This window comes from Paenibacillus sp. W2I17 (genome assembly GCF_030815985.1).
Classification (GTDB): domain Bacteria; phylum Bacillota; class Bacilli; order Paenibacillales; family Paenibacillaceae; genus Paenibacillus.
Window position 1 is genome coordinate 2768234 of sequence record NZ_JAUSXM010000001.1, and the last position, 113174, is coordinate 2881407.

The 113174-nt window shown below is 43.8% G+C and carries 138 protein-coding genes and 5 pseudogenes (1 of these 143 cut by a window edge); 18 read left to right on the forward strand and 125 right to left on the reverse strand.

The features are described 5' to 3' along the window. The 5 genes from QF041_RS12115 to QF041_RS12135 all read right to left on the reverse strand — a co-directional run. Positions 1-1268: the 5' portion of an NHL repeat-containing protein gene (locus QF041_RS12115; RefSeq protein WP_307414359.1), read on the reverse strand. Its footprint begins 199 nt before the window's first position; only the first 1268 of its 1467 coding nucleotides appear in the window; its start codon is at positions 1266-1268; its stop codon lies off the left edge, out of view. 11 nt (positions 1269-1279) lie between these two features. Then, positions 1280-2143, reverse strand: a complete 864-nt coding sequence (locus tag QF041_RS12120) for a carbohydrate ABC transporter permease (RefSeq protein ID WP_017689719.1) — start codon at positions 2141-2143, stop codon at positions 1280-1282. Positions 2144-2145: 2 nt separating this feature from the next. Further along, positions 2146-3057: a carbohydrate ABC transporter permease gene (locus tag QF041_RS12125; protein WP_047842211.1), complete on the reverse strand. Its 912-nt coding sequence runs from the start codon at positions 3055-3057 to the stop codon at positions 2146-2148. 75 nt (positions 3058-3132) lie between these two features. Further along, positions 3133-6060 (reverse strand): extracellular solute-binding protein, encoded by a 2928-nt coding sequence (locus QF041_RS12130; protein ID WP_307414360.1) that lies wholly within the window; start codon positions 6058-6060, stop codon positions 3133-3135. A 124-nt stretch (positions 6061-6184) separates the two neighbouring features. Beyond that, positions 6185-7567, reverse strand: a complete 1383-nt coding sequence (locus tag QF041_RS12135) for an ABC transporter substrate-binding protein (protein WP_373461338.1) — start codon at positions 7565-7567, stop codon at positions 6185-6187. Between the two features lie 525 nt (positions 7568-8092). Here QF041_RS12135 and QF041_RS12140 point away from each other — a divergent pair. Further along, positions 8093-9133 (forward strand): LacI family DNA-binding transcriptional regulator, encoded by a 1041-nt coding sequence (locus QF041_RS12140; protein ID WP_307414361.1) that lies wholly within the window; start codon positions 8093-8095, stop codon positions 9131-9133. 119 nt (positions 9134-9252) lie between these two features. On the opposite strand, the gene QF041_RS12145 is transcribed toward QF041_RS12140, so the two are convergent. The 19 genes from QF041_RS12145 to QF041_RS12235 form a co-directional block, all read right to left on the reverse strand. Then, entirely contained in the window at positions 9253-10431 is a 1179-nt protein-coding gene (locus QF041_RS12145; protein ID WP_307414362.1) for a DUF4272 domain-containing protein, read from the reverse strand. A gap of 211 nt (positions 10432-10642) precedes the next feature. After that, positions 10643-11863, reverse strand: coding sequence for an RtcB family protein (locus QF041_RS12150; protein WP_307414363.1), 1221 nt, complete (start codon positions 11861-11863; stop codon positions 10643-10645). Between the two features lie 176 nt (positions 11864-12039). Then, positions 12040-12462, reverse strand: a complete 423-nt coding sequence (locus QF041_RS12155) for a hypothetical protein (protein ID WP_076252533.1) — start codon at positions 12460-12462, stop codon at positions 12040-12042. A gap of 108 nt (positions 12463-12570) precedes the next feature. After that, positions 12571-13005, reverse strand: coding sequence for a GNAT family N-acetyltransferase (locus QF041_RS12160; RefSeq protein WP_307414364.1), 435 nt, complete (start codon positions 13003-13005; stop codon positions 12571-12573). Positions 13006-13044: 39 nt separating this feature from the next. Continuing rightward, positions 13045-13470 carry a GNAT family N-acetyltransferase gene (locus QF041_RS12165; RefSeq protein WP_307414365.1) on the reverse strand — a complete coding sequence of 142 codons (426 nt, stop codon included), beginning with the start codon at positions 13468-13470 and terminating at the stop codon, positions 13045-13047. Positions 13471-13486: 16 nt separating this feature from the next. Beyond that, positions 13487-14017: a CDP-diacylglycerol--glycerol-3-phosphate 3-phosphatidyltransferase gene (gene pgsA / locus QF041_RS12170; protein ID WP_036610288.1), complete on the reverse strand. Its 531-nt coding sequence runs from the start codon at positions 14015-14017 to the stop codon at positions 13487-13489. Positions 14018-14023: 6 nt separating this feature from the next. Next, positions 14024-14569 (reverse strand): ClbS/DfsB family four-helix bundle protein, encoded by a 546-nt coding sequence (locus QF041_RS12175; RefSeq protein ID WP_307414366.1) that lies wholly within the window; start codon positions 14567-14569, stop codon positions 14024-14026. 197 nt (positions 14570-14766) lie between these two features. Continuing rightward, positions 14767-16689: an ABC transporter permease gene (locus tag QF041_RS12180; protein WP_307414367.1), complete on the reverse strand. Its 1923-nt coding sequence runs from the start codon at positions 16687-16689 to the stop codon at positions 14767-14769. After that, on the reverse strand, positions 16686-17441 hold the full coding sequence (locus QF041_RS12185; protein WP_169478920.1) for an ABC transporter ATP-binding protein: 756 nt from the start codon (positions 17439-17441) through the stop codon (positions 16686-16688). The genes QF041_RS12180 and QF041_RS12185 overlap by 4 nt, the downstream gene beginning before the upstream one ends. A gap of 116 nt (positions 17442-17557) precedes the next feature. Then, positions 17558-18562 (reverse strand): sensor histidine kinase, encoded by a 1005-nt coding sequence (locus QF041_RS12190; protein WP_307414368.1) that lies wholly within the window; start codon positions 18560-18562, stop codon positions 17558-17560. Continuing rightward, the gene (locus QF041_RS12195) at positions 18559-19248 is read right to left on the reverse strand and encodes a response regulator transcription factor (RefSeq protein ID WP_307414369.1); all 690 of its coding nucleotides are present in this window, start codon (positions 19246-19248) and stop codon (positions 18559-18561) included. Before QF041_RS12195 ends, QF041_RS12190 begins: the two co-directional genes overlap by 4 nt. A 184-nt stretch (positions 19249-19432) precedes the next feature. Beyond that, a complete protein-coding gene (locus QF041_RS12200; protein ID WP_307414370.1) occupies positions 19433-20197 on the reverse strand; it encodes an SDR family NAD(P)-dependent oxidoreductase in 765 nt (254 codons plus the stop codon). Positions 20198-20249: 52 nt separating this feature from the next. Continuing rightward, positions 20250-20993: a class I SAM-dependent methyltransferase gene (locus QF041_RS12205; protein ID WP_373461339.1), complete on the reverse strand. Its 744-nt coding sequence runs from the start codon at positions 20991-20993 to the stop codon at positions 20250-20252. A 192-nt stretch (positions 20994-21185) separates the two neighbouring features. Then, positions 21186-21569, reverse strand: a complete 384-nt coding sequence (locus QF041_RS12210; protein ID WP_307414372.1) for a VOC family protein — start codon at positions 21567-21569, stop codon at positions 21186-21188. Between the two features lie 131 nt (positions 21570-21700). Further along, on the reverse strand, positions 21701-22216 hold the full coding sequence (locus tag QF041_RS12215; RefSeq protein WP_307414373.1) for a GNAT family N-acetyltransferase: 516 nt from the start codon (positions 22214-22216) through the stop codon (positions 21701-21703). Positions 22217-22250: 34 nt separating this feature from the next. Further along, positions 22251-22775, reverse strand: a complete 525-nt coding sequence (locus QF041_RS12220; protein ID WP_307414374.1) for a YfiT family bacillithiol transferase — start codon at positions 22773-22775, stop codon at positions 22251-22253. 48 nt (positions 22776-22823) lie between these two features. Continuing rightward, positions 22824-23363: a GNAT family N-acetyltransferase gene (locus tag QF041_RS12225; RefSeq protein WP_307416954.1), complete on the reverse strand. Its 540-nt coding sequence runs from the start codon at positions 23361-23363 to the stop codon at positions 22824-22826. An 8-nt stretch (positions 23364-23371) separates the two neighbouring features. Beyond that, on the reverse strand, positions 23372-23911 hold the full coding sequence (locus tag QF041_RS12230) for a hypothetical protein (RefSeq protein ID WP_307414375.1): 540 nt from the start codon (positions 23909-23911) through the stop codon (positions 23372-23374). Positions 23912-23932: 21 nt separating this feature from the next. Then, positions 23933-24373, reverse strand: coding sequence for a cupin domain-containing protein (locus tag QF041_RS12235; protein WP_221822753.1), 441 nt, complete (start codon positions 24371-24373; stop codon positions 23933-23935). Between the two features lie 184 nt (positions 24374-24557). Between QF041_RS12235 and QF041_RS12240 the strand changes: the two genes are divergently transcribed. Then, entirely contained in the window at positions 24558-25331 is a 774-nt protein-coding gene (locus tag QF041_RS12240; RefSeq protein ID WP_307414376.1) for a sporulation protein, read from the forward strand. A gap of 98 nt (positions 25332-25429) precedes the next feature. On the opposite strand, the gene QF041_RS12245 is transcribed toward QF041_RS12240, so the two are convergent. Beyond that, positions 25430-25714 carry a hypothetical protein gene (locus tag QF041_RS12245; RefSeq protein WP_307414377.1) on the reverse strand — a complete coding sequence of 95 codons (285 nt, stop codon included), beginning with the start codon at positions 25712-25714 and terminating at the stop codon, positions 25430-25432. 27 nt (positions 25715-25741) lie between these two features. Then, entirely contained in the window at positions 25742-26311 is a 570-nt protein-coding gene (locus QF041_RS12250; RefSeq protein ID WP_307414378.1) for a DMP19 family protein, read from the reverse strand. 207 nt (positions 26312-26518) lie between these two features. Here QF041_RS12250 and QF041_RS12255 point away from each other — a divergent pair, with 207 nt between their 5' ends. Beyond that, positions 26519-27679: a glycosyltransferase family 4 protein gene (locus QF041_RS12255; protein WP_307414379.1), complete on the forward strand. Its 1161-nt coding sequence runs from the start codon at positions 26519-26521 to the stop codon at positions 27677-27679. Between the two features lie 298 nt (positions 27680-27977). Here QF041_RS12255 and QF041_RS12260 read toward each other — a convergent pair whose 3' ends face one another. From QF041_RS12260 to QF041_RS12455, 40 genes are all read right to left on the reverse strand, one after another. After that, positions 27978-28649 carry a DUF3298 and DUF4163 domain-containing protein gene (locus QF041_RS12260; protein WP_307414380.1) on the reverse strand — a complete coding sequence of 224 codons (672 nt, stop codon included), beginning with the start codon at positions 28647-28649 and terminating at the stop codon, positions 27978-27980. Continuing rightward, positions 28636-29160 (reverse strand): NUDIX domain-containing protein, encoded by a 525-nt coding sequence (locus QF041_RS12265; RefSeq protein WP_307414381.1) that lies wholly within the window; start codon positions 29158-29160, stop codon positions 28636-28638. Before QF041_RS12265 ends, QF041_RS12260 begins: the two co-directional genes overlap by 14 nt. A 77-nt stretch (positions 29161-29237) precedes the next feature. Continuing rightward, complete coding sequence (locus tag QF041_RS12270) at positions 29238-29900, reverse strand: HAD family hydrolase (protein WP_307414382.1); 663 nt, start codon at positions 29898-29900, stop codon at positions 29238-29240. Beyond that, positions 29887-30348 (reverse strand): GNAT family N-acetyltransferase, encoded by a 462-nt coding sequence (locus tag QF041_RS12275; protein ID WP_307414383.1) that lies wholly within the window; start codon positions 30346-30348, stop codon positions 29887-29889. The genes QF041_RS12270 and QF041_RS12275 overlap by 14 nt, the downstream gene beginning before the upstream one ends. 94 nt (positions 30349-30442) lie before the next feature. Then, positions 30443-30613 carry a YHYH domain-containing protein gene (locus QF041_RS12280; protein WP_094030640.1) on the reverse strand — a complete coding sequence of 57 codons (171 nt, stop codon included), beginning with the start codon at positions 30611-30613 and terminating at the stop codon, positions 30443-30445. A 109-nt stretch (positions 30614-30722) separates the two neighbouring features. Next, positions 30723-31499 (reverse strand): Cof-type HAD-IIB family hydrolase, encoded by a 777-nt coding sequence (locus QF041_RS12285; protein ID WP_307414384.1) that lies wholly within the window; start codon positions 31497-31499, stop codon positions 30723-30725. An 82-nt stretch (positions 31500-31581) separates the two neighbouring features. Then, a complete protein-coding gene (locus QF041_RS12290; protein WP_307414385.1) occupies positions 31582-33144 on the reverse strand; it encodes a PH domain-containing protein in 1563 nt (520 codons plus the stop codon). Beyond that, a complete protein-coding gene (locus tag QF041_RS12295) occupies positions 33141-33638 on the reverse strand; it encodes a PH domain-containing protein (RefSeq protein WP_047842183.1) in 498 nt (165 codons plus the stop codon). The genes QF041_RS12290 and QF041_RS12295 overlap by 4 nt, the downstream gene beginning before the upstream one ends. Positions 33639-33770: 132 nt before the next feature. After that, positions 33771-34136 (reverse strand): GNAT family N-acetyltransferase, encoded by a 366-nt coding sequence (locus QF041_RS12300; protein WP_307414386.1) that lies wholly within the window; start codon positions 34134-34136, stop codon positions 33771-33773. Between the two features lie 224 nt (positions 34137-34360). Beyond that, positions 34361-34783, reverse strand: a complete 423-nt coding sequence (locus QF041_RS12305; RefSeq protein ID WP_307414387.1) for a YhfM domain-containing protein — start codon at positions 34781-34783, stop codon at positions 34361-34363. Between the two features lie 102 nt (positions 34784-34885). Next, positions 34886-35566 (reverse strand): zinc dependent phospholipase C family protein, encoded by a 681-nt coding sequence (locus tag QF041_RS12310; protein WP_307414388.1) that lies wholly within the window; start codon positions 35564-35566, stop codon positions 34886-34888. Between the two features lie 138 nt (positions 35567-35704). After that, a complete protein-coding gene (locus QF041_RS12315; RefSeq protein ID WP_307414389.1) occupies positions 35705-36484 on the reverse strand; it encodes a hypothetical protein in 780 nt (259 codons plus the stop codon). A gap of 108 nt (positions 36485-36592) precedes the next feature. After that, positions 36593-36754 carry a hypothetical protein gene (locus QF041_RS12320; protein ID WP_307414390.1) on the reverse strand — a complete coding sequence of 54 codons (162 nt, stop codon included), beginning with the start codon at positions 36752-36754 and terminating at the stop codon, positions 36593-36595. A 153-nt stretch (positions 36755-36907) separates the two neighbouring features. Beyond that, complete coding sequence (locus tag QF041_RS12325; RefSeq protein WP_307414391.1) at positions 36908-37360, reverse strand: GNAT family N-acetyltransferase; 453 nt, start codon at positions 37358-37360, stop codon at positions 36908-36910. Between the two features lie 4 nt (positions 37361-37364). Continuing rightward, entirely contained in the window at positions 37365-38126 is a 762-nt protein-coding gene (locus QF041_RS12330) for an aminoglycoside adenylyltransferase domain-containing protein (RefSeq protein ID WP_307414392.1), read from the reverse strand. Between the two features lie 26 nt (positions 38127-38152). Beyond that, positions 38153-39046: a PhzF family phenazine biosynthesis protein gene (locus QF041_RS12335; RefSeq protein ID WP_307414393.1), complete on the reverse strand. Its 894-nt coding sequence runs from the start codon at positions 39044-39046 to the stop codon at positions 38153-38155. After that, positions 39039-39704: a Type 1 glutamine amidotransferase-like domain-containing protein gene (locus QF041_RS12340; RefSeq protein ID WP_307414394.1), complete on the reverse strand. Its 666-nt coding sequence runs from the start codon at positions 39702-39704 to the stop codon at positions 39039-39041. The genes QF041_RS12335 and QF041_RS12340 overlap by 8 nt, the downstream gene beginning before the upstream one ends. Before the next feature lie 20 nt (positions 39705-39724). Further along, positions 39725-40267: a GNAT family N-acetyltransferase gene (locus QF041_RS12345; RefSeq protein WP_307414395.1), complete on the reverse strand. Its 543-nt coding sequence runs from the start codon at positions 40265-40267 to the stop codon at positions 39725-39727. A 41-nt stretch (positions 40268-40308) separates the two neighbouring features. Further along, positions 40309-40683 (reverse strand): hypothetical protein, encoded by a 375-nt coding sequence (locus QF041_RS12350; protein WP_307414396.1) that lies wholly within the window; start codon positions 40681-40683, stop codon positions 40309-40311. Between the two features lie 34 nt (positions 40684-40717). After that, entirely contained in the window at positions 40718-41287 is a 570-nt protein-coding gene (locus QF041_RS12355; protein WP_307414397.1) for a phosphoglycerate mutase family protein, read from the reverse strand. 14 nt (positions 41288-41301) lie between these two features. Then, positions 41302-41793 carry an NUDIX hydrolase gene (locus QF041_RS12360; RefSeq protein WP_307414398.1) on the reverse strand — a complete coding sequence of 164 codons (492 nt, stop codon included), beginning with the start codon at positions 41791-41793 and terminating at the stop codon, positions 41302-41304. Beyond that, positions 41790-41975: a hypothetical protein gene (locus QF041_RS12365; RefSeq protein ID WP_307414399.1), complete on the reverse strand. Its 186-nt coding sequence runs from the start codon at positions 41973-41975 to the stop codon at positions 41790-41792. The genes QF041_RS12360 and QF041_RS12365 overlap by 4 nt, the downstream gene beginning before the upstream one ends. Before the next feature lie 38 nt (positions 41976-42013). Continuing rightward, positions 42014-42856 carry an adenylyl-sulfate kinase gene (locus QF041_RS12370; protein WP_307414400.1) on the reverse strand — a complete coding sequence of 281 codons (843 nt, stop codon included), beginning with the start codon at positions 42854-42856 and terminating at the stop codon, positions 42014-42016. A 162-nt stretch (positions 42857-43018) separates the two neighbouring features. Further along, entirely contained in the window at positions 43019-43348 is a 330-nt protein-coding gene (locus QF041_RS12375; RefSeq protein ID WP_307414401.1) for a hypothetical protein, read from the reverse strand. A gap of 276 nt (positions 43349-43624) precedes the next feature. Further along, the gene (locus QF041_RS12380; protein WP_307414402.1) at positions 43625-43972 is read right to left on the reverse strand and encodes a hypothetical protein; all 348 of its coding nucleotides are present in this window, start codon (positions 43970-43972) and stop codon (positions 43625-43627) included. Positions 43973-43977: 5 nt separating this feature from the next. Next, the gene (locus tag QF041_RS12385) at positions 43978-44370 is read right to left on the reverse strand and encodes a hypothetical protein (protein WP_307414403.1); all 393 of its coding nucleotides are present in this window, start codon (positions 44368-44370) and stop codon (positions 43978-43980) included. A gap of 29 nt (positions 44371-44399) precedes the next feature. Then, complete coding sequence (locus QF041_RS12390; protein WP_307414404.1) at positions 44400-44798, reverse strand: hypothetical protein; 399 nt, start codon at positions 44796-44798, stop codon at positions 44400-44402. Between the two features lie 15 nt (positions 44799-44813). After that, the gene (locus QF041_RS12395) at positions 44814-45224 is read right to left on the reverse strand and encodes a hypothetical protein (protein WP_307414405.1); all 411 of its coding nucleotides are present in this window, start codon (positions 45222-45224) and stop codon (positions 44814-44816) included. Next, on the reverse strand, positions 45221-45667 hold the full coding sequence (locus QF041_RS12400; protein ID WP_307414406.1) for a LytTR family DNA-binding domain-containing protein: 447 nt from the start codon (positions 45665-45667) through the stop codon (positions 45221-45223). Before QF041_RS12400 ends, QF041_RS12395 begins: the two co-directional genes overlap by 4 nt. Positions 45668-45874: 207 nt before the next feature. Next, entirely contained in the window at positions 45875-46375 is a 501-nt protein-coding gene (locus QF041_RS12405; RefSeq protein ID WP_307414407.1) for a hypothetical protein, read from the reverse strand. A 25-nt stretch (positions 46376-46400) separates the two neighbouring features. Continuing rightward, positions 46401-46904 (reverse strand): DUF4188 domain-containing protein, encoded by a 504-nt coding sequence (locus tag QF041_RS12410; RefSeq protein ID WP_307414408.1) that lies wholly within the window; start codon positions 46902-46904, stop codon positions 46401-46403. A gap of 33 nt (positions 46905-46937) precedes the next feature. Continuing rightward, positions 46938-47390: a hypothetical protein gene (locus tag QF041_RS12415; protein WP_307414409.1), complete on the reverse strand. Its 453-nt coding sequence runs from the start codon at positions 47388-47390 to the stop codon at positions 46938-46940. Positions 47391-47515: 125 nt separating this feature from the next. Further along, a complete protein-coding gene (locus QF041_RS12420) occupies positions 47516-47683 on the reverse strand; it encodes a hypothetical protein (RefSeq protein WP_307414410.1) in 168 nt (55 codons plus the stop codon). A 58-nt stretch (positions 47684-47741) separates the two neighbouring features. Further along, positions 47742-48173 (reverse strand): hypothetical protein, encoded by a 432-nt coding sequence (locus tag QF041_RS12425; protein ID WP_307414411.1) that lies wholly within the window; start codon positions 48171-48173, stop codon positions 47742-47744. A 48-nt stretch (positions 48174-48221) separates the two neighbouring features. Beyond that, positions 48222-48704, reverse strand: coding sequence for a hypothetical protein (locus QF041_RS12430; protein WP_307414412.1), 483 nt, complete (start codon positions 48702-48704; stop codon positions 48222-48224). 373 nt (positions 48705-49077) lie between these two features. Continuing rightward, positions 49078-49263, reverse strand: coding sequence for a hypothetical protein (locus QF041_RS12435; RefSeq protein WP_307414413.1), 186 nt, complete (start codon positions 49261-49263; stop codon positions 49078-49080). A gap of 33 nt (positions 49264-49296) precedes the next feature. After that, positions 49297-49812, reverse strand: coding sequence for a GNAT family N-acetyltransferase (locus QF041_RS12440; protein ID WP_307414414.1), 516 nt, complete (start codon positions 49810-49812; stop codon positions 49297-49299). Positions 49813-50006: 194 nt separating this feature from the next. Continuing rightward, the gene (locus QF041_RS12445; protein WP_076209325.1) at positions 50007-50243 is read right to left on the reverse strand and encodes a hypothetical protein; all 237 of its coding nucleotides are present in this window, start codon (positions 50241-50243) and stop codon (positions 50007-50009) included. A 33-nt stretch (positions 50244-50276) separates the two neighbouring features. Then, positions 50277-50765, reverse strand: a complete 489-nt coding sequence (locus tag QF041_RS12450; RefSeq protein ID WP_307414415.1) for a cysteine hydrolase family protein — start codon at positions 50763-50765, stop codon at positions 50277-50279. Between the two features lie 53 nt (positions 50766-50818). Beyond that, positions 50819-51529, reverse strand: coding sequence for an AAA family ATPase (locus QF041_RS12455; RefSeq protein WP_307414416.1), 711 nt, complete (start codon positions 51527-51529; stop codon positions 50819-50821). Between the two features lie 297 nt (positions 51530-51826). Here QF041_RS12455 and QF041_RS12460 point away from each other — a divergent pair, with 297 nt between their 5' ends. The 3 genes from QF041_RS12460 to QF041_RS12470 are packed head-to-tail and all read left to right on the forward strand — an operon-like array spanning position 51827 to position 54699. Continuing rightward, on the forward strand, positions 51827-52711 hold the full coding sequence (locus QF041_RS12460; protein WP_307414417.1) for a PRD domain-containing protein: 885 nt from the start codon (positions 51827-51829) through the stop codon (positions 52709-52711). Continuing rightward, on the forward strand, positions 52708-53214 hold the full coding sequence (locus QF041_RS12465; protein WP_307414418.1) for a PTS sugar transporter subunit IIA: 507 nt from the start codon (positions 52708-52710) through the stop codon (positions 53212-53214). The genes QF041_RS12460 and QF041_RS12465 overlap by 4 nt, the downstream gene beginning before the upstream one ends. A 30-nt stretch (positions 53215-53244) precedes the next feature. Then, positions 53245-54699, forward strand: coding sequence for a PTS transporter subunit EIIC (locus QF041_RS12470; protein ID WP_307414419.1), 1455 nt, complete (start codon positions 53245-53247; stop codon positions 54697-54699). A gap of 155 nt (positions 54700-54854) precedes the next feature. Here QF041_RS12470 and QF041_RS12475 read toward each other — a convergent pair whose 3' ends face one another. From QF041_RS12475 to QF041_RS12510, 8 genes are all read right to left on the reverse strand, one after another. Continuing rightward, entirely contained in the window at positions 54855-55868 is a 1014-nt protein-coding gene (locus QF041_RS12475; protein WP_307414420.1) for a bifunctional glycosyltransferase family 2/GtrA family protein, read from the reverse strand. Further along, a complete protein-coding gene (locus QF041_RS12480; protein WP_307414421.1) occupies positions 55865-56878 on the reverse strand; it encodes a phosphodiester glycosidase family protein in 1014 nt (337 codons plus the stop codon). The genes QF041_RS12475 and QF041_RS12480 overlap by 4 nt, the downstream gene beginning before the upstream one ends. A 426-nt stretch (positions 56879-57304) precedes the next feature. After that, positions 57305-58261 carry a radical SAM protein gene (locus QF041_RS12485; RefSeq protein WP_307414422.1) on the reverse strand — a complete coding sequence of 319 codons (957 nt, stop codon included), beginning with the start codon at positions 58259-58261 and terminating at the stop codon, positions 57305-57307. A 158-nt stretch (positions 58262-58419) separates the two neighbouring features. Further along, positions 58420-59052, reverse strand: coding sequence for a hypothetical protein (locus QF041_RS12490; RefSeq protein ID WP_307414423.1), 633 nt, complete (start codon positions 59050-59052; stop codon positions 58420-58422). A gap of 29 nt (positions 59053-59081) precedes the next feature. Next, positions 59082-59657, reverse strand: coding sequence for a GNAT family N-acetyltransferase (locus QF041_RS12495; RefSeq protein ID WP_307414424.1), 576 nt, complete (start codon positions 59655-59657; stop codon positions 59082-59084). An 81-nt stretch (positions 59658-59738) separates the two neighbouring features. Beyond that, positions 59739-60395, reverse strand: coding sequence for a pyridoxine/pyridoxamine 5'-phosphate oxidase (locus QF041_RS12500; RefSeq protein ID WP_307414425.1), 657 nt, complete (start codon positions 60393-60395; stop codon positions 59739-59741). A gap of 38 nt (positions 60396-60433) precedes the next feature. Continuing rightward, positions 60434-61048 carry a histidine phosphatase family protein gene (locus tag QF041_RS12505; RefSeq protein WP_307414426.1) on the reverse strand — a complete coding sequence of 205 codons (615 nt, stop codon included), beginning with the start codon at positions 61046-61048 and terminating at the stop codon, positions 60434-60436. Positions 61049-61175: 127 nt separating this feature from the next. Further along, a complete protein-coding gene (locus QF041_RS12510) occupies positions 61176-61682 on the reverse strand; it encodes a DUF2569 domain-containing protein (protein ID WP_047842146.1) in 507 nt (168 codons plus the stop codon). A 352-nt stretch (positions 61683-62034) separates the two neighbouring features. Here QF041_RS12510 and QF041_RS12515 point away from each other — a divergent pair, with 352 nt between their 5' ends. Continuing rightward, positions 62035-62973 (forward strand): hypothetical protein, encoded by a 939-nt coding sequence (locus tag QF041_RS12515; RefSeq protein ID WP_307414427.1) that lies wholly within the window; start codon positions 62035-62037, stop codon positions 62971-62973. A gap of 19 nt (positions 62974-62992) precedes the next feature. Here the strand turns inward: QF041_RS12515 and QF041_RS12520 are convergent. After that, positions 62993-63268: pseudogene (locus QF041_RS12520) on the reverse strand (RNA polymerase alpha subunit C-terminal domain-containing protein); the annotation flags it as partial. Positions 63269-63363: 95 nt separating this feature from the next. Between QF041_RS12520 and QF041_RS12525 the strand changes: the two are divergent. Continuing rightward, on the forward strand, positions 63364-64185 hold the full coding sequence (locus tag QF041_RS12525) for a DUF2785 domain-containing protein (RefSeq protein ID WP_307414428.1): 822 nt from the start codon (positions 63364-63366) through the stop codon (positions 64183-64185). 136 nt (positions 64186-64321) lie between these two features. Here QF041_RS12525 and QF041_RS12530 read toward each other — a convergent pair whose 3' ends face one another. From QF041_RS12530 to QF041_RS12560, 7 genes are all read right to left on the reverse strand, one after another. Then, positions 64322-64915 (reverse strand): DUF4304 domain-containing protein, encoded by a 594-nt coding sequence (locus tag QF041_RS12530; RefSeq protein WP_076327157.1) that lies wholly within the window; start codon positions 64913-64915, stop codon positions 64322-64324. A 58-nt stretch (positions 64916-64973) separates the two neighbouring features. Further along, on the reverse strand, positions 64974-65486 hold the full coding sequence (locus tag QF041_RS12535) for a DUF4275 family protein (RefSeq protein WP_307414429.1): 513 nt from the start codon (positions 65484-65486) through the stop codon (positions 64974-64976). Positions 65487-65508: 22 nt separating this feature from the next. Further along, complete coding sequence (locus QF041_RS12540; RefSeq protein ID WP_307414430.1) at positions 65509-66069, reverse strand: NUDIX hydrolase; 561 nt, start codon at positions 66067-66069, stop codon at positions 65509-65511. 164 nt (positions 66070-66233) lie between these two features. Continuing rightward, complete coding sequence (locus tag QF041_RS12545) at positions 66234-66911, reverse strand: ABC transporter ATP-binding protein (protein WP_307414431.1); 678 nt, start codon at positions 66909-66911, stop codon at positions 66234-66236. Continuing rightward, a complete protein-coding gene (locus QF041_RS12550; protein WP_307414432.1) occupies positions 66908-68038 on the reverse strand; it encodes an ABC transporter permease in 1131 nt (376 codons plus the stop codon). Before QF041_RS12550 ends, QF041_RS12545 begins: the two co-directional genes overlap by 4 nt. 67 nt (positions 68039-68105) lie before the next feature. After that, positions 68106-69482 (reverse strand): sensor histidine kinase, encoded by a 1377-nt coding sequence (locus tag QF041_RS12555; protein ID WP_307414433.1) that lies wholly within the window; start codon positions 69480-69482, stop codon positions 68106-68108. Then, positions 69479-70156 (reverse strand): response regulator transcription factor, encoded by a 678-nt coding sequence (locus QF041_RS12560; RefSeq protein WP_307414434.1) that lies wholly within the window; start codon positions 70154-70156, stop codon positions 69479-69481. Before QF041_RS12560 ends, QF041_RS12555 begins: the two co-directional genes overlap by 4 nt. A 293-nt stretch (positions 70157-70449) precedes the next feature. Here QF041_RS12560 and QF041_RS12565 point away from each other — a divergent pair, with 293 nt between their 5' ends. Beyond that, positions 70450-71433, forward strand: coding sequence for a cation diffusion facilitator family transporter (locus QF041_RS12565; protein ID WP_047842135.1), 984 nt, complete (start codon positions 70450-70452; stop codon positions 71431-71433). A 147-nt stretch (positions 71434-71580) separates the two neighbouring features. On the opposite strand, the gene QF041_RS12570 is transcribed toward QF041_RS12565, so the two are convergent. The 13 genes from QF041_RS12570 to QF041_RS12630 form a co-directional block, all read right to left on the reverse strand. Beyond that, entirely contained in the window at positions 71581-71877 is a 297-nt protein-coding gene (locus tag QF041_RS12570) for an SHOCT domain-containing protein (RefSeq protein WP_047842134.1), read from the reverse strand. 63 nt (positions 71878-71940) lie between these two features. Beyond that, on the reverse strand, positions 71941-72099 hold the full coding sequence (locus QF041_RS12575; RefSeq protein ID WP_307414435.1) for a hypothetical protein: 159 nt from the start codon (positions 72097-72099) through the stop codon (positions 71941-71943). A 197-nt stretch (positions 72100-72296) separates the two neighbouring features. Then, positions 72297-73334 (reverse strand): glycine-rich domain-containing protein, encoded by a 1038-nt coding sequence (locus QF041_RS12580; protein WP_307414436.1) that lies wholly within the window; start codon positions 73332-73334, stop codon positions 72297-72299. A 316-nt stretch (positions 73335-73650) separates the two neighbouring features. After that, complete coding sequence (locus QF041_RS12585; protein ID WP_307414437.1) at positions 73651-74217, reverse strand: MepB family protein; 567 nt, start codon at positions 74215-74217, stop codon at positions 73651-73653. Positions 74218-74287: 70 nt separating this feature from the next. Continuing rightward, positions 74288-74536, reverse strand: coding sequence for a hypothetical protein (locus QF041_RS12590; RefSeq protein WP_307414438.1), 249 nt, complete (start codon positions 74534-74536; stop codon positions 74288-74290). Between the two features lie 183 nt (positions 74537-74719). Continuing rightward, on the reverse strand, positions 74720-75151 hold the full coding sequence (locus QF041_RS12595) for a hypothetical protein (protein ID WP_307414439.1): 432 nt from the start codon (positions 75149-75151) through the stop codon (positions 74720-74722). An 88-nt stretch (positions 75152-75239) separates the two neighbouring features. Beyond that, positions 75240-75713 (reverse strand): NUDIX domain-containing protein, encoded by a 474-nt coding sequence (locus QF041_RS12600; protein WP_100529628.1) that lies wholly within the window; start codon positions 75711-75713, stop codon positions 75240-75242. 20 nt (positions 75714-75733) lie between these two features. Next, positions 75734-76282 carry an HAD-IIIA family hydrolase gene (locus QF041_RS12605; RefSeq protein WP_307414440.1) on the reverse strand — a complete coding sequence of 183 codons (549 nt, stop codon included), beginning with the start codon at positions 76280-76282 and terminating at the stop codon, positions 75734-75736. Positions 76283-76325: 43 nt separating this feature from the next. Continuing rightward, entirely contained in the window at positions 76326-76541 is a 216-nt protein-coding gene (locus QF041_RS12610) for a hypothetical protein (RefSeq protein WP_307414441.1), read from the reverse strand. Positions 76542-76871: 330 nt separating this feature from the next. Beyond that, positions 76872-77735, reverse strand: coding sequence for a DUF4085 family protein (locus QF041_RS12615; RefSeq protein ID WP_307414442.1), 864 nt, complete (start codon positions 77733-77735; stop codon positions 76872-76874). A 143-nt stretch (positions 77736-77878) separates the two neighbouring features. Beyond that, on the reverse strand, positions 77879-78268 hold the full coding sequence (locus tag QF041_RS12620; RefSeq protein ID WP_307414443.1) for a hypothetical protein: 390 nt from the start codon (positions 78266-78268) through the stop codon (positions 77879-77881). A 69-nt stretch (positions 78269-78337) separates the two neighbouring features. Then, positions 78338-78805, reverse strand: a complete 468-nt coding sequence (locus QF041_RS12625) for an NUDIX hydrolase (RefSeq protein WP_307414444.1) — start codon at positions 78803-78805, stop codon at positions 78338-78340. 36 nt (positions 78806-78841) lie between these two features. After that, positions 78842-79228: a winged helix-turn-helix transcriptional regulator gene (locus tag QF041_RS12630; protein ID WP_307414445.1), complete on the reverse strand. Its 387-nt coding sequence runs from the start codon at positions 79226-79228 to the stop codon at positions 78842-78844. Between the two features lie 244 nt (positions 79229-79472). Between QF041_RS12630 and QF041_RS12635 the strand changes: the two genes are divergently transcribed. Then, positions 79473-80060 carry an NAD(P)H oxidoreductase gene (locus QF041_RS12635; RefSeq protein ID WP_307414446.1) on the forward strand — a complete coding sequence of 196 codons (588 nt, stop codon included), beginning with the start codon at positions 79473-79475 and terminating at the stop codon, positions 80058-80060. Positions 80061-80156: 96 nt separating this feature from the next. Here the strand turns inward: QF041_RS12635 and QF041_RS12640 are convergent, their stop codons facing one another. The 5 genes and pseudogenes from QF041_RS12640 to QF041_RS12660 form a co-directional block, all read right to left on the reverse strand. Then, the gene (locus QF041_RS12640) at positions 80157-80798 is read right to left on the reverse strand and encodes a FusB/FusC family EF-G-binding protein (protein ID WP_307414447.1); all 642 of its coding nucleotides are present in this window, start codon (positions 80796-80798) and stop codon (positions 80157-80159) included. A 285-nt stretch (positions 80799-81083) separates the two neighbouring features. Further along, the gene (locus QF041_RS12645; RefSeq protein WP_307414448.1) at positions 81084-81704 is read right to left on the reverse strand and encodes a zinc dependent phospholipase C family protein; all 621 of its coding nucleotides are present in this window, start codon (positions 81702-81704) and stop codon (positions 81084-81086) included. Between the two features lie 93 nt (positions 81705-81797). Beyond that, the gene (locus QF041_RS12650) at positions 81798-82349 is read right to left on the reverse strand and encodes a stalk domain-containing protein (RefSeq protein WP_307414449.1); all 552 of its coding nucleotides are present in this window, start codon (positions 82347-82349) and stop codon (positions 81798-81800) included. A 168-nt stretch (positions 82350-82517) separates the two neighbouring features. Further along, positions 82518-83391 (reverse strand): annotated as a pseudogene (locus tag QF041_RS12655) (carbohydrate ABC transporter permease). Positions 83392-83407: 16 nt separating this feature from the next. Further along, a complete protein-coding gene (locus tag QF041_RS12660) occupies positions 83408-84265 on the reverse strand; it encodes an ABC transporter permease (RefSeq protein ID WP_258166392.1) in 858 nt (285 codons plus the stop codon). Between the two features lie 276 nt (positions 84266-84541). Here QF041_RS12660 and QF041_RS12665 point away from each other — a divergent pair, with 276 nt between their 5' ends. From QF041_RS12665 to QF041_RS12675, 3 genes are all read left to right on the forward strand, one after another. Continuing rightward, on the forward strand, positions 84542-86353 hold the full coding sequence (locus QF041_RS12665) for a sensor histidine kinase (protein WP_307414450.1): 1812 nt from the start codon (positions 84542-84544) through the stop codon (positions 86351-86353). 229 nt (positions 86354-86582) lie between these two features. After that, positions 86583-88193 carry a response regulator transcription factor gene (locus QF041_RS12670; RefSeq protein ID WP_307414451.1) on the forward strand — a complete coding sequence of 537 codons (1611 nt, stop codon included), beginning with the start codon at positions 86583-86585 and terminating at the stop codon, positions 88191-88193. A gap of 134 nt (positions 88194-88327) precedes the next feature. After that, positions 88328-90007, forward strand: coding sequence for a type 2 periplasmic-binding domain-containing protein (locus tag QF041_RS12675; protein ID WP_307414452.1), 1680 nt, complete (start codon positions 88328-88330; stop codon positions 90005-90007). Positions 90008-90212: 205 nt separating this feature from the next. Here the strand turns inward: QF041_RS12675 and QF041_RS12680 are convergent, their stop codons facing one another. The 8 genes from QF041_RS12680 to QF041_RS12715 form a co-directional block, all read right to left on the reverse strand. Beyond that, positions 90213-90524 carry a hypothetical protein gene (locus QF041_RS12680; RefSeq protein ID WP_307414453.1) on the reverse strand — a complete coding sequence of 104 codons (312 nt, stop codon included), beginning with the start codon at positions 90522-90524 and terminating at the stop codon, positions 90213-90215. Positions 90525-90560: 36 nt separating this feature from the next. Continuing rightward, complete coding sequence (locus QF041_RS12685) at positions 90561-90746, reverse strand: aspartyl-phosphate phosphatase Spo0E family protein (protein WP_192265137.1); 186 nt, start codon at positions 90744-90746, stop codon at positions 90561-90563. A 506-nt stretch (positions 90747-91252) separates the two neighbouring features. Beyond that, complete coding sequence (locus tag QF041_RS12690) at positions 91253-92041, reverse strand: hypothetical protein (protein WP_307414454.1); 789 nt, start codon at positions 92039-92041, stop codon at positions 91253-91255. Between the two features lie 256 nt (positions 92042-92297). Continuing rightward, positions 92298-93149, reverse strand: a complete 852-nt coding sequence (locus QF041_RS12695) for an HNH endonuclease (RefSeq protein ID WP_307414455.1) — start codon at positions 93147-93149, stop codon at positions 92298-92300. Between the two features lie 192 nt (positions 93150-93341). Further along, a complete protein-coding gene (locus QF041_RS12700; protein ID WP_307414456.1) occupies positions 93342-94007 on the reverse strand; it encodes a hypothetical protein in 666 nt (221 codons plus the stop codon). A gap of 224 nt (positions 94008-94231) precedes the next feature. After that, on the reverse strand, positions 94232-94891 hold the full coding sequence (locus QF041_RS12705; RefSeq protein ID WP_307414457.1) for a hypothetical protein: 660 nt from the start codon (positions 94889-94891) through the stop codon (positions 94232-94234). A 164-nt stretch (positions 94892-95055) separates the two neighbouring features. Beyond that, positions 95056-95520: a tyrosine-type recombinase/integrase gene (locus QF041_RS12710; RefSeq protein WP_307414458.1), complete on the reverse strand. Its 465-nt coding sequence runs from the start codon at positions 95518-95520 to the stop codon at positions 95056-95058. 500 nt (positions 95521-96020) lie between these two features. Beyond that, complete coding sequence (locus QF041_RS12715; protein WP_307414459.1) at positions 96021-96314, reverse strand: hypothetical protein; 294 nt, start codon at positions 96312-96314, stop codon at positions 96021-96023. Positions 96315-97071: 757 nt separating this feature from the next. Between QF041_RS12715 and QF041_RS12720 the strand changes: the two are divergent. The 3 genes and pseudogenes from QF041_RS12720 to QF041_RS12730 form a co-directional block, all read left to right on the forward strand. Then, positions 97072-97227 (forward strand): annotated as a pseudogene (locus QF041_RS12720) (IS5/IS1182 family transposase); the annotation flags it as partial. Further along, the gene (locus QF041_RS12725) at positions 97217-97471 is read left to right on the forward strand and encodes a hypothetical protein (protein ID WP_307417096.1); all 255 of its coding nucleotides are present in this window, start codon (positions 97217-97219) and stop codon (positions 97469-97471) included. The pseudogene QF041_RS12720 and the gene QF041_RS12725, both read left to right, overlap by 11 nt. Further along, positions 97468-97608 carry a hypothetical protein gene (locus tag QF041_RS12730; protein WP_307414460.1) on the forward strand — a complete coding sequence of 47 codons (141 nt, stop codon included), beginning with the start codon at positions 97468-97470 and terminating at the stop codon, positions 97606-97608. The genes QF041_RS12725 and QF041_RS12730 overlap by 4 nt, the downstream gene beginning before the upstream one ends. Before the next feature lie 307 nt (positions 97609-97915). Here QF041_RS12730 and nagA read toward each other — a convergent pair whose 3' ends face one another. From nagA to QF041_RS12790, 12 genes and pseudogenes are all read right to left on the reverse strand, one after another. Further along, a complete protein-coding gene (nagA, locus tag QF041_RS12735) occupies positions 97916-99058 on the reverse strand; it encodes an N-acetylglucosamine-6-phosphate deacetylase (RefSeq protein WP_307414461.1) in 1143 nt (380 codons plus the stop codon). Between the two features lie 26 nt (positions 99059-99084). Then, positions 99085-99870 (reverse strand): DeoR/GlpR family DNA-binding transcription regulator, encoded by a 786-nt coding sequence (locus QF041_RS12740; RefSeq protein WP_179282962.1) that lies wholly within the window; start codon positions 99868-99870, stop codon positions 99085-99087. 256 nt (positions 99871-100126) lie between these two features. Beyond that, positions 100127-100528, reverse strand: a complete 402-nt coding sequence (locus QF041_RS12745) for a hypothetical protein (protein ID WP_307414462.1) — start codon at positions 100526-100528, stop codon at positions 100127-100129. Positions 100529-100650: 122 nt separating this feature from the next. Then, a pseudogene (locus tag QF041_RS12750) lies at positions 100651-101415 on the reverse strand (class I SAM-dependent methyltransferase). 31 nt (positions 101416-101446) lie between these two features. Next, a pseudogene (locus tag QF041_RS12755) lies at positions 101447-102365 on the reverse strand (NAD(P)-dependent alcohol dehydrogenase). A 451-nt stretch (positions 102366-102816) separates the two neighbouring features. Next, the gene (locus QF041_RS12760; protein WP_307414463.1) at positions 102817-103299 is read right to left on the reverse strand and encodes an SRPBCC family protein; all 483 of its coding nucleotides are present in this window, start codon (positions 103297-103299) and stop codon (positions 102817-102819) included. Positions 103300-103317: 18 nt separating this feature from the next. Beyond that, on the reverse strand, positions 103318-103626 hold the full coding sequence (locus QF041_RS12765) for a hypothetical protein (protein ID WP_307414464.1): 309 nt from the start codon (positions 103624-103626) through the stop codon (positions 103318-103320). A gap of 221 nt (positions 103627-103847) precedes the next feature. Then, positions 103848-104453, reverse strand: coding sequence for an oxidoreductase (locus tag QF041_RS12770; RefSeq protein WP_307414465.1), 606 nt, complete (start codon positions 104451-104453; stop codon positions 103848-103850). 331 nt (positions 104454-104784) lie between these two features. Further along, the gene (locus QF041_RS12775; protein WP_307414466.1) at positions 104785-106506 is read right to left on the reverse strand and encodes a helix-turn-helix domain-containing protein; all 1722 of its coding nucleotides are present in this window, start codon (positions 106504-106506) and stop codon (positions 104785-104787) included. 45 nt (positions 106507-106551) lie between these two features. Beyond that, positions 106552-107328, reverse strand: a complete 777-nt coding sequence (locus QF041_RS12780) for a (2Fe-2S)-binding protein (RefSeq protein WP_307414467.1) — start codon at positions 107326-107328, stop codon at positions 106552-106554. 1 nt (position 107329) lies between these two features. Next, positions 107330-108370: an ABC transporter substrate-binding protein gene (locus QF041_RS12785; protein ID WP_307414468.1), complete on the reverse strand. Its 1041-nt coding sequence runs from the start codon at positions 108368-108370 to the stop codon at positions 107330-107332. 147 nt (positions 108371-108517) lie between these two features. Continuing rightward, a complete protein-coding gene (locus QF041_RS12790; protein ID WP_307414469.1) occupies positions 108518-108793 on the reverse strand; it encodes a hypothetical protein in 276 nt (91 codons plus the stop codon). 160 nt (positions 108794-108953) lie between these two features. Between QF041_RS12790 and QF041_RS12795 the strand changes: the two genes are divergently transcribed. Beyond that, positions 108954-109325, forward strand: a complete 372-nt coding sequence (locus tag QF041_RS12795) for a hypothetical protein (RefSeq protein WP_307414470.1) — start codon at positions 108954-108956, stop codon at positions 109323-109325. Positions 109326-109367: 42 nt separating this feature from the next. Here QF041_RS12795 and QF041_RS12800 read toward each other — a convergent pair whose 3' ends face one another. From QF041_RS12800 to QF041_RS12810, 3 genes are all read right to left on the reverse strand, one after another. Next, the gene (locus QF041_RS12800) at positions 109368-109952 is read right to left on the reverse strand and encodes a chloramphenicol phosphotransferase CPT family protein (RefSeq protein ID WP_307414471.1); all 585 of its coding nucleotides are present in this window, start codon (positions 109950-109952) and stop codon (positions 109368-109370) included. Positions 109953-109998: 46 nt separating this feature from the next. Next, positions 109999-110250 carry a hypothetical protein gene (locus QF041_RS12805; protein WP_307414472.1) on the reverse strand — a complete coding sequence of 84 codons (252 nt, stop codon included), beginning with the start codon at positions 110248-110250 and terminating at the stop codon, positions 109999-110001. Positions 110251-110435: 185 nt separating this feature from the next. Next, positions 110436-111002, reverse strand: coding sequence for a histidine phosphatase family protein (locus tag QF041_RS12810; RefSeq protein WP_307414473.1), 567 nt, complete (start codon positions 111000-111002; stop codon positions 110436-110438). 233 nt (positions 111003-111235) lie between these two features. Here QF041_RS12810 and QF041_RS12815 point away from each other — a divergent pair, with 233 nt between their 5' ends. Next, positions 111236-111838: a hypothetical protein gene (locus tag QF041_RS12815; protein WP_307414474.1), complete on the forward strand. Its 603-nt coding sequence runs from the start codon at positions 111236-111238 to the stop codon at positions 111836-111838. Positions 111839-111889: 51 nt separating this feature from the next. Here QF041_RS12815 and QF041_RS12820 read toward each other — a convergent pair whose 3' ends face one another. Together QF041_RS12820 and QF041_RS12825 are read right to left on the reverse strand one after the other, a co-directional pair. Further along, positions 111890-112369, reverse strand: coding sequence for a hypothetical protein (locus QF041_RS12820; protein WP_307414475.1), 480 nt, complete (start codon positions 112367-112369; stop codon positions 111890-111892). 108 nt (positions 112370-112477) lie between these two features. Then, entirely contained in the window at positions 112478-113122 is a 645-nt protein-coding gene (locus QF041_RS12825; RefSeq protein WP_307414476.1) for a DUF3885 domain-containing protein, read from the reverse strand. Positions 113123-113174 lie beyond the last annotated feature (52 nt).

The window sequence follows — 113174 nt, forward strand, 5'->3', positions numbered from 1 at the left end:
GCTTCCTCGTTTTTCTTCTCCATTAATAAGGACTTGCCGATACCAATATAAGCGATGTCATAGTTGGCATTCAGCTTCAGCACTTCTCTCCAAATATTCACGGCCTCCGTGTCCTCTCCGCGATAGTGGAGTGCCACCGCTTCGTTCACACGGGAACCAAAACGGGTTGGCTCATATACGACAAGATTGTTCTTCCCCCGATCCAGAACCAAGTGGCGCTCACCGGATTGTTCAATCGCGACAGGTGTTTTGAGCGTGCCAACCTGATTTCCTTTGCCACCATATATGTAGAGCAGATGACCTTCATCGTCGTACGTGAACACCCGGTTCTGTGTCGCATCCAATACACTGTACATGCCGTCGCCCAGCACTTTCACATCAATCAGTTTGGAGGGACCCGGATTGTTACGGAACCGGATATCGCCTTTGACGTCAACATAACCAAACCGCTTCAGCACATCTTCACCAGACGGATTCAGCCGTTTGATCGGTTCATTCGAGCCGGGATCAATATTCGTTGCATACACAAATCCTTTGTGGTCGATATCCGCATTGGAGAACTCCGTCGGGACAAACAGGACCATCTGTGCGCGCTGGGCTTTGGTTGATAACATGCGCCAGATATATTCGCCGTAGTCCCGCTCTACTTTGTTCGTACCGACATATCCGATAAATTTCCCGCTCTCGTCAAACTGCATAATCCCTTCGTATACCCCCTGTGCCACAACATACACTCGGCCTACATGATCAACCGTCAGTTTCAAGGGCTGGAACTGGAATTGGGTCGACAGGATATCCGACTCGGGCTTTGTGATGGTTTGTATCAGCTTCCCCTCTCCATCCAGAACAACCACACGACCGTTGCTTGTATCAGCGACGTATATGCGTTCTTGCTCATCCACGAACAATCCGCCCGGAAGGTTGAAGGTCTCCTTGCTGCCATCCATCATGAATCCATCAATGACGCGCAGCAGCTTAAAGTCTGGGTCCAATACAACAATTCGGCTGTTGCCACTATCCAAAATATAGATCAACCCGGAGGGTGAAACGTTCACATCACCGGGGTCTTTGAACTCACTAATGCCGAGGTCACGGCCTGATATCGTACGCTCGGGCAGATAGGCATCTGGTGAAGGTACAGCCTCTTTCCAGTAGTTGTAGTTATAACTCTCATACGGCGCCGGGGAGGCCGCCGCAGGCACGGCATTCACCAGCAGCAGAGATACTGCCGCCAGGAGAACAAGCCATCTTTTCACTGTGCGTGCCATATCGTTCCCCCTTAATCCTTCATGCCCGAGCTCGCCATCGTCTCAATGATTCGGCTCTGAGAGAAAATAAATAGCGTGATCGGCACACTCATCAAAATCAGTGCTACCGCAGCACCCGCTCCTGCCCGGGATATTCCGCCCTGAATAATCTGACCTGCTGCATAATGCAGGGTCTTGAGCTGCTCGCTGTAGATGTATCCATTCCCATCACTGCCCCATAACATCTGGAACAGCAGAATGATCAATGTCAGCCAGGCTGGCTTCACATTGGGCATAACAATGGACCAGAAGATCCGGTATTCACTGGCACCATCAATCTTGGCTGCTTCCAGCAGCGCATCCGGGATCTGCTCCATGAACTGCTTCATCAGGTACAACCCGAGTGAATAGGCAAATGCCGGAATGATAACAGCCCAGTACGTGTCAATCCATCCGAGCCAAGACATGATCATATAGTTCGGAATGGCTGTCACCGCTGGTGTGAACATTAGTGAGAGTACAACCACCTGGAACATGAATACTTTACCTGGAAACTTGTGTTTGGCAAGCGGGTAGGCCGCTGCGGAAGCCAGAAGCACATGGCCTACGATTCCGATACCTGTAATAAACACCGTGTTGAATATATAACGTGAGAACGGCACCCACGAGTCACTCAGCAGATTCAGCAGATCCGTAAAGTTGCTGAACGTCGGATTTTTGACAAACAGCGTTGGTGGAAAGGTGAAAATCTCATCCAATGGTTTGAATGCATTGTTGATTGCATAGATCAGCGGCAGCACCATGAAGGCACCAAATACGAGCAGAAGGGCAAACAGGGAGAGACTTCCCGATAGCGAACGATTCACCCGCTTTTTGCCTGTCGCAATTGCAGCCATAGCTATTCTCCCACCCTTCGAAGCAGTTTCTGTACCAGCAAGTTGGTGCCCACCATAATCATGAACAGCACGGTGGCAATCGCCGATGCGTATCCCATCTCAAAGCGCGTAGTACCAAAGTCGATCAAATGGGTGACCACCGTCTCTGCCGCATAGTTCACGCTTGGGAACCCGGCCAGTGCGATCGACACATCGGCCACGGCAAACGAGGTAGTCAGCTGAATGACTGCGCCGAACATCAACTGCGGACGCATCGAAGGCAAGGTAATGTACCATAGTTCCTGCCAGCGATTTTTGATCCCATCCACCGCTCCCGCTTCGTACAATGTCCGGTCCACCGTCTGCAAACCAGCGATAAACGCCAGAAATCCGGTTCCGAGACTCAGCCATAGCTGCACGAGAATGAGGATGGGCATAATGTAAGCTTCCGTCTTCAGCCATTGGATTGGCTCCAGCAGAAACCCCCATTTGATCAACAGCCCATTGGCAATACCATAACGATCTCCGGAGAAGATCATCAGCCAGATAAAATACACATTGCCCGAAATGGAGGGCGCGTAGAAGATCAGCGTCATGAACGCTCTCCATTTCGGTGTTAACTCATTAATGATCCATGCGAAGACAAAACAGGCAATATAACTGATGGGCCCGGTAATAATGGCGAACAACAACGTATTCTTGATCGCAATCAGGAATACATCATCCTCCAGAAACAGACGAGTATAGTTCTGCCAGCCAATAAAACGCGGAAATTCCAGCATGTTAAAGTAGGTGAAGCTGAGTATGATCGAGATGACAACCGGAATCACGGTAAACATGAGGAACAGGAGCATATAAGGTGCAAGCAGAACATAGGAATGTTTGCTGGCCTTCATTTCCTGGAGCTTCCAGCTCCACCACGATTTCATGCCCATCCTTGACGCTTTCTCAGGAGGACTGTTTTGTCCGTCTCGGAGTGATATTTGTGGCACGATTAACCCTCCCTCTGCTTACGGAAGACCAAATTCATTACGCTTGACTCGAATCTCGTCCTGAATATATTGGGTATAATCCATGATGGATTCCCTGGCTTCCACTTGGCCAACAACGGTTTTGTAAAATGCATTGAACAGATGGCGGCCTGTAAAATAACCACCGGGTACTTCAGGAATACCCTTCACCGTCTCAAACTGTGCCTTGAGATTGGCGTAATCCTCCGCAGGCCACGGCAGGGAATCCAGCGCCTTGATGTTGGCCGTTGGATAACGGGCAGCGGCACCCATCAGTCCTTCCATCTCCCGTCCGAATTCAGCCTGAATCGGCGTACTGGTCCACCACTTCATGAACTCCCACGCCGCGTCCTGATCCTTGGCACTCTCCAGCATCATGACAGCGCTGCCTCCACCTGGGACGTCACGATTCAAGGTACCATCTGCCTGAACGGTTCCTGGGACAGGAACGAATCCCCACAGTCCCCGAATCTCCGGAGCAAATACAGACAACTGGTTGTACATGGTGTAATCCGTTAGTCCAATAGGCATCTGTCCTGTCCGGAAACGATTGGCAAAATCATATTCCCGCTCCAGCTTGTAATCGGTGTAGAATTCCGTCCACTGCTTAAAGGTCTCGATTCCGATCCGGGAATCCAGATCCGATTCTTTGTCATCGTTACGATAGAAGGCGCCGCCGTTCTGGAGCAGCATCGTTGCATACTGCGAGTTCGGCGGAATATTGACACCCTGCATATTCGCCTGGGTCACAACCGGCATGCCGAATTCCATGTGATTCTTGCTCAGAATCGCGAGTAGAGCCTCGACATCCTCCCAGTTCTGAGGCACTTCAAGTCCGAGTTCTTCGAGCACGTCTTTACGATAAAACAGCATGTTAAAGGTCTGTGTTTCCGGTAGGGCATATACGCCCGAATCATAGGCATACGGTACAATTGCACTTTCCCTGAACTCCTGTTCTACGGTGCTATAGTCGCTGAATTGCGTCAGATCTACAGCCGAGTTCCGCATCGCAAAGTTCACGGGCAGGTCATTACCGATCTGCATGGCAACATCGGGTCCTTCACCGGACAACGTCGCTGGCAGCAAGGTTCCCATGTTGACCAGCTTCAGATTCACGTTAATGCCACTGTCTGGTGTGAAGGTCTTGTCGATCATCGCCTTCATCGTATTCGCCTGGTCTCGTCCGCTACCAATCCAGACCGTTACCGTGCGCTGATCTTCTGAAGTGGCTACATTGCCGATCTGGTTATAATCAATGAAGAACGAATGATAGAATATCTTGGCTTCATGACCAAGCTTCGCGAGTGGTCCCATGCCTGTTCCGGGAATATCACGGTCGATCGAAGTGACGTACAATGCATCGATCTCAAGGGGTTGCTCTCGTGCCTGCTGCACCCATGTTCCGAGACCACCCGTGTTGGTTTTGTAAGCCGCAAGCCGTCTTGGAATGGTATCCGGCTTGTCGATCATCTCGTCTAGTTGCAACGCCATCGTCTTGATCAGCGCTTCCTGATCGCTGGACTGTCCTGACAGAAGACGAAGCTGTGCGGCCACGTCTTTGAGTCGTTTACTTTCCCCGCTGAACACTTCCAGCAGGTTCGGAATCTGTTTCTCCACCCGGTAATCCCGGAATTCATCAGGCTTCGTACCTGTAATCATCAGAATTCGTCGGTACATGGAGTTCAAGTTGTACAGACTGTCCTCCACATTGCGGATAAGAGGTGCAAAATCTCCGAGGCTGTTCTCCAGCCGCAGCACATGCTTTCCTTTTTCCAAGTGAAACTTGTATGCTTCCTTACCGCCCATGACGTCAATGCGATAGTCACTCTGATAACGGAAAGGGGCTTTGGCCATCTCTGCAAACGGAACTTCACCATCAATGGTGAGTTTGCGTGTGGAATAGATGCCTTTGACAAAATTCTGCTGTCCGGTAAAACCGATATGATAAAGTCCACTCTCCGGCACATCCACTTCCCATTCAATCCATTGTCCTGGCAAACGCCAGTTAAAGCCGCCAATCGTATTAATGCGTACCTGGGAAGCGCTGTAAGGAGATACAGCAGAACTTGACCTTTCGCTGGTCGGGTATAACGTAGGTGAAGATTTGGCAATCGCGGCTTCTCCTTCAATGCGAATCAGTACATCCTTCGGCTGCCCGGAGGAATCCAACTGTTGTGCCCCCGCAGTCTCCGCGTAAGGAACAGCTGTCTTCTCATTGAAAAGACGAATGGACCGAATCACCATGGGTTCACGCGATGATTTTAGTGTTAGCGTGTGCTCTCCTTTTTCCAAATAAAACTTGAATGGAGTCTGTTCGTACCCGTCGGAGTCCTGAAACGTTTCTTCCATCCAGCGTGGTTGCTCCACTTGTCTCGGACGAAGATCATTTCCTTGATTATCCTGCTCAACAACATCTTTCTCATTGGCCCACACCCGGTCAAACTGCAAATAGGCGGCTTCCGCAAAAGGAAGTTCACCATCAATGTACAATGCACGCTCAATGGCCGAACTCTTGCCTTCAACGGGATAATAGATGGCGGATAGGTTATACAGCCCGGTCTCCGGCACGTTAATGGTCCAATCGACTTGTCCGGTCTCTCCGGTATGGAGAGATACACCATCCATTCCCTCATAATTAGTCAGTTTGCGGACGTCTTCACCTTCGGCTTTTATGTAATCTCCTGCTTCAATGGTGATGTCCACATTCGGCTGTGTAGCCTGATCCGTTCCGGATCGATACTGTTCGTATCCCTTTTTCTGCCGGGTCTGCTGCAAGACTGCATCCACTTCAATGGCAGGCAGACTGCCAGGCGGAATGTTTGCACTCTTTACATCAGCGCCGGTAGTTACATATAGAATGATGCAGGCTGCCGCCACGATGATTACTGTGGACGATATCCATGTCTTACGTTGTAGAATTCCAGCCATCCTACGAGTCCTCCTCATCAAGGCTGATGCCAGCAATGCCGATTTGGTGGTTCAGGAAAAGGGGCTACGTGCAACATTGCCGACACGAGCCCCTGCCTGAATCGTTTGCTGGTGATAAGTGTTGTTATTGTTTTCCGAGTTTATCAATTGCAGCTTGTGCCTGTGCTTTGTATTTCTCGGCTGTTGCTGTCACGGAAGCGTTGTTTTTGATGATATCGTTCACGTAATCTCCAAATGGGTAACCCGTGTAAGCATCATCCAGCAAAATGCGGCCCGTTCCAGCGATGTGCTCGCGAATGATCGCAATATCCTTCTCATCGGTATAACGACTCTCCAGATAATCTTGACCTGGATACTCTTCGATCTGCGGGATGTCGAAGGTCTCTTCATAGATTTGGTAGACGATCTTTGGATCCTCCACACCTTTTGGAATGAACTTCGCTGATGCCGCGTTGTTTGCATACGTTACCTCTTTGCTACCCTGTGGCCCGTTCGGAATCGGTACAACACCAACAGCAAAGGTGAGATCGCCCAACTGCCATTCAGCAGCGGTGAACAGAGCTACATCTCCATCTTTGAACGTATTGCTTTCCTCCCAGTTGGTTTTGTCACCGGTTTTGACCTTCACGACATTCTCCACGTTATACAGGCGTTTGACGAATTCAGCAGCTTCAATCGTTTTCGGATCGGATAATCCTTCTTTGCTATTTGTATCATCCACGATGGTTCCACCGTTGGCTGCAGTAAAATGACGAACGACATCAAGGGCCCAGCCAGAAAATCCGTATACATCTGTTTTGCCGTCATTATCCGTATCTTTGGTTGCCTGTTTGGCGAGTTCCAAGAATTTATCCCAATTCCATTCACCTTGGTTATACAGTTCCTGCGGATCAGGTAATGACAGTTTTTTGAACAAGTCACGATTATAGTGAAGTCCCAGACCGATGCTGGTTGGAGATTCGAAGGCGTATTCGTTGCCTGCAATGGCAGGGAATTTAGCAATCAGGTTTGCCTCTTGGTTAATGTTGTTCTCAGGTGTAGTGAATTCGGAGATGGGCAACAATTGCCCTTTGAGGATGGCAGGTAGTGCGGATTTATATTCCATCTGAACGATGTCAGCGAATGGTTCGCCGGCTAGTGCAGACGTTGTGAATTTGTTCATGTATTCTTCGAAAGGTACGTTGACGAACTCCAGTTTCACGTTGTATTTCTTCTCTACCTCTGCAATTTTATCGAGTCTGGCCTTATCCGAGGCCGTCTCTCCCGCCGGTTTCAGATCCCACCAGGCCGCAACCTTGATGACACGTCCACCCAGATCAGGCACATTTGCCACAGCTTCTTCCGCTACGTCTTCTTTCTCTGTTTCAGCAACTTCGGTGCTGTTGCCTGAGTTCGTTGTTCCCTCTGCATCAGTCTCCGTCTGCGTTGTCCCCCCACCACTGCAAGCGGATACAAAAAGAATCACAGCCAATAACATCAGAGGTAGAACATTCCATCTTCTCATCATGATTTTAACAACCTCCCCGAATGTGTATGCCAATCATGGTTCACCCTAAATCATTAACCCCGCTCATCAACCAATCGAAAATAAACGACCACCACCATTTGTTATTTTCTTGTTTGTTTTTGACAAACAAAATTTAACACAGCAAAATGTAAGCGTCAACATTTTTGTTGTTAACATTTTCTGTTTTATTCTGATAAAATGCTGATGAAGCTATATTTTAGCTGTATTACAGCTTATTCACCAAGCCAGTTCCTAAGTACACACTTGTTATAATCAGCACTACATTTCAATCATTTGTTATTTTATTTAAATAACAAAATAATAATTTCTGAGACAAAATTCGTCATACTATCTGAAAATGTGCTTACCTTCACGTTGGATGGCTATCGTAAAATGCTGCGAATCACTAACATTTTGAATTCTCTATCCGTTATTAGATTAAGAGAAATACATCATGTTATACTAGAACCAGTTGGATATCGCTCCAAATAAGGAATACGGCAGAACTACGAGTGTAAGGATGGTATGATGAAGACAAAGGTAACAATTCAGGAGATTGCACATTTTACGGGTTTGTCGAAATTCGCGGTGTCACGAGCTTTGTCTGGAAAATCGGGAGTTAGCGATCAAACGAGGGATGTCATTCTCAAGGCCGCTGGCAAACTTGGATATTTCAAAGATAACAGCATGTTGTCTGGTGAACTGTATAACAACCATGAAATTCAGGAAACGAAGAACACACGTTCAAGCGGAACGATCTTGATTTTGTTCCCCAATGTTCGGTACCAAAATCAAGACTCCGTATACTGGGGCCCCGTCTTTAACGGGATCTCTTCCAAGCTGAACCAAAAAGGGATTAATATTCTGACCTTGACGGAACCCTCAGCAGACCAGCTATTTACCCTGCTCAACCCGGATGCCATTCGAGGAATCATTACCGTTGGCTCGATCTCTACCCCGATTCTGCTTGAAATCAAACGGCTCAGTATTCCGGTTGTGATGGTCGATCATCTGGACCCTGTTTTTCACAGTGACAGCATATTCACCGATAACTTTGCATCCATGCGCGAGATCATGCTCTATTTGCTCCGCAAGGGCTTCAAAACATTCCAGTTCGTTGGCAATATCGGGGATGCTCATAGCTTCTATGAACGCTGGATTGCTTATACTTCTGTGCTTATGGGTCATGGGATGGAAATACATCAGATTCCCGAGCTGAGTAATCAGGCATTGGATGAGTTCCGCCAGACGTTCACTTCGGTGATCAGTGAGGATAACCTGCCTGAAGTGTTTGTATGTGCGAATGATTTCTATGGGCTATACACCATAGAAGCCCTTGAGAGTATGGGTATTCGTGTACCCGATCAGTGTGTTGTCACGGGATTTGATAATCTATACGACAATATCCCATTACTGGCTACAGTTAATGTGAGCAAGGAGTTGCTCGGTGCGCGTGCAGTGGATCAGATGTTATGGCGCATTGCGAATCCAGAGAGCAACGTCGAGAAAAAGTTGATTCTTGCTGACGTCATTATTCGTGAACAGTTCGGCAGGCATAGTGGGTAATATGACAAAATATCAAATACCCCTTTAACCGTATTTGTGCGGCTATAGGGGTATTTGGATTGTTGTATGTTGTGTAATGTTTATTGTTTATTTACAATAGGCCGTCACATCATCCCGTTCTACGTATCTGTACGCACATCATCCCACGCCTGATCCAGGTAACAGATTAGCCAGTTCAATGCACGGTGACGTTCATAGGCCACCCCGCCATTCAAACCAGCGGGAGGCGTTCTGTCATTTACCCGACTATCCACACATACCCAGTTGTAACGGTAGATCAGATCTGCTTCATCCAGAATCTCGCTCTTGCTACGCAGAGATGCATCGGAGAGAAAGTCGGTAAAACTATCCTTCTGGTGCAAATAACCGACATCCTTCCCTACGTTACATAACTCCATTGGTGCGCCCAGCTCCTTCACATAACCAAGCGCCCACAACATCACGTGGTACGCTTCATATCCCCAGGAGAAGGAAATAATCTCCTGCTGCTCTGCTCCGTGCTGGTCGATAAACCTCTTCTCTACGGGTGAGAAAAAGGAGTCAGCCTCATACTTGTCGATCACTTCCTGAACCAGTGCTGCGGTATCATCCGCACTTTCGCCGGCTCCCAGACACTCACCCTTAAGCGCGGCAAGACATAGGGCAACCGCACGGCGCGCAACTTCCTCTTTACTCCGAATCGTGGTGTGCTCATCTCCGGCCCTTGCGGGCAAGTGCGCATTATACGGAATGCCTTGTTCAGTCAACAGTTGCTCTGAACGTGCTTTACGTTGAATGCCAGACTCCGACTGAGGTCTGTTACCGTCAAGGAAACTGGTGTGCGCTGTCACCGTGTAATCCTCCACTTCGGATTCTCCATTCACATCCAGCAATAACTGGCCTTGTGCGTTCAGCAGAGATCCACCTCCCCAGAAGATGACGGCATCCAGCGCATCAGCCAAACGCAACAATTCGCCGAAGAATTCTTCCGATATGTCCTCTTCCGTCTCAATACCAACCACCATGTTCAATGTGGAACATTTGATCAATACCTTTTCCTGGAGCGAAGCATTGCGCCCCTCAATCTGACTTAAAAATCCAAGCATCCCCTGAATCATTGTCGTAAATTCCTCAGGATGTGTCTGGCTGGTCATGATATTAAAGCCTTTGGTCTTCTTACTGAGCCATTTTTTCTGAGTCACTTGAATATGGGTTTTGCCTTCCCGGCCTTTAATCGTATCCTCGGGATAGATGGATTGAATCACTTCAAACAGCTGATCCAGGTCAAACTGAGAGCTATATATCGCACAATTTCTCATGAAGTTCACCCTCTCTATATATAGTTCAACTAATGAATATTTACACTGGCACTCCGATGGCAGAATAACTTTCCGATCGCTGTTATCCCCAGATTTTTTTATTCCTTTTTTTTGGAAAGGGAAAATCCGGTGATAAAGGTGAACGCTCCGCTTCTTCAAGTTATTTCTGCCCTCTCCGTTATCGTGTAAATGTTCAGTTGAACATATATGACTAATCCTTGTATGGATCGAATTCATTACCTCCGGCCATGGCGACACCAACAGGACGCAGCACATGGTTGATTTTCAGCGTATTCGCATGTGCGTTCAGCACGTCTTGTAGTTTCTTGTACACAAACGGACTTTCGTCTGTGCCCGCTCCCCGCAGTTCGACACCATAGGTACGAATCGCCTCATGCATCTGTGCTTCGCTAATCTCGCCGCCCATGCGTGTGCGCAGCTTGTAATTCATTTTGCCAGCCGCTTGGGTTCGGCTCATCGTGCGCCCTGCCCCATGTACGGTGCTGCGGAATGATTCGGTATTCTCCTCGCTGTGGATCCCCTCCACAATTACCGAGATATCACCCATACTGCCTCCAACAAAACCGAGTTGCCCGGGTGCCAGTGGCGTTGCACCTTTGCGGACCACAACTACCTCTTCACCCATGTGTTGTTCCTTCCAGGCAAAGTTGTGATGGTTATGAACGGCGTATTCAGCACTTGCTCCCAGAATTCCGAGCACCTGTTCAATAACATAGTCGCGTCCTGCATAGGCGTATCGGCCCGCCAAAGTCATTCCATCCCAATACATATCACCCATTTCGCTGTTCAGGTCAAACAACGTAGGCGGTTGATCCATCGATTCGCCAGGAGCTTTGCCACTGAACTGACGTCCTGCAGCAAGGTTAAGGAATCCACTCGCCACTTTATGACCGAACCCGCGGCTGCCAAAATGATTCGCGATCCACACCTTTCCCGTTGCCTCTTCTACAAAAATATCCACGAAATGATTGCCACTGCCTACGGTTCCGAGTTGGTTGCGTGCAAGTGTCTTCAGCTTATGTTGTAATCCCGGTTCAATGGTATCAAACAGCTTCCAGCTCGCGTTGTCGAACAGCTCATGATCCACGGGTGTTGGATTGTTACGACCCACGCCGAAAGAAATGGTCGAATTGATGTCATCCATGATCGTTACAATCTGATCCCGAATATCTTCCCACATCAGATTTGTACGCACAGCCTTATTGCCACAGGCAATATCATATCCGACACCTGACGGACTGATCATATTCCGATAAGCAACAACACCACCGATGGGTTGCGAGTAACCTTTGTGATGGTCGGCCATCAGAGCCACACCTAATACATCTCCATATTGCGAGCAAGTCACCGCCTGACTTACGGCGTTCTCCAGCGGCTCCCCCCAGACTTTAATGTTATCTACGATCCGCATGATTGTGTTAACCTCCTATGTATTTTTTTGAGCATACATCTTTTATTTTTATACTGTTGTTCTCATTAGTTTAACAAAGATCAGCGTTGCTCGAAACGTCGTCTTCCTTCAGTTCACCATTATCTGCGCATAAAAAAAAGAGAGCTAGGCTCCCTTTTCTCACGGTTGGTTCCTATTCACTTCTTGCTAATCTTAAACTTGAACGCCCAAGTCGCTGTGTTACCAGAATATCGGCCTCTGTTCTCGGTCACCACCACGGAAAGTGTCTTGTTGGTTGATTTGGAGAACGAAGATAGTTTGACGTTGGCGCTTTTATCCCCGTAATCGGGAATTTTGTCCTGTTCTTCGGCGATGGCCTCCAGTTTCAACGTACCCGTGGATTTCAGGTTTAAAGTGACTGACGAACCCTCCTCCAGATCTTTGCCGTTCACACTTGCTCCGATGGCCCACTCATTACCGACAGAGTTATTCTCGACAAGTTCTGCGCTCACCAGCGTCACGGTTACCTTAACCGTTTTGGCGGCAGCATAGGAGGTTGGGGAACATACGGCGAATACCAGGCTCAGAACCATGAAAACATTAGCCCATTTTTTGAACACGAGAGTGCCTCCCTCTTATTCGTTTCTTTTGTTAAGACTATGCCTTATTCGCCGTGTTCCTTAAGTAATCCTTCCACTTGTGTAAGAAATTTTCTCTTGAACTGTCTGTTAAAGATGCTTCCGGTAACCCTGAACCTTCTCATCCTTGAAACCTAACTTCTCATAAAATATATGTGCTTCCTTACGCTGATCGCCAGACACCAGAATCATGTAACCACAACCCAGATCTTTTGCAATTCGTTCAATCTGGAGCATTAACCTCTGCCCAATGCCCTGCCTGCGTACCTGATCCGATACAATCACATTCTCCACAACCATGAACGGTTTGCATGGCCCCACCAGATCCATACACTCAACCCCCATAACGGACCCGACCAGCTTGCCATTGTAAAATGCCCCAAGCACATGATAATGACCATTCTGTTGTATGTAATGAAACATCTTTTTCATCTGCTGCTCATTAGTAGGCATTCCCATCAACTCATTGTATAGCTGGCTTAGTGCCGGTAAATCTTCAAGTTCGATTCCTTTAATGGTAACCATTATAACCCTCCTGATTTTTCCTATTTCGCATGCTTTGTCTTAAGTAAGGTCCTTCTTAAAATAATAATGACTGTGTCCGGTCGGTGCATTCTCGATCGTTGTGATCAATTGGTAGCCATGTTTCTTGTAAAATTCCGGTGCTTGATAGGAGAAAGTGTTCAACATGACAAAATCACAAGATTTCTCTCGCGCAATTCGCTCAACTTCAAGCAACAACTGTGAACCATATCCCCGATGCCGTTGTTCAGAATCCACCCAAAGAATATCAACCTCCAGCCAGTTCCAGCAAAGTGTACTAAGCACACCTGCAACAATCTCGCCAGTCTCATTTTTGATATTGAAATTCAGTTCTTCGTACCGATGCCTTAATTCCTCACTCACATGGGTCGCATTGTATGCTACTAATTGCTGGCGAACATACTCTGAATCTTGCTCGGTACTTGGGGTTATATTTCCTTTAGACATCTCCTAATCACTCCTTTTATCTCAACAGTTTATAATTTACGATAATGTAATTCATTCCGGATAAGAGAGTAACGCCTGTTGCAACCCATAGTAATGCCACATCCACTCTGATATCAGTCAGCAAACTAAACGGAACATTGTTCAACAAAATGGCAATGATCGCTGCCACCTGAAGCACCATTTTGATCTTACCATACCGATCCGCTGCAAGAGCAATGCCCTGTTCTGTGGCTACCATTCGTAATGCAGTAATGACAATTTCACGTCCTATAATGATTACAGCAATCCATGAACTGATCATATTCTCCTGAACCATCATGACCAGCGCTACCGCAATCAACAGTTTATCCGCCAGTGGATCAAGCAACTTTCCCAGATTCGTGATCTGATTATATTTTCTCGCCACATATCCATCTAATTTATCCGTACCTGCCGCTACTGCAAATATAATTAGTGCAATCATCACGCTTTGCTGATTGAGAAAACAGATCATAAACAATGGAATCAACGCGATTCTAGCCAACGTGATTTTATTTGCCAGATTCATTAGACATTAGATATCTCCACTCCTCTCATCCATGTTGGCTAACTGACCTTTTTTCCATTTACGAATTCGGGTCCGAAAAGATTTAAAAGGGGCTACCGAATTAATCTGGATCCACTTCACCATAGCCCATCCGGGTTTGGTACCCGTCCACTGTCTCATCCCTTGCACAAATAACTCTTCTTCACTCAGTGAGTCAATCCAGTTCTGCCACTTTTGTTCTGTCTCCCGAAACAAAGAACGCAGCTCCTCCAGCGTATAACCTGAATACTTTTCGTAAAATGATTCATTTAACGGCCCCAATTGGTTCCATTTATACCCTGGTGCAGGCATATGACATTCATGTCTCAACTGTTCATTTCGCTCCCAATCCATCACCAGGTTCATCCATCCTAACTGGTAGGCAATCATCTGGGCAGGAGTCTTGTCCACACCTTCGACCCACTTATCTTTGTCACTGTTATGGATGTCATTGAATTCACCCTCAAACAATACATAGGTGCGTCGAATCGTCTCACTTAATTCTTTCTTCGAGGCATATAGAATTCCAGGCACGCTACTCCACTCCCCTCGTTTCACCGTTATACATAAATCAGAAGCATGGACTCTATCATCATTTCGACTCAATTCCATAATCATCCTTTTTTTTATGAGGCATTATACTTAGAAAAAGAAAAAAGAGCAGTCTGTAAACAATACAGCTGCCCTTTACTCAACCTATTTTGCTATATCAGCATCTCCTGATCCCAATTCTACAAAGCTTCCTTAATCACCCGTTTATAGTACCACACAGACAACAGACCAAAGATCGAATATAACAATGTATAGACTATCATGACAATGACCGTAGGTGTCGCCAGCTCCGTACCAAAGAAAAACCAACCTGATTTCACGGCAAAGTAACTATGACTCAATCCCACCACAAGTGGAATACCAAAGTTAAACAACTGCTTGATCTGAATTCCCCTCAACAGATTGCTTTGTGTAAATCCAAGTTTACGAAGAATGGTATAATTGCCCTTCTCCTCTTCACTCTCATTCATTTGTTTAAAGTACAGGATACATCCCGATGTAATCAAGAACGTCAAACCAAGGAAACCAACAATGAACATAATCAGTCCCATATTGTTACGTTGGTTATTTCTGAACTCAATCTGGGAGAAACTCGGTGCTTCCAACTCCAGCTTCTTATATACGGCGTACGCCTCTTCAGCCTGCTTCTCGTTCAGAATACGCACACCATAGTAGTCACGCTCGGGTTTCTGCAGCTCGGGATCGAGGTCCTGCCGCAGCTGCTGGTACACCGTTTCATCTACTACCGCTACAGGCGTGCCCCCAGTGTAGTACGAAGGAAGCACTCCCTGTTTAGTGGTTCCGATCAGTTGTTGGTCTAGCGTTCGCTTCAATCCATGCAAGACGATTGGACCTGTCTCCTGAATGGAAATCAACTGCTGAATGGCATTTCCGTATCCCATGAAGACCACTTCACCTGGTTGCAGATCGATGTTATCTACCATATTGTCACTCAACACACTACTGAACAGGTACTGTTCCGTCATGGACTCATCCATCACTTCATGAGCATCAATTTCAATATAAATAGGCTGTCTATGATTCTCCTCATATGGAATCTGTTTGTGTTCCAACTCCGTTACAAAGCGATTTTTCACCTCAACCTGAGCAAATGAAAAATCCTCTGGCAAGCTTTCCTTCGCCTGAGCCTCTGCCGAATAATACGAAATGTAGCTGAGTGACAGCATGCCAATAGCAAGCGCCGACACGGTTGTAATAATCGTGAGCAACAATGCATTAGATTTCATGCGGAACATGATTGAAGATAAAGACAACACCTCATGAATGGATAGGTAGCCGTTTTTACTTTTGCGAATCAGATTAAAGATAAAACTTACCGAACCCTTATAGAACAGGTATGTCCCCAGTATAACCGAGAAGAGAATCAGGATCATCGTATACATCAACTGCTGCATATCCATTGCCTCACCACTGAACAGCCGTGCAGACATGAAGTATCCATACACAATCAGAGCAATACCCAAGACGCCAACAATCATCTGTCCAAACGACATCTTCTGCACCTGCTGCTCCGAAGTGGCCGATACCCGAAAGAGCGAGAGAATGCTCTGTCTCTTGATAAAAGTGTAATTCATCAGCATGATGAGCAAATACATTATCGTAAAGACAATCACCGTTTGCATCAGTGCCATCGGAGAGAAGTACAGTTTCGTAATCGCATCCACACCGAGAATTTTGAACAATATCATCAATACCAGCTTGGACGCAAGAAACCCAATTAACACACCGATGGCCATGGAGCCAAAATAAAGGATACTGTTCTCCGCACTCAAAATGCCAAAAATTCTGCCTTTCGTCAATCCGATCAATTGAAATAATCCAATTTCTTTGCTACGCCGCTTGATAAAGATCGTATTGGCATAGAGCAAAAAGATGCCGACAATGACGATTAACAGTACCGAAGATGCGCCTATAGCCGCCGCACCTTTCGTTGAAGCAGCCACCTCATCCATGGAAGGATCATACTGTAACGTCACAAAGGAAAAATACAAGGCCACACTGAACACAAGCGCAAATACATAGAGATAATAATTCTTTAGATTTTTCCTGAGATTGCGGAAGATAATATAATTCAAGCTCATTGCTGTACACCACCCAATACGCCTTGGGTTTTGATAATATCGTTGAAGAACGATTGCCGTGACTCGTCTCCTTTATTCAACTGGGTGTAGATCTGACCGTCTCGAATAAAGATCACTCTGCTGCAATAACTTGCGGCAACCGGATCATGGGTAACCATAATAATAGTCGCTTTTCGTGCACTGTTCATATCACTTAACTTGCCGAGCAGATCCGAAGCGGACTTGGAATCCAGCGCTCCTGTCGGCTCATCCGCAAAAATGATACTCGGCTCGTGGACAAATGCTCGTGCTGCCGAAGTCCGCTGCTTCTGACCCCCTGAAATCTCAGATGGATACTTGTCTTTCAACTCGTAGATTCCCAGTTCACGGGCAATCTGTTCAAACTTCCGGTGTGCCTCCTGTTTTGGAATGTTCGTGATCGAGAGCGGCAATAATACATTTTCCTTCACCGTCAGCGTATCCAGAAGATTATATTCCTGAAAAATAAAGCCCAGATGATGTTTGCGGAACTCAGCCAGCTGTTTCTCCTTCATTCCGGTGAATTCCTTGCCCTCAATATCAATCGTGCCCTGACTCACCCGATCAATGGAGGAAAGTACATTAAGCAGCGTCGTTTTACCCGAACCCGAAGGCCCCATAATACCTACAAATTCTCCCTTACTTACCCCAAGATCAATGCCCTTCAGCACTTCCTGTTTATTCAGTTTATTACCATAGACTTTATGAATTTTTTTGGCTTCCAGTATCCACATATCTCACTCACTCCTCTTAGATCTTCTGCAAAATGCTCATGTCTATATCATAGGCGGAATGTGCAGTGTTATCGTGTGATTCACCGAACAAAACCAAAAAGCATGTGACATTGTTGTCACACGCCTGCAAGATGCACCATGTCGTTTTTTCGCGGAAAAGTAAGTGTGACGGTTGTGCCCTCGCCAAGAGAAGATTCTACATGAATGTTCATATGAAGCGTCTGGACCACCTGACGAACCAGATACAGCCCCATCCCGGTAGCCGCTCCATCCATTCTGCCTCGGGTAGACGTAAATCCTTTATCAAATATACGCGGCAGATCTTGAGTATCAATCCCTCGCCCGTGATCCTGAATCATGAGTATGATGTGTCCATCCTGTTCCCGACTTTCAATGAGAATGTCCGATGAATCGCTATATTTCACCGCATTGCTCAACAACTGCCGGAGGATGAAGCCTAACCATTTGCTGTCAGTGAGCACGCGCGATACCATTAAAGACACATCAAAGCCAATGCCTTTGGAAATGCACCACGATTTCAGTGCTCGTATCTCACTATTCAATACCGGTTCAAGTTCCGTCTCTTCGATGAACAAATCATTATGCATGAACGGAATACGCTTCTGATGAAGCTGCTGATCCAGCAACTGATGAATTCGTAACCATTCATATGTCATTTGGCTCTGTAACTTGTCGTTTGGCAAGCGCTCGATCATCAGTTGCAACGCAGTCAGTGGGGTCTTCACCTCATGAATCCAGGATAACATCTCGTCCTTCTCCTGTTCCAGAGCGATAAAATGATGTGACGACTCCTTACGATACCGCTGTGTCTGGGAACTGACCGCCTCATGTACAATCTGCTCATATGGACTTTCGGCGATATCAAGTTCTCTCAGATCATAGGTATGATCCCAGATGCTCAACTTTTTATAGAAACGGGTCTCTTTCAGGTATCTCGCCCAGATAAAAACAAGGCATACCACTACATTCAGTCCTACGATATACACCACAGATTGGAATGGAATGGACGAGTCCAGGTAGGCCACCAATAAAATAATAAGTTGCATGCTTACCAGTAGCCATAACCAACTAGCCCTTTCTCGTATGTACTTTCCGATCATGCTTCTGCCTCTTCCGTTGCCATGTATCCCTGACCTACTTTGGTTTCAATGTACTGCTCCAAGCCGATGGGTTCAAGTTTCTTCCGTAACCGATTAACGTTAACCGTCAGCGTGTTGTCACTCACAAAATGCTCGTGATCCCACAAGCTCCGGATGAGGTCCTCACGGGTAACAATCTGATTTTTGTGCTCGACCAGCACTTTAAGGATGAACATCTCATTTTTGGTTAACAGAACAGATTCATCCCCGCAGGTCAGTGTATTTTTCACATACTCAATAGCAGCACCACGCCAGGTTCGGAGTTCAATATGCTCTGTATTATAGTTGTACACCCTCCGCAAAGTCGCTTGGATCTTGGCAATTAATACATCGAAGTGAAAAGGCTTCTGGATAAAATCGTCTGCCCCCAAATGCATGGACATAACCATATCCGCAGGATGATCCCGTGAGGACAAAAAGATAATCGGCACATTGGAGTGCGAACGAATGATCCGGCACCAGTGGAACCCGTCATATTGGGGTAACTGAATATCAATAATGACCAGTTGCGGCTGAATTACGCTGTACTCCTGCAATACCTTGCCAAAATCCTGCACACCATACACATCATACGACCATTGGGACAAACGTTCCTTGATTTCACTGAATAACGATTCGTCGTCTTCAATGAGCATAATTTTAAACAAGAGATTCACCACGTTTCTGATCTTCTAAGGTTGAATAAGGTAATCAGACTCCGTTGTTGCAGAATCACCTTTACCGTTACGAATCGTACTTCCGATCGCTGATTCCAGTGTACAGGGAAGTTGGGCTTATATCAAAAGGTATCCATACTTCGTAAAGAAAACGATCCGAAATACATATATCATATTAGCTCTCAACAGTGTGTATAACATGGCTTGCATCACTGTTTTCGTCCATCCGCTCGATCAACTGCATCGCTACGTCTCGTGGCGATCTTAATTGTCCTGCTTCATATACTTGATTGAACATACCTGCAAGAGCGAACTCCTCTGCACTTTTGCCTCGTGCAACAGCCTGCAATTCCGTATCTACCATCCCCGGATCAAAAGCAATAATCTCAACAGGGTTCTGTTGGCCCGTTTGCTCCAAAGATACGCATTGGGTGAACATGTTCATACCTGCCTTGGATGTACAGTACACTGCCATTGAAGGCGCGGGATAACTTCCCGAACCCGATGAGAGATTGACAATTTTACGTCTGGCGGACAGATGATTTGTTTGTTGAATAAAAGAGGAACTTAATATCATTGGTGCTGCGAGGCTGATGTTAAGACTCTGACTTATCTCTGCCGCACTGCATTGATCGATAGGTTTTAGAGGCTCCAGCATCGCTGCATTATTAATGAGTCCAATGAATTCAGCTTCCTGAGAAGGTATTTGGTCCAATATGCGTGTAATCAAATCATCGATCCCATTCAGGTCGGCAAGATCATACTGAACATGGCGGTAACGCCCGCTCCATTCCTCGCTTGATTCCGACAGATCCGAACCCCCGCGTGAAATACCGTAAACGTAATCCCCCTTAGCCAATAATAACTCTGCAAGTTGTAAACCGATCCCTTTGGATGTGCCTGTAATGATAAAGTGTCTTTTTCCTGTTTCTGTTCCCATTCCGATACCACTCCTCCTCTATTTTCAATGCATGTTTATTTCACTATTCTTACTAGTTTTTCTTTCTCCACAACGTGGCCCAGAGAAAAGGTACACCAAAATACGGTTCATGTTGCTCCAGCGACTTCATTGCACGGAACTCCACACATTCAAAGCCATCTTCCAGCATGTAGCGAAGCTTCTCCTCCGTGAACGCAAGACCACCGCGCATCGACTTCTCTTGATACACCTGCCAATCATTCATAACGATCTCAGGCCCACCAATATCGCCAAAACCAGGAGCAAAACAAGTCATTCCAAAGTATCCTCCAGGCCGGAGTGCATTGTGGATCATCTCTATGTAGGGAATGCGCTGATGTGGCAACAGATGGTGCAGACAACCCGAGTCGTAGACAAGATCATATTCTTGCTCTGGGGACAATTCGAACACAGATCGACATTCAAAATGCACATCCAGTTGCTCCTCTGCCGCCCTCTCTTTAGCCCAAGCAATAGCTGTCTCCGAAAGATCATAAGCATCTACCTGATATCCTTGGCGGGTTAAATACAACGCATTTCTGCCCGGGCCACACCCCAGTTCCAGTGCCTTGCCGCCGCTCAGCACACCTTCGTTCACATGCGCTACCAGATTCTCATCCTGTTTGTTTGGGAAAAAGGGGATTGGTCTGTTCCGATCCTCATAGAAAGGTTCCCAAAACTGCTTGGCAGATCTGAAATCCGCATCGAGCATATCATATAGATCCTGTACACTTTTAATCGTCTTTTCCACAACCACATTCCTCCTTAACTGCTCCATTCAAACCTTCATTTTCGACTATTCATTCCTCGTCATTTTCATTAAATCAGCCACACTCTATTATAACATTTTTACCCAGTAGTTCTCTATTTTTCTTGTGCTTTTCTACTTAAAAACATAAGCTTTTTCCCAACAAAAAAAACGACCGACATGGATGTCGATCGCTTACAATCGTTGGGGTTTGTGTTGAATTTACTTGGCCCGTTCCAAGACTGCAAAGTAATTTCCTTCGTTATCAGCAAAGTTGAAGACACGCCCCGTTGGCATCTCGACAATCTCTCCGACCGTTACATGTTTACCAGCCAAGTCGGCATATAACTGATCCAGATTTTCGGTGAAGAACATTAACGAAGGTGTGCCCAGATTTACACCTGCTGACATCCGCGCCACGAACTCTTTGTCATGGAGTATAATGCTTGTCTGCGAGTCTGGGGTAGGCGCAATCTCAATCCATCTCATGCCCTCGTCAAGGTTTACTTCATCCACAATGTGGAATCCAGCGACTTCGGTCCAAAAAGCCAGTGATTCATCTTGATTATTGACATACAACATAACCTGGCCGACTTTGCTAAACATGGATCAATCACTCCTCTGATCATCTAATCTCTTAACATCCTGCTTATCATTCCTCAAATTCCAATAGAGTATAACATGCAAGACAGCTTTTTTGATCATCTTTCTTTGCAAGTACTAACTACACATTAGACTTATTGCGTGGCTTTTAACTTCTTCGTAAGATAAAGTACAACATCGTCGTCCATAATCGTTTCTTCACCCGGCTGAATGTAATGATCATGTTTGTGTACACCGTGACCGTCTGGTATGTACCCGCGATGGGCATATAGAACTTGCGCTTTGCCATAATCGGAAAACACACCTACACCAATGCCTGCTACATCCGTTCGTTCCAGAATAACTTCCTCTGCTCGGTCCATCAACCGTGAACCAATACCTTGGCGCTGGAACTTCATCAGCACATTAAAATCGTTAATTTCGGGAATGCCTTGTTCCCTGAAAGACGGGTAGCCGGAATCCCACAATACATTCACGTATCCCGCAAATTCTCCATTCAACTCGGCTACCAAGGTTACGCGTTCCCCATTCTGTTGTTCAGCCAAGTAATGAAGATACTGCTCAGCGAATCTCCCCCAACCCTGCTCTTGAAACGCCTTTGATATGATTACAGGATCGCTCTCATTTAACAGTCTGATATGTACACTCATTGATGAATCCTCCTTAAAAAGATATTTCTCCTAGCTATATTCCCAGTCTATCCCGAAGCGATGTGATGTGAGCAACATGGTGTTTGCCATGCCAAGCATACATGCCCAGATTGTAATCCAGTCTTGTCGTTTCTTCCGATGAGGGATGATAAAACTGTTTGGCATAATCTGCATCTGTCAACGCGTTTAACAGAAACACCCAACGACGATGGAGGGCATCCAGAATCTGAAGCGAGAATTCGACATCCAGGTCTCTTGAATCACTCAATTCAGCCCAGCGCTCTTCATAATAAGGCCGAATCGTTGGTGTATCCTCTGTCAGTGCCAACTTGAAACGAATCATACTGTTCATATGGCTGTCTGCCATGTGGTGAATGACCTGTTTGAGCATCCATCCACCTTCTCGATACGGCAGACTTAATTGCTCTTCACTTAGTCCCTTTACTGCTTCTCGTGCGCGTTCAGGCAACTCAGCAATGTCCCGAATCCACTGCTCTCTCTGTGCAGACGTAACTTCGCCCGTGTGTACAAATGGTCCTATTGGAAATCTTTCATCCATCCATTATTCCTCCTTGTTTGTATGATTCAAAATAACTTTTAGTATTATCTAAGGAGCATATTCCATAAGCCAACAGTCTCTCATCTGTCCTTCATGCTGCTCATGTTTCTCCAACAGCTTAATCTTTTGGAAACCACATTTCTCGTAACAGGATATCGCTCGCAAGTTCCAGGATTGAGGGTCCATAACCACTTTACGGGCTTGTTTTTCATTAATCAGATAAGCCAGCATGGATTGCATCAACTGTGTACCAATGCCTTTATTCCAGTAGTCTACCTCACCAATAAACTGATCCGTTCCATAGATGATCTCATCCGTGTCTCCATAACCATACTCCGTTCGCTCTTCTTCCTCAAGCTCATAGAACTGAATGTATCCAATCGGATGTCCTCCATACTCAACGATACAGCGGGTAGCATCATCTTTCTGATTGTAAAAATGCTCTCTCACCTGTTCCAGGTCATGCGGCCGATCACGCCCTTCATAGTATTGAAGGACTTCCGGGTCTGACAGCCACTTCACCAGGTGTTGTTCATCTTCTGTGTCCAAGAAACGTACGGTGATTTCATTCGATTCATATACATTCATCATTCTCATTACTCCTTATTGATCTCCAGATTCTCACCCGTAACCCAACTCAGATCCTTCCCTAACAAATGCTCGTTGTGAACATAATACACCATGGGATTCTCAAGCGGCTGAGTCGTTCCATCCAAAGATCTGAGCGTTAACCGCAACTTGTAGCTCCCTATCTCATCAGGTATCGCAAATCCTATCAGATTATCAGCTGATTTCATGGTTTTCCCCTGCGCCTTCAGATACTTTTCCAGAATGACTTGATCAAAATAGGAGCTGCCAACAGACGAAGGCATGTACCATGCATCATCTTGTTCTTCAGTGAATGTGACCCCTTCCCATCCAGGCACAACGGGATACACCATATGTTGATCCTTGTCTTCTCTTTTTCGCGTTATCTCTAACTCTACCTCAACTGCATCCGTATCAATCTGCCTGATTGTGCCTGCCATCACAACATCCTGAGCACTCACACTTGGAATAACATAGCTGTATATGAGCAGAGTCACCAAGAGGATTATCGTTATTCCCGTAATCCAAAATATTGTATTTTTACGCATCTGTCTGATCCTCCCGTCTGGTTAATCATACTTCTGGAGTAGCTCCTTCTCTGTTAAAGATTGAGTTAACCTATCCAACTCAGGTGATGCCGTCCAATCACTGGAGGTGTTCAATCCATGTTTGATTGTATGTATCGCACTATGTGCAGACATATATATATTATGGTGGACTCCCGGCTGGACAATGATGTGCTCTCCTTCACGCATCACTCGAATGGAAAACATCTGATCGTCTCCATAACTGGCATACGCAATCCATCCGGTTTGCACCACATAAAACTCCGTTAGGTTGATATGTACATGACTGTTTTGCCATGCTCCGTGGGGAGAGGCAACGGTTCTACAATAGTAACTGCCATCTTCTGCTATTATTTTATATTTCTGTTCCCCGTTCGCCATCTGCTCGAAGCTGGTTTTGACACCCGTTTCACCATATTTCTGTTCTGAAAATTCTGTGTTCAATCGGCTTCACCTCCTGACAAATAATCCCTTTATTTAAACATTCGACATAGGTAAGTCGATTCTCCTGTTTGGATATGCGATATATCTTTGCTAAAATATGAAACCCTTCTCTTCCAGCTTCCGTATTAAGGTCGAAGCCGTATGTATCCCATATAATAAACCATCTGATCTGGAGGTTGAGCGCATGTCATTTTTCAAGAAAATGTTAGCCAGTGTAGGTGTTGGAGCAGCCAAAGTAAATACAGAATTGCATACACCAGAGGTCACGCCTGGAGGAATCATCTCGGGGGTTGTGTACATTGAAGGTGGAGATGTGGAACAGAACGTAGATCGAATCTATCTTTCAATCAAAACCCATTACATACGGGAGCACGATGATCGCAAAGTAAAAGAAACAGCCGTTATATCCAAATATTTACTCACCGAAGGTTTCACATTACAGCCCGGAGCCAAATTGGAGAAAGACTTCTCATTTGACTTACCAGAAAACCTGCCTATTACGCTACATCGTGCAGAGGTGTGGGTAGAGACGGGCCTCGATATTTCAAGCGCTGTAGACCCTTCAGACCGGGACAGACTGCATGTTGTTCCTAGCAAAGACATGAACACCGTGCTCGATGCAATTGATATCCTTGGTTTCAAGCTCCGTGAAGTAACCAACGACTATGCGCCGAAGCTGGGTGGCAATCTGCCATTTGTACAGGAATTTGAATTTGTACCAACAAACAAGTTCCGTGGGCATCTGGATGAGCTGGAAGTCATGTTCTATCCGATGGGCGATTCGCTGGAGCTGCTATTACAGATCGATCGCCGCGCTCGTGGCTTCAGTGGAATGTTCTCCGAAGCCATGGGCACGGATGAAAGTTTTGTCCGCCTGCATCTGTATGAACGACATCTGGCGCGAGGGGCGCATTCTGTCGCTCAAGGACTGGAAGAGATCATTTCCAAACATATTTAATCTATAGTTTGTGTTAACGAAAAAAAACCGTCCTTTATCAGATGCGTCGTCTGATGGAGGACGGTTTTTTGGTTGGTTCAGTTTCACAAGACAATACTTCAAGAACGCTGTGTCCAGCGTTCCATTCCTGATCGAAGACCGTAATATACTGCGGCGAGCAAAACGAATCCGGCAACAGCCATGATCATGGATGTTGTATCCCACCGAACAATAGTTCCAAAAGCAACCTTGGATTGCAATGGGTTACCGGAAGAAGCGGTGTTCATCAGATCAGGTACGTAATTCATAGTCATAATCATGCCTTGGACGACATTCCAAGCTGCAAAACCAATGATGAATAACAGGGTAACCAGAACGGATTCCATCGCTAATCGTTTGTTCATGCTTGTCATTTACCTCCTCTTCCCAATTCAATTAGACAAAACGTGCTGCATCTCCTGTTTCAAACGTTCTTTATTTTCGTCCACATATTGATACAGCAGGTCAAAGCTTTCTTCGTTATCCGATTGCATGCTCAAATTCGCAGCTTCCAGTTCAATCTGCTGTAATACCTCATGAATCTGTTCCCCGTGTGTTTGCAGGCTTGTCGTGATGTCATCTTCGGACAGGCCATTCACATTATCTCGTAATTGCCCGTGCGTTACGCCGCTTTCAGACAACATCTGCTCTATTTTCTTCAGGATCACGGCATCTGCATCATTGCCGATCCGCTCCATAGCTACTATCGTCTCACCCAGATACTGTCCGCTGGCATTCTCAAGGAAACCGGTCATCCCGTTCATGGACAGCTCGGTATCCAGATCGATGATCAGAATGATATCTCGCAATACTTGCGGAAGTTCCTGCCCACTTTCTCGAATCGTCGCAAATTCAGCCCGGTAAAGGTCCATCGCAACACTCCCCACCACTTCTTCACCTGACATCTCTTCAAGCTGATCAAGTGGTAACAACTCCTGCAATTCTTTTTGTAACTTGTTCATCTTTCTCTGCCTCCTGTATCTCTATCTATATATACGCCGACACGTTATTACATCATAGCAGAATACGCTATATAAGTTGAACTTACGGAAGTTTACATGTTCGTTCCGAAGTCATTTTACAGGGAATATCGTCAAGTTAACGTGTACTTGACCTCTGGAAAATGTTCCGCTGTTATGATCTTGGCATCACGAGTCTTGGGAGGGGTAATGATGCGCCTGGCCTTGTTCACAGACACCTATCTTCCGGAAACCAATGGTGTTGCTGGCACGCTCCACCGCTTGAGTAACCATCTGAACCGCAGAAGAATTGAACATCTGCTGTTTACTCCGAACTCCGTCATTGAAGGAAGCCATGAGACTCAAGTCAGATCGATTGCCAACATCCCTTTTTTTCTGTATCCCGAATGCCGCATTGCTCTACCCAACAGAGCAGACACTCACAAGCAGCTACAGACCTTTCAACCCGATCTGCTGCATATCGCCACACCTTTTAATATGGGGCTGCTTGGTCTGAGGTATGCGCTCAAACACCATCTTCCGCATGTTGTCTCCTACCATACCCACTTCGATCGTTATCTCGAATACTACCGGTTGAAAAGTATGATTCCTCTCTACTGGAAGTATATCCAGTGGTTCCACCGTGCCTGTGATGCAACCCTAACTCCATCGCAGGAAACGTTAAACACCCTGCAAACCCAAGGCATTCAGCGTCTGAAACTTTGGTCTCGCGGGATTGATTGCAACCTGTACTCCCCTGATAAACGCAGCTCGGATATCCGTGAACGATACCGCATCACCGCTCCCCTTATTCTACTCTACGTTGGACGCATTGCCCCGGAAAAAGATATCGCTACGCTCACGACTACCATGCAGCAGCTGCCCCAGGAAATGCAGTCCCGTGTACACTGGATTATCGTTGGCGACGGCCCATCTCTCCCCAAAATGCGTCTGCAATCCCCATCCAATGTCACCTTTACAGGCTATAAGCATGGCGAAGAACTTGCTGTTATGTATGCTTCGGCAGATCTGTTTGTGTTTCCTTCCTCTACGGAGACATTTGGCAATGTGGTACTGGAAGCGATGGCTTCAGGACTCCCTGTGGTGGCGGCCAATGCCGGAGGTGTAAAGGATCTGATATCCCACCACCGCAATGGTGTATTATTCGAGCCAGGTCAGCCCGATGCACTGATTCGGGAGATATGTCTCTGGGGAAATCACGTGAACCAATTGAGGATGATGGGACTGGAAGGCAGAAACCTGGCTGAGCAGCGGTCATGGGAGCATATTTTTGATACACTAATCGGGGATTATGAGGAAGCTATAGAACATCGGAACAGAAAAACGAAAGATCGAATTATTACAGCGTAATCACCTGTCTTGAGGTTATGCCACAACCCATAACTACCGCCACTGCCTTATGCAAAATTAAACCGGTTCGCTCGTTCAGGCTGCCATAGCATTTACACTCTGCTACGGTCAGCCTGAAACATGTTTCCAATACGTTTCATAACAAAACCTCCTTCTTGGAATGGGTTAAGCTATTTACACGGTATGTAGACAGATAGAAGCCGAAGTTATTGGAATTATTTAGAGTGTTTTGAATGATTGTATATAGAAAAAAGGCATGATCTCATTGAACTGAATCATGCCTTTTATTGCAAACAATCTATTGGTTGAATTTACTGAACGGGACTTTGATATCTACAAACCCTTTAGCGTAGGGTGCAACCTCATAAGGATAGAATCGGATGACGATCCCTTGATCATAGAAAAAGAATTCAGATGTTTGATCAAGCTGAAAATCATAAATATTTTCTTCAAAAATAGAAACTCCTGCATTATACATGGCTAATAGACTGTTGGAGATTGATTTCTCTACCTTCTCCATCTGAGTATCATCTTTAACATACTCGCTTAGCTTCAGTTCTTTCCCCGTTCTTAAATCATAGTTATATGAATTTGTCGCATCCATTCCATGTGCTCCGCCAGTGTACACATGATCTTCATATACCACAGATAACTTTTCTTTTGCATTGTATTTTACACTGGCCATGGTGATGTAGAAATAATTTTTGTTTGATTTCTTTTCTTCTTTGTCCAGGCGAGCTGCTTTCACTGCGTGGAGTTTAAATGTCTTGTTCAACTTATCCGTCACAGATTTCTTTCCACCTGTTAGATGTATGTATGGCTGTCCTTTGTAATATTCGACCTTCGTTTTCACTGTAATCGTGCTGCCTGCCTCTACATGACTACTCGGAAGAATTATAGCAATCAGTACAGTGATCAACAGGTAATTTATCCATCTCAATTTTTTTCTTTCGATTCTATATTTCAACATTATTGATAACCCCCTTTGACTCAAATGATTTCGTTTCCTGCATTCTATTCCATATTACCTGTGGAGTGCCCTTTAGGTCTGTTCCGCTCTGAACGTTGCCAATCCAGATGTCTTCTGCTCCCGGATGTTGTAAATAGTGCCTGAGCGTTGCTTTGATCAGAATAGACGAATGTAAGTCTAGTACCTCATCCAGCGGTATCCAGAATAACTCGCCTTCATCCGAGGGCATAAAATGTCGATGCGTGGTCTCTCCGAAATATACAAACTGCTGCCAAATCTCACCACCGTTAACTTCCAACAGAATATACCGAAGACGAAAGTGTTCGACATCTTCTTGCTTGAATCCGGTTTCTTCTTCAATCTCCCGATAGCTGGCGCTCATGGGTGCGTTCAGTTCCCCTTGTTCCAGATGTCCGCCAATGCCACCCCAGAATTCAAAATCAAACAATCTGTTACCCGCCTTCTTCATCATCAGCATGTCTGAGCCATTGCTCAAAAACGCTGTAGCCATCTGTCTAATCTCCATATGTATGTTCCTCGCTTTCCAGACTGTGATTATAGGAGTCTACTCGTCTATATAACTGCCTTCTACAGCAATTCCTTTAGCTCACTTAGATGCTCAATCGTATGTAAAGGACCCGACGTAATGCTGTCCTGCCACGGCTGGTTGACCTTCATCCAGATGGTGCTCATGCCTACGCTTGCTGCTCCTTCAATATCGTTCACGGGATGATCGCCAATGTAAATGCATTGCTCTGGTCTTAGACCGAAATGATCGAGCGCAAGCTGAAATATGCGTGGGTCGGGCTTTTTGACTCCTGCCTCTTCTGAAACAATAATATGGTCGTAATCCTCCCGGATACCGAGTTGATCGATTTTTCCATACTGAATATCGGTCTGCCCATTGGTGATTAACCCAGTTTGGTATTTCCCACGAAGATGCTGAACGACTTCTCGCGCCTGTTCCATCAGAACTGAACTTCGCACATACTCTCTGCCATAGAACTCCATCAGTTCTGCATGTGGTGGATGCTCTGCCCAAGGCAGTTCATGCAGCAACTCGTTGAACAGAAAGGGTTTGTCCTTATAACCATCTTCATCGAGCTCAATGATTCTTTTGAGAATATCCTCCGTGGACTCAAGATGGGCAAAATAGGTTTTAATCAAACTCCGAGCGAAGCCGTCAAAGGTCATCGTTCTGTTCAGAATTGTATTGTCCAAATCAAAAATAACGGCTTTAATATGATCCATCTTCCTTCTCCCCCAATTCCAGTACATGCGTTATCTTCTCCATACCCGTCACTTCTCTAAATCCCAAGTTGTGATAAAAAGATCCAGCAACCGGTTGATCCGTGTACAGAACCAGTCGAGCGTAATGATTTTCCGCTTTTTGAATAACCGCATCCATCAGCCTGCGCCCAACCCCATGTCTTCGAAATTCTCTCATCACATAAAGCCTGCGAATTCTTCCGGTATCAGTCACTTCAGAATAAGGATCTCTGTTCAGACCGCAGATCCCAACCACCTTATCTTGCATTCTGCATTCAAAAAGCGCTTCATCTTCTTGCTCGAATGTATTAATTCCTGTTTCATATTCATGGATTAATCGCTCGATATGTCTGAACCCCTCACTGGAGCTTTCGGCCAGCATCGCCACTAAATCGTCATGATTCCATACCGATATCTCCTGTATCTGCATGGTGTAACCGCCTCCATCATTTTAAATCAATGGTACACATGCAAACCCAACCATACATTGAATGATGGCCGGGTTTATCTTGTACAGCTCATTATCATTTTTTCTTTTTGTGATAGTGATAACCCGTGCACAGACCCTTTTGTTTGGATTTGGCTGAACAGTTATGTCCACCGTTCTTATCCAGTCTGCCTGGATGAGCATAAGCGGAAGAGGATACACCAACAAGTACGACAAGAGACAGGATTACGATAACAACCTTTTTCATAAGTCACCCTTCGATCAACACCCTATGCTTTAGGGCTTAATACGTGCTATATCATTCTACATGAAAATCCACAATTTGGATATAATTCATCTTTTTAGCCAATCCATTCTCATAAAATCTTAAATTGCTTTAATGCATGGGTGACCCCATCTTCACTTGCCCGCAGTGTGACATAATCGGCGCTTTGTTTAATTCGTTCTCCGCCATTTCCCATTGCAATTCCGATTCCCGCATACACTAGCATATCCACGTCATTCTCCCCATCGCCAAAGGCCATTGTGTCCTCTCTGGATATCTTCAGGTAGTCGAGAACATTCTCTGCGGCTATAGATTTGCTGACTTCGCTCGCTTCCAGCACATTCACTACATACGGATGGAATCTCACGAATCGTAGGGAAGGAAATCTGGATTGGAATTTCTCCGTCTCCGCTTCATCCGCATATAAACAAATGCAATATACGTCCTGTTCCAACGTGTTGATTTTCTGCGGGAAATCCATGAGTCCAAGCGTATCTCTTAAGGCGTCAGTAACACGACCATCTGCTGTACACAACCCGTTCGTATCAAATGACTCTGTAAAATATGAAATACTGTGCCCCTGCAACTCGGCAAACTCACTAAATGTTCTAACCATCTGTGCTGAAAGTACAGACTTATGTATCACTTCATCACCTGCTTTGATCAATGCTCCGTTAGCCGAAATGATCGTATCGATTCCGAGATTTCTGAATTCTTCGCATAAATTATAGGGCCTGCCTGTGACGAGTACGACTTGAACGCCTTTACGAATCAAATCCCGGATCGACTCAGCTGTACGCGGTGATAAACTCCGATCTATTTCGCTCAGCAATGTACCATCCACATCAAAGAACACAGCTCTAATCAAATTGTTCTTCCTCCTCTGTCTTCAATTAAAAAGAGCAAGTACAGAATAACCTTGTTTGGTCTTCCTGCACTTGCTCTTGCAATTAACGGGTCTGAACATCTTGGGTACGTCCCATGTACCATGATTGAAATGATTTGGCCGTATCCAGGGAAATGTCATGTGCCCGATGATGCAGTACTGGTTTGGCGCGGTTTACCGTATGAATGGAAGCCACACCGAACCAACGCTGTAACACATTACGGGTGATCTGCACTTCGATGACTTTCTCACGTTTGGAGATGAAGAGTGTTGACGTGAGCGCACCGGTTCGAAGTTGAATGAAATTCTGATGCAGAATGTATCGGGTATGGAAAAAGTCCATCACTCTGCATGTTGCAATCCACACGAGGAGAATCGCGGAAATCATCCACCAGGCATGTTTCTGCCCAAACACCAATGGTTTGAAGTACCACAATAAACCCGTGATCATGATCCACCCCCAGCTTGGTTTGAGCAGGCGCAGCCATAGTGATATTCGTGGGAGCTTTTCCATCTCTTGCGTAACCCGATAGGATGGCAGGATCTCCTCAATCAGGGTATAGGCTTGCTTCACAGGCAAGAAGGGATAGAGCGAGTTCACCTCCTGCTCGGATTCTCCCAGACTACCTGCAGTGGTCAGCTCTACTTCCGCCAGTCCAAGCAGCCTTTTCATCGGTGACTGTGTAATTTTGACGGCCTGGACTCGTTCTTTCAGGATTGAAAATGACGTTTGCTCCATCATGCCCTTCGAGATATAGATCCGCTTGGCATCCGAGGTGATCTGGAAATTGCCATACTTTACGAAGGTTCTGACTATGCCCAGAGCAATAGATATAATCAATAAAACTAAAATCATCAAACCGGCAATCCACCAAGAATCGAGCCAGGTTAACAACAAACTCTCCGTTACTTCTTCATCAGGGAAGAAGTCCTTCACCCAGGAATAGAGCGTAGCCAGGACCGGAATCAGTACGAGAAAACTAAGCGAGGTAAAGGATGCTTTGAATATGTCCTTGCGGGTGGAATGATAATGAACAACCCGTTCCTGTTTTTCTTTTGCAGGTAGAGACATGACTTCATCAGTTATAAAAGGTTCGGATTGCGCCTCTCTCTCTTCCATAGCCTGAACCGCATCCAACGTATCATGTTCCTCTGTTGCTCCTGCTGTTTCTGCTTCTTCAGCCATATGACCTGCTACAATTTTCTCCAGCTGTTCCGCTTCGGAAAGTGAAACAACGTGTAACTGAAAGGTAGCATCTTCTCCCTTAATTCCGGTCTCGAATCGAATCGACGTCACCCTGAATAAACGATGAAACAGCGTTGTATGACGATTCACATTCTGGACCTTCGTATAAGGTATCGTTCTTCGGGTACGGTTAAACACACCACTATAGATATGAAAGGCTGTATCGTCTGCTGCATAACGCGAGGTGAACCACTTCAGGATAATGGACAAGATGCTAATGGAGACACCTACATAAAAAGCGATTCTTCCATAGAATATCCATTGGGACTCCGAGCCCTGACGGAAAACAAACAAAAAAAGGACGATGGCGAACCAATTCTTTATCCGTTTCCACAAGCTCCACAGCATGGTTAATGGATGATGTCGCTTCATATCGATCATTCATCCACCTCATTAATCCGCGCATAGGACGCAATCTGATGACGGAGTGCAAGTGCGACTTCCTCTGGCAAGGCCGGGATTTCATGCGATGAACCCATCGTGCCAACCGATACGGAATAGAGTCCATATTTTCGCATTAAAGGCCCCTGATTTGTTGTAACCGATTGCACTTTCGCCATGGGGATGATCTGATGTACCTTGGTTAGCGCCCCACGCTTCAGTTGCAGGAACTCCTCATTCACATCATAGTACCAATGCTTGTATAACCATGACGGCTGGATGAAAATATCCCACACCGCATAGAGCACAGATATGGCCGTAACGCCCCACAAAATCCAACCAATCCACGTCTTCCATCCATAGATGGAGTCGAGTATTAACAGTACGGCAAGGATCAGGAAACCTATTACATTCCATATGATGGCGCTAATTCTCCACAAGTTTACCGCATGAGGGGACAGCCGTTGCTCGGGTGTATTCCACTGGATTGACATATGTTCACTCCTTTTTTCCTCGGGTACATAAAAACATACATGATACACTGTACGAACAATCGTCCACGATCGATGCAAAAAGATAAAGAGATGACCCCTATACAATACAGGTCGTCATCTCTTTTGTTCATTTCATTTTACTATAAAATTCTGTACTTCACATAACCAAACCATATGATCTGTTCCTTCGCCCCAATAGTTGTTCGCCACGACATAGGGTTCACCGAATTTGCGTTGCCACTTCTTCTGTGCGATCTGGTAACCGCTATCCAGGCAGAATTGCTGAATTCCCAGCCGCTGCAGTTCAGTAACCAGTGCGAGAATGAGCGCTGAACCAATCCCCTGACCTTGAACATCGGGCAACACGTACAGGCTACCCAGTTCTCCGATATCGTTCAGCCGGCCCTCTGTACATTCTCGAATCTCCTTACCACACGGTCCATACGAGATTGTGCCTACAATAACATCTCCCATTTTGGCGACGAGGTAAAAATACACTTGCTTTGATGTTGTCCTTTGCTTGCAATGCCTTGTGAATCATCGCTTTTTTCTGTGTTATTTCATCCTGAATATCATCCAGAAGCGAGCCTATTCCCTCCTGATCAAATGCTGCGGGGAATGGTTGTCTCGAACACCTGATACGCTCCATCTGCATCTGATTGCGTCAAAGGTTCAATGGTAATTTTGTCATCCACAGGTTCTTCTCCGTTCCATATACCTTCTTAATCTGTACGTCGCTGAATCAGCCTTCTTAGTTGATTCGAATCCTCAAGGGATATGCTATATCCAGTGTGCGTGTCTTCATGGTTTACTAACAGGCCTTGCATCTTGGGATCCATTCCTAATGAAAGATCATACCGTGTTATCGAGCTGTCCGCATTTGTTATGCTCATGTCGTACTGTGTACCATAATCGAGAATGCCGGGCAAACGCTCAGCCTTATGTATGGCCTCCATCATGATCCGTATCTCATCAGATCGATCAAACTCAACATCTTGGCATGGTTCCAAAGTGAGGTCTGGATTACAGGTTAAGGTGATCAACAGAGGAAGTCCCTCTTCCGCGTTCGATTCATTCGGTTTACTGCACCCTGCAATGAACGTGGCAATGACAAATACGAGCAACACTCCTACATATTTCACCATACTGCGTGCCTCCCTGACTTAGTATTAATAAACTAGTAATGAGTAGAGAAGTAATAAATACAGTATATAATGAAATGACTCAACTGCACTAACTATCTATATTCATATCAAGTTACGTAACTCCGGGTCCCATGAAGACAACATAGAGATCAGTCGCTCTACGGTCTCTTCCACAAATACCTGAACTCTCTCACCCGTGATGAACTCAGGAGTAATTCCCGGTTCTTCCCCATTAAGAAAAGAAAACGTGTGGTCCCGCCAGCGTACAATCTCATCAGCAGTTAAACGACCCGTCATGTCATAACCCGGTGAACTGTTGAGCACCTGCCATACCTCTTCGCTCCAACTTGAACCTTGATAGAGATTGAAATCGATCTGGTCCGTCTCCTGGTAATATAAACGCGCCAGTTCATCCTTCGATCTGCTACTGCCTGTATGTTGGTCTACCTTGTTGACCCGTTCGACGAATTCGGGATGCACACTCCGGAACCAGTAATAGTCTGTCAGCACATGCATAAAGTATCCTCGCACAAACCACTTCCATCCTTCATCGTTAAGTTGTTGCATATAGCTTGAGTAGAGATCCTTCAGTTCACCAACGTAATCTCCATTATCTTTCGGGTTGAAATGGGTGTATTCCTTATCATCTCTGGTTGTACCTTCGCGCATATGTATGGAATCTGGGGCGATATTCCCCAGATAGAATGAACCTCGATCAGCCTGCATTTGCAGCGAGTCTGCAATCAGATTAGCAATATTGAGATGAACCATAGGTAACGGCATAGAGTTAATCTCCTTTTATCGGGGAAGTATTCTACTATACTTAGAAAAAGAAACGATATAATCTACTGGTGCAACGTACAGATCTCGCGAATAGTGAGACTTCGCTAGGTTCCACCTTTTTTCACCGTAGATGCGTGATTAACCCTGTATTCTCTCCACTTGCGTCCGGTCAAACAGCTGCTCCAGATCCGTATGGTACTCCGGGTGCTCCTTCACAAGCAGACTAATATATTCCGATCCACATTCATAGAACATCAAGCGGTTAAACGGAGCTGTGTCTCCCATATGATTGCTTTCCTGCCCAAATTTCGCTCGAATCAGATTCTCAATATAACGCGCGTAACCCTCGTTCCACTCCAACCAGCTCCAATACTCGGCTTGTTCTTCATTTAATGAACGGAACAGTGCCATTCTAGCTGTCTGTACTTGCGTCAGGTCTTTACTCTTCAAAGCAGACAACAATGAGTTAATCCGTTCCACAACGATTTCATCTTCATACGGAAACTCATAATCCAGTTCCCATGTTACGCGCTTCAGTTGATCCATTTTATGCTTAATCTTGAGACGGTTGACGATCCGTTCATCATATTTCTCATATACATAACAATGAACATATTCGTGGAACAGATAAACTTTCTGCTCCAGATCTTTGAACGCTGCATCCGTTACAATCGCACACATTCGTCCGTCCATATGGTGCACCGGCATCGCAGCAAGGCATTCATCTGGAATATATAAATCGTCCGGAACCGTCTTCACCCACTCATATTGCTGCGTTTTGGACGAATAATCATAGATATATAATAAAGCTTCATAGGCTACAACCACTGGATAATGTTCTGCAAACAAAGGATGTAGGCTGACCAAGTCTTTCTGAAGCTCGTTTAACTCGTTAATTTGCTCTAAAAAAGCATCCATGTCATTAACCCTCTCTTTACTGGATTGATGCGTTAATCATACTAGAATAGGAAAGATAAAACACTGAGAGAAAAATGATAATTCTGTTCGAGTATGAGCTGGTGAACGTTAGAAACGCTCTCCTCGTTTCTCATACAGGTAGATATCCAGTGCCTGAATCCCACGTCGGGCTAGCTTAATAAACAGGATTAGCGCATACACGCCCAGTCCATATAACAACACATTAATCAACATTGCTAATATTGTAATGATAGAACCAAACATCATCATTATTCCTCCTAATAGACCCTTATAAATATTCACTTCCTATTCTAGCATATTTTTCCTCAGTTAACTTTTCTGGTAGATGTAAGGGGCATTTAGCGTGCTTATCAGTTAAAATAAAAAATCTACCACTCAACTCAGGGAGTGGTAGATCCATGATCAAATCTGATATTCATAGATTCGCGTCTCTTCATCATCAAGCAGGTATCCTTTACCGATATAAGTCCAATTACTTTTCTCGTAATAATCGGTCAGATCAGTACACAAATACAGCTTGTCATACCCTTTCGCTTTCACCTCATTCATCGCATGGGTCTGAAGTTGTCCACCCAGGTTCTGGCCCCGATATTCTGGATCAACATGAAGACATGCAAACCATGGAAAGAGATCCTGCCTGCTATTCAGATCACTTCGTAATAATGCGTACCCACCGATAATTCTGTCTCCGTCCAGCATCACATAAAACCTTGGCACATCACTCTCTGTGTCCACAGAACGCTCTATACAATCCCGATAGAAATGAAAGCTTGATTCTGAGCCCCATTGTTTCCAGAAATACTGTACTGCTTCTTGCAGCACGTCCGGCTTCTGCCGAATATCAATAATTTGCAAAATGTTATTCTCCCTTCACTTGGATCTGATTCAACATATATTCCGCATAATCCAGAAGTAATGCTTCACTCAAATTCACATTTTCCAGTTCACCATTGTACTTTGCAAGACATTGTGAGATGACGTCCGTGTATTTAGCGGGTAGCTCTGTGAGCGCCCATGCTCCTGCTTCTCGCTTGGAGTGAATGACTGAATCTTTCACATACAAGAGAACCCGGGACAGGTTCAATACATAGTAGACTGGGTTGTCCACAATTTCTTCCATAGCTGAACTCGCGTCCGATGTGATTGAGGCAATCATATGTTCACGATTTTCCGGTTGGAACAGATTCTTAATGGGTTTGCCATCCAGCACAATACCTCGCTCATAGATGACCGCCATATGTGCTACCAGATCCAGATCTTCATATCCACCACATAGATATTGCTCATCCGTTCGATATTTCTCCCGGTGATAGGCAGAATAATGAAACTCAAAAGGAGTAGGGTATGCCATAGCAACAATCGTAGATTCCAGTACAATACTGAGTTCAAAGCCTTTCGTAATGTGCATCTCATCTTCAATATGCATTAACTTTTGTGCAATCCTTCGATAGGTGTCGGCAGATCGCTTTTCCCGGCTAACGACCAATATATCGATATCACTCTGGTTCGGATGAAAGCATCCCATGGCCATAGAACCGTGTAAATATATCCCCACCAATGCATCCGTTAATTCTTCTTTCAACATACGAGTAACGCTATCTAAAACAGTTTTTCCATTCAACAAGAGTCTCTCCTTTATGTAGAAGATCAGGTCGCCAATGCAACGTTCATTTCACGCACAAAAACAGCTGTGCCCTTAATTCTGACATCCATATCCTCACCATCCCGAATCACACTCACTTGAACTTTTCCATCTCTTCCAATCTCATGCCCCTGTTCTACCACAAACTGTACCTTATCGATCTCCGGTTTCACATAGGTTAAATAATAAGCACCCATCACCCCGGAGGCTGTTCCAGTCACTGGATCTTCCGTCGTACCAGAGTAAGGTGATGAAAAATGTCTGGCATGCATCATCACATCGGAATAACGGGTTTCGAAACAAAAGGGATGAAGGGAAGCCTTAGGATTATCAATTAAAATTCCTGGGAACAGCGAAGAATCCGGTTTCATCTTCATAAAAGAGTTCAGTTCACGAATCGGGATTAATACCGTCCAGGTTCCTGTACTTCCATAAACGATTGGCGTAGAATGGTCAACCTCATCCAGAGTGAGATTGATGGCGCTTACCAGCTTCTCGATATCCCCCTGGAACGGTATAAACTGTGGCTGATCCTGTTTCATTTCCATGTAAATGGTGTCGGCATTGCGCTCAAATCGTATGGGTAATGTACCTACATTGGTTTCAATTGTGATCAACTCTTTGTCACTTAACATCCCACGCGTCTTCAAACCATACAGTGATGCCATTGTGGCATGACCACACAGATTAATCTCATGGCCAGGTGTAAAATAACGTAATCGGACGTCAGCTACTTCAGAGTTCAACACAAATACCGTCTCATTAAAACCAACCTTATAAGCGATCTGCTGCATCTCCGTCTCACTGAAATGATCAGCATCAAAAACCACTCCTGCAGGGTTACCTTGACCGGGAACTGTAGAGAAAGCATCATAATGATAGACCGTAATATTACTCATCAACAGACCCACTCTCTCTGTAATCTACGAGACGCACATTTCCATATAACTCTACGCTTTCACCATCAATTACAACCCCGCCACCATCTTGGCACACGTAAATCGCCGTACGATTAACACGGTTATACTCTCTTAATGAATCCAGGCTGTCTTCCGAACCATCCCAGTGCGGTGCAAATTCAAAATCAACGAGTCCCAGTGCTCCCATATCTTTCAGATCTACATTGTTTTCATCAGCATCTTCCCCATACCCTGCTATCTCTATCGTAGGTGTAGTCAAAATACTGCCTGCACTGACCCCAATCAGAATGCCGCCACTCTTCACATAGGAATGCAACAAACCAAGCACATTTCTCTTCTGTAATAAACTTAGAAAATAAAACGTATTCCCTCCGGATAGATGAATCGCATCACATTCGAAAATAGAGCCAAATGTTCTCTCCTCATACTCCAGATCAAGATCGTAAAATTGAATGTTATCTATTCCTATTTGATTATAGTAACGTCTAGTGTGTTCAAAATACTTCCGCTCCGGGTCGGAGCACGAAGGGATATATCCGATGGAAGGCTGTTCACTGTTAAATAAGCGTAGTATTCTCTGATCCAATTTATCGTTAGATTTGAATACCAAATCACTTAGCAGAACCAACGTAGTCATCTTATGCCCCCCCGTACCTATTAGACTGACTTAAACTCTCTATCCAAAATCGAGAAAAAATACTGGTCTGTCCACTGATTGTTCCACCATAGTTCTTCCTGGTAGACGGCCTCCCGTGTCATTCCCACATGCTGCATCAGTGCTGCTGAGCGAACGTTTTGCGAATTACACATGCCGACGACCTTATGAGCTTGTAACTCTTGAAACGCAAATTGTAACAAAAGACGTGTAGCCTCGCTCCCATATCCGTTGCCTGCGTATTCTGAAAGCACACCGTATCCAAGTTCCCAGCTTTTTCGGTAATCCACATAACTCCACATCTGAACGATACCAATGGGTGTATCTTCCGGATCATTCAATCGGCGTATAACGAAATCATAGGCATACGGTTTCTCATCTGCGACAGCAAAATGGCTGCGATATTTCTCACGGACCTTTTCCTCATCCGTTTCAACAGTTTCCTCAAAGCTCCAAATGTTTGTGTCACATTCAAGTTGACATATGAAGTCGAGGTCCTGCTCTGTGACTGTTGTTATTCTTACCTTCTCTCCCACGAATTCCATGTGGATTCATCTCCTTTGGATTATCCAGCGTTCCCATAGGACTACTGCATTTGCCCATTAATATATCTTCTGTGACTTGCAGATGCTTCCTGAACCCACAAATCCAACTCCACTCTACTAACAAAAAATTTATCCTGAACCTTAATGAAAGGAAACATTCTCCCATCAAAGAAACCAGATACCGTGAAACTCCCTTGTTCAGCCTTAATAATACTCATCACCTGTTCTTCAGTCATACTCAGATACTCCCCAGTTTCTTGAATCGTTAATAATACTTTATCGTTAGGTACTTCTTGCTCTACTGCATGAGTCAGTTCACTATTTCTCTCCTGAGTCGTTAACAATATGCAGCCAATAATAAACGAGATACCCAAAATGACACTGGATAAAAGTATGGAGAACGGAACAGATTTCATGTAATCCCTCCCTGCCAAAAAAATGGATTAATCATTAAACGTTTCGGATTATGTACTGTCCTGCTTCACCAAGAAAATCACTTTTGGTTAGCCCTTTTTCTCCGAGTAAAATCCTGTAGTTCGATATCGTACCGTCATGTGAAATGATAAACGTATTGCCACTCTGTTTCCTGCACCATTCAAGAAGCTGTTCAGCTAATATCTTGAACCGACATGCATCCATCTGATTAATACTTTCTTCCCAACAATCCAACCCCAGCTCAACCAATCTTATGTCAGCATAATGATGGCTGAGCTCTTCCTTGGAATAGATCTGATCGCAGACGAAAGGAACAAACTCTGGATTCTGAGGAAACATTCTTGGGCCAACCAGCGGGCTGAAGAATACAAGATTTTTGTTAGGGGTTAGGAGTTGCGCTGTTTCAATAGTACGTTTCGTTGGACTAACCAAAATGACGTCTTCAGGAGCAAAAACCACTTGTTTACGCAACGCTATAACCTGACTTTTTCCCAATTCAGTGAGGCCAGGGTGCAGGCAATTTAATTGATTAGGGTAATCCATCAAGTGTTCGCCATGACCATGACGAATAAATGTAATGTCCATAGGCACCTATCCCTCTATTTCTGAATGAAGTGTCTGATGCCTTTTACATCAAGAAGATTACTCAGTTCCTTTTTCAAAAACACAGGGTAAACTTCCATATGCTCTAGTTCGTCCAAGGAAAACCATTGGAAAGTTAACTTACCGTTATCCTCTAGACCTTTGAATTCAACTTCGCTATAGAGCTTATGGGCTTCCGGCAATGTTATGAGATAATAAAAGCCAACTTCATGATACTTCAGGCCATCATATTCAAAGAAATCTTCACTAACATATGCAAGCCTTTGCGCTTCTACATGAACACCCAGTTCCTCCATCATCTCTCGCACAATAGCCGCTTCTGTTGTCTCGTTTAATTTCACCCGACCTCCGGGCAGATTCCAGAAATCATCCTGTTCAGTCGTATGCAAAAGAACTCTTCCCGCATCCATCACAATACCTGCCACACGAAAGTTGAATTTGTTGTTATTTTGTTCATACGATACATTATTGTTATCTGCAGTGGTCATCTCGCTGACCACCCATCAGCAAATCCGTCCATGAACCCGTTAATGAACGAAGGAATAATAAGTACGAGCAATAAAATTAAACTGGCTATGCCCCATCTAAGAAGTACTTTCCGTTTGCTTCGAACACCTATAATAATTAAGATTGCGGTTGTTGCAATTAAGGCTACTCCATAAAATGTCATAAAACTGACCTCCGGTATGTATTCGTATTTCATTAAGGTTACTGCAGAATCTTTTCTAGCTTGTGCCTACAAGCCTTGCGGTCATAATCCGAATTATCCAGCCATACCTTATCCATTTGTAGTAACCCATAGATTTCGGACTCCAGCTTCTTTCTTTCCTGCAAAACCTGTACCGTACCCTCAACACCCTGATAACCCTGTGCCTGCCCCAAACCCTGGTTCGTATAATAATTAATGAATCCCTCTGACCATTCTTTTGGTCTTTCACTAACCGCCTTATCAAAGGTATAGGATATATCTTTCTGGTCGATATAGATGAGAAGCGGATTCAGAGCATGGATGTTACGCCCCAGTTCCAATACATACTGCACGTTCTGCTCTTTGGATTGATTGCATTTTACGAGACCCATGGTTAGTGGATTCTGGATAAAACAACACTCAAATATCGTGATGCAGTCATCATTCGTGCTTAACACGTTTTGGGTGAAATCTTGCCACTTCCCGGTAGTCAGCTTAACATTTTGCTCAAAAGGAATTTCGTAAATATCTCGGCTGAAAATATCCTGTAGAAGGTGATCGGGAAGCTCTATTCCCCATTGTTCTTTCATCTTACGATAAGGAATCAGGAAACCTTGATCATGGGCCGTCGCATTGCTTTCCAGAATCTCTCTGTATTCTTCATGCGTTTTCAATAAAGCCTCGAAGTCTCCAGCATAATAAAAAGATACGCCCTCGTAATCAGCAGGGTGCTCCAGGTCCCCTTCTTGAAATAGTTGTACCTTCTTGCCTTGTTCTATCAAAATTTCGGAAACCATTTTGGCAACCGTTGACTTGCCTGAACCCGGTAACCCTTCAATCAGTATTAATCGCCTTGCCATCATTACATCATCCTTTATTTTGTGTGAAGACATGGATCTTCCAGGTGTCAGACACTATGTTATTAATCAATATCTGCAATAACCCATTTCGCAGAATCGCCATCTTCTTTCTTTTTCCAAAACACCATAGTATTACTATACTCCTCGTTGTTCTCTTTTAACTCGTTAACCGTCACCACTGCCTGATATAGTAGATTTTGGATCAAAAAGATTCATATATCGCTTTTCATCCTCTTCGTATAAATAACGCATACGGGCATTCATAAGTTTGACGATTTCCAATTCATCCCCTGTATAGTTTGTTTCATCAAGGTACTCAGGTGGGATGTCTTCCTTCTCTTGGGATGTCGATATTTCTTCATCCTGTTGTGCCCCTTTTTCTGTGACACTTTGAGCCAAGGAATCTATTGATTGTTGTGCATCTTCAGTGTTTTCCTGTTTCTGACAGGCCACCAGAAGTAGTAATAATAATGAAACTACAGTTAACTTTTTCATAATCAGCCCTCTATTCAATCATGGATAATACTCCCCTGGTAAAGACCTTAAATGCCTTTAATTTAAAATAGAGACTTCCTATGTATGTAAAATTTTCTCTCAAGGTACATCATAACCCATAATGTGGAATTTGCGAATAAACGAAGTTAACCATCTCTGTCTCTATCGCTTTATACGCAAAAAAACACGCTTCTCTGCACGAGTTACATCATGCAAAGCGCGTGGTTATCAGCAGAACATTCACTCAACTTTTGTAACCGTCCACAGTCAATCTAGCTATCTATTAAATAGCATATTCATTATGCCGGTCGCTTCAATCTGGATCTCTTTTTCTTCATTATCCGAGAAAAGGTAACTATATGTTGAAAAGATCCCCATATGCCGTATATGTCCACCTTTAACATGAAGATTCCTTCCCTCACCATCGATTTTCTGCACAAACGTCCTGCCTTCATTCACATTATACGAAGAATGGATGTTATGTTCACTTGCGAGCCATGCAACAAAATCCTCTTCTTTTGGATTGGTCATGACCAGAATAAGGAGCAGAACAACAAGCACAACAATGCCCGTTCTTAGTCCCGCGCCCCTCTTGCCACCATGCTGCGTGTTCTCACGCTCCATCCCGTTCACTCCGCTTCTTGAACAGAAATCTCTACGTTCTTTGCCAAAACCCAACCACTCAATCCATACGAGGATGAGATCACCATGTACTTGTATTTCTCCTCGATCAGCCGGACTTGCAATTCGTCATAGGAATCATAGCTGACAGGCCAACCATAGCCTTTTCCCGACTCTAACAACTCTCGATTATAAGGGATAAAATGCGCTATATCCCACTCATCCAGATCCAGAATAATGCTGCCATGCAGCGGTGTATCAAACGCATGGGCCATTACACCAGAGAATAAAACATCCATATTTTTCGGCACATCATGACTCGAACGAGTGCGTATCCTGATTCTTTTGTTCTCTAAATCAACTTCGTAACTTAAGATGATGTTGTCATGCAAACTTGGCATAGTCCCCCTCCTTCCGGTTTACTCATATATTAAACACTGTAATATTGTTTATAGTCTGAGACCCATTCCGCGTTGGAAAAATCAACAAAGTCATACGGCTCGCACTGTTTAAGGTAAAGCAACTCCTTGTACGCCTGTTCCCCGTCCATATTTTCCAGGTAAAACAATGTCTCCTCATACCCTGCACCACATAATAACTGCACATCAATATAACTGCCCGTATCCTGATTCTTTCGTTTGGCTTGCCAGATCAGCGTGGTGTCCTCCACATTTCCAATACAGAATAACATGATGCACAATAGTCTCAGAACCTCGTTATCCTCTGACTTTCGGTTCTCAATCTCTTGCTGAAGCAGCTGTCGGATGGCCTCCCGGTGTACCTCATCAGGTTCCACCCCGTACAACTGCAACAGTTCTTCCTCGTTCATATTTGTTCCCCTTACCTACTTGAGAATGTTGTTTAACTCTTCCGCTTTTTTCCTGCTATCCATTCTAGCATAAAAATAAAAAGCGATGACGTGCAGCACGATAGATAATAACCACATGCCGGGGAACCAGGGAGCGATGAATTGGAACATGTCTACCGAGAATAACCATACCATCGCCATACCTCCTGCAATATTGAATGTGGAAGAAATGACGATATTCCATACCGGTTTTAACGTAAAATAGTTCCACAGCATGTTATACATCATTCCAAACAACACAGCTGCAATAGCTGATATGGCGGCAATATTCCACAGATAGCCCATTTCGATTGGTTGATCATTATAGAATAGGGTCAATAGCAAGGTCACCCAGAGTGAAGTAACGGTGAATACTTGAAAAAAGGAAAGCCTAAGCTGCATCATCATGATAATTTCCCCCTAAAGTTTTTAATATAAAATCGACTGACAAAGTAACTGGAGCTATCGGTCAGATCTACCTTAATCCGAGCATGGTCTGTTGCAGAGAATGCGGTGATATACCGTGTGTTGATGATCGTTTGATTATTAATTTTCACAAAATGAACGTCATCCAAGTCTTCTTCCACAAATTTCAAGCGTTTGTTAAGCAGGTATCTCTCGCCTGTAATCACACGTACACAACACATCCGATCCTCTGACTCAATGGCGACCACCGAGCTCAATTGAATCTGTATGTTGCGATTATTCTTGGCATGGATGACCGTTAGTTGGGTTTCCGATTGGCCGATCGCTTTTTCAATACGATCCCACTTCGATCTCTCCTCAGGATGAGTAACGACTTTGACCACCCTTTTTTCAATTGCTGTGTTCTCTTCAAAAATGACTTTCACGTGTTGCCCTCCTCTCACAACTCATATTACTGCCATAGTTATGACTATCCCACTGTATTGCGTTTTGTTGCATGATTTTGCAGGTTTGTTGCATCAGCACTCGTAGACAATAAAAAGAACCACTCCATAGGAGCAGTTCTTCTATGTACTCATCCAGAGCATTCAAGGCATGAGCTATTCTTTTTTTATCAAGGTGCTACGTTAACCTTACTCTACCTCCAGATACATCTCCTGATTTTGCAGAATTATCTCGTTCATGTGTGTAATAGCTGCTTGTGCCACGATCTGATAGGTAGCATATAATGCCTCTGTTCTCTGGAGCAGGATTGGGTCCTTCTCCAGATCCGTTGTCAGCACCTCACGCCAAGTGTCTCCGACTTTATTTTCACTTGTAATCAAACGCTCGATGTCGTCCAGCAGATCTACCATTTCATTTTGATTAAAGTAGCTCATTCCGTTCTTGATCCCGTTCCAGCTCTTGATCTCAATGATGTTATAGGCCGAAAACCAATAAAATTCTGCCAGACTCTTTGTGTGATTGTGATAGGAATAGAACAGAAATAAGGCTTGTTGCCCTTCATGTAACTGTCGGTATATCTCTGTTTTGGCTGCCATATCTCTGCCCCGTACAGAAACAAGCATCGGTTCAATACACAGCCAGCTAAGTTGCTTTGAATATATATCTTCTGGTCGAAGTTTAGCCTTCATAACATGCTCCTTTCTTTTCACCAATTTAAGGATTCTCTGGTGCTTCCACGGCCGGGTCATTCTCTCCGCCCATTCTGCGTCTGGATGTCTCCATCCTGCCTGTCGCTGGCACATGGTCAGACGCTTTAGCTAATCCGAATTTGGGCATGTTGGCGTATATGGTTTCGAAGGAACCCAACTGTGTTTTGTATGTCTCATGATAGATCCCTACAGTCCCGTCAGTACCAATGGATCGGTTGAATTTTTTCCAAGCTTCCAAGTGTAATCCGCCCCGTGCGTATTTCTCCAATTCATCGTAAGAGCGCCAGTATTGGAGTAGCGTCACCCCACGCCAACTTATAAAATACTCTGTACTCAGAAATCCGGTCTCCGGATTCATATACAGTTCTTTAATCATCGGGCCCATGGACTTAAAGACAGGCAGCCATTTGTGTATAGCCCACAGACGATTGATCCTCATTCCGATGATAAAAACAACAAATTCTCCCTCAATCTGAGCGGAATATCTTCCCTTATATATGTTCGCCACGTCACTCCTCCTTCTCGTCTAATTCATTCGAATTCAACGGATCTGGACAACCCTTCCTATCCGCTTATAGGCTTCCAATGGGAAATCAAAACTCCACCGTTTGTGATATTCCTCCGGTTCCATTTCCTTCAATTTGCTTAATTCCCTGTAGAACAGCTTGGTCAACTTGACCAGCATTAGCTCTTCAGACATGAGTAACCGACCCTTTATGACGTCTTCTGGGCTAAAGTTATCACTCATCTCATACACCATAAATTGAACGATTGCCTGTGAACGTTTCTTGATCCAGAATCGATATTCTCCAGGTTCGGTCTGCATGGTCATGGTTACATCAGCTGCTCCTTTGTGCAATGCAACGATATGGCGTGCCACCTCATCAACCGCATCCGACAAAAAAGAAACCGGAATCTCTATCTGTTCTGCTTGATTAGGTTTAATCAGAATATCCAGCCATCCGTGCGGTTCAAGCGTCATAACGATGTCCATGTCCTCCTCCTTTATGTAATTCTATGATGCAAGATTAACTGGAGACCCACTTTCAGATATAACCGTAGTGCCGCAATATTTCTTCATTTACAGTTAAAATAATCTCATTGATCTTCGAATGCAACTCACAAACGAATTTGTGCAGTGCCTTCATTGCTGCGTAAATCTTCATACACATTCCATTTTGTATACAATTGTTTTAGCGCTAACGCCGTTTTATGTATGAACTCTTCCATAGCTTCCATGGATAAAAGATTTAAATCACCCAAAGGTTCGTTGTCAGGATTAGCCAAAAACTCAAGTTTCTCTCCCCTATACTGATACACCTCAGATTCCAGCAATCCGCCTAGATCAAATGCTCCCCCCCACGTTCAGCTCATTTAACCATTCATGGGCCCCGTTCCAATTCTGTAGAATCATAAACTCTAACTTCGTGACATCCTGTGTATACACGCTTCTTCCATTGGGGTGGACTTCATATACAGGATAGATATCGAAAGTCCACACGCGATCCGTATAGATATGGGCGATGTATCCGCACAGATATTGCAGGAATTTGGGATCACTATAAGCTATCTTCTTGTTGGACTCAAAAAATTCTTTAAGTTCTTCGTCTGTTGCGAACCTTCCTGCCTCTGGCATGAGATGTGTTTTTGCCTTCTCAGTACGAAGATTAGTTCTTACGTGAATGGAATCTGGAGCGAGACTTCCCAATAATAATTCAGGGGATGGCTTGAATATCAATTCGGATGCAATTGCAAAATGAACCATAGGCCAAGGCAATATAAAAACTCCCTTCTATAGTAAATTGGATCTTATAAGAGTTAACTTTCATATCCCAAAATGCACAATGCATTTCCCATTTACTTCAGCATACTTTGCCATGTTCGCAAGATTGTTTAATTCGTTGATTAATTCAACTTTGTTGTATACGAGTTTCTCGTAGTCGCCCTTCTGTTCGCCTCCAGCAATGCTGTAATTCCCTGTAAGAACGATCGGATCAGTCGCATGGCTAAATAGATCCATCCAGGCTCGAATCAGTTGATGAAACTTCAACAAAGCATCCTGCTCTTCAATAACGGTTATTCCATAGTTGTTCAGTCCACTACATCTCATACAGGTAGATGGATTCCATGTATCCAACCAGCAAAGGGAATCATAGATGTACGCAATGAATTCGTCTTCCAAGGTCGTATGATTCTCTGTGGTTAATCCACTTCCATGTATCATGCCGTTAGAGTCCCAAGAGTAGGAAGTATAGATATATTCGTTTACTTGCGATTTGTTTTCAATAACAAAATGATGCTTCGGCATGCTTAAGTCCCCCTCACACGCTTCATTCCCATAGACTCCTCTTAATTCATCATAACCCATGTATTGGTAAATGGGAATCGAAAAAGATCCTATCCACCTCCTAACTCAGGAGAAGCAAATGGGACCTAGAGAGAAAATTCATTACATTTGGAAAATCCTTCGTTTACTCAGAAACTCTATTCCTTCTTCTCAGTAAATCGCTATAAACTCATTGGTCACATGATCATGTCTCAGTATGCCCATATAGTCTAAACCCGGCTTCTTCGGTCTATAATTTGAATCAATCGTGTAGATATTGAAGTGCACCTCATCTTCATCCTCTGATACATCTGTTTTATCGAAAAGTGCAATCACTCCATCTTTGCCAAGAAACCTAAATGGAGATTCCTGACGCTCTATAATATAAAAAAGGGTATGCGATGTCCTCTACCTCAATAAATTCCTGGTAGCCCATCAGCTCATCAGGTATTAGATCCATGTACTGTCTAGCTACATCTTCTGCCTGAAATACACCTGAGACCCACTTCCAATTCCCCTTGGTTGCTACGATAATAAACAAACGAATCACCTTCTAATTTTAATTAGGATCTATCTATATTCGATGCACAAAAGTCTGGGACAAAATCTGGTGGCTGCCAGCGATGTTGTCAATCTCAATGCTATATTCAGACTCGGTGTAGTTGATCTGATACTGCTCATAATATTTTTTCCAGAATGAAACTGCTGCCGCATTATTAGCGAGCTGTTCTACTTTGAATGTACCCTCAAATTGAGCAAAAACCAAGTCAACCGCTTGTGCTGCTAGCCCCTGTCCGCGATACTTTTTAACCAGGAACAGCTCTTGCACGGTATAATCCACACCTTCCGGCACATATGGAGGTGAGCACACCAGTACGAATCCAATAACCTTTCCTTCATACTGAATCAAAAACGGATGTAATTCATCGCGTTCCAGATATAGATAGGTGTTCGTTGGATCATATTTCCCCTCTTCAAGTAGATCCTCACCAGAAAATTCAGACAGATCATATAAATACAAGTTGTACAGGTTGAGAAACAATTCCTTTTGTTCTGCCAAAATACTCGTAATTTGCACATTCATCTTCATTGCACATCTCCCTTAGTTAATGAGTTGGTTAGTGGTCCATACATGACATTACCGATGTCCACAACGAGTTTGCTGTGCCCTGTTCTCAATATATCCTTTCAACCACAGCAGATATAGGCAAAGTTTGGTTTAAACCATGGAGTAACCTTAACTGTCGTAGTGGAAGTGTACATTTGTGCAAAAAAAAAGACTCCCTACAGAGTCCGATTATTGGTCTTGTCTTTATTTTTCACCAAGTATCCACTGGCAAGCGCTGCGGGAGCGATAAAAGGTAAGAATGTCAACCAATCCATGAAAAGAAGTATAGGAACGAAAATAAATATTACACTGATATACATCATGACTGGAGATTTTTTCTTCAATCCCTGAACGCCGAAGGCAACGCCTGCCAATGAGATCACAAGGACAAAAGCAATGTGAAGCACGTTCATCACCATCACCTCCATTTTGGATATAACTGACACTTAATGGATTAGATAATTAACCACAGGATATGAGATCACATTGCGATCTCTGTACGTTGAAGTCACCGCTTCATGATGGGTGCTAAGAATTCCGTTTTGCAACATCACCGGCCGGAATCCTCGCTCCATTGCTCCGTTGTAGGTGAATAGAACACATTCCTCTGCAGCAAAACCGGCGATAATCACCAATTCAATTCCGTGACTCTTCAACACCTGCTCCAGATCAGTTTGCCAGAAAGCATTGGAAGCTTCTTTGGTAACTGTGATATCCTTCTCATTCACATCCACCTCGGGAATAATACGATATTCTTCCGGTGGTGCCTCCTCCATGCCCTCCACATCCTGCACGTGAACGACCACATGATCATTCGAGCGCAGCACGTTAGCTACATGGTTAATGTACTCGCAAGCATGGTCTATCGAGCTCTGATCCATCTTTTTCCGCACAATACTCTCTTGCATATCAATGATTATGAATCCTACTTTCATCCTATCTCTCCTCATACAAAATGTAGTTTTAATCTTGGTATCGCAATCTTAATTTAGTCTTTAAATAATTCATTCAGCATCCGGTCGCGGTTCTCCAGAAAGCTGCGGGTAATCTGGTAGTGATCGGTATCCTCATAGACTACCTCTTGAATATGGTTATCGTCAAAACTTAAAATCTCTGCCCCCGGATATCCCAGCAAAATCGGTGAGTGCGTCGCAATAATGAATTGTGAAGTGCCCGAAAGATCATGAAGGATACGCAATAAGGAGAGCTGCCTAGCTGGAGATAAAGCGGCTTCGGGCTCATCGAGCAGATAGATGCCTTTGGAACTGAAGCGATTGACGAACAGACTGAGAAAAGACTCCCCATGGGATTGTTCATGTAATGAACGCCCGCCATAGTATTGAAGCGACGCCGGCATCTCATCGACATGTGATGCGAATTGATAGAACGATTCAGAGCGCATGAAGAAACCATTCGTTATTTTGGGCAACCAGGCCAGCCTGAGATAATTCCCGAGCGAGGATTCCGAAGCATGTGTCTCATAGGTATTATTCCTGCCACCCCCTGCGGTATTGAATCCACATTGATGAGCGATGCCTTCCAGCAGCGTAGATTTCCCTGAACCATTTTCACCTACAAAAAAAGTAACGTTATTCGTGAGCTCCAATCGTTCCAAGGATCGGATCGCGGGGATGTCAAAAGGATATTGGTCCCGATTCTCGATCTTGGCCGACATGAGTTCCACACTTCGAAGATACATAGGCATACTCCTATTCATGTTAGATTTGGCTCCATCTACGGCAGGTACCTTTTCGTTTACACATACCCTATATTAAACGACGAACAGTGGGATGACAAAATTATAGTTGACGGTGGCAGATCAGCTTATATATTATGTAGGAAGAACGTTCTGATAAAAACATAAAATGAATTGGCGTGTTACCACCCCAGAGGGCATGAGCCAAGAAGCGAACATGAGACTATACTCGCTTCTTGGCTCTTTTTGCGTTCCGGAGGCATGAAAGCGTTAACTTTAGAAACGAGGAGGCGGTGAACCGTGAGTAAAGGAATGATTCTGCAGGTGGAGCGGGTCGTCGGCAGCAATATTGTTCTGGCCCGGTCGCACCAGAATAGCAAGGAGTATGTATTGATTGGCAAAGGGTTGGGATTTGCGTTCAAAGTGGAAAGCACCGTGCAGTCCGATGATCCGCGGATTGAGAAAAGGTTCCGGCTGGAAGACCGGGAGGAATGGGGGCAGGCTCAGGAGCTGATGAGGGACTTGGACCCCAATGTCATCGACATCTCTGACCGAATTATCCGTCTCATCGCTGATCAGTTTCCCGGCAAGCTGAATGACAAGATCTATCTTGCTCTTCCGAGTCATATTCAGTTCACCTTATATCGTATCCGCAACGGGATGGAGATTCTGAACCCTTTTCTTACGGAGACAAAGCTCAGTTTTCCGAAAGAATTCGAAATCGCCTCGGAAGCGGCGGCCATGATCGGAGAGGCTTTTGGCGTAGAGATACCGGAAGATGAGGCGGGGTTCCTGACATACCATGTGTACTCCTCCGTAAATCACGTCCCTGTCGGACAGTTGGTTAAGGTATCCAATGTGATCAGCAAGCTTCAGTCGATTATTGAAGAGGAGGGTGGCGTTCGCTTTGATCAGGGCAGCCTTAGCCAGGCAAGACTCATGATACACCTGCGCTTCTCCATGGAACGCCTGTATCAGCAGCCGATGACGGCCCCCACCTTCGCACAATATGTGAAAAATGAATATACGTCCGAATACCAGCTAGCCAGAAAACTGAGCGCTGTAATGGCCGAGGATTTGGGTACAGAAGTGCCCGAGGAAGAAACGGCTTTTCTCGCAATGCATTTATACCGGCTTTTTCAAACCCATGCCAAAACCAACAACAGAAAGGACAACACACAATGATCTGGAAATGGAAAAACAACAAATCTGCCAAAACATCTGAAACAATATCCGTCGCCTCCCCGTTCACCGGAACCTGCGTCAGTTTGGAAGAAGTGCCTGACGAAGCGTTTGCGCAAGGACTTATGGGACCGGGAGTTGCAATGATTCCCCAAGAGGGCAGGCTGGTCGCCCCTATCGACGGCACTGTGGTGCACCTGATCAAATCGCACCATGCCGTAATGATTGAGCATACTTCCGGGCTGCAGCTGCTGCTGCATATCGGTATGAACACTGTCAGCCTAAAAGGACAGGGCTTCACACCCCAAGTGCAGACCGGGGATCAGGTCACTATCGGTCAGACTCTGATTGAATTTGACCTGAATGCGATCGCTTCAGCCGGTTATCCGGTCATCACCCCTGTCATCGTTGCGAATGCGGCTGAACAGCCGTGGGAGTCGCACCCGGAGTATGGCAGCGTAGAAGCAGGCATGGGAACTATCATGAAAGTCAGCTTGTCCAAATAACCTAAATCAAAAAAAGAAAGGAAGAACAATATGCTGAAATCACTGCAAAAGCTGGGAAAATCCCTGATGCTTCCTGTAGCAACCCTGCCTGCGGCAGGTATTCTTCAAGGCCTCGGTCTTCTTAATTATGAAAAGGACATTCCGCTCGGTCCCGTGATCGGGGGATTTCTTAATCAGTATGTAGTTCCATTCCTGAATGAGGGAGCGGGGGCGATCTTCGGCAACCTTGCGCTCATCTTCGCCATTGGGGTGGCAATCGGACTGGCGGGGGATGCGGTCGCCGCGCTTTCTGCCCTGATCGCTTATATGGTGCTGACGCGGATTCTGGGAGCCGTCCCAGGTGTATTCGGCTATATTCCTGACGATGTCAAGCTGGATATGGGCGTATTGGGCGGGATATTTGCCGGACTGCTTGCAGCCTATATGTATAAAAAATACCATAATATCAAGCTTCCTGACTGGCTCGGCTTCTTCTCCGGCAAACGCTTTGTGCCGATGGTCACCGCTGGCTCCATGCTGGTGTTGGCCATCCTGTTCGGCATGGTCTGGAGCCCGATTCAGGATGCCATCGGCGCTTTTGGCGCCTGGATTGTAGGTTTTGGCGGCGTTGGCTCCATGGTGTTTATGATCGCCAACCGCCTGCTCATTCCGCTCGGTCTGCATCATGTCCTCAACTCCATCGCCTGGTTCCAGATCGGAGATTATACCAATGCAGCCGGAGAAGTCGTGCACGGCGACCTAACCCGCTTCTTCAACGGAGATCCTACAGCAGGCATGTTCATGTCTGGCTTCTTCCCGATTATGATGTTTGCTCTTCCGGCAGCGGCGCTAGCCTTGATTCATACAGCCCGGCCTGAAAAGCGCAAAATGGTCGCTTCGATCTTTATCGGCGCAGCGGTGGCTTCGTTCTTAACGGGTATTACCGAGCCGCTCGAATTCTCCTTCATGTTCGCGGCGCCTCTGCTATATGTGGTGCACGCTATTCTTACTGGTGCGGCGGCCCTGATCATGTACCTGCTGAATGTTAAGCTGGGCTTCGCCTTCTCTGCAGGTCTGATCGATTACCTCGTGAATATGAAGCTGTCGACCAATCCGCTGCTCATGATCCCGGTCGGACTCGCATTTGCGGTCGTCTATTATTTCCTGTTCCGGTTCATGATTATCAAGTTCAACCTGAAAACGCCGGGACGCGAGGATGACGCTTATGATGCCGATACCCCCACTAATACTTCCGCCGTGGCAGCGTCTGCCGATACCAAGGCTGGCAAAGTGCTCGCCGAGATCGGGGGAACAGATAATATCGAGAGCATTGACGCCTGCATCACTCGCCTCCGGCTAGTTGTCAGGGACGACAAAGCCGTCAACGATCGGGCGCTCAAACAGCTTGGCGCTTCCGGTGTCATGAGGCTCGGTGGTGGAGCTGTGCAGGTCATCTTCGGCACCCAGTCCGAAATCCTCAAGGACGAGATTAAGAAGCTGATGTAACGCTCGTTCTCCTGTGAGTTTAAAAGGCCGAGAGCAAGGGTATGCTTACCCCTGTTCTCGACCTTTTTTGTTAACCAAGAAGCGCAGGATATTCTTTTGAAACGGTTTGGATTGAAAGTAAGAGAGCAAGCCATAGGCTTACTCTCTCTTCAGGGTTAATAGACAAATCTGCGCTGCGCCCAATAGCTGAACAGGAAGATGGATACCTCGGTCAGCAGCTTGGCTGCGAGCAGCGGAATAATCAGTTTTTCATTATAAAAATACAGTAAACCATAGTTTAATAGCAGCACCAGTAGGACAAGTGAGAAGTATTTGGGCAAAGACTGCCGAACCTTCGAGGTTCGTCCTGTGGAGAATACGTACTTCCGATTAATCGTATAGTTGAAGATGGAGCTGCACAGTCTCGCTGCAACAACCGACAGAAACAGATTATGCGTGAAATACTGGATAATGAACAGTAATCCAAAATCAATCAGAGCGGACAGCACCGAAGATGTGCTGAACATCAGGATTGGCATATAGATCCGGAATGAATCCACCAGCGGGCGGAAATGAGAGGACTCATTGTGATCCAGATACACCGTGTCTATAAACTCCTCCGTAATTTCATACCCTTCCTTGTGTGCCGTTAACAGCATGTTCATCTCGTATTCAAACCGATCTCCCGGAATCAGGTTCAGCCACTCCAGCATGGAGTATGGAAAACCGCGTAGACCCGTCTGTGTGTCATATACTTTGGTACCTGTCGTGAGCGAAAAAACTGCCCGGGTGACTGTGTTGCCAAAACGGCTGCGTGCTGGGATTTTCCCGCTGAAGCGACGGCTGCCAAGTACAATACCTGGTGTCGTTTGTGCGAGAAGCACTTCGAAGATACGCTTAATATCATGTGGCAGATGCTGTCCGTCACTATCTGCGCACACTACACCGCCCTGAGGTCCGTACTTCTTAATATACTGAAAACCCGTCTTCAACGCCCTGCCTTTACCGAGATTGACGTGGTGTGTCAGGACCTTACAGCCATAGGCTTCTGCCGTTTCAAAAATCCCACGGTACCCTGGGCCACTGCCATCATCCACAATCACAATGGGTCCAAGTTTAAATGTTTGCAGTTGCAGAACGAGATTCAGTAAACGTACATCGGGTTCGTATGATGGAATTAATATCGTCATGATCCTTGTCCCTCCGTTAGATATAAAATGTCACTTACGCCACGTTCCTGGTTACGCCCCAGCGGGTTATTGACAACTCTGCCCATAAAATACATCGTGGATGAACCGCCGCCGTCCAGATTGTAGGCTTCGGTTACTCCGAGGCCTTTCATGACATCGGCCAGTTCTGCCAAGGTCATGCCACGGCTGTCAACCTGCCGTCCGTCCACCACCACGAAGACGTAATGATTCGGAGCATTCATGCCGATCGCTGTTCTTGGATTCGCATCCTGGATGGAGCGGTTACCAAAGTTGTTATCGATTTTTACACTGCTAAAATCACTGACGATCTCGCCATCCTGAATCAGAATGGGCCCAAAGGACAGCGTATTGGTTGCACCTTCAGCCAGCAGTTCCGAGGAAGAAATCTCATTCTCGTTATATGTTTTCATCGTACCGTCGTTGAACAGGGCAAGTGCATCCCGCGTGGGGCTGTCCCGGTACAACGTTCCATTTCGGATAATGACACCATCATCACGGAATCCGTAGTAGTCACCATTAATGGCAAAGATCGCATTGTTGGCTGCGGCAATCTCTGATGTATTTTCGGTAATGTTCGTTCCAAAGCTGTTGTCTGCCAACGCAGTTCGCAGGCTGCTTGTATCCGTTAGCTGAACATCAGCTACATAATACGTAATCTGATCCGAGCCAGAACCCGTCTGTACCTTTTCAATCTGGACCTTCATACCATCACTCGAATAATTCCAATCATCTGACGTTGCATTCACCTCAGTTGCGTTTGTCGAAGTGCTACTGGAATCATTGGTGTTGTTCGTTGTTGCCGTTGCCGTGTTCCCATCCGCCACAACCACCTGCACATGCCGGATCAGGTAACGGTCAGCCAGGCTGTACAGGATTCCACCTACCGCAAGCACGATGACAAGTGTGATGATGAGCCATCTGCGCTTTCTTGGAGAGATCGGTCGTTTATGTGGTTCTTTCCGGGTTGGTTTCTCATAGATCTTCATCATGTGAAGCTCACCTCTTCATCTAAGTTCTTAAGGCCATATTAGGCCCGGTAGCTTAAATGAATCTGAAACCATATCAATTGAACTAAAGATTATTTACACTAGCCACTCCGATGACAGAACAACCTTCCAATCGCTGTTACCCCCAGATTTTTTTGATTCCCTTTTCTAGAGGGGAAAATCCGGGGATAAAGGCGCAGCGTATGCTTCCGAAGTAGCTTTCTTGCAGAAAGCTTTTAGCTTCGCTTTTTCAGGTTTTTTCTGTCCTCTCCGTTATTGTGTAAATGAATAGTCCAATCAAAAAAGGCCATCCTTTTTCCCATTGAGGAAATCAGATCACCTTGATTTTCAATCTATAGAGCCCTAAAGTCACTTCTATCGTAGTGCATATTTTTATTTAATACAGATATCTTCATCAGAGCTTCCTTGTTATGCATCTGGAAATAAGGCATCGTACGCGGGACAAGGCCGCTTCTCCAGGAATTCCGTTAACGCCGGCGGCTGTTGGGCATAAATATCCTTCAACGACGTTCCATTATAGATGTTACCAATCACAACAGGGTGGCATAACTCACAGATAAGAATATCCCCGTTGCCGTGCAAGTGCAGCTGTTTCGTGCCATCCACACAATTAGAGAAATACACCCCAGGTTGTTCGCGCAAATTCAACTGTTCAGCAAACCGATCCATACAGGTAAAATAGAGCGTTGTATCCGGCTTTTTATGTTCAATCAACTCCGTTACAGATCGAATAAGCGACTCTCTGGAGACAACTTGACTCCAATCGGTATGCGGCATCTTAATGCTGTTCTGGATCTCATGGATGCGCACACCCAGATCATACACCTTATCGCTAATAGCCTGCATGTTCGCCTGGTTACCTTCAAATAGTAACGTTTCCAATACCGTCTCCAGACCAGCTTCCGTACACAAACGGATATTCTGCTCCAGTCTCTCATACATGCGAGGATGCACACGGTAGTACGCAGCATAGGCCTCCACATCCGTATAATTGAACGAGATATGAATGTTGGACAAACCTGCATCACGCAACGCAATGATCCGTTCTTCTGTCAGCAGACTTGCATTACTGTTCAATTGTGTATCGATGCCATGTGCCGCACAGTACGTCACAATCTCCAGGCAATCCTGATATTTCAGAGTAACTTCTCCCCCTGACAATCGCACTCTCTTGAGACGAGGAAGCTCACTAATAATACGGATAACTTCCTGACTATTGATGCACGCTCCATCATCCCGATTGTAGGCGCAGCAATAGTCGCATTTATAATTGCAGTTCGATGTCACTCCCACCTCAAGCCCTTCCAGCTCATATACGCCGGGTGTCTCCAGTTCAAGTGATTTATATCTGTTTTTGGCTATCAATTCGTTGTACCTCCTGGTTCCTTCATTCAATCCACATTTGGATAACTTGAAGATTATAGCGGAAGGCACCCGGTTGACGATATGACATTATGTACGTTGGTTGTTAAAAACAAATTTCCCCAACGATCGGGAGTGATGTAAGGTAATCCCATAATCCTCTATTGTATGTCGTCCTTGTTGAACTCAGGATTATAGGCAAAGTCATAGCTCGCCAGCATGATGAATGACACACGACCCTTCTGGTCAAATGCCATGGACAATCCTTTCATGTTCTCAAATCCTCCTTCTAATATTGCATGATCAAAGGAAGGTATGACATGGTAATTGCCTTTTTTATTTTTCTCCATGACATATGTAATACTTTTTACTTTTCCTTTTTTAGTATCTATAAAAGCTTTTTTACCGTATTGTTGGAAGACCTCCTGGACTGTACTTCCATACCCTATCCCTCTTGGCGTTTTATACTTTATGAACTTTGCCGGATCATTAATCATGATGCCATCCACAATGCCATCTTTGTAATGAATACTCATATCTTTGTACTGGTAGACATTCGTATAGTAGTAATAATCCACGTGGAGTCCAAGTTGCTGCTCAACCTCTTCACGAGTACTTCCTAATTTAATCGTAATATCTTTGGATTTAATCTGAAATTGGAATTCATCCTCAGTAAATATCTTAGTTGCATGAGATGCAGGAGGTTCTTTTGAAACGGCATTACGATTGTATGTCACTTCTGAGCTACTTAAAACAGTCATGAATAACATAAGATACAGAATTCCTTTGTTCAACCTCGATCGCCCTTTCAAAAACACGTTCTTTATTTAACACGAGTATAGAAGTCTTCTTTTACGATAGCATACATCTTCAGATCCTGAAGCTCATTTTTCACCTTCATGTATTTCCTCAACACACCTTCGAATTGCATGCCTGCCTTCTCCATGACCTTGGCAGAACCTGTGTTTTCCACTAAACATCTGGCCTGGATTCGCTCAAGCCCCACTTCGTCAAATCCAAATTGGATGATTCGTTTCACTACCTCGGTCATGTAACCTTGATTCCAAAATTGATCAGATAACACATATCCCAGTTCAACTCTCCTGTTATCGCTGTCACACCCTAGATAGTTACAACTACCAATCAGCCCCTTGGTGTGTTTATCTTCGATCCCCCACGGGCCTATTAGATCCGTCTCATAGCGACTCATGACAAAATCTAAAAAAGCTTTGGTGTCTTCTTTGCTCTGATGCGCGTCCCAGGTCGTGAACTCCGATACAGCAGGTACAACGCAGTAACTGTACATATCCTCCAGATCATCATAAGTAAGAGGTCGAAGTAACGTCCGTTCGGTTTCCAACATGGGAAATGGTTCGAAGAAACTTTCAATCGTTTTCATAGATTTATCCTCCCTCAGATTGTTAGGAAAAAGAAACACACACCAGTTCAGTCCGTGTTGCCTAACTCACCTGTTGTAATATCAAGGCCACAATCTGAGTGTCTTCCACTGCCCATCTTGCTTTACATATTGGACTCGTACATGCTTGCGCTCCGAATCTCCCTGCCAAAACTCCACCTCTTGTGCATTCACGGCATATAGACGCCAATGAGGTGTAACAACACTGGGGTCAAGTCTTATCTTTTCCTTCTGAGCTTCAATGGAACTATCCAGCACTTCCTCGCTATCCAAAACCTCACTCTGATGTCCTGTCATGGCAACTGCTCTTGCTCCAGCTGAACGTTTGCGGAAATCATCAGCGCCCGCTTCCTCCCCTCGATCCTCGGCAATTCCCCTTATCCGAATCTGTCTTCCAAGGGAAGGCCAGTAGAATGTCAGAGCGACATGAGGATTCTCCTTCAACTGCTGCCCTTTTCGACTCTCCGAACTGGAGGCAAAATAGAACGTTTCATCAATTACGTTTTTCAAAATCAACATCCGCGCATCAGGATAACCATCTTGATCCACGGTGGAGATTGTCATAGCGTGAGGTTCTTTCACTTTGTTCTCAACCGCCAATCTCAACCACTCCAAAAATAGCTTCCCCGGCCGCTCCGGCAACTGCCCCGTATCCCACGTTGGAAATGGGCCGGATAAAGATTTTAAACGTTGCAACAGTTCAATTGGTTTATCGCTCATGTCATCGCCTCCGTCTTCTATTTAACATGGAAAAACAACTAATCTAGATGACTTAACACATTTACGCTGCTAAGTTTCCAACCATGCCTTCCCTTTTCAACGGTATGTACACTGGTGTTGTCCATGGGATAAAAGCTGGACTTATTGCTCCATTCCTTCTTCTCAAGCAGATAATACAGAATATTAATCACTCCGCCGTGAGTAATTAATAGAACATTGGTCTTTACTGTTTCCTCCTCTATATCTCTAAGAAGATTCTCGAAAGATATGCTTATCCGGTTATAAAAATCCCTTGGACTTTCTCCTCTCGGAAAAGGTGAATCCATTTCAAGGGTGTTGAAATAAACTCCTGGGTAATGTTCTTCAGCATCCTTATGGAGCATGCCTGCCAAATCTCCGTTATTCATCTCACGCCAATCTTTCATTAAGCTAGCCTGCATGTTTAATTTCTTCTCAATTTCCCGTGTAGTCTGCACTGCACGAGGAAGATCACTGCTAATAATCGTATGTATGTTGTACTCCTCAGCATGATGATGCAAATGCTCTCCCAGTTTCCTGGATTGATTGATTCCCTGTTCCGTAAGTCCACGATCACTCCATCCGCCTCGATACCCTTCCTCATCCATCCCATGCCTTACCAGATAAATTTTCAAGATCTCTCCTCCTTTTCACTTCTATAATGAACACTATACCTTACACTGTATGACTAGCCCGGCATATATACAATAAACCCGATCTCAGATAGCTTCTATCCAAGATCGGGTATTTCCTGCTTACCATTTATCTTACAAATGTGTTATGAACTCGCTCGGATTTGATAAAGTAAGGAATCCAGATGGCACAAGTAAGTACCGACTTGCCAATATCTCTTAACGAGTTTCCATCCTCAAGTTCTCTCGCCATCGGAATCTGAAGCAACAATAGATAATCAATGATACTAACGGCTAGACTGACACTATAAAATATGATCATAAGACGAGGAAAGATCGATTTTCTACTATACAAAGCAATGATAGTATATATGCTAAACACTAAAAACAGTGCGTTATATACCGTTTCAAAAATAACGACCGGTCCCCATAGCGGGTGATAATATTCAGATTGCTTCGAAGTTAGCAACTCCCAAGTCTCTGTTGTAAGCATGGGCAAACAATACATAACCAATTGGAGCGCCAGGAAAATCAACGTAAGAAATAATCCAATCTGGACGAGAATCAGCCAACCACCTAAGCCCGATACGCCTAGTGGACGGTAGTCTGTCTTTTGCTCTTGAATATGTGGTTCCACCTCTTAACACTTCCTTAACTAGTTTTGTTTTTCTGAGATGAGTCTTCCTCGTAATTGTAAATTGAATCTACGGGTGATTCTTACCCCTTCATTCACGTGCGTTGTATGTATTTTCACACTCTCCTTATAGCAATCTCTCCGCCCTCCTATTATATAGAATTTTACACAACTTCCTTATTGTACTACGAGTGTCAAGGCACAGGTTACCAAACATCATACTCATCCACTGTAAAAGCCAAAGAAAGACCTTCGCTATACTTCCGCCATGTTCAGTAAAGTACACGTACGTCATAATCCTCTTATACAGATGCAGATGGTGACTCTGAATTTGACTACAAAGGAGGATATGGATATGACCAATCCCAAAGTAAAACTTTTGCCTTTTGCCGACATTTCAAACTATGTCGAGGGCTTCGATATCGTTTCCACCCAGTGGGGCGGGGATGGCCTTGTTTATGTGCTTTTGATGAATCAGATCCCCGAAAGAGAACGAGGTATGTTCGTTCAGAGTAAATTGAATCAAAGCTATACGTACAAAGTGCTTATTGTGACAGATCAAACTATCGAGGAAGTTGTCATCTGGGGACAGACGTTCAATTATCATTACGTACAACCATTGCATGATCATCTGCTGCTCGTCGGAGCACGGTGTGCGAATTACGGAAATGAACAGTTTGATCTGAACGCCAAATTGTGTGATTTAGACGGAAATACGATCCGCGAGTTTCTGTTGGGAGACGGTATCCAAAGTGTACAGGTCACAGAGAAGGGAACGATCTGGACCAGTTACTTCGATGAAGGGGTATTTGGTAACTACGGATGGAGCGATCCAATTGGATCAAGCGGTCTGCTGGCCTGGGATGAGCACGGTAATAAAGTGTACGAAAACCGCGCAGCTGACATTGCAGATTGTTACGCACTCAATGTGGTAAATGAGAAGCAGGTCTGGTTCTACTTCTATACCGATTTTGAACTCGGTTGTATCTCAGGGGGAACCAGTGAACCTAACGTAACATTTATGAATCCAAACATCTCCGGTTCCTCTGGCCTCAGTACGGATGGTTATCATTTCTTGTTCGATGCCGGGTACGGTAAACATGGGACGTTTGTGCTTAAAAAAATGGAGAAACCCGGTAGATTGAACAAGGGGCAGAAGATTGTTTTGTTAAATGAGGAAGATCAGCCCTTCAAGCAGGCACGGCAGGATTTTCGCCAACATCGTCTTCTACTTAGTGAAGGTAACTTGTTGTATCGGGTAACGATGGAGGAGATTACTTCCGTCTTGGATTAGAGGAAAGGGGTGAAGAGGGTTATTTCTTAAAAGACAATCCCTCTTCTTCCAATGCATTTCGAAGTTTAGGCATGGCAGATGGCCCGATTCCGTGCAGCTTCAGGATTTCTTTCTCCGTGTACTCCGCAAGTTGCAGTAGTGTTGTAATGCCTTCATTCTCCAAGGCACGTCTGGCGGGAGCTGACAGCAAGGCTAGAAATCCTTCTGTCGGTTTACGTTCAGCTTCGCACGTTGGACAGGTTGGGCTGTCACTTTTTTTATAATACGAATGTCCTTGTTCGCATGTTCTGAGTGTTCATTTATCGTTTGCCATGTGGGCATCACTCCTTATAAATTGTATAATATAACCAAGTCAACCTGAATGATAGTTTACTCATAGGAGTGTGTAGAATGGAATTAAAAGATAAGTTGTTATTAATAAAAGAGAATGACTACCAAGCACCTTCAGATATATTTCCATTAGTACAAGAAATGATACATAACATCGGTTCTTTGGATGCCCAGCTACGTGATGAATTAATTTACACAACCTTGTCGAACTGGATTCCTGGTCATGCTCTGACTGTGTACGAACTAGAGCAAATCTTACCCGTAGTCTTGGATGAAAACCATTTGCATTTTAGACTTGGAGAAACAAATTCAGACGCTGTATTCACTCGATCTTTCTCTATGTTGGTTATATCAGTCTTTTTATCCAGGCATAGAGAATCACCATTTCTCTTAAAAGAACACATTCATCAGATAAAAGAGAACGTATTCTACAATGTACAAAAAGAGCGTGATTACCGTGGACATGACGAAGTAAAAGGCTGGGCTCATGCCATAGCACACGCAGCAGATGTTTTGGATGATTTAGCTCAATGTAGCGAACTAGATGAGACCGATCTCTTAACTATCCTCGACTTAGTTTATCAAAAGATAACCGTCACAGATCGCGTGTACTCCGATGGGGAAGATGAAAGAATGGTGAAATCCATCATTAGTGTCTTAAATAGAAGGATACTTAGTGAGACTTACATAAAGCAATGGATTCAACGTTTTGGTGATGTAGAGAAAGATGCAGAATTTCTTCCCTCGTTTAGGCAAAAGAATAACATAAAAAACTTTCTAAAGAGTCTATACTTCAGGATTAAATTTCACCAATTGGATGCTGATCTCGGTCCAACTATTGAGCACACATTATATAAAGTAGAACCCGTATATTACTCATGATTATCAGTCCTTCCAGATTTTCACCCTTATCTCAGACATATTATTGGAAGGAATCGCAATTTTAATTATTGTTAAATTCAGCTCCAAACAAATTGAAATTAGGTTATGAATTCGGCTTGTTTTCTTACCATATAACTTATAATCCGTACTCGGCAAAAACGGCTGCATATTTCTTTTCTAATATCGTCCAGCGCTTTTCGGCTCCGTATTTGGCGTGCAGTTGCTGTAAATAATGCTTGGCTTCTTCCGTATCGCCGGCTTTTAGCAGGAAACGGAAGGTTACTTCGCTTAAATGTAGCGCTGTCTTGTCCATATAATAATGGACTATATCTCTGGCCCCTGTTAGCGAGTGTAAGAATGACATACCCTCTTCCAAATGTGACACCAGTTCTTTCGATAAAGCGTCTGGATCGATATCAGGCGTTAAGGTATAGTGGGCCGGAGCGGAAGGGGCTATTTCTCTGATTCGGCAGGTAAAATGAGATGTGAACTCCAATATGTCTCCATTCAATCCAACGGAATGCAACTCCGCAAGTTCGGTGGAATGAACACCACAATTAACATAAAACTGGACTTGTCTACTGGTGTTATACTTTGCTCTTTGAATGTTGAACTTATATGCGAGGTTTCCATCCGCTTTGTAGAAATTCAGATTTTTCTTCGAATAGCCGTGTTTGGCAAATACGGGTTTGACGTCTGTTTTGATGATCTTCTTAAAAAGTTCCTGCATTGATATCACTCCCAAGGCAAAGTTTATTTAATTCGTTGTTACCCTTTTTTGTTCAGAATCATGCTTGTTCTATTTTATAAAAATAAGGGCCACACATGGATTCGTGCGTATACACGTACGTCCATGTAAACGCTCGGTCGAAGATATAGATATCCTGCTCCGAATCAAAATCCGCTGCAATGACCCGATTCGCGTTTTCGTATAAAAGCACCCAACCACCACTTTCATACATCACATATACTTCATCTTTCGGCTCGGCATCGAAAGCATCTCGTGCTTCATCATGTGTCAGACATTTCTGTTGTTCATAACTGAACATATGCCACTTGTACTGGCTATAATGGATAGACTCTTTGACCACATCATCGATATTATGGGCAAATACGCTGTCCCATTGCTGTACAATCCCTTCGGATTCCTCATACAGTTCGGATACGACAACCCCTTTATCCTGCAATTTCTCCTTGAACATATATTCCTGATGGATACGCTCAATCCCCCAATATGCTCGGTTCAGTTCCATTTCGGGTAACGCATCCAGCAGCTCGTTAATTTTATCTCGAATCATCATTACCTCCGTAAGTTATCTGGAATTAGAATACCTGGCCCTTGCCTGACTGTTTAGCTTCATTTCGCAGTACATAAGCCAGTTTGTACATCTCCGCAATGTCATGTCTGTTCTGTTTCTGGAATCTTTGGATCGCTTCATCAATCTCTACCACTTCCACTGCAACCACCTGCTCACCATCCTCCGGATTCAGCGGATCACCGACAAGTTCAACATCTCCATAACCGATGATTCGTACGAAATGGGGATGCGGGATATACGGTCGATACGGTTCCAACGCACTGGATGTGCAATAGAATTGACCAAAGATCTGATAGGACCGCATGTCTGCCCCAAGTTCCTCCATCAGTTCGCGCTTCAGTCCATCCATATACTGCTCACCTGCTTCAAGCGTCCCTCCAGGCAGCTCCCAATCTCCATTATCCAGTTGAAAGACGACACATTGATCCCCAACAAACGGAATGATGCTAATATTACTCACCAGCTTTTCATCCACGATGTCGTTCAATCTGAACTCCGCCTCAATAATTCCCCAATGAATTGACGTACTCAGCGCTGGAAATAGTTCCGCACTCAAGCTACTCATCCGCACCCGATCCTCTCTATCTAATTCCACTATTCTTCCAATTATAGTCGAAAACACAGAAAGAAGGCCACCTTCCCACCGGGGAATACGTGACCCTCTTCTTACGCTCTCTGCCCTTAAGCCTTGAATCAGTGTTCTCTCCAGACTCTCAGACCATTCTCCTTCTAATGCTGCACCAGCTTTCCATTTTCCAAAAAAAGAACCCGGCTACAGAGCGGCAAAATCCGCTCATCATGCGTAACCATCACTGCACTCTTGCTCTGCTCCTTTACGAGCCGTGCAATCATGCCGACAATATCCAGTCCACGTTCCGCATCCAGACTGGCTGTCGGTTCATCCGCGAGCAGAACAGCCGGATCATTCATCAAGGCCCGTGCAATGGCGACCCGCTGACGTTCCCCGCCAGACAGCTTCTCCGCATACGCCTTCCGCCGATGGGTTAACCCTACCGTATCCAACAACTCATCCACTCGTTTCTCCGCCTTGTTTTTATCCGATCCGGCGAGCTTTGCAACGACCATGAGTTGTTCTTCTACTTTCAGATACGGAATGAGGTTGGCACTTTGAAAGATAAAACCGAGTTGCTGGAGCCGTACATTGGATATATCTTGTTTGCTTTTGCCCATAATAGAAGACCCGTCCAGCAAAACCGTTCCTTCCGTTGGTTCAAGAAGTGCGCCAGCAATGGACAGGAATGTACTTTTACCCGAGCCGGAAGGCCCCATCACAGCCACAAGTTCCCCTTCAGCAACCTCAAGGTCCAGTTTGTCCAGAATCGTGCGTTTGCTGCCGCCATCTTCAAAGGTCTGTGTAATTCCCTGTAATACCAATCGGTTTCTCATGCTGCTGTCCTCCCAATCGCATCAAGTGCATCAATTTTGCTAACCTTCCACACCGAGAATAACGAACCCGCCACAGACATGAGTATGAATAATACACAGGTCAGTGCGAGAGTGGACAAGCCTAATTGAAATGGCATTGATGCTGGCAAGATGGACTCGAACAGTCGAACCAACAGTACACTAATGATCAGACTACCAACTGACAAGACCAGAACTTGTAACGAAACGCTCCCCGCCAGATAACCATTCCGCGTTCCGATGGCTTTTAATATGCCGAACTGACTCGTTTTCTGAATCGTGATGACATAGAAGAATACTGCAAGCACAAACGCCGAGATGACATATAGAAATGCGATCATCATGAGCAATGATCCCTGTTCTTCCTTATATCCAGGAATGGCCGATACGGCATCCGACTTTGTGATGACTTCCGTATTAGGCATTGCAACACTCAGGCGGTCTACCTGATCGCCCCCATCCTTAATCGCAATAGCATTGTACATCGGCGCATTGCCATTGGTGTCTGCTGAACCTTGCGAAGTCCGTGAACCTCCTTGAAGCGTAAGCCATTCCTGTTCATTCAGGAACACCACTGGGGAGTGACTGAAGGACTCATTTTGTACAAATCCACCAACGGTCCACTCCGTTCCCGAAGCTTGATCGACCAAGACGGTGCCAATTGTGACACCAGATTCAGACAACTTATGGTCCACCACAACTTGCCCGTTCGTCTTATCTGTAATCGGAGACCCTTCAGTCACCGTTGGAGCAAGCCAGCCCTCCGGATTAACCATGAACAGCGTGACATCGATCTTTTTTGTGTCGCCGGTTGGACTGACGGTTGTCATTTTCACACCGAGTGGCTCAGCGTTCTCTTGCCCCACCACGGAGCGAGCTTGATTAAGTTGATCCTGATCCACTTGTGACCGGGTGAACCGATGATTCGAATCCTGCTCCAGCACAAAGTGGGTTGCTGCCATATTTTTGACCGAAGCTGCGTTATCATACGCCAGCCCCTGTGCAAGACCTGTAACAAACAGTACCAGAAATGAAACAAGTACCATGATTGTAGCAATTAAGGCATAGCGCCCTTTGGCATACCTCATTTCCCGAATAGCCAAGTACATGTTCTGTGACCTCCCTCTTGATAATCCAAGTATAGGAGGCGAAAATGAACGGCAAATGAATAACAGATTACATCTGCGGAAGTGTCACCGTGAAGACTGTACCCTCAGGCGAACTGGAAACCTCGATTGTACCGTCATGAATTCGGATAATTTTCTGCACAATGGCAAGTCCAAGCCCTGTTCGTCCAGAAGAACGTTCCCGCGCACGATCCACCCGATAGAATCGATCGAACAGGAAAGGCAGATGCTCCGCAGCAATCCCGTCTCCTGTATCCCGAATCTGAATCACACACTGGTTATCTGTCTGCTCGGCATGAATCTCGATGCTTCTTCCCTGTGGCAGATGATTCACTGCATTACCCAGCAGATTCATCCACACCTGCATGAGTAGCACTTCATTGCCCACTAGCTGGATGGATTCGGGCACCGAAATCCGAAGCAGTAGCTCTTTTTCTTCAAGTTGCCATTGCAGCACCTGAACCGCTTGCCGGAATTGATCTCGAAGAGAGAACTTTACTTTGCTCAGATCTTCGTTGCCTTGTTCTAGGGAGGACAGGAGAAGTAGTTGTTTGCTGAGCAAAGAGAGATGACGGCTCTCCTCCTCAATGATTGATGCATAATGCTCTCTTTCCTGTTCAGGCAGATCTCGATCGGCCACCAATTGGGCAAAACCCTGAATCGAGGTCAACGGTGATTGAATCTCATGCGATACATTCGATACAAACTGCTGTCGCGCCTGATCTACCCTTTCCAATTCACGACTCATGGTCATGAAATGCTGGGCCAGCTGTCCAATTTCATCCCGCCTTGCGGTAGGCAATTTCAGATTATATTTTCCTTGTGCAATGCGCTTGGTCGCCTCGGACAGACGTTCAATCGGATTGACCAGATAGCGGGTACTGATCAGAAAGATCAGGATACTAATACCCACCGTCAATGCTCCAATCAGCGCAAAAAAGATTCGCAGCTCACCGAATTGCAGGATTACATCCGGACGCATAAAGAGAGCGTAATTCGCATTGCCCAGTTGTAGATGAACACCCACGGTATTGCTTAATTGATTATCGAAGAAACCGGTAATGAACGGTTTGCTTGGAAACTGGGCGACGCCATGGTATATTTCTCCATTCAGCACCAGTTTCACAGCTTGCTTATCCAGATCTTTCTCACGGAATTCGCGGCCGTAGAATTGGTCGTTGCCTTTTCCATCCGTCACATAGATTTCGTACCCGAGTGCGGCGGCATTGTTCAAATACTGCTCCATCGTGCCGGGTTGCTGTTCCACAAATTGCTTCATTTGCGTCGCGATGCCCACCAGCTTCTCATCATTGAAATCCTTGAGCTTTGTATGATAGTAGATGTTGGACAAAAGAAAACCGAGCATGCCGCTGACCACAATCACCGCAATTGTAATGAGGAATACCCGGACGTACAAGGTCCTCAAGGTGCTTTCACCTCCATCTTGTAACCAATGCCCCGCACAGTCTGTATCACGAAATCATCCGTATAATCCGCAAACCGATCACGCAGCCGCTTGATATGTACATCAACGGTACGGTCATCTCCTTCATAATCTGCTCCCCATACGAGCCGAATGAGCTCATCCCGCGAGAACAAACGGCTTGGAAACTGGGCAAGCTGTGAGAGTAATTCAAATTCTTTCATCGGCAAAAAGAGAATGGATTGCCCGTCAGTAACCTCAACATTGTTACGGTCAATGACAACCCGGTTCATACGGATGATATCGCTGGATGTGCGATGGTACCGACGAAACAACGCCTTTACCCGATAGACCAGTTCTTCAGGTTCAAATGGCTTGGTCACATATTCATCTGTTCCTTTCAGATAACCGTCTCTCTTGTCAGATAGCTGATCTCGTGCCGTCAGCAACATAATTGGAATGTCGTAATGCTGCCGAATGTAATCACATAACTCCAGTCCATCCATACCTGGCATCATCACATCGAGGATCGCCAGATCGATCGGCGTTTCTTGCATCAGTTTGACCGCTGCCAATCCATCCTGCGCTTCATGGACCCGATACCCTTCCTTGGTCATGACATGCCGCAGGAGTGCTCGAATATTGGCATCATCGTCTGCCAGCAGCAGATGTTTCATATGGTTGTCCGCCCTTCTATGTAACCAGTACATCTCACTTTGATCCTGCACAGATGGTAGCATAAAAGCAATCTCATTCGCCAGCATACATTCCCGGAAACACCGCGGCCATGTTTACATTTCCATGAATCTGGTTGACACTATTATGAGGCGCAACTATAATAAAACCACAACATATGAACGAACGCTCATATATTCATTTGTAGGTGATCAAATATTAACAAGAATCATCTATATTCCACACTAGAAATCATATTACATAACGGAGCAAGGCTCCAAAGGAGAGGATTTATATGTCCGGACATCATCACGATCAGAACCATGGGCACGATCATGGACACAACCACGCTCACACCACCAATAACAAGAAAGTCCTGTTGTTTTCCTTCATTATTATTACCATCTATATGATCGTTGAAGCCATTGGTGGATTCATCACCAACAGTCTCGCGCTTATCTCGGATGCAGGTCATATGTTGTCCGATTCCATTGCGCTCGGGATCGCTTTGCTGGCGTTCACCTTTGGTGAAAAAGCGGTGAATACTGGCAAAACGTACGGATACAGAAGATTTGAAATTTTGGCCGCTACGTTAAACGGAATTACGTTAATCGCCATTGCACTCTACATTTTCTACGAAGCGATTGGGCGTTTTATCAACCCGCCAGAAGTCGCAACCGTAGGCATGTTAATCATCAGCGTCATTGGATTGCTCATCAATATTCTGGTGGCCTGGATCATGATGCGTGGTAGCGATACAGAGAATAACCTGAATATGCGAGGGGCTTATCTCCATGTCATCAGCGACATGTTGGGATCGGTTGGGGCCATTGCGGCAGCACTGCTCATGATGTTCTTTGGCTGGGGTTGGGCCGATCCACTTGCAAGTGTAATTGTCGCGGCGTTGGTATTACGAAGTGGTTTCTATGTCACCAAATCCTCCCTGCATATCTTGATGGAAGGTACTCCCGCCAATGTCGATGTGAATGAACTGGTGCAGACCATCAAACAAGTCGAAGGTGTCAAAGGTGTTCACGATGTGCATGTCTGGTCCATTACCAGTAACCTGAATGCGTTGACCGCTCATATCGTGGTGGATGGAACGATGGATGTCTATGCATCCGAGATCCTGGTTCAGAAGATTGAACATATGCTGGAGCATAAAGAAATCAAACATGTAACGCTCCAAGTGGAGTCCGAGAAACATCTGCATGACACCTCGGTATTATGTACGGTCAAAGGCGACGCACCAGATGCCCACGCGCATCATCACCATTGAGAAGGGTAACAAATATTAGTTGCTTCTAAATGAAAACAGGGCAGATTCCCCGGTGAAGGGAACGCCCTGTTTTCATTTTCCTAAGTTCGGCTTTTGGGTATGAGTAGAAAATAGAATAGCCTTTACCTAACCGTAGCGGGCTCTGGACTACTTGTATCTGGAGAGTAACTTCTCTTTCTTTTGATCGAATTCATATTCTGATATGATATTTTTTTCTTTTAAGTCACCCAACTGTAACAGTTGTTCATGAACATTCACAGGGGTCTTTTTTCTCTTGCTTGATATGATCAAGGCTAGAATTGAGAAAAGCAGACCATACAGGACACCCAAAATCCCCAAACCTGCCGCTACCTCCGCACTTTCTTGCGAACCATCTATAAAAACTACGATTAATAAAAAATTGAGTAAGAACCCAATAAGGCTAACGATTGATAATGCTTTCAATGAATATTCCTCCTAAAGGTTATGTATGTTTCTATTCAAAATCAGGAAAGGCAAGTCAGAAGGCTAAACATTAACCTCGTCCCAGTTTATAATGACGTATCCTAGCTGAAACAACAGGATGACAATATAACTGATGTTGATTCCCAAACTGATCTTAACTTTCTTGATCTGATCCAAGAAATCTTCTTTGTTCATTTTTCCGCGTTCCAGCTTGGACTTCATCCAAGCCTTTCTCAATTCCTAATTTGAAACTTATATGCACACTCAAGGTCAGAGTGACTAAACTAAAACCTATAAAACTTAAATACGGTGTGAATTTGTTGCTTCACATGTGCTCTTCCTTTCCGGCAATCTCCATTTGTCTAGTGACTGTTTCATTCAAGATTGCAGATTCACTGTAGCCCAAATACTCAACTTCATTAATCTCCGCCACCACCACAAGATGAGCAGCTGGATGAGCTGCAAGAAGAGTCAGAAGATGATCCCGAGGATGATCCGGATCCTCCCGAGGAACTACTACTGTCGGTACATTGATCCGCATAACAGCTGGAACTGCTCGTGCAACTACTGCTTGACGAGGAAACATAGGCTGCCTTTTCCTGTGGAAGAATTTCCTGTTCCAGCCGCCCCATGTGTAACCCATATGTCGCCTCGTTATGCATGGAGTAATACACCATGGCGCTAGCCATGACGAGAGCTACATCGCTACTTCCGGAAGATGCTGGAGACAGCCCTTCTTCACTTAGCATTGCGGATCTACGTAGTTGATCAATCAAGTAGGCAATCACCTGAGCAGCTTCAGGATCCTCCTGCATGCGTCTGGAATGAAACAACTCATTCACCAGTTCAGACTGATCTCCCTGTGCGATCAGCTTCTGTACATCACTGGATAATGGGTAAGTGAAAAAATCACCCCAGATTGCAGCACTGTAGGGAGTGAACTCGAATAATTGACAGTACACCCAGTCAAACCATGCACGTGCTCCTGGCGTTTCGCGGCGGGTGATTGCCGGCTCATGGTGTACCGTGGAACCCATTAATTCTGCACAAAAATCAGCGTAAGATTTCGTAAACATCAGCATCTCATGCCACAAATCATCAACTTCATCACTGAACATGGGCACCTGCTTAAGTAATGAAGCCATAATGAAATATCGCTTAAGCTCTATCAATTTCCACCGATACTCCAGCGTTTTAATGTGAGGATATTCCTGTTGAATTCGGATCTTGAGTTTGTTGGCAAAATGCTTATTGTAACTCTTCTCCAATTGAAGAATGGTTTGCTGATAGGAGACTTCTTCTCGAAGTCCAAGATTCAATGGTGCTTTTTTTCGTTTGTACGTAACTTTCGTCTGTTTTCTGCGTCTTCCTGCTGGACGGAAAATCTTGAGCTTACGTCGAACCAAATAGGCTGTTACAACTAATAAAACTGCTGCAAGGTAGTAGTAGATCGGCATAATAAAACCGCTCCTCTCCGTTGATCTTCTCTATGTAGGGTTAAACTATCATTAGTATAAATGAGGAACGGCAGTGATTAATAGAGCCCTTTGGCATACATGCCAGAGCTCTAGTTTAGTATATTCCATTGTTGCTCATTGTTATGAAATGGCAATGATTATTGGAGATAGGGTATTTCCCGGGAAACTTTCCACCCATAGCATACTCGCCCCACGGTACACCTACCACTAAAGCAACTTGAAAGAGAATAACGATTAGGATCAGGAAGGTGAATACGATTGCTGACGTTAATACGATCATGACCACACTCCTAAATCATAGGTGATTATAGTGGTTTATCATAAATATCCGGGCTTGATCATAATTCAATGGTTCAGTAAAAGGGACTTCCAAGAAGTATTCCAGCTGCCATTGCTGCGTTTTTAGAGCCTGTTTACTTGTTGGCTTGTCCCAAGGCGGATATACACGTATGGCGCGCTTGCCACCTTTGCCTTGATCCGATACGATATCTCGCTCTAACAATACATGTTTTGGAAATACAAATTGACCAAAATGGCTACCTGAGCGCGTACTAATGACATACATATCTGCTGGATCTGATACATCATATGGCTGTGTCGATCCATCTTCACTCCGCTGCCACAGGGTAACAAATTGTCCAATCTTGGTTGGCGTGGTTTTGGCGACACGGAATCGAATGGAGAGAGAATTTAAGGTGAACACATATGCACCATATTCAGCATTTTGTGCTTCTTCATGTGGTTGAGAGCACTCAAAGCCACACTTGTCATAGATAAGTTCTTTACTGGCAAGTAAGTCGCCATGAAGTATATCGGGGGTCGTCCAAATATTCGGACGATTCAGACTATTTTTGTTATCCAACTTGTGATATCTCTCCTGTCTTGTATAGTCCGAACTACGGCATTTGCAATAGCTTTAGAGCTTTGCTAGTTCAAAATTCATGACATAATCGCTTCCATTCCTGCCATGCCTTCAAGTATTCAGGCAGATCATCAGGATGTTGCTTATTGCTCAGCCCAATTCGGCAATATAGATGGACCAGAGCTTCCTCTATTAATCTGGATTTTTCCATTTCCACTTGTTCCAGAAGTTCAAATGTAGCAATTAATGTTTCGGTGTTGATATCATCCGGCGAAGAGCTAAAAGCATACAAGAAATCATAGAGGATAGGTCCAACCATTGGAGATGGGTCAATAACGCGATAAGTTCATTTTGATCATATACAAAATTATGAACCCCCGTATCGCCATGTAAAAGAAACTTTTCTTCTTCCTCATGAAACAGGTGATCCACTTTGGATTGAACCAGATTATAATCATCTGTTGTTAAAACACTTCCGATATTCATCTTTGCTTCTTGAATACTAATCTGATTGAATTCTTTCCAGGTCCTCTGTTGGGAACTCTGTTCTGCCCCATGATTTCGTATCTGAAGAACGCACATATGTATTGAATAACTCTTTCACCAGACGAGTTAACCAGTCTCTTTTCTGGCCCCGGTTGAAATGGGTCGTGCCTTCCATATACGTATAGATAAAATAAGTGTTATCCGGATCAGTCAACAAAACTTCAGGCAATAACGAAGAATTCTTATACGTATCCAAAAACTGCTGGGCGATGTGAATCTGTTCGGGTTCATCCGATTTCAAAATATAGTGTTTATTCAGACTCGTACTCAACCGATAAACACGTCCAGCTGTGGTACCTGACAAACTTTGAATTTTAGATATTTCTTCGTTGATATGATGCATCTTGAATAAGTCATTGATCTCATTAATCGTTGGATTAATTAACATATGGTTCTCCTCATAATAACTAGGATCTGAATTCATTTGTCGAAGATAAGGTGAGTGAGTTTAGATTTTAATCGCACAGTCGGTTGGATTATCTTTCAAAATGCGCCCGTTCCTCTTGATTGGAGCTAAAAATATAATCTGGATACTGGTTTGCCATGGGTGGAAGCTGATCCTCCGGGAAAAACTGCAGATCCTTCATCTCTTCATTATCGGGCGTAAGTTGTCCAGATCTGATCCCGCATTCAAATACGATAGTCAAATATTCAACCTGATGACCATTGCTGTATGTAAACCTTCTTGCTTCACCCCCGTATATTCCGATAATCTTCTCGGGTTCAACAACTAGACCTGTCTCTTCCAGTGCCTCTCTTACCATCGCTTGCGCCGGTAGTTCACCAAGCTCAATTGCTCCAGCAATCAGCCCCCAGGTTGATTCGTTATGTTTACGACCGAACAGAATTTCCCCTTGTTCATTTCGGATAATCCCAGCTACACCTGGCATAAAAATAAGCTCGTTGCCGATCTTGTCCCTAAGGTTTTTGTAATAGTCTGACATACCCATACACAGTTACCTCCTGTCTTTTATTTTCTAAATTCCCTTCCATCAATGATCCATTGTACGGCACCCCAAATATCCTCTGCGATATAATCAGGTTCGGTCTCCATCCATTTGTCTCTGAATTTGGTTAATGAAGATTCCCCCCAGCCTGTTCGCACCATGATCTTGGTCGCTCCTACGGCATGGGCAGCAAGCATGTCTGTATCTCCTACATCTCCAATAACGATGCATTTGGATAAATCCAGACCGTGTTCCTCGGAGGCCTGTAATAACATTCCGGGTTTAGGCTTTCTGCAACTGCATTCTTGCTCATTCGGACATATATAGGAGTGATCGAATCCGTACTCGCGAAATTGCTCTTCAAAATCCTCAACACTCACTTCTCCACGTGAGATTCGATATTGATTCGTAAAAGCCAGTACCATAATTCCTTCTCGTTTTAAATGCATAATTGCTTCTTGAGCATTTGGGTATAATCTGAAATCTCTCGGATGAATAAAATGACCTGTACCACCAATTGTTCCATCTCTGTCTATAAAAACAGCTTGTACGTTTCCCTGTGGTTTCATCATGGTCTGTTCCCTTCTTAAAAAAATTTCAAGTCTTGTCGTTCATCTATACTTTCTCATCAATAATATGCTTGCTACCATCTTGCTGCTTATGGTGTTGCAATTTTTTGATTTCAGTTTTCAGATAGTGCACTTCTTTAATTAATACATCCAGCTTTTTAGATGTTTTGGATGAATCTATCGCATAACGTACAATTGCAGCAAAGATAAGAACCACAATTAAACATATAAGTGATACTACTAAAGCTCCATAAAGCTCCAAAATGGTGTTCAACTCCTTGCTGTCAAAATAATATGTTATAAAACTCTTCTGAAAACCAAAACCATATGATCCCTAATATAACCATTATGGTGCCTAGTACTTTTAATATTATTTCGATATGTTTAGGGATATCACTATTGGGTGGGTTATCTTCAAACTCGTAATTCGGTTTAATTTTTCGATATCTCATCAGGACAAATATTTTGTATAGAAAATCAGGAAAGAAGTAACATGCAATGCCCACGACAAATACGGGAGTAGATAAATAACCAAAGGTACTGGTGGTCCATTCCATCTCTATTCCCTCCATATTCATCCTCTTGGCCTCTCTCATTCTTCCTCTACGAGAATGTCAGCACAGCGAACAATCAATTCAGGCATACTCTCTCCCTCAAATAAAACATGAAGCTCATATCCGTTATCGATCCGATACAGCTCTTGATACATCCAGTAACTGCCTACAATCCCACCGTCTTGCTTGATGATTTCGGGTGCAACCAGCGTAAGTTTATTTATGTTGGTGAAGCCCCCACGGGTGTCAAAACGAATGACCACCTCATCACCCGTCAGCAGTTCTATCACTGTACAATCATGAAATTGAATCCGGCTACGAATTTCATCGGGAATATCCTGCGCTAAAATGGCTTCCCTGTATTCATTCGATACACGCTCCATCTCTCTCCTATTTTCTTCACTCTGTTTCTTTAACTGTAGCATTACTTCTCTCGTGCAATAACCCAACGTAAATATACGGATATCCGCAATTTTCTCATAGATTTCTTTAGGTAAACGCTCTTTCTGGTTTTTGCAATCCCATTCCAGATTGCTTTTAAACTCTTGCTTGTAGCTCAACTCATCAAAAGGAGGCCTCACATCATAATCTGCAATTAATTTTTCGATCCGCTCTTTTTCTTCAGCAGGCATCTGGTATATTCTTTTATCGTCTTCCAATATTTCATTTCCACTAAAGAACTTTTCAGCAGGCACAAAACCATGGCCATTTTGCTCCAGCAAAAAACGAGGATCTGTATTATACATCTCACGCTGAAACTCTACATACTCTTTTTCTTTTCTTTTATAACGTCGCAGGAAAAGTGCTTCGTCCAATTCGTAAGTTCCTCTATGTACCCTCATCCCAAAATGAAGCCCTGTCCGCTGACACAGCTCATACCATTCTTTCGTTCGATATCTCATATGCATCTCTCCTGCTAATTATTAAAAATCTATTTTGCTATTGAAGCATAGACCTGATCTCGTTAGAAATTGCTCTATTGTTTGCATCGCTACGCCTCCAAAATCCTCAGCCTCAACGATTCCTTATATTCACAAACACTGTTCTACCCCACGGTTTGAAACAATTTATGTTTGATCTCTTTGTCGTTTCGCGCCGCCCATTCATGCACAGCTTCTACGCCTGCAGACTCCTGACCTCGTTGAAAATAAAAACATAGATCCATCGGCACTAACCGTTTACCATAGAGTTTGATGCCAATCCGTCTGTAATTCATATAAATACACTCAATCTGAGATGCATCATATCTCTGATGTTTCATAGAAATCACATGATCGCTTTCCAGCGTAATACTGGGTTTAGTGAAAAACAAACGCCAGAGCAGAAAAACGATATAACCGAGAATAAAGGTCAATATAACGATCAGGAAGTACTTCATAATACCATTTTCATCATAAATAATATTTCTGAAAAACATAGCTTCAATGACCAACATACATAGTAGGCTCAACCATGCTCTTGGATAAATCGTCTTGTATGTGATGAGTTCCACCTCCTAATTATTCTAACCATTAATCCGAAGCCACTCGGAAGGGGCTTTTCTGACAAAATGCTTTTCAACAAAATCCAAAATGTTATCAATTCCGGGCAATGCGGCATTTTCTTTGGCTTCGTCAAATGTCATCCATTGGTACTCGGTATGTTCATGATTTAACCGGACAGACTGGTCTTCATCAACATATCCTACGAATACGGGAGCAATATAGATATACTCCTCCAGGGGTGAATAATATTGTTCGAATTGATTGGCAGAATACAACCGGACTTCCGTAATACCTGTTTCCTCATGAACTTCTCTGAGTGCAGCTTCCCATACCTTCTCGCCCTTTTCTATCCCGCCGCCAACATAACACCACTCGTTATGCAACATACGACCAGCCCGTTTCAGCATCAGTACACGGTATTGATCGAGGCTTTTCTTCAACAGAACTACAGCAATGCCTTCACAACGAATGGGAACTACCTGTTTCATGTGCTCTGTACCATCCACCTTCTCGTGCCCCTCTCTTCAACTTTCCTGAGAATCGAAATCCTCCATAACTTTAAATTTATCCCCGTGGATTTTATCCAGATGGTCTTCTCCCCAATAACATAAATGGTCCAAGGCAGGCTTGAGTCCCCAGCCGTAGTCCGTTAACTCATATTCCACTTTGGGAGGAACCTCCGAATATACCTTGCGCTGTACGATCTCATCCTTTTCCAGACCTCTGAGCTGTGTTGTCAGCATCTTCTGTGTAATGTCCGGTATCAATCTTCGAAGCTCCGACGTGCGTTTCCGTCCTGTCATCAAATGATAAATAATCAAAGGTTTCCACTTCCCACCCATTACTTCCAAGGCCGCTTCCACGCCTACTTTATATTTTTTTGGAGCACTCGTTTCTCCATGTTCCGTCATTTTTGAACCCCTCCATAAATAGGCTATCAAGGTGAATCATAATCTTTTTTTCTGCTATTTTTTCCATTATTCAAGTCTATTTCAAGGCATTCATTTAGGGTACTTTGATGTTCCTATGGCACTTCATTCTTCCTATAGAACATCAAAGTGCGTACTTCCAGATGTTTTCATACCTGTTTATAATAGCATCAGCCACTGATTTATGGCTACAAGACTGCATTCCAGAAAGGTAGTGAAAGATAAGATGAACGTACTCATTGTAGTATCCCATCCAAGAAAAGACTCCTTGACCTTTCAGGTAGCTCAACGTTTTGCACAGGGTCTTACCGATGCCGGTCACGGTTATGAAATATTGGATTTGCATGGGATTGGCTTCGACCCAATTCTCCGAGAAATGGATGAACCAGACTATACCCAAGAAAATCAGGTGTTCTCGCCTGAGGTTGAAACCGAGATGAAGCGATTGAAGAAACACGATGCTGTGGCTTTTGTGTTTCCTCTCTGGTGGTGGCATCTGCCAGCCATGTTGAAAGGTTATGTAGATCGTGTCATGAACAACGGATTTGCCTACGGCGCGAACAAGCTCCCTCATCAGCAGATATTGTGGATCGCTCTTTCGGGTGTGACGGAAGAACAGGTGCAGAAGCGCAACTATGGTCAATCGATCGCCAACCTGCTCAATGTGGGGATTGCCGATTACTGCGGCGTGTCCCAATCGAGGGTTGAGTTTTTATATGAAACGTTGGAATCCAAGCCTGAGCACTATGAGGCACTGCTGAACCATGCACATCACTTGGGACTGAACTATGCCAACGATCCTTCGACGCTATAAAGATATTAATAGCGCTGCATGGTTATGACGTCCCAATTCCGCTTGAACACAGCAAAAAGGTCGCTCCAAAGAGCGACCCTGTTTGTTTAGATTCAATTATTTTACGGTCGAGAGAAGAAACTTCTCCAACATACTAGTATCGGTGATGCTATGGTTACAAGCTGTGTTATCCATGCATACGTACTGGGCCACGGAAGAAATGTTGTCCGGCGTATAACTCTTGGTCTTCACGTTGAAGAATCCGAGCTCCTGATGGCGATGACAGAACATGCAATACCCTTTCTTGTTCGTGGCTGTAAGCCGCCCCTCAATTCCGAGGAATCTGCCTTCGTGCGGATACACGATGAACAAGCGATCGGTAGCAATGTCGGTCCATCTCAGATAAGTTGTACGTGCGTAATCGATGGATTCCAGATCCGGCACTTTGAGCTTCTTTACCTTGGGAAACAGCTTCTGAATCTGCTTCGCGGATACTTGCGGAAATGGAATCAGATATGCTTCCAGCTGGTTCAGATAGGTCTGCAACTCATTTGTCTTCTCATACGTGGATAACTGCTCCAGCAGTTGCTTTTGTTCCGGCGTCAGATCATTGAAGATGCCAACGGCATTCGTGCTGACGGTATAACGGACCGTATCCAACACTTTGGGGTCCACGACCGAGCGCAGCGTTTTGAGCAGGAAATCAGCTTGTTTTTGAATATAATTAAATTGATGATTATAAATAAATGGTGTTTGCATGGCTTTCAGCCCCTTATTTTTATTAGGAAAATAAAGTAAGGTGCAAAGCCTGCGGGTTGAACCATTATGTTGATTCCAGGGCATACGATCTCATTTTGTCGCGCCCTACACAAAGTCCGCCCCTATTCAGGCTTTGCGTAAGGCTTTCTAGCGAACGAGCAATCCGGCATCATCCATATTGCCACGTCATAACCCCCAATACGATAGATATACCGGAATTATAACAGGATTGGGAGTGTATGGGCAACGGGCTTTGTTCCGATCTCCACTTTTCAGAAATATAGCCTACAAATTATACTTTATCTTTACATACCTCATATTCAATAATCCCATATCGACTGATGTCTCTAAGTATCCAACGATCTGGTTAAACGTAAAAACATTAAGATTTTCATCCAATATTGCGTTATCATATTCCATATCACCCAATACATATGGAACAAATTTTTCAACATCTTTTGATTTAACCTCATCTAATTCAGGCAATGTAGAAATGTAATTCAGCGACCTTCTTAATTCATCTGTGTATCCATAATGCTTTAATAACTTCACATTCAATATTCTGAAATCATTATGATACAGTTTATATAATCCAGCGTCTGCATCCATTCTGTTTTTTAACCAAGGCAGATTAAAACCTTTCAACCAAATATCATCAGCAATCAAATGTGTAAAATAACCAAGTACATATAAGTCTTCTGCTTGCGATCTATATTTATGTATAAAGCCTTTGTAGTCAACGTTCCTTGAAAAGTCTTGTACTTCACCAGCAAAGAAATGTGACGAATCTTTTGATGAAACAGCATCCGGAGCGATACTTCCAAGTAAAAAAGGCGTCTTATCTTTGATTGATAGGCTATCAGCAATTCTATTTGCAATTATCAGATGCATTATTCTTGAACCCATATACCCTCCTACCCTTCAACGAATATTTGAGATCGAGCCTGGATGTTTCCAGTTTAACGAAATCGTTTCAAAACCTGTTGTTCTGCATAAAAGTCATGGCAAGTTAATCTTCGCAGTTATTCGAACCATGTTCTTGCTGTTATTGGATTCCCAATGAACCTCCTTACCATATGCTTCACTAATTGCTCTTAACGGCAAATAAACTCTTCCATCTACCATTAATACTTTACTCTTTAGTTCAATTTGCTTGTCGAACTCGGTAAAAGAGCTTTCCCCCACCTTAAAAGTTAACCTTGGTTTTGGATAATCATCTTTGTCGACATATGCAAATATTACACTTTTGGCTTCGTTATCCCACCATATCCCTTTACCAGGCACATCGAAATCTAGTACATTCGTAATATAGGCTGGCGAAACGAGTATGTGGCCGTCAGAGATGATATAATCATTTGCCTCTACTAATTGAAATGTTTCCAAGTTAACCATAACTTCAATTGATTTCTTGGGAGCTTCAGCGCCTGCTTGAGTCTTTAGTTCTTTTTCATTAAGTAATATATTGATCTTTTTCGGTGCGCTTGTGGCTGTAAAAGTCATGAATACGCTCAAAAACGTCAAAGCAAGGGTAACAACCATAATCTTCTTCACTTTGTCCACATCCTCCTATTGGTAAATGACTCATGCTCTTAATCAACTCTCATAGTACCATTTTATTCAATTAAAGGTAATATACTTCTATTCCATAACAAAAAAGAAGCCACCTCCCTGGCCTTCCCCAGTTCAGTGACTCCATTTTATTCTAACCCCTACATTTAACTACTCCTTAACAGCACCAACCACGATCCCCGTTACAAAGTACCGTTGCAGGAACGGATACACAAGCAGGATCGGCAGCGCGCTAATAAAGATCTGCGAAGCCCGAATGGTCCGTTGGGACAGGTTCTTCACCGCTTCTGGATCAAGCTTCGACATATCGGCCTGCACGATGATTGTCTGCATGAAAGTCGCAAGTGGCAGCTTTTCCGCATCACGGATGTAGATAATCCCATCAAAAGTATGCGTTCCAATGCCCAACCATCATGAAGAGTGAAACCGTTGCAATAACAGGTACGGAGACCGGCAGATAGATTTTGATAAACGTCTGGAAATGTCCTGCGCCATCGATAAATGCAGCTTCCTCCAGATCCTTTGGAACGGTACGGAAGAAATTCAGCAACAGAATGATGTTGAACACCGCAACCAATCCTGGCAAGATCAAAGCCAGCAATGTGTTCATCAGTCCCAGCTTCAGAATCAGGATATACCCCGGAATGAGGCCACCGCTGAACAACATCGTGATGACAAAATACCACAGATAGATGTTACGTGCACGGAACACCCGCGTCTCCTTGGAGAGCGCATAGGCTGCAATCGTATTAACGATTAACGCAAGTCCTGTACCCAGTACCGTCCGCTCCACGGATACCCATAAGGAGGAGAGGAAGTTGGTATTGGCAAATGTCTTCGCATATGCCTCCAGTGTAAATCCAATCGGCCAGAACGTGACGAGACCAGCATTCGCAGGTGCAGATGCGCTAAGAGATACCATGAGCAAGTGATACAAAGGCAGCAAGCAGAGCAGTGAAAGAATGGTCAGAAATACATTGTTGAATATGCTAAATATGCGGTAAGGCATCGTTTTATGATACATTTGTTCGTCCTCCTCTCTAGAAAATTCGGTATCCGGCGAATCGGTAAGCCAGTCGGTACGAGATCACAATCAGGATCAGGCTGATGACCGATTTGAACAGATTCACAGCGGTAGCGAAACTGAACTGTCCACTAAGCAGACCTTCTCTATACACAAACGTATCGATAATATCTCCTTGTTGGTAAATCAACGGACTATATAAGTTAAAGATCTGGTCAAAGTTGGCGTTAAGCACATTCCCCAGTGCCAAGGTTGCAATGACGATCCCAATCGGAATAAGAGCCGGGATGGTAATATACATCGTTTGCTTCCAGCGTCCTGCGCCGTCCACCTCAGCCGCTTCATAGAGTGAAGGGTTGATGCCGGACAGTGCCGCGAGGAAGATGATTGTGTTGAATCCAAACTCTTTCCAGACATCACTCGCAATAATCGTGAATCGGAACCAGCTGCCATCCCCCAGGAAGAAGATCGGCTTGATGCCAAATACCGATACCAGGAACTGATTGACAATACCCGTCTGGGCCAGAATGTCGATCAGGATGCCTGATAACGTAACCCAGGACAGAAAGTGAGGAAGATACACAAGCGTCTGAATCGTTCTTTTCAGTGCCATCTTCCGTACCTCGTTGAGCAATAAGGCAAAGACAAACGGAATAATCAGATTCATGACAATCTTCGTGCAGGCAAAAAATAGCGTGTTCCACGTAATTTGCAGGAAGTAATCATTTTCCCACATGTACCTGAAGTGCTTTAGTCCTACCCATTCGGAATTGAAAAATCCCAGTGCAGGTTTATAATCCTGAAATGCCATCAAAATCCCGGACATCGGAATGTATGAAAATATAAAGACCATAATGGCCGCCGGCAACACCATGAAGTGCAGAATCCATGGCTGTTTATAGCGTTTTTTTCTCTTTTTATCCAGCTTGTTCCCAACGTTTGCCTGCGGGACCCGCTTACCCTCCAATTTAGCCTCCATAGCACTGCTCCTGTTCCCAAAAAAAGTTTTTGTGTGTGATGGGGTTCTCTGATATAAATAGTATCAAGCCATACTGAGGTCTGCTATATAACATTGTTAGGCTTGATAGTGTTTTGTTAGGGCCATCCTAGGAAGAGGTTAATTTACACACGAATTTAAAGGAGACTTTTCATGTATATATGGAAGCGCTTAATGCCTTTTCAAAATAAAACCAGATCCCGATTCAGTCTATTCGCCAAAATAAACTTGTTAATTGTGGTCTTATTCATCCCCATTCTGATCATGTACACCTACTCGAATAACGTCACCTATGATGTCGTCAGCAAAGAATTGCAGATCTCCAACACAAAACAACTTACGTTTCTGTCCAGTCAGATCGACTCCCGTATCAATCAGATGATGGATTTCAGCCTGATTCTCTCCCGAGATCCGAATGTCAGAGCCTTCAACGGCCTGAACATGTGGGATGATCGATATGACCGGATGCAGACCCGTTATGTGATTCAGGAGAAAATGACGCTTCAGACGAGCGTTACCGATATATGGCCTACCCGATATGCGGTGTATTCACAGCAGAATGAGGATGTCATCGCCAACTACAATCGAACTACCGGATATGATGAGGCGTATTTGAAAAAAAATATGAGCGGACAATGGACCTATGGGGACCAAAGTGCCGAATCACAAGATGAGATGAAATCCTTCTACTGGTTCTTTACGGACTCCCTTGCCCAACCAGGAATGCTCACTGGAAGCAATCTGGTGATTGAAGCCAGCTTCAGCTATGAGAACATTCAGAATATGCTGGATACGTATAAAGCAGGCGGACAAGGTGATCCTTTCTTATATCACAAAGGAAATGCACCCATTCTGAATCGCAGCGCGGACAAACAGTTATCCGCAGCACTCACTCAGTATCTGGATACGCACTCGCCAGAGGATACCACACAGGACGTGGTCGAACTGAACGGAAAGAAATATCTGGTTAGCTCCGTGAAGTCCACCTATCTGGATTGGCATCTGGTTGACGTCATCCCGCTGTATCAGATTTTGAAACCCATCTCGCTCAGTCAGAATCTGTTCTACACCTGTATGATTTTGCTGCTGGTGGTGGGTATCTCTGCGTCAATCCTGCTGTACCGGAATGTTCAATATCCGATCAAAAAACTGATCAAAGGTTTACGCCGTGTAGAGCAAGGGGATTATTCTGTCCGACTGTATAGCAAAAACCAGAATGAGTTCTCATTCCTGTTCCGCCGATTCAACGATATGTCCCATCAGATTCAGGATCTGATCGAGAATGTGTTCCATGAGAAAATTAGAGCCAGGGAAGCTACGCTGAAGCAATTACAAGCGCAGATCAATCCGCATTTCCTATATAATTGTCTAGGTTATATCATCAACATGGCCCAGATGAAGGACGAGCAAGCCGTGGTCTCCATGGCGCATAACCTAAGTGCGTATTATCGCTACACCACCCGTATGGAACGGGAGACGTCGTCGCTACAAGAAGAGATCAAGCTGCTGATCAACTATCTGGATATCCAGAAGCTGCGTAATGGTCGCATTGAGTATCACATTGATATCCCTGAGGATATGCTTGCCCAGTCGGTGCCACGATTAATGCTTCAACCGATGGTCGAGAATTCAGTCATACATGGTGTGGCGAAATCCTACTCTTCCGGGGAAATTCGAATTACCGGGGAGCGCTTGAATGGTTTTGGCAGAATATACATCGACGACGATGGTCCCGGCTTAAGCCCGGAACAGTACGAGGCATTGAACCTGAAGATGCAGGAACCTTTACAAGAAGAAATGGGCTGCGGCCTTTGGAATACGCACCAACGAATCACGCACCTGTTCGGCAGTCATTCCTACCTCCTATTCGGCCCATCTCCACTTGGCGGATTCCGAACCGAAATCATCTGGGAGTTACCGAAAGAGGACACCGATTCCGATAAAGGAAATACCGATACAAATTGATACTATACTAACGATAAGTTGACATTTGATTTTGAACGAACCATTTACACGTGAACGCAGAGGACAGAAAAAACCTGAAGAAACGAAGTGTTCGCCTTTATCCCCAGATTTTCACCTTTATAAAAGTGATTCAGAAAATCTGGGGGTAACAGCGATCGGAAGGTTGTTCTGTCATCGGAGTGGCAAGTGTAAATACGCCTTAGTTCAACCACCAAGGGAGACAAACACAATGCAAATGATGATCGTAGACGATGAAGCACACTGGGTCGATAACCTGTCCATGACCAAGCCCTGGCACACGCTGGGGATCGAACATGTGCATAAAGCATACTCGGCACACGAAGCACTACAAATGATCGACACTCACCCCATCGATATCGTGATCTCAGACATTCAGATGCCTGAAATGACAGGTATTGAACTAATCGAACGCATCCGCATCCGGGACAAAAAAATAAAATGTATTCTGTTATCCGGCTATTCCGAATTTGATTACGCCAAAAAAGCCATCCAGTTCGAGGCCGTGGACTATCTGCTCAAGCCCCCGACTGACGATGAATTAATGGGTGCCGTTCAGAAGGCCATCGATCAATTGAATAACGAATGGGAACTTGTCAGTTCATTGACACGAACGCAGTTTACCTTGCGAGAGAATCTCCCCCATTTGCGGGGACGACTGCTCCTAGGAGCTTTACAGGGACAACGAATCGCCGCTGCGGAATGGGATCGGAAGCTCGCCAATTACGCTCTGCCCTTTCATACCGGGGATGCTGCTTTAATGCTGGTACGTCTGGAAGAAGAATTCGGACACTATGACAGCAATGATCAGACCCTGATCGAATATGCGATCATCAACATGGCGGAAGAGATTATGGGTGAGTTTATGGAAGTGTGGGGCGTCAAGGAGGAGCACGGATATCTGGTGTTTTTGCTACAGCTGAAAGAACGGAAAGGCGATATTGGTAAAGAAACCATTCTGGAGAAGCTTTCGATTCAGCTTCAATCCAAAGTAAAACAGTTTCTGAAAGGCTCCCTCTCCATCGTTATCACCGAGTGGTTCACCTTTCCGGATCAGCTTTACGATCGCTTCCGTCAGGCTTCCGCCTATTTCAGGCAGATCGTCGGAGACGAACGTGAATTCGTCATGCGTGTCAGCGATGTCGAGACACCTGCGGCACAAGGTCCCTTAGATGTACTATATACCCCGCCAACGTTTATTAGTCTGCTAGAAAGCGGACAGTGGGAAGCCGCCGAAGAGAAAATCCTCGCGGTCTGCGCAGAGCTGGATGAGAAATGGTCGGAATCATGGGAGCACTGCATGGAGGCAGGTTTTCTCATTACGGCTTCATTCACCAACATCGCCCACCGGAACAAACTGACTCTGACCACTTTAATGGGCAATGATGTTGAGGATTTGCAAAGTGGCGAAGTTTTCGCTACCATCAGCAAATTGCGGAAATGGTCGCTCAGCGTGCTGGGCAAACTCAAGGAAGGTACGTCCAACGAGATCAAAGACATCCGTTCCGAGTATGTGAAGAAGATTCAGGATTTTACAGATAAGAACCTGCATCTGGATGTATCTTTACGTGTGCTCGCTGACCATGTCAATCTGCACCCGACCCATTTGTCCAAAATCTATAAGATCGAAACCGGCGAAGGCATCAGTGATTATATCTCGCGCCTGCGCATGGATCGGGCCTGCCACAAGCTGGTCACGACCACCAAAAAAGTGTACGAAATCAGCATGGAGATTGGCTATATGGACCCGGCTTATTTTATCAAAGTGTTCAAGCGTCAATTCGGCGTTACGCCGCAAGAATATAGAGACCAGCATAAATAACATGACTGAAAAACGTTCTTTTGGAACATTCACTAATAGAGTCCTATCGAAACTAAAAAACTCATATAGATGCACTCCCGCACAAATTGGTACAGTTACACTGTAAAGATCATACACCGTAGGGGGATTGAACAATGATCAAATTCAAAAAAACATGGTGGTCACTGCTCATGGTTATCACGCTCATCACGATCACTGCGTGCGGCAGTGGCGAGACAGCCAGTGACAATGGTAATAATACGCCGGGAACTGTCGGCTCAGCTGAAGCAGAAGCTGCTTTTGCTAAAGGAAAATATGATCCACCGATCGAGTTCAGTTCGGTATTGATGCCGAAGAAATACGTGCAAGGAGATACCAAAGAAAATAACGTGCACGATCGCTGGATGCTCGAAACGCTGGGTATGAAGCATAAAGATACCTGGTATCCAGCCAATGACGATCAATACAGACAAAAGCTGCAACTGGCTATCGCCTCTGGTGAGAAACTGCCTGATTTCGTAACAGTACCTACCAATGCGGTATTGACCAATCAGCTGATCGACTCCGGTCAATTCATCGCAATTGATGAGTTGTTCGACAAGTACGCGAGTCAGACCCTGAAAGATCACGCAGCAGCACATCCTGAACTGTGGTATCCGTTCACCAAGGACGGCAAGAAATACAACATGCCGATCATGGAGTACACCGATAACGACGATACACTGCTCTGGCTCCGCGAGGACTGGATGGAGAAGCTGAACCTGGAAGCTCCGAAAACCATCGCAGACCTTGAGAACATCATGGACAAATTCAAGAACGAGAACCCGGACGGTCTGTCTCCAGACAAAGTATTCCCGCTGGCGATCTCGCTGAAAAATAACACCAACACCTGGATGGGTCAGCTCGACTGGTTGTTCGGTGCATACGGCACAATCGAGGAGCAATGGAACAAAGACGCAAACGGCAATCTCGAGTACGGCTCCGTTAACCCGGGTGCCAAACAAGCCCTTGCCAAGCTGGCTGAATGGATGGATAAAGGTTATATCCACGCTGACTCGGCTCTGTGGGACGAAGGCAAATCCGCTGAAAGCTGGACAGCTGGCAAAGCGGGCATTCTGCCTGGCGCAAACTGGGTACCGGACTGGCCTGCACCTGACCTGTTGAAGAACGTACCTGGCTCAAAGTATAAAGCTTACCCTGTTCCAGCTGGCCCAGACGGCAAGATCGGTACGAAGTGGCAGAACTCTGGTGTCAACGCAAGTATCATGATCAACAAGGATGCGAAGCATCCAGAAGCCATCTTCCTGTACTACAACTACTTGCTCGATAACCTGGCTAACCCGAAAGCGGGCAGTGAGTATGAATACGGCTTCGCCAAAGGTTACGACTGGGATATCATTGACGGACAACCGACCAGTGACAAAGAGAAGATCAAAGACTTCTCCAACGAATTCCCATTCCTGACCGGCCCAGCACGTATCCCGGATCTGTACATGAAAACACTCGTGAAGCTGGCAAACGGCGAGAAGCCTGAAACACCTTACGAGAAACAAATGGCCGAATTCCGTAAACCGGAAAACTGGTATGCAGGTAAAGTCGTGATGTCCCAGATCGACGTCCGTAAACAAAACTATTTCACTGGCGCTGCAACACCAACCATGGTATCCAAATGGAACCTGCTCCGCCAGTCTGAGATGGAAACCTTCAACAAAATCATCTACGGCAATCTGCCTATTGATGCCTTTGACCAATTCGTCGCCAACTGGAAATCCAATGGCGGTGACCAGATCACGCAAGAGGTGAATGATTGGTTTAAATCGGTAAGTGCGAAGTAAGAATTGGATTTTGGAAAATAAAGAGTAAACAAAACAAGCCGAAGCGGTAAGATCTACGCTTCGGCTTGTTTTTTAGGTAGATATTGAGGTCGCTTCCCCTGACCTGTGGGTTCGCGTTAGTAGGTTAAAACCTTTTAACAACTCACAGATTACGTTTTGCTGTTCTCAACTCTTCTCACTTCTTATGAGACATATTTTCAAGCAATTAGGCATCCGGCCTATCATTCTCCCTGTCAGTTAACATTGACTGCCCCAGCAAGGAAACTGTGAGCTGAATGCCGTCCCTCAGTCCTTGCATGTACAACTGCTCATTCTCTATCCCTTTGGTGACAATGTATAGGCTCTCCCACTCAGCATATCCAGGTGTCTGCTCGACATCTTTGCTAGCAAACAAAGCTTCGAACGCTTCATCTGTTTCCCCACGTACACGACTAAGGTCAGGATCATGCTCGATCTGGGCAGACACCTCATCTAACCTCGCCTGAATCGCTTGTTGCAACCACGATGGAAAGTCCATAGCTTCTCCTCCCCTACGCATTATGTACCTCAGTCATCATCGTATCACTCGGTCATGTCTCGCCTTCATTTCACTAACTCGTGCCACCAGTTCGTCCACCCTTCTGCTCTGTTCCTGAACCTCAGGATTGTCCCACAACGGAATCGCTTGCTTCAAGGATGCCTCTCCAAGCTGATTAAGCTTGCGCCGTTCCTCTTCCAATAAGTCAAGCAACCGGCTCATACATCCACCTCTCTGATGGGTCTAAACTGCCCCATGTCTTGTTAATGCTATACGTGAGCAGTCATTTTTAATGCGATTCATCCGTACCCGATGTTGTAAAACTAATATCTTCGTCTAATCCAAATTGTAAGATAAAATATAATCCCCTTAATGCGGAAATCGAATAAAAATTAAAAAACACCGAAATAAACCCTACGGTGTCAAAAAATAATATTTGTTCACGGATTGTAAATATCAACAAAAGTAAAGGAATCAAACAAAGAGAATTCCTAACCAGATTACAAACAACATTCGATTTGGATATCAATCATACCAATCTTCCCCGTCTGAGAGGTCAATATCGTCTTATCTAAACCGTTCTTAACTAAATTTCAACTGATAGAGCATGGTTTGTGGTTTAAGTCATAAGGCAACTTAAAACAATGTGAGGTATTCAATCATCGAAATGTTCATCAAACATTTCACCTTTTCTCTTCCCAATTTCGGGATGCACCGGCCTTCTTGAATTACTCACGTACGCCTATAGAAAAAAGATTAGATATCCTTACGGGATACTGTTTTTTCTTATACAATTTAAATATGGTTTTCGATATTCTCTTATCTAATGCTCTCATATGTTTATAAATTGAAATAGAGTAATTTAATAATTCCACTCTTCGTGAATATTTAAAATTCATAATTTCCCTTGCATTAGGGTTTACAGGAATCTTAGCTCTAACCTCCCAACCCTTGCTGTACAAATTAGCTGAGATATTTAATAATGTATCAACTGGAGTGTAATGAATAAAACAATCCCTATAATCTTTTAGTCTTGTTACCCATATGGCTTTAGCATTCTGTAGATCTCTTATAGGCCCATCCAAGTCTTTCTTGCAAATTTTATTAAAGGATGGCGGCATATGGTCTTTATATGCCGTACCAATAATTCTTGCCAATAAATCTAAAGCAACATTAATTGATGAAAGGTACGACTCAAATTCCCAGTAAAGAATATTTGAATTCCTATTTGAGAATGACATTCCAAAACAATTATCTTCAACATTTTGAATTTGATCTTCAAAATAATCAAATGCGTCCTTATAAATTGAGAATATTTTTTCAAGTCTGTATTCGGAACACTGGATATGGTATCTGTATGCTCTTGAATACTCCCTCACAAACCATCCAAATTCAAAATAGTAACCTTCATCATCTTGCTTCTCCAATTCGAATCTTATCTTGTCTAATAATTTTGTGATTTCTGGTGAACCGTTTAAAAACTCCGGCATTGCTGGTAGTGGTATTAAAGTTTTCATCTTGGTATGATCCCTCATTTTCGCGACTATTTTTTATAACGTTTTGTATTCACGAACCCTCACTGGCTTAAGGGCGTAAGCCCTGGGTCGACGGACTTAGCCAGTGCAGGGCTGTCTGCTGAATCTGCTTCTCTGAAAACCTTCTGCAGACCAAGGGGCGCCAGGCCTGCTGCGTGAATATGCTGTTATGCGATGTCATTGGCATCATTGTAAAACCTACTAATTTCCTGGTTACTGTTAATACAAGAAAAGTATTCTACCAATAGAACTGATACAATAATTTAGGTTTTTTATTCTTTGTTGATTTCTTCAGGTTACAGTCAGAACATAATAATTGAAAATTAGTCGGATCATTTGATCCTCCGTTTTCTAATGAAACTATATGATCAAAATGTAACCCCCTTTCTGGGTTAACATTAATAATTCCAGACAAATCCCTAGAACAATTTTGACATCTTCCATTGTCTCTGAAGAATACACCTTTTTTGAGCCATGTAGGCACTCTAACCCTATTAATATTTATACATTCACTTTCCGATACGTATTCAGACAATAGCTCATTAAAATAATATAAAAACAACTTATCATTAAATAAAAGATAGAAAGTTTCATCTTCTATACTGTTATTACCTGCAATAAACAAATCCATTATTTCACTAATAATATCTTTTATCTTCTCTTCATATTGATCCCTATTCTCTTCAGTTGATTGAGTTTCTAGTTCTTCTAGGATACTTCTATATTTATTAATTTTGGGATTATACACTTCTAATGGCTCGATAAAGTTCTGTAATATATATGACTCTATTTCTTCATGTTCAAAATTATAAAAATCATCCACAAACCAATATTCCTTTTTTGTTAGAATCATAACTAATAGATCACTAATAAAGTTATATAATATTGATTCTTTATGAGGTTTTTGTAACTTAATTTCATTCCCTTGTACTAACTCAGAAAAATATTCATCTCGATCTCTCTCGAAAAACCATAAATATTCATTAAATTTTTCATCTATGTTTTTACTAATAATTATATCGCTAGCAAGAGAAGCAATTTGGTATGCATAATTCAGTTTTAATGTTTTATATGATTCATCTATGCGCATACTTTCATATTCCTTTCATTCTTTCAATGATATCGCATAACGTTCTCGTATTCACGACGCTCAACGAAGTCGAGTGTGTCCGGCTGCCACTGCTTCCCTGCCAACTACATCTGCCGGACCGAGGGGCGAATGCCCCGATGCGTGAACATGTTGTTATGTGACTCCAACGACTTCCTCGAATTACTTATGGGTTTAACGTGAAGCAGTCATATACAAATTATATAAATTAGTACATTGGTCAAAACATTCCAGATATAAAATTCTGATTTCATCATTAGAGCATAACTTTAGATAACTTTCTGAATTTATGATCTCTTTGATGGGTAACATCTCAAGATAATATTCCGGGCTATTCTCCTTCATTAAGATATCTTTATATCTACTAAGTACCTTTACATAAACATTATCAATAAGTCGATATTGACACTTACTGAGCTCCATCAGGAAGAATTTCTGTATTTCTCTCGCCAAAAACGAACCATTATTATAGGGAGGAGTACCGAAAAAGCAATTACTTACAGGAGACCTATACCAGTACTGACCTTTGTGCCAATGCTTTGTAACAATAAAAGAGTGCCACTTTCGAATTTCTTCATAACGAGATCCTAACACTTGATAGTGGCTTGAATACAGTCGCTCAGTGGATTGTGATAGCAAGTAATTGATTATTTCTTCATTAGTATTTAATTGTGTGACCTTGGTTATCGAACACCAGCAAATATAGTTATTATCTATTTTTCCCAATAGGCATACTTCTTCACCAGGGCTAACATATATCTCAAAATAAAAATCTTTATTGCTAATATCATAATTCGGCTTAACACTATTCTTTGTTGTAATAAGGTTGTATTCAATCATTATAATGACTCCTTTATCAGAGTTATCGCTGGTTTCACATAACGTTTTGTATCTATGAACCCGAAAGGCTTAAAGGAGCGTAGCGACTGGGTGGCTTCGCCACTTAGACTTGCAGGGTTGTCTGCCTGAACAATCTCCTTGAAATGCTTCTAGCAGACCAGGGGACGAAAGTCCCACTGCATAGATATATTGTTATGAGATGTGACCAGCATCCTTGAATAAACTCAAGAAAGTTTGTTAGTTATATATTCTTTTGTATATGTAAACCATTCTGGCACAAGAATTTCGTTAATAGAATATTCTTCAACGCTATTATTATCAACATTTATTTTCCATAATTTCTGCTTTTTGCTCTTAGTATCGTTCCACAGTTCATCAACTTTATTTAAATTTGGATCTAATACAAAATAAAAATCTTTTTTTCTATAATCACTATCTTTCTTTATGAATCTCTCTCTACAAGTCAAAAGAATATATGGTACATACATAAATGTTAGTCCTTTAAAATTCCAAACTCCCTTCGATGTCGCAAAATCAATCAATTCTCTAAACTCTTTTACACTCAAATTATCAGCGATACCCTTACACTTTTCATAAATTGAATATGAGTTAGCAATGGTCAGTGATTTAATGTACTCTCCATTCTCATTATCAATATCACTAGCAACTAAATGTTCAAATGGCTTATGATTTTTTTCAATTGTAGGACACCGTGATCCTTTTCTATGTGTAAAATGTGTTCTTGTATTTTCCGATTTATCAGCTCGTAGAGAAATCTCCTCATCACATACGGGACATAATCCCTCTCTGCGATTGCCACATACCTTTAACCATTCTTGTACCTCTAAGAGTTTACCACTTACTGGATCTATTGCTTTATTCATTAGAAGACTCCTTTTTGTTATTTTGGTCATTTCTCATAACATCTAATTTATGTACTTCGTAGATACAACACATTTCGTACATTATCCGAACTACGTCTATGATAACCCATATTGTGACATTTGCGAAGAAAAGTTTGGAGAAAAAGGGAGAATTAGAGCAGTACTCAATCTCCCAAATCCATCCGATCCAGCGGGCTTTGAATACGTTGAATATTTTCCGTACTAACATGCGTATATCGCTGAGTTGTACGTGCACTCGTATGACCAAGTAACTCCTGAATGTAGCGCAGGTCTGTCCCGTTTTCTAGCAAATGAGTGGCAAAGGAATGCCTCAACGCATGAATACTAACCTTTTTCACAATTCCTGCGCGCTGTCTAGCTTCTTCAAAAACCTTCTGCACGCTCCGCTCAGTAAGATGTCGATCAGAAGATTGCCCCGGAAACAGCCAACGATTGGGTCTATATTCATCTATGTATTTCTGCACCATATCCCAGGCGAGGCTTGAAAGAAGCGTCCTCCGATCCTTTTGGTCCTTCCCCTGTCTCACAATGGGTGTCTGCCTTTCAATATCGAGATCGCTGCAACGCAGACGTACAACTTCACCTACACGAAGCCCGGAAGAATACATCAGAAATAATATAGCCTTATGTTTAGGGTTGATTACGGATTTACGTAGCTGCTTAGAAAACGCTCGACCTGATTACAATACGTTATGATTGTTTTGCGACTGTATCCTCGTAACTTTAGCGCCTTCTGTAACGGTTCTTTGCTTCACTGGTTGTTTCCCCTAGGGTATGATCCACATTTTCTGTTTGGGTTCATATGCAGGTTTATAGGGACAACGAATATGCAGTGAATGAGTAGAACCTTTAGTTATGGTGATAGTCTCTTCGGTTGTAGTATCATCGTTCATAGGAAACTCTCCTTTGTTTTTGAGTCTATGTCTTTCTCCGCAATTTTGAGAAATAAAAAGGAAGGCTCTCCTCATCCCAAAAAGGGAATCAGATGACCTTCCGATGCTTTCGGAACATATATGATCTTTAAAAGTAAAGATGGGCACAGCCAGTACAATAAAAAACTGCCACTCCATGTAGCTTCAACAAAGCATATCTACTGATCAATCTGTCCTCATGGATAACAGTAGACGATTGAACCAGCTGGTACTTCGTCTGGGGAAATCCCTTTTCCCAAACATATACCGATATTCTTCTTGCCAGCTATAGAATGGTTAATTTGAGTAGAAACAACTTCAAATACTTGCTCTTTCCCATCCGTTTTTTTGATGATAATCTGTTCACCAATCATCTCTTTAATTGTCGAAGGCAGTAGTTCATCCAACTCTTCATTAGCCCCCATAACGATGGTTCCGAATTCGGGTGTATCGAAGACTAAGCCAACGCCAAACAGCATTTTAGCTTCCATTCTGTGACCACCTTATCTCTGATCTATGAATAGCTCGAATTTGTTACCCTGAGATCGGCATTACGAAGTCTAACCATGGCATCTATCAATAATGCTTAAGTTACCCATTTAACTTCTGCCCTTCTAAACATACAAATTCCATCCCACAACAAAAGCAGCCAATATAGCAGCCGAGATGCCAGACATGATGTACATCACCTTTTGCTTTTTGCTGTAACTGTTCTTCCGCAGTTTGAACATAAGAAAGCCAAGATACGCGACTGCTAGAACCACATAAAGTAGGTTAAACATTAAATTGATGCGTAACGAAGAATAAGCAGGATAATTTGGAAACCTCAACTTCGTTTGTATGATGAAAAGATTAAGAAGGAGTACCACACCTGCAAAATGTATTGCAAGATGATATTTAGTAAAATTGGTTGTAGGATTTCCTCGTTTATGTAGTTTGTTAATAAGCATCCGGATTAAATAATAGCCGATCAAAGCAATTAAACTTAAAATGATGGCTAGCGCAACAGGAATAAGAGATATCTTAAGTAAGTTCACCTTTAAATTTGATACAGGCAAGTACTCAATGTAAGGAGTAACGGAAATTTTCTCAACAACACCATTATGCTCGACAACATTATAAGATTTTGCTAAATCAGCTTTTGTATATTTCGTTATATCAAGTGCCGTAAATAAATTAGTAATACTAGCGGCTGCCCGTCGTGCGGATTGAAAATATCCTCCCCCCTCTGAGGTAATTATATTAGAAGTGCGAGTTCACCAGCATGGATCAGGCGCAAAAGGGGCAAAGCAAGCGATCGGACGTTCCCGAGGTGGATTAAGCACGAAAATTCATGCGGTAGTTGACGCGTTAGGGAATCCACTTCGCTTCGACTTGACTGGAGGCGAAGCGCATGACTCCGTGTATAAAGGTAATGACAGATGCGATCGAATGCGTCTATGCCAAGGGACAGTTAATGGGAGAATTCAACAAAAGCTCTTCTCCAGCAATGATCTCTCGTGCCTATATCTCTTTCTTTAATGGAGTGGGCTTAACTCTTGGAGAAAGTATTATTCATCATCCCGAGTGGGAAAATCTGAAGGGGCATGCCTTTTATTTGTTCGCACCCATACAACCTAAAGAAAAAAAACTGGAGGAGTCTGAATGAGTCAAACATCATTACAACCCGATTTGACATTTAACGTTCGTGTAAAAAAAACGGAGCTCATCGATGCCGTCAACCATTACCCCACTGAATATTTCCAAAGAGTAGATCGCTTTCTGGATGAGTATGTAGGAAAATAAATTCAATCCAAGAGAACCAACTAGTGAGGGAGCTTGTCCTGACGAAGTAATGTGCTTATTCGCCATCCGTATGTCGTCTGAGTAAATCCGATGAGATTTTATGATCGACCATGGTATCACCTCCACAACTACAATGTACATCATATTACCCCACAGTCGATGTAATATTTTTATTATGATACCATTATTATTGTTTATATATTTGACGATTATTATCCTGTATGGGTCGGAATGTGAAGAAAATAAAAAATAAGCCCACTAGACTTATCTAATGGGCTTTCGCTGTGGAATCGCAAATAATAGTGATTTATAGAATTTGACCGCCCACCATCGTCCAGAGAACCTGAAATTCATCATCCAATAGGACCAGGTCGGCATCGAAACCAGAGGAAATTTCCCCCTTTTGTTGAAATCCAAGAATATTGGCCGGCGTAGTTGAAGCCATCTGTACGGCATCTATCAAGGGAATTCCGGTTTCGACAGTATAACGTAAGGCTTCATTCATGGTAACTGTACTGGAGGCCAGTGTTCCATCCTCCAGTCTTGCAATGCCACCCGATACCGTGACATGATGGCCTCCAAATAGATAATTCCCATCGCCCATACCCATTGCTTGTAAAGCATCTGTGATCAAGACCATTCCTTCCGGTCCTTTCAGGTTATGTATCAGTCGAATAATAGCAGGATGCAGATGGACATTATCCACAATAGCTTGAAGACTTACATGTTTCTCTTCAAAAGCAGCCACGATCAGACCCGGATCTCGATGATGGATCGGCCGCATGCCATTAAAACAATGCGTAACATGACTCGCACCTGATGTAAAGGCTTGTTTGGCTTCCTCATATGTGGCATCCGAATGAGCGATCGCTATAACTACTCCCTGTTCTTTCAAAAAGGAAATCAAGTCCATTCCTCCCGGCAGCTCGGGCGCAATAGTAACCATCTTAATGAGTGACCCTGCTTCCTGGAAAATGATCTTCATTTCTTCTATGTTGGGATGCCGCAAATACTTTTCATTCTGCATTCCTTTTCGCTTCGGGTTCAGATACGGTCCCTCTAAGTGAATCCCTGCGATCTTTGCTCCCACTTCTTGTCCTATTACACGCTTGACACTACGAATCATTTCCAGAAGATCCTCCATCGTAGAACTAACAGATGTAGCCAGAAATGAGGTACACCCCGTTAAAGCACATTGGCGTGAAACTTCTTGAATACTCTCTTCAGTACCGTCCATCATATCAAAGCCATTGGCACCGTGGATATGAACATCTATCATCCCAGGTACTAGCAAATGTCCTCTCCCATCAATCCGTTCATACTCTCCTTCTAGCGTAGGAAGATCACCTGTGTCTATCCTCATGATTTTCCCTTCAGAAATCCACACATTGGCTGATGGAACGATACGGTTGCGAAGTGCCATTTGTACATTATGCAAAATATAATACATAAAAACCCTCCTCTTCCCTATGGTTATCAGTCTTGCTTTCGAACCTCTTCATTTTCTTCCTGACACTCAATAACAGTGATGTTCTTCTGATCCAGAACTTCTCTGATCTCACTCGGGAGTTCCAGATTTGTGACTAAAATGTCAACGAAATCAAAGTCCAGCCGATGAATAGATTTGCCAATAAATTTTGTGTGATCGGCTACTACGATAACCTGATCAGATCTTCTAGCCATTTCTTTCTTTACCCGGGCATCTTCTTCATATGGATAATAGAGTCCATCAGACCGGATCGCCGATGCTCCAATGAAGGCTTTATCAGCACGAATTTCACTTAGTTTATCGATAATGGAAGAGCCATATAAAAAGCGGTGCTTTACATTCAAGTAACCACCGAGTATATAGATTTGGAGATCCTCTCGATTGGACAAGATCCCTACGTTATCAATGGAGTGCGTGACCACCGTGCAATTTTTTGCGCTAATTTGTTCCGCTACAAATTGCACCGTGGTTGATACGTCTAAAATCACAGTCTCATGGTCTTGGATAAGTTTTGCCCCAAACTTCCCTATTTTTTTCTTACTCTCGGATTCATCAATCAAACGATCCTGATAAGACAGCATTTCTTTCTGTAACTCAGGTAACGATAGCCCCCCATGAGTTCGAATCACAACGCCTTCTTGTACTAATCTAACAATATCCCTTCGTGCAGTATCCCTTGATACTTCAAACAGCGTACATATATCTGTAACACTCATCGATTGGTGTTGTTTCAAGTATTCGAGTATTTTTAACAATCTTTCCTCTTGATACACAATACATGCACCTCCTTTAAGTGATTATAAGTGTAATTTTGAGTTTTTGCAAGTTATTATAAGTAAGTCTTAAGTTATTGTAAGTATTCATTCCTGACCGTTCAATAAAAAAAGACGTTAGCCAGATGAATTCACATCCGTTAACGTCTTTTTAAGTTAAGATTTACTGCTAAGAAAAAATTAAGGAATGGATTTCGGAGCCATTTGCTTAACAAATTGACTTAAATCACTCAGATACTTGTCATCAAAAAGCGCTCTAGGAAAGAAAATGGCTGTCAGAAGCAAAAGGATTTAAACCAAATTTATGTTTCAGTTTCTTTTCTAAAGCTTGCTCAGTTATTTTTTCTGGAAATTCCGATTCAGTTGTAACCCATTCTGGCTCATAGTGAGTAATTGCATTTCTAACTTGAATTAATAAATATACATCTTGATAAGGGCTAACTCCCTTTTTAAAAAGATATTTATCAGCTAATGTAAGAGCGATTTGATATTTGTCTAAAATACTGTATTTAGCCGTCTTTGGCAGACTGTATATGGTTAAAAGAAAAATCCTTTTTTCGCTGGCATAACAAAAATTCCCTCCGGTTTCAAGTGTTTGAGTAACATGATCTCTTTTTTCACTGTCTACCATGAGGGGATAATACCAATGAGTTTTCACCTCTATGACATTCCCCTTACACTCCCTTATGGGCCTACTTTATTCCATCTTCGTCAGGCAGATCATACCGGATATTCAGATTGCAGTTATTTCGGGGGCAACCCATCCTTTTACCATTAAGCCTATAACTTTCTTGCTTTGATCACAAAAGTGACGGGAAACATCTTCGCTCTTTGGGCAAGATCATTGTCCTCGCCCTGCAGCCTCATGATTTCTTCGTCTGTTTCCTCCACCATCTGCTCGATTGCGAACCCGGCTTTTGCCAATGCATTGATGTAGGCGGACATCTTGCGGTCGGATAAAGTGAGTTCACCTTGGATAAACTCGGGAGCCACGGCGCACCAGGATTCATCAAAATAACTTTTGCTGAACACGAACTTTCCGTTCTCTTCGATGACGCATCTATGAATGGGATGAGACCAGCTGAAAATGAAGATACCGTCTTTTTTGAGATAGGAAGCAATCCGGCTGAACGTTCCTTCGAGGTCGGTGGTCCAGCCTATCGCATAGATGGAGTAAACATAGTCAAAGTATTCCTTCGGTATACCGCATTCTTCTTCCATGGGTGAGCAGATCAGCCTCGCCGAAATTCCGCGCTCCGCCAGATGCTGCCGTGCCTTCTCGATCTGCTGCGCGGATAAATCGATGCCCCATAGTTCAGCTGCCTGCCGCTCACCTTGATACTACAAGGATTGACCGTTTCCACAGCCGATCTCCAGTACCTTTGTCCCAGAGACATCTCCAAACAGACGGTATTTCGCTTCCGAGACAAACGCTCCGTACAGAGGAGGCACGATCGCGCCTAAAAACTCATTTCCTCTTGTATCCCAATAGGAACGATTAATGTGATGAATCTTGTCCGTATTGATCGCAATAACCTCCGTCAGCGTAAAGCTGTATTTCTATAAACCCTTCATTCTATCTTACCGTTATTGCCACATTGCCTTTCTTGCGCCCGGTATCCACATATCTGTGGGCCTCCGCAATTTCATCAAGAGCATAGGTTCGATCGATGATCGGTTTTAGTTTGTTTTCCTCGATCAACTCTTTGAGAAAGAGTAAATCGGCTACTTCCATTTTCGGAAGTCGACTGTTGTTTAGAAAGACACCATTTGGCGTTAGGATTTTTTGGCATTGTGAGGGTTTGGCTTTTATTACGGCATCATAAACAATATCGTATTTGGTTTCTGAGGCTGTAAAGTCTTCTTCGGTATAATCGATTAGTTTTATCTGCTCCTATAGATTCTACCAATCCAAAATTACTTTTACTGCACACCGCTGTGACTTCTGCCCCATAGTATTTCGCAAGTTGAATTGCATACGTCCCAAGACTGCCGGATGCTCCATTGATCAAAATTTTCTGACCTGGCTTTATTTTTGCTTTTTGCAAATTTTTCAAAGCTGTAAGCCCTCCCGATGGAACGACCGCAGCTTCTTCGTAGGATAGATGGTTGGGCTTTATTGCAACCATTCCCTTTTTTTCTCCGGTTCCGTTTTTCACTTTTTCAGGTAAACAAATGTATTCGGCATAACCTCCACTAAATCCTGTAAGCCCAAAGACCTTGTCTCCTTCCTTAAAGGATTGTACGTCTTTTCCTACCGACTCAATTACACCGGATATTTCTAGTCCAAGTATTAAATTTTTCCTGGGCTTGAACATGCCGAATACAAGTCTCACCAAGAATGGATCAGCTCTTCGAATACGGGTATCGCCAATATGTGCAGTGGCTGCAAATACTTTAATTAAAACCTCATGGTCTTTTGGTTTCGGCTTTTCCACCTCTTTCATCTGCAGCACTTCTGGCGGTCCGTAATTTGTGCAAATCACAGCTTTCATATGAACCCTCCTATTTCTTAGTGTTTCACTGCCTGGTTCCATGATCGTTGTTAATACATCTGCAGTCCATACAATTGAGCCTGTTTTTACCGTTCGAATTTGTTGGGCCATGTTTTTGATTGATGCCGACTTCAATTTATATTCTGCAGGTCCTACTTTTAATGCTTTGGTCTGATAAATGGATGGATGTATTGAATCGTGTTTTCCAAATGGAACAGGATCTATTTCGATTGTTTGAAGCCAGCTTACACTGTTTTTAAGATCTTCATAACTAAGTCGAAATGCTAGATTTCTGAGGGATGGATGATAAGACGTTTTATATTCTTCTCCCCCAATCTTGTCGGTTTCAGATAACTTATCTGTATTCACAAACCCTTAGTCACGACAACAACCCACCTATGGCGGTCAACATTGGGTGGGTTGTTATATTTGGAATAACTATTTTATTCTGTTAACCTTCCATATTAAATGCTTCACTATAGATTTCACGCAGCTTAGTGGAGTTATCATGCCAATGAATGGGCTTACCATTGATAATTTGGACCAATACATCCAGACACCTATGCCATCCTGCTGCGGTATTCACTGCCCATGAATCATCGTTAAACGTATGGGTAAAGATCATTCGACAACCTTTATCTTCTGCCTGCAATGAAATGTTAACCAGATCATCAACTTCACGGAAACCAAATACATATGGCTTTTCTAACTCTGTAATGGTCCCCTCATATGTCGTTCCTTCACCATCATCGAAGGCAATCTTGCCACCAAGTCTGAGATCCATCTCTCCTGTTGCGAAAGGATACCATTGGGCGAAGGAACTAGGCTTCGTGATCATAAGGAAAACATCTTCTGGATTATGATGAAGAAATCGTTCAAACCTCAAAGCATAACGACCGTTTGACTCATGTAATGTACCATATTCACTCATCATGAGATCCTCCTTATTTCATCACATATATCCATCTTCAGGTTCACCAACATCAAAACCCAACACTTTTGACGCTTCTAATTTGAACGTTTCTATCCAAGAAGTCCAATCATCGTTATTCATCTGTGCATAAAATGATAATCCACTTGGTTCAACGGATGCTTCAATAAAAACATCATCCTCGTCAGTTCCAAACCAATATGGAATTCCACTTTTATAACCAATCCAGCCTGGCATATTCTCATATACTTTAGAAACTTTATCCCATACCTCATCAGGCAGGTCATACCTTATATTTAGGTTGCAATTATGAGAATTTATGTTGTTCATTACATTCTCTCCTTCTACCTTAGACGTATATCAAGATATATCCTCTATTTTTATGTAAACTCTCACTACCTTAAGAGTGCAGTTATTTGTTGCAATTCAGTAAGGTAGTGCAGGGTTACCTGCTGACTCCACTTCTTCGAATACCCTCGGCAAACCAAGAAGTGAAAGCAACAAGCGTAGATATGTTGTTATTTAGATGTAAATTACCTTCCACAAACTACTTATAGATTGTATTTCGTTTTCATTCTTTCATATAACTTATAATCCGTATTTCGATTTACAATCTCTCCTATTAACTCTTTCCACTTATTTTCAATCCACTTAGGACTTTGTTCTTTCAGAATATCCTCGTTAAATTGACTATCGATATACTCCAAATCTTGTTTAAGCACTCCAATATCCTTAATCAGTTGATTTCTCGATTCTTTTTCTAGCGATATCTTATTCGATAAAATGTCGTCTGTGATTTCAACACTTATATACGTATACATATCTCTAAACACATTGTAGATTAAATCGGTTGATGGTAATTGATCTTCCCTGAAGTCGGAATTCAGAAAGACGAATGATTCTTCACCCACTTTCAAAGATACTGCAACATTTCCTAATGCGTGTATGACTGTTTCCTTGGAAGAATTGTCCTCTAAGCTTTTTATCACATCATCTAAATTGTAGATGGATTCTTTTATACCAATTTCAGTTCCATGATTTAGTTTAACCGTGTAATCAACTTCTTGGTTGTCTTTGTACGCTTTGAATTGATAGTTGAAGTACATGCTTATTATCAATCCAACCATTAGTATGATTATTGCAATATTTTTTTTCATTGAATCACCTCCTAATAGTGCCTGAACTACGTATATGATAACCCATATTGTTACAATTGCGAAAGGTAATTGGCGAATAAGGGAGATTTATTAGTTTTCTCAACCCCGTATCCAATCGATCCAATGGGCTTTGAATACGCTGAATATATGGAGGGTTGTACAGGATGCGAGTATGCAGTGGAACCCTTTATTATAGTAATAAAACAAAAAGGTCCTTCTTCATCCCATAGGGAATCAGACGACCTTCGATACTTTCGGAACATATCAACTTTTTGAAAGGTAGAGCGTACCGTCTTTCGCTGCAAACGGGCTAGCGCCGGCAACCACCTACTCAAGCCAACAACGCCTGTTCAATCTGATCCACAATGCCATTGATGCCTGTTGGTCCATAACAACCGATCCATGTCGCGGCATCTACTGAGTGTATTTGCTGTCGCTCATCCGTGTCAAGCATCCCCCAGACACGTTGCTCGGTCGCAGATATGCCCTCCTGCATGATCTCATTGCTAAGCAAAAAGTAGTGGCTCGCCTGCACAGCCGGTAGTCTGTCAACGGAGATATGATAGGCCGTATCGGTGGTATCTGCCACAAATAACGGAACAGGCAGACCCAGATCACGGTACAGCACAGCGCCTGTGCGATGAGAGGCAGAATGTACACGAACCAATGAGTCCAACGGACGAATCAGTGCCACGCTCTTACCTGTCAGTACTGGAGCAAGTTCTTCGGACAGCAATGTGGTCCGTCGATGATAATCCTCAAGTATACGTTTTGCCTCTGCTCGTTTACCAGCTAATTCACCGAACAGGCTAAGAATGGTCTGCCAGCTCTCATTGCGCTTAAACATAAGAACTGGAGCCAACCGGCTGAGCCGTTCATAGTACTGATCATGCACCTCAGTGCAAATAATCAGATCCGGGGACAGTCGTTCCACAGCAAGCAGATCAGGGTACTCATACGTTCCGAGTATTTCGGTACCCTGCAGTCCTGCCCTAATATATTGCGGGAAATGGAACGTTCCACTTCCCAATCCCACACTTCCTGCTGGAGATAATCCAAGCGCAAGCAAATGATCCGCATATTGCACATCGAGTACAGCGATACACTGTGGAGAACGGGTGACAGGATATTCACCTCGCATATGGCATATCACTGGACCTTGGTCCGACTCGTACGAAGAAGCCATGCGATTCCGCAGCAAGGATTGAGCATAATTTGCATCTGTTTCCGAAACGGCAGCAAGTCGATAACGCAGCGGAGGAACGCCATAATATTTCTTAAACGCCCTGCTGAAATAATACATGTCGCGGTAGCCCATTTTGTCAGCAATTTCCCCAATGGAAGCATCCGTATGAAGTAACATCCGCGAGGCATTCTCCATCCGCAACTGGATGACGTATTCCATCGGTCCAAGCTGCTTCTCTTGTTTGAATCGTCGCTGCAGCTGTCTTACGCTGCATCCGGCGAGGGCTGCCAGTTCCTTCAGCTCCAGATTCTGGCGATAATGCGATGATATATATGACACAACAACATCCACCATGTCGGACTCTGCTCCGCCTTGACCACGTTCATACTCCATGATCAGTTCGTAGATCATCACCTGGAGCAACGCATGGGCATGAAACCGTTCCAGTCCTTCGCCACGACGCCATTTGGCAACGATTTTTTCCGCATTCTGAATCCATTCTGCCTGAGTCACAGGGTTCTGAATAAACGAATTTTGCAGTGGATGTTTGCGATACGAGGGCATGGCATGGGAGGCTCCTTCCATGGAAGAAGCCTCGTACATAATTACGATATAATAAAGTTCGTCTGATCTGGCCGTCAGCGTAAAGGATGATCCCTTCACCACATGACAGGCAAAAGAAGCTCCAATGTGGCAACCCTCGCCATCCATTGCAAGCTCCCCTTCCCCTCCATATGCCAGCAGCAGCACATTTGAAGTTAATTCAGTTTCGCTAAGAACACTGCCTGTCTGCAAAGTACCGCTATACCCGTCAAGCATCTTGATCGTTGTATCACTCCATAGACTTGTCTGTTCTTGCAGCGGCATTTCTCTCATCTCCTGACAATAGCAAAGGTAAAGTTGTTGCTGTTGTCATTTTAGTTGAGATTCTTTCTCATTGTCAATTTTCGGACATTTTCTGCAATATTCCCCTGACATCTGATAATAGAAACAACAGGTGATGCGCTCGCTTTTTGCAACGGGTATATCATTCGTACAATCGGTGAAACGGGTCAACGGATTCTTTCTCACACCGAATACTTGCCCGGACGCCACTTGTGTCAGATATGAAAAGTCCGCCTGGATGTGCTCACTTTCCTGCTCTGCCTCGTCTTCATCAGGCGTATATAGTGGCCCAATGCGTACCATAATGTTCTCCCAGAGAATACTCATCGAAAGAGGTGCAATCGCAGCAAGCGTCTTTAACAGGGGTGTAAGCTGTCCCGCAAACATCTCCTCGACCACCTTTTCCCGCCATACTTCCCTGTCTCCCATTAGTCCTTCTGCCTGAAGCCCATTCACCGCTAGAAAAGGAAATCGTGTGCCGCCCTCATGATCTGAGAGCGCCGGATGATAGAGAAAGCTGTTCTCCAGCTGAAACGAAACATGCTGATGATGAAAAGTCATCGCGGTCACCAGCGGAGCCGTCCACAGATAACCAATCCGTTTGGCTAACATCGAAGCGGCAACCTTCATGTCAGGCGCATCGATGTACTCCTGAAGCCAACTGATATACTCTCGGCATGCCGCTTCGTCATGCAGCTCACTTAGAGCAATGGTACGGACACTATGTTCAGGCGGCTCACCAAGTAAAATCGAATGATCTTCCACTGTCTCTTTCCATAAGTCTGTCGAGAGATATGAATTCATATTAATTCGATCCGAGCAGGGCTTCCGATGCCTGATCTACAATAAGATTAATCGCAAGAGGTCCGTAGTATGCAATCCACAATGTTGAGTTAACGTCATACGTGCGGTTATTTTTCACAGCATCAAGGGACTTCCACACTGGATTACTCACCATAGCCTCTGCCTCTGCCGCAAACAGCTCATCCGACAGCACAAAATAACGATCTGCCCCAATGTCAGGAACCTTCTCCATCGAGATTTCAACGGAGGTATCATCCTTGATTCCCTCAACGAGTGCAGGCATGTTCAAACCCAAATCCTGATACAGAATGCCGCCTGTGCGATGCTCGATCCCATGAACACGAATACCTTCTTTTCTCGGACGAATCAGCGCGACCGTTTCATCTCCCATTTTCTCTGAAAGCTTCGCCTTCAGTCCAGCAACTTTCTCCTCATAGGCTGTGCGCACTTTCTCCGCTTCGTCCTGCTTGTCTGTAATCTTAGCAACTGTGGCTAACGTATCACGCCAGTCTTCGTAGAAGTCCAGTACGAGGGTAGGTGCAATTTTGCTTACACTCTCATACTGTTTCTCCTGGAAGTCCGTCATGATAATCAGATCCGGGTCTAACGCTACAATCGCTTCCAGATTAGGCTCGTCCCGTGTACCCAGAACCTGTACATCACTCGGCTGATCTCCTAAGTATTCTGGAAAATCGGTGTTACCTCCAGCGATAACACTACCTGCCGGCTTCTCACCAACAGCTAACATTTGATCCAGAAATTTAACATCAAGCACCGCAATTCTCTGTGGTTTTTCGTTTAGCGTCAGCTCACCCTTCATGTGTGTGATCGTTACGGGAAAAGCTCCGTCTGTCTGTGTTTCTGCATTCGCAGGTGTCTCCGCTGGCGTTGCCGCAGATTGTTTACCGCTATCTGTACCTGTTCCAGCACCGCAAGCGGTCAGGACAAGAATAAGGGCTAACATCAAGCCCATGAATAATCGTGATTTATGAGCAGCATATGCCTTACTTCCGGCAACCTGCCTATTTGTTCCTTGATTCATGATGAATCCCCCTTATGTATAAAACTGATAATGATTTTCATTATCGAAACATAAAGAAAGTATATACGATCTCCGCATCGCGTTACCATGTACTTTTGCGACATTTAAGCCGGACTAATGCGACATCGTAAGCCGCTTATCCGCCCTTTAATTGATATATGCTTGCAGTCGGTAAAGGTCTGAAAGAAGCTCTTCTTCCTCCGGCGTATTTCCATACTCCCCTAACCAGCGCGGTGTGCGGATATGCCACTCGTTAGACATGTATTGCTTTTCATCCCGGTACACTATAATGTGCTCCAAGAAATACTCTAAAGAGCCGAAGGATTGTTTACCAGTATCGTTGATAATGGATTTTGTTTTTTCAATGATTGCCTGTAACATGTGTTGGATATGATCTTCTGGATTAATAGCATTAATTTCCATCGATGACCTCCCCCTATCTCTACAAAAAAAATGAATTAGTATATTATTTAAATGAGCCAAATATTTCTAAACGTAGAATTCTGTTCTGATTAAATACAATAAATCGATGCCCAATGAGTATTGAGACATCGATTCATATCATCTAATTATGAGGTGAGTAATGAATATGCGACCAAACATGAAGTATAGCATTATTGTTAGCGCAGTTATTATTGTCGTTGTTCCTATTATCATTGGATTTTATATGTTGAACAAGGTTGTCGATCCTGACGAGACAATGGTTACGAGAACTGAAGTTTCTCCTGAGCTTATTACTATACAAGGTGGATTTGCAGACAGTATTAGCAAATATCACGGCTATTACCTCTCACATAATAACAATTCATTATTCATTCAGATTAAAGGCAGTAAACTTCCTATCGGTGGTAGTAAAGACTTCACAATTTCATTTTCTAATACTTATGGGAGTGTTGATGAAATCTACTTATTAGGTCCTGGCAACTCTAAGAAAAAGATTTGGCCGAATCCCTAACTTTCATTGGAATGGATATCATATTATCTGACGCAATCAGCTTCAGTCTCTTCTGCTTAACTTCTTAAATGCCGAGTATTCCTGATCAGACTTCATATAACTTAATATTTTTTCCGCACATGCAGCTGAGCTAAGCTCTTCCGTATTCACTTCCAGGTCATATTCATCATTGGAGTAGATGTAGTCGAACTGGGAATGGGCAAGTCCAATCTCACGATCTCCCCTGCTCTGCTCTCTTCTGGTAAGTTCCTCTTTCGAGCACTGCACGCCTACAAACAATATCGGATAATCCGATAGTAAATCATAAAAATCGTTAAACCACTTGTCATTGCTGATGACCGTATCCACGATGACATTCAAACCCATCTCCGAAAACAGTTTAATGGTTGCACAGTACAACGAATTGATGGGGTCGAACAGGATATCGGTCATCACATGGTGTTCCACTTCTCTTGTTGGTTTCATATCTGGATATGTATTGTCGATGAATTGATCATAATTATGCAGAATTTGATCTACAGATAGATGATGAAACGGAATGTCTCCCTGATTTTTCATTTCCATCGCAATGCTCGTCTTGCCCGAACTTGACGTTCCGTTCAAAAATATAATGAGTCCTCGTTCCATATTGATCATCCTTATCATTAAAATTGGAAAACACTGTTCTGCTGAATTACCACTCTCTCCATTCTTCCGTAATATCTTCTTCCTCATGGATGTCTAATCCAGCCAGCCTAGCCGCCTTGTCTATAAAATCAGCCAATTCTTCACGTTCCATCGTCTCAATAAAGTAACTATTGGCCTCATTCATTTCATTAAACCTAAGCACAACTTCTTCTACAGCCTTCATCATGTGCTCAGAATCTTGCGTTTCTTGTAATGCTATTAATTGGTGCAAATATGTATCCAGGGCTTGATCAGACATGAGTAATCTCTTCTGTAAAAATCTCATCTCCGTGTTTAACCATTCTCTCGTTCCATAGTTTCGTTGGTTTTTCATGAAACAAGTTTTGTAATGTCAATGGAATCAATCCCTTCCATATTTAATAATATCTATATTTTACCTGTAACCAAAATTATGAACAAGCGTTCTCGTCATTCACTTTCACCCTATTCGCTCCATAGCCTTGTCACGTTCTCTAATTCCATCTCGTCAAATTGTAATCGATAAATGTCCGGTTTCTTGGTTTGATTCATAAAATCCAATCCGTAACTCGAATCAAAGTAATTCATCATCAACGTCATTACATGTCCGTGTGTGCCGATCGCCACTTTTTTGCCCTTGTATTCTTCTAAAATCTGTTTCAACACGCCCACTGCTCTATTCTGGCAAACCGTGTTCGACTCGCCCCCTGGCTCTGCATAATCCGGGTCATCGAACATCTTCTTCGAAGCAGGCTCGAACTCTTCATCCGCAATCATATCATCTGAAAAATGTCTTTCCCGCAGATCCTCCATGATCTGAATATCTAATTCTAACGCTGCTGCCACACCCTCTAAGGTCAGAATAGCCCTAGCATAAGGACTTGAGACAATGGAATGTATTCCTTCATTCGTTAATATTTCCGTTATTCGTTCTGCATTCATCTTGCCCTCCAGAGTAAGCCCCCTCGTTCTTTCCGTTCCTTCCGTATACGGTGACTCTGCATGCCTTACCATATAAACGATGGTCTTCATAGGACCCTCCTTGAATTTCTTCTATCAATTTTATGGTCACGATTTAGGTCCTTCAACATATTTTGTTTTTCCGTTCTAAAATCAATTACATGGTGCCACTATATTTTAGATTTTGAATTCAGGATTGATATTCTGCTAGACATTTAATTTACAATAATTTTCAGATATGTGTATAGTAGAAATGAAGCAATATGCTTTTAAAAGAAGTTAAATCTAACGGAGAGGATGAGATCATGTCTTTTTTCAAAAGGAAGGTTGTACTAGTCTCTTTATTCGTATTGGCTATCTCTGCAGTTGCAATCGCTTACGCAAGTGGTCAATCGAAACCGGACGTAAACATTCATAAAGTCGTCAACCTTTCAGCCAACTCTTTAACATTTCATGAAATAGATAAGCTGGATGCGTTCGCTGAACTGGTCGTTATTGGTTATGCCACAGAAGATTTCAGAGATCGAAAGCATGTTATTACTGCATTTGATGATGGGACCATGCAATCCTTTCACACCAATACAAACATCAAGATTGAAAAGATATTGAAGAAACCCAAAGATTTCCCCTCAAATCAGAACGAATTGACAATCATTGAACCCGTTAGTCTGGAAGGAGACGTCAAATATACAGTTGATGACTATGTAGAACTGCAGAAGGGTGATAAAAGTGTGCTCTTCTTGATGAAAAACTCCTTTGGTGATTATGGATTAATCAATGATAACTTAGGTAAATTCAGCCTTGAAGGGATAAGTCAATATAGTTTACCTCAATCCTCCTCTGTACAAGCGTTATCAAGATACGAAGCTTTCCGTGACTCCGTTATGGAGAAGTACCATTTGAATTAAGGTTTTCATCGAACAATGGTGACCTTTGCGGACATAGCTGCCCTATTTAATCTATTGCACTTCTTTATCAAGGCTTACGTCAAATGATGAAGTTATCGATTTTTGTCTAAAATCATTGGGTATCACTTTAATCTCCACGTTTAGATGTATAGATTCAGGCAAATTCATTTGAGTTATATTCTCATAACCGATGAAGTAATAATGCTTTTCGTCCAGTTCTATCAAACCTCCACCTGTTGAGCCAGAAGTTGAAATCAGATTCCCGTCACGATAAAGCTCACAAGCAATGTTATATTCCTCCAAACTGTACCCTTTCACTTCATATCCAACCTTGATTTGATTTTCCGTGTAATCAGCATTTCGTAAACTGATCGCACCACCATCCACCATTTGAGTCTGAATTGCAATATTTGCTTCGGGCATCTCCGGTTTCTTTAATAGATAGCCTACTTTTAGGTACCATATAGCTCCTAATACAACTACAGCAAGTACAATCATAGCAATGATAAGCTTCTTTTCTTTTTTATCCATAATCCTTACTCCTTACATCTGAACACCCTTAAAGTTCTTTCCAAACCTGTGTTTCAAATAATACATTTTCCCTGAGCGATCAACACCCGAAAACTGTCATCCACCCCATTATCCTATAAATATATTGTTAATTTTGTCTCGATCATAATCTAGAATCCAATCGTTATATTCTGTATAGACATCCATTAGCTCTTCCCTTGCTGCTGAAATAACATCGCAACCTCTATCATCATAGATATGAAATACCGTTTTCTTACTTATATTAATGAAATACACCCTATGATAAATCTTTGGCTTAATTCCAACATCATGATTACATATAGCTTTGATTAACTGATTATATTTCAAGTCCTCAACTCTACATTTAGTCCAGTACCTATACATGTTGTTCCTTGGGTCTAGGATGTCATCCGGTTCACAATTTAGACCTGGAAATATATCAAGGCTCAAGGCTCTAATCGGCCCTTTCTTCTTGATATATTTTCTATACAGGTTCAATTTCTTCACTTTGTGTTTAGGCTTATCTGCAAAATAAGCTTGAGTTATTAATAGAACTTCATCTTCTTGATCATGAAGAGCCTTAAATAATTCAAGTGATCGATGATAAACTTGTTCCATGTAATGCTCCATATTCATTCCAAACATCAGAGGATTGCCAAGCTCGAATCGTATTGCAACATCCCAATTATAAAAATGAGGCGGTTCTAAGGTCAGGTTTGGAAAATTCTCTGCCAGGTACTTCTTCAGATCCATTCTGTGGCCTCCAAATTCTCTTTAAAGATGAATGCCAGCTAAAGAATGAATC

Excerpts from the sequence above, each read along its gene's own strand:
- QF041_RS12120 (WP_017689719.1), bottom strand. The coding sequence starts at position 2,143 with ATGGCTGCAATTGCGACAGGCAAAAAGCGGGTGAATCGTTCGCTATCG.
- QF041_RS12125 (WP_047842211.1), bottom strand. The coding sequence starts at position 3,057 with ATGGGCATGAAATCGTGGTGGAGCTGGAAGCTCCAGGAAATGAAGGCC.
- QF041_RS12130 (WP_307414360.1), bottom strand. The coding sequence starts at position 6,060 with ATGGCTGGAATTCTACAACGTAAGACATGGATATCGTCCACAGTAATC.
- QF041_RS12135 (WP_373461338.1), bottom strand. The coding sequence starts at position 7,567 with ATGATGAGAAGATGGAATGTTCTACCTCTGATGTTATTGGCTGTGATT.
- QF041_RS12140 (WP_307414361.1), top strand. The coding sequence starts at position 8,093 with ATGATGAAGACAAAGGTAACAATTCAGGAGATTGCACATTTTACGGGT.
- QF041_RS12145 (WP_307414362.1), bottom strand. The coding sequence starts at position 10,431 with ATGAGAAATTGTGCGATATATAGCTCTCAGTTTGACCTGGATCAGCTG.
- QF041_RS12150 (WP_307414363.1), bottom strand. The coding sequence starts at position 11,863 with ATGCGGATCGTAGATAACATTAAAGTCTGGGGGGAGCCGCTGGAGAAC.
- QF041_RS12160 (WP_307414364.1), bottom strand. The coding sequence starts at position 13,005 with ATGGTTACCATTAAAGGAATCGAACTTGAAGATTTACCGGCACTAAGC.
- QF041_RS12165 (WP_307414365.1), bottom strand. The coding sequence starts at position 13,470 with ATGTCTAAAGGAAATATAACCCCAAGTACCGAGCAAGATTCAGAGTAT.
- pgsA (WP_036610288.1), bottom strand. The coding sequence starts at position 14,017 with ATGAATCTGGCAAATAAAATCACGTTGGCTAGAATCGCGTTGATTCCA.
- QF041_RS12180 (WP_307414367.1), bottom strand. The coding sequence starts at position 16,689 with ATGAGCTTGAATTATATTATCTTCCGCAATCTCAGGAAAAATCTAAAG.
- QF041_RS12185 (WP_169478920.1), bottom strand. The coding sequence starts at position 17,441 with ATGTGGATACTGGAAGCCAAAAAAATTCATAAAGTCTATGGTAATAAA.
- QF041_RS12190 (WP_307414368.1), bottom strand. The coding sequence starts at position 18,562 with ATGATCGGAAAGTACATACGAGAAAGGGCTAGTTGGTTATGGCTACTG.
- QF041_RS12200 (WP_307414370.1), bottom strand. The coding sequence starts at position 20,197 with ATGGGAACAGAAACAGGAAAAAGACACTTTATCATTACAGGCACATCC.
- QF041_RS12205 (WP_373461339.1), bottom strand. The coding sequence starts at position 20,993 with ATGGAGCAGTTAAGGAGGAATGTGGTTGTGGAAAAGACGATTAAAAGT.
- QF041_RS12210 (WP_307414372.1), bottom strand. The coding sequence starts at position 21,569 with ATGTTTAGCAAAGTCGGCCAGGTTATGTTGTATGTCAATAATCAAGAT.
- QF041_RS12215 (WP_307414373.1), bottom strand. The coding sequence starts at position 22,216 with ATGAGTGTACATATCAGACTGTTAAATGAGAGCGATCCTGTAATCATA.
- QF041_RS12220 (WP_307414374.1), bottom strand. The coding sequence starts at position 22,775 with ATGGATGAAAGATTTCCAATAGGACCATTTGTACACACGGGCGAAGTT.
- QF041_RS12225 (WP_307416954.1), bottom strand. The coding sequence starts at position 23,363 with ATGAATGTATATGAATCGAATGAAATCACCGTACGTTTCTTGGACACA.
- QF041_RS12230 (WP_307414375.1), bottom strand. The coding sequence starts at position 23,911 with ATGCGTAAAAATACAATATTTTGGATTACGGGAATAACGATAATCCTC.
- QF041_RS12240 (WP_307414376.1), top strand. The coding sequence starts at position 24,558 with ATGTCATTTTTCAAGAAAATGTTAGCCAGTGTAGGTGTTGGAGCAGCC.
- QF041_RS12245 (WP_307414377.1), bottom strand. The coding sequence starts at position 25,714 with ATGAACAAACGATTAGCGATGGAATCCGTTCTGGTTACCCTGTTATTC.
- QF041_RS12250 (WP_307414378.1), bottom strand. The coding sequence starts at position 26,311 with ATGAACAAGTTACAAAAAGAATTGCAGGAGTTGTTACCACTTGATCAG.
- QF041_RS12255 (WP_307414379.1), top strand. The coding sequence starts at position 26,519 with ATGATGCGCCTGGCCTTGTTCACAGACACCTATCTTCCGGAAACCAAT.
- QF041_RS12260 (WP_307414380.1), bottom strand. The coding sequence starts at position 28,649 with ATGTTGAAATATAGAATCGAAAGAAAAAAATTGAGATGGATAAATTAC.
- QF041_RS12265 (WP_307414381.1), bottom strand. The coding sequence starts at position 29,160 with ATGGCTACAGCGTTTTTGAGCAATGGCTCAGACATGCTGATGATGAAG.
- QF041_RS12270 (WP_307414382.1), bottom strand. The coding sequence starts at position 29,900 with ATGGATCATATTAAAGCCGTTATTTTTGATTTGGACAATACAATTCTG.
- QF041_RS12275 (WP_307414383.1), bottom strand. The coding sequence starts at position 30,348 with ATGCAGATACAGGAGATATCGGTATGGAATCATGACGATTTAGTGGCG.
- QF041_RS12280 (WP_094030640.1), bottom strand. The coding sequence starts at position 30,613 with ATGAAAAAGGTTGTTATCGTAATCCTGTCTCTTGTCGTACTTGTTGGT.
- QF041_RS12290 (WP_307414385.1), bottom strand. The coding sequence starts at position 33,144 with ATGATCGATATGAAGCGACATCATCCATTAACCATGCTGTGGAGCTTG.
- QF041_RS12295 (WP_047842183.1), bottom strand. The coding sequence starts at position 33,638 with ATGTCAATCCAGTGGAATACACCCGAGCAACGGCTGTCCCCTCATGCG.
- QF041_RS12305 (WP_307414387.1), bottom strand. The coding sequence starts at position 34,783 with ATGGTGAAATATGTAGGAGTGTTGCTCGTATTTGTCATTGCCACGTTC.
- QF041_RS12310 (WP_307414388.1), bottom strand. The coding sequence starts at position 35,566 with ATGCCGTTACCTATGGTTCATCTCAATATTGCTAATCTGATTGCAGAC.
- QF041_RS12315 (WP_307414389.1), bottom strand. The coding sequence starts at position 36,484 with ATGGATGCTTTTTTAGAGCAAATTAACGAGTTAAACGAGCTTCAGAAA.
- QF041_RS12320 (WP_307414390.1), bottom strand. The coding sequence starts at position 36,754 with ATGATGATGTTTGGTTCTATCATTACAATATTAGCAATGTTGATTAAT.
- QF041_RS12335 (WP_307414393.1), bottom strand. The coding sequence starts at position 39,046 with ATGAGTAATATTACGGTCTATCATTATGATGCTTTCTCTACAGTTCCC.
- QF041_RS12340 (WP_307414394.1), bottom strand. The coding sequence starts at position 39,704 with ATGACTACGTTGGTTCTGCTAAGTGATTTGGTATTCAAATCTAACGAT.
- QF041_RS12345 (WP_307414395.1), bottom strand. The coding sequence starts at position 40,267 with ATGGAATTCGTGGGAGAGAAGGTAAGAATAACAACAGTCACAGAGCAG.
- QF041_RS12350 (WP_307414396.1), bottom strand. The coding sequence starts at position 40,683 with ATGAAATCTGTTCCGTTCTCCATACTTTTATCCAGTGTCATTTTGGGT.
- QF041_RS12355 (WP_307414397.1), bottom strand. The coding sequence starts at position 41,287 with ATGGACATTACATTTATTCGTCATGGTCATGGCGAACACTTGATGGAT.
- QF041_RS12360 (WP_307414398.1), bottom strand. The coding sequence starts at position 41,793 with ATGACCACTGCAGATAACAATAATGTATCGTATGAACAAAATAACAAC.
- QF041_RS12365 (WP_307414399.1), bottom strand. The coding sequence starts at position 41,975 with ATGACATTTTATGGAGTAGCCTTAATTGCAACAACCGCAATCTTAATT.
- QF041_RS12370 (WP_307414400.1), bottom strand. The coding sequence starts at position 42,856 with ATGATGGCAAGGCGATTAATACTGATTGAAGGGTTACCGGGTTCAGGC.
- QF041_RS12375 (WP_307414401.1), bottom strand. The coding sequence starts at position 43,348 with ATGAAAAAGTTAACTGTAGTTTCATTATTATTACTACTTCTGGTGGCC.
- QF041_RS12380 (WP_307414402.1), bottom strand. The coding sequence starts at position 43,972 with ATGGAGCGTGAGAACACGCAGCATGGTGGCAAGAGGGGCGCGGGACTA.
- QF041_RS12385 (WP_307414403.1), bottom strand. The coding sequence starts at position 44,370 with ATGCCAAGTTTGCATGACAACATCATCTTAAGTTACGAAGTTGATTTA.
- QF041_RS12390 (WP_307414404.1), bottom strand. The coding sequence starts at position 44,798 with ATGAACGAGGAAGAACTGTTGCAGTTGTACGGGGTGGAACCTGATGAG.
- QF041_RS12395 (WP_307414405.1), bottom strand. The coding sequence starts at position 45,224 with ATGATGATGCAGCTTAGGCTTTCCTTTTTTCAAGTATTCACCGTTACT.
- QF041_RS12405 (WP_307414407.1), bottom strand. The coding sequence starts at position 46,375 with ATGAAGGCTAAACTTCGACCAGAAGATATATATTCAAAGCAACTTAGC.
- QF041_RS12415 (WP_307414409.1), bottom strand. The coding sequence starts at position 47,390 with ATGGACATCGTTATGACGCTTGAACCGCACGGATGGCTGGATATTCTG.
- QF041_RS12430 (WP_307414412.1), bottom strand. The coding sequence starts at position 48,704 with ATGCCGAAGCATCATTTTGTTATTGAAAACAAATCGCAAGTAAACGAA.
- QF041_RS12440 (WP_307414414.1), bottom strand. The coding sequence starts at position 49,812 with ATGAAGATGAATGTGCAAATTACGAGTATTTTGGCAGAACAAAAGGAA.
- QF041_RS12445 (WP_076209325.1), bottom strand. The coding sequence starts at position 50,243 with ATGAACGTGCTTCACATTGCTTTTGTCCTTGTGATCTCATTGGCAGGC.
- QF041_RS12450 (WP_307414415.1), bottom strand. The coding sequence starts at position 50,765 with ATGAAAGTAGGATTCATAATCATTGATATGCAAGAGAGTATTGTGCGG.
- QF041_RS12455 (WP_307414416.1), bottom strand. The coding sequence starts at position 51,529 with ATGTATCTTCGAAGTGTGGAACTCATGTCGGCCAAGATCGAGAATCGG.
- QF041_RS12465 (WP_307414418.1), top strand. The coding sequence starts at position 52,708 with ATGATCTGGAAATGGAAAAACAACAAATCTGCCAAAACATCTGAAACA.
- QF041_RS12470 (WP_307414419.1), top strand. The coding sequence starts at position 53,245 with ATGCTGAAATCACTGCAAAAGCTGGGAAAATCCCTGATGCTTCCTGTA.
- QF041_RS12475 (WP_307414420.1), bottom strand. The coding sequence starts at position 55,868 with ATGACGATATTAATTCCATCATACGAACCCGATGTACGTTTACTGAAT.
- QF041_RS12480 (WP_307414421.1), bottom strand. The coding sequence starts at position 56,878 with ATGATGAAGATCTATGAGAAACCAACCCGGAAAGAACCACATAAACGA.
- QF041_RS12495 (WP_307414424.1), bottom strand. The coding sequence starts at position 59,657 with ATGAAAACGATTGAAAGTTTCTTCGAACCATTTCCCATGTTGGAAACC.
- QF041_RS12500 (WP_307414425.1), bottom strand. The coding sequence starts at position 60,395 with ATGAGCGATAAACCAATTGAACTGTTGCAACGTTTAAAATCTTTATCC.
- QF041_RS12515 (WP_307414427.1), top strand. The coding sequence starts at position 62,035 with ATGACCAATCCCAAAGTAAAACTTTTGCCTTTTGCCGACATTTCAAAC.
- QF041_RS12525 (WP_307414428.1), top strand. The coding sequence starts at position 63,364 with ATGGAATTAAAAGATAAGTTGTTATTAATAAAAGAGAATGACTACCAA.
- QF041_RS12530 (WP_076327157.1), bottom strand. The coding sequence starts at position 64,915 with ATGCAGGAACTTTTTAAGAAGATCATCAAAACAGACGTCAAACCCGTA.
- QF041_RS12535 (WP_307414429.1), bottom strand. The coding sequence starts at position 65,486 with ATGATGATTCGAGATAAAATTAACGAGCTGCTGGATGCGTTACCCGAA.
- QF041_RS12540 (WP_307414430.1), bottom strand. The coding sequence starts at position 66,069 with ATGAGTAGCTTGAGTGCGGAACTATTTCCAGCGCTGAGTACGTCAATT.
- QF041_RS12545 (WP_307414431.1), bottom strand. The coding sequence starts at position 66,911 with ATGAGAAACCGATTGGTATTACAGGGAATTACACAGACCTTTGAAGAT.
- QF041_RS12550 (WP_307414432.1), bottom strand. The coding sequence starts at position 68,038 with ATGTACTTGGCTATTCGGGAAATGAGGTATGCCAAAGGGCGCTATGCC.
- QF041_RS12560 (WP_307414434.1), bottom strand. The coding sequence starts at position 70,156 with ATGAAACATCTGCTGCTGGCAGACGATGATGCCAATATTCGAGCACTC.
- QF041_RS12565 (WP_047842135.1), top strand. The coding sequence starts at position 70,450 with ATGTCCGGACATCATCACGATCAGAACCATGGGCACGATCATGGACAC.
- QF041_RS12575 (WP_307414435.1), bottom strand. The coding sequence starts at position 72,099 with ATGAAGTCCAAGCTGGAACGCGGAAAAATGAACAAAGAAGATTTCTTG.
- QF041_RS12580 (WP_307414436.1), bottom strand. The coding sequence starts at position 73,334 with ATGCCGATCTACTACTACCTTGCAGCAGTTTTATTAGTTGTAACAGCC.
- QF041_RS12590 (WP_307414438.1), bottom strand. The coding sequence starts at position 74,536 with ATGGTTGGACCTATCCTCTATGATTTCTTGTATGCTTTTAGCTCTTCG.
- QF041_RS12595 (WP_307414439.1), bottom strand. The coding sequence starts at position 75,151 with ATGTTAATTAATCCAACGATTAATGAGATCAATGACTTATTCAAGATG.
- QF041_RS12600 (WP_100529628.1), bottom strand. The coding sequence starts at position 75,713 with ATGGGTATGTCAGACTATTACAAAAACCTTAGGGACAAGATCGGCAAC.
- QF041_RS12605 (WP_307414440.1), bottom strand. The coding sequence starts at position 76,282 with ATGATGAAACCACAGGGAAACGTACAAGCTGTTTTTATAGACAGAGAT.
- QF041_RS12615 (WP_307414442.1), bottom strand. The coding sequence starts at position 77,735 with ATGAGATATCGAACGAAAGAATGGTATGAGCTGTGTCAGCGGACAGGG.
- QF041_RS12620 (WP_307414443.1), bottom strand. The coding sequence starts at position 78,268 with ATGTTGGTCATTGAAGCTATGTTTTTCAGAAATATTATTTATGATGAA.
- QF041_RS12625 (WP_307414444.1), bottom strand. The coding sequence starts at position 78,805 with ATGAAACAGGTAGTTCCCATTCGTTGTGAAGGCATTGCTGTAGTTCTG.
- QF041_RS12630 (WP_307414445.1), bottom strand. The coding sequence starts at position 79,228 with ATGACGGAACATGGAGAAACGAGTGCTCCAAAAAAATATAAAGTAGGC.
- QF041_RS12635 (WP_307414446.1), top strand. The coding sequence starts at position 79,473 with ATGAACGTACTCATTGTAGTATCCCATCCAAGAAAAGACTCCTTGACC.
- QF041_RS12640 (WP_307414447.1), bottom strand. The coding sequence starts at position 80,798 with ATGCAAACACCATTTATTTATAATCATCAATTTAATTATATTCAAAAA.
- QF041_RS12645 (WP_307414448.1), bottom strand. The coding sequence starts at position 81,704 with ATGGGTTCAAGAATAATGCATCTGATAATTGCAAATAGAATTGCTGAT.
- QF041_RS12660 (WP_258166392.1), bottom strand. The coding sequence starts at position 84,265 with ATGGTGTTGCCGGCGGCCATTATGGTCTTTATATTTTCATACATTCCG.
- QF041_RS12665 (WP_307414450.1), top strand. The coding sequence starts at position 84,542 with ATGTATATATGGAAGCGCTTAATGCCTTTTCAAAATAAAACCAGATCC.
- QF041_RS12670 (WP_307414451.1), top strand. The coding sequence starts at position 86,583 with ATGCAAATGATGATCGTAGACGATGAAGCACACTGGGTCGATAACCTG.
- QF041_RS12675 (WP_307414452.1), top strand. The coding sequence starts at position 88,328 with ATGATCAAATTCAAAAAAACATGGTGGTCACTGCTCATGGTTATCACG.
- QF041_RS12680 (WP_307414453.1), bottom strand. The coding sequence starts at position 90,524 with ATGGACTTTCCATCGTGGTTGCAACAAGCGATTCAGGCGAGGTTAGAT.
- QF041_RS12685 (WP_192265137.1), bottom strand. The coding sequence starts at position 90,746 with ATGAGCCGGTTGCTTGACTTATTGGAAGAGGAACGGCGCAAGCTTAAT.
- QF041_RS12690 (WP_307414454.1), bottom strand. The coding sequence starts at position 92,041 with ATGAAAACTTTAATACCACTACCAGCAATGCCGGAGTTTTTAAACGGT.
- QF041_RS12695 (WP_307414455.1), bottom strand. The coding sequence starts at position 93,149 with ATGCGCATAGATGAATCATATAAAACATTAAAACTGAATTATGCATAC.
- QF041_RS12700 (WP_307414456.1), bottom strand. The coding sequence starts at position 94,007 with ATGATTGAATACAACCTTATTACAACAAAGAATAGTGTTAAGCCGAAT.
- QF041_RS12705 (WP_307414457.1), bottom strand. The coding sequence starts at position 94,891 with ATGAATAAAGCAATAGATCCAGTAAGTGGTAAACTCTTAGAGGTACAA.
- QF041_RS12710 (WP_307414458.1), bottom strand. The coding sequence starts at position 95,520 with ATGTATTCTTCCGGGCTTCGTGTAGGTGAAGTTGTACGTCTGCGTTGC.
- QF041_RS12715 (WP_307414459.1), bottom strand. The coding sequence starts at position 96,314 with ATGGAAGCTAAAATGCTGTTTGGCGTTGGCTTAGTCTTCGATACACCC.
- QF041_RS12725 (WP_307417096.1), top strand. The coding sequence starts at position 97,217 with ATGACTCCGTGTATAAAGGTAATGACAGATGCGATCGAATGCGTCTAT.
- QF041_RS12730 (WP_307414460.1), top strand. The coding sequence starts at position 97,468 with ATGAGTCAAACATCATTACAACCCGATTTGACATTTAACGTTCGTGTA.
- nagA (WP_307414461.1), bottom strand. The coding sequence starts at position 99,058 with ATGTATTATATTTTGCATAATGTACAAATGGCACTTCGCAACCGTATC.
- QF041_RS12760 (WP_307414463.1), bottom strand. The coding sequence starts at position 103,299 with ATGATGAGTGAATATGGTACATTACATGAGTCAAACGGTCGTTATGCT.
- QF041_RS12765 (WP_307414464.1), bottom strand. The coding sequence starts at position 103,626 with ATGAACAACATAAATTCTCATAATTGCAACCTAAATATAAGGTATGAC.
- QF041_RS12770 (WP_307414465.1), bottom strand. The coding sequence starts at position 104,453 with ATGAAAAAAAATATTGCAATAATCATACTAATGGTTGGATTGATAATA.
- QF041_RS12775 (WP_307414466.1), bottom strand. The coding sequence starts at position 106,506 with ATGCCGCTGCAAGAACAGACAAGTCTATGGAGTGATACAACGATCAAG.
- QF041_RS12780 (WP_307414467.1), bottom strand. The coding sequence starts at position 107,328 with ATGAATTCATATCTCTCGACAGACTTATGGAAAGAGACAGTGGAAGAT.
- QF041_RS12785 (WP_307414468.1), bottom strand. The coding sequence starts at position 108,370 with ATGAATCAAGGAACAAATAGGCAGGTTGCCGGAAGTAAGGCATATGCT.
- QF041_RS12790 (WP_307414469.1), bottom strand. The coding sequence starts at position 108,793 with ATGGAAATTAATGCTATTAATCCAGAAGATCATATCCAACACATGTTA.
- QF041_RS12795 (WP_307414470.1), top strand. The coding sequence starts at position 108,954 with ATGAATATGCGACCAAACATGAAGTATAGCATTATTGTTAGCGCAGTT.
- QF041_RS12800 (WP_307414471.1), bottom strand. The coding sequence starts at position 109,952 with ATGGAACGAGGACTCATTATATTTTTGAACGGAACGTCAAGTTCGGGC.
- QF041_RS12805 (WP_307414472.1), bottom strand. The coding sequence starts at position 110,250 with ATGTCTGATCAAGCCCTGGATACATATTTGCACCAATTAATAGCATTA.
- QF041_RS12810 (WP_307414473.1), bottom strand. The coding sequence starts at position 111,002 with ATGAAGACCATCGTTTATATGGTAAGGCATGCAGAGTCACCGTATACG.
- QF041_RS12815 (WP_307414474.1), top strand. The coding sequence starts at position 111,236 with ATGTCTTTTTTCAAAAGGAAGGTTGTACTAGTCTCTTTATTCGTATTG.
- QF041_RS12820 (WP_307414475.1), bottom strand. The coding sequence starts at position 112,369 with ATGGATAAAAAAGAAAAGAAGCTTATCATTGCTATGATTGTACTTGCT.
- QF041_RS12825 (WP_307414476.1), bottom strand. The coding sequence starts at position 113,122 with ATGGATCTGAAGAAGTACCTGGCAGAGAATTTTCCAAACCTGACCTTA.